Annotated in this window: 82 protein-coding genes, 1 rRNA gene, 5 pseudogenes and 1 riboswitch; of the genes and pseudogenes, 57 read left to right on the top strand and 31 right to left on the bottom strand. The window is 72.3% G+C overall.

Annotated features, from left to right (window positions below; translation table 11 throughout):
* The 12 genes from rrf to ACFYWQ_RS17590 all read left to right on the top strand — a co-directional run.
* A 5S ribosomal RNA gene (gene rrf / locus ACFYWQ_RS17645) occupies nt 1–92 on the top strand; the annotation flags it as partial.
* A 110-nt stretch (nt 93–202) separates the two neighbouring features.
* Nucleotides 203–811, top strand: a complete 609-nt coding sequence (locus ACFYWQ_RS17640; protein ID WP_389517375.1) for a CDP-alcohol phosphatidyltransferase family protein — start codon at nt 203–205, stop codon at nt 809–811.
* A gap of 115 nt (nt 812–926) precedes the next feature.
* The gene (locus tag ACFYWQ_RS17635; protein WP_389517373.1) at nt 927–3,422 is read left to right on the top strand and encodes a sugar phosphate nucleotidyltransferase; all 2,496 of its coding nucleotides are present in this window, start codon (nt 927–929) and stop codon (nt 3,420–3,422) included.
* A 98-nt stretch (nt 3,423–3,520) separates the two neighbouring features.
* Nucleotides 3,521–4,426 carry a DUF881 domain-containing protein gene (locus ACFYWQ_RS17630; RefSeq protein ID WP_389517371.1) on the top strand — a complete coding sequence of 302 codons (906 nt, stop codon included), beginning with the start codon at nt 3,521–3,523 and terminating at the stop codon, nt 4,424–4,426.
* Entirely contained in the window at nt 4,423–4,755 is a 333-nt protein-coding gene (locus ACFYWQ_RS17625; RefSeq protein WP_030798533.1) for a small basic family protein, read from the top strand. Before ACFYWQ_RS17630 ends, ACFYWQ_RS17625 begins: the two co-directional genes overlap by 4 nt.
* 5 nt (nt 4,756–4,760) lie before the next feature.
* Nucleotides 4,761–5,699 (top strand): DUF881 domain-containing protein, encoded by a 939-nt coding sequence (locus tag ACFYWQ_RS17620; RefSeq protein WP_389517369.1) that lies wholly within the window; start codon nt 4,761–4,763, stop codon nt 5,697–5,699.
* 82 nt (nt 5,700–5,781) lie between these two features.
* Nucleotides 5,782–6,666 carry an FHA domain-containing protein gene (locus ACFYWQ_RS17615; RefSeq protein WP_389517467.1) on the top strand — a complete coding sequence of 295 codons (885 nt, stop codon included), beginning with the start codon at nt 5,782–5,784 and terminating at the stop codon, nt 6,664–6,666.
* Between the two features lie 42 nt (nt 6,667–6,708).
* The gene (locus ACFYWQ_RS17610) at nt 6,709–7,446 is read left to right on the top strand and encodes a MerR family transcriptional regulator (protein ID WP_389517367.1); all 738 of its coding nucleotides are present in this window, start codon (nt 6,709–6,711) and stop codon (nt 7,444–7,446) included.
* A gap of 85 nt (nt 7,447–7,531) precedes the next feature.
* On the top strand, nt 7,532–8,005 hold the full coding sequence (locus ACFYWQ_RS17605) for a bifunctional nuclease family protein (RefSeq protein WP_030833746.1): 474 nt from the start codon (nt 7,532–7,534) through the stop codon (nt 8,003–8,005).
* Nucleotides 8,006–8,271: 266 nt separating this feature from the next.
* On the top strand, nt 8,272–8,955 hold the full coding sequence (locus tag ACFYWQ_RS17600) for a MerR family transcriptional regulator (protein ID WP_389517365.1): 684 nt from the start codon (nt 8,272–8,274) through the stop codon (nt 8,953–8,955).
* A gap of 217 nt (nt 8,956–9,172) precedes the next feature.
* Nucleotides 9,173–10,642 carry a DNA polymerase IV gene (locus ACFYWQ_RS17595; protein WP_389517363.1) on the top strand — a complete coding sequence of 490 codons (1,470 nt, stop codon included), beginning with the start codon at nt 9,173–9,175 and terminating at the stop codon, nt 10,640–10,642.
* A 53-nt stretch (nt 10,643–10,695) separates the two neighbouring features.
* A complete protein-coding gene (locus tag ACFYWQ_RS17590) occupies nt 10,696–11,085 on the top strand; it encodes a nucleotidyltransferase domain-containing protein (protein WP_389517361.1) in 390 nt (129 codons plus the stop codon).
* 8 nt (nt 11,086–11,093) lie between these two features.
* On the opposite strand, the gene ACFYWQ_RS17585 is transcribed toward ACFYWQ_RS17590, so the two are convergent.
* Entirely contained in the window at nt 11,094–11,465 is a 372-nt protein-coding gene (locus tag ACFYWQ_RS17585) for a PRC-barrel domain-containing protein (RefSeq protein WP_389517359.1), read from the bottom strand.
* A 114-nt stretch (nt 11,466–11,579) separates the two neighbouring features.
* A riboswitch (glycine riboswitch) is annotated at nt 11,580–11,675 on the top strand.
* 175 nt (nt 11,676–11,850) lie between these two features.
* Between ACFYWQ_RS17585 and gcvP the strand changes: the two genes are divergently transcribed.
* Nucleotides 11,851–14,736, top strand: coding sequence for an aminomethyl-transferring glycine dehydrogenase (gene gcvP, locus ACFYWQ_RS17580; protein WP_389517357.1), 2,886 nt, complete (start codon nt 11,851–11,853; stop codon nt 14,734–14,736).
* Nucleotides 14,737–14,817: 81 nt separating this feature from the next.
* On the opposite strand, the gene ACFYWQ_RS17575 is transcribed toward gcvP, so the two are convergent.
* Nucleotides 14,818–15,237: a molybdopterin-binding protein gene (locus ACFYWQ_RS17575; RefSeq protein ID WP_389517354.1), complete on the bottom strand. Its 420-nt coding sequence runs from the start codon at nt 15,235–15,237 to the stop codon at nt 14,818–14,820.
* Between the two features lie 204 nt (nt 15,238–15,441).
* Complete coding sequence (locus ACFYWQ_RS17570) at nt 15,442–15,837, bottom strand: molybdopterin-binding protein (protein WP_385074085.1); 396 nt, start codon at nt 15,835–15,837, stop codon at nt 15,442–15,444.
* Between the two features lie 283 nt (nt 15,838–16,120).
* Between ACFYWQ_RS17570 and ACFYWQ_RS17565 the strand changes: the two genes are divergently transcribed.
* The 5 genes from ACFYWQ_RS17565 to ACFYWQ_RS17545 all read left to right on the top strand — a co-directional run bounded on the left by ACFYWQ_RS17565 (nt 16,121) and on the right by ACFYWQ_RS17545 (nt 22,207).
* Complete coding sequence (locus ACFYWQ_RS17565) at nt 16,121–17,656, top strand: glycoside hydrolase family 43 protein (RefSeq protein WP_389517465.1); 1,536 nt, start codon at nt 16,121–16,123, stop codon at nt 17,654–17,656.
* Between the two features lie 155 nt (nt 17,657–17,811).
* Nucleotides 17,812–19,104: an extracellular solute-binding protein gene (locus tag ACFYWQ_RS17560; RefSeq protein ID WP_389517352.1), complete on the top strand. Its 1,293-nt coding sequence runs from the start codon at nt 17,812–17,814 to the stop codon at nt 19,102–19,104.
* 6 nt (nt 19,105–19,110) lie between these two features.
* Nucleotides 19,111–20,115, top strand: coding sequence for a carbohydrate ABC transporter permease (locus ACFYWQ_RS17555; protein ID WP_389517350.1), 1,005 nt, complete (start codon nt 19,111–19,113; stop codon nt 20,113–20,115).
* Between the two features lie 170 nt (nt 20,116–20,285).
* Nucleotides 20,286–21,050, top strand: a complete 765-nt coding sequence (locus ACFYWQ_RS17550) for a carbohydrate ABC transporter permease (protein ID WP_389517462.1) — start codon at nt 20,286–20,288, stop codon at nt 21,048–21,050.
* A 68-nt stretch (nt 21,051–21,118) separates the two neighbouring features.
* The gene (locus ACFYWQ_RS17545) at nt 21,119–22,207 is read left to right on the top strand and encodes an endo-1,4-beta-xylanase (protein WP_389517348.1); all 1,089 of its coding nucleotides are present in this window, start codon (nt 21,119–21,121) and stop codon (nt 22,205–22,207) included.
* A gap of 42 nt (nt 22,208–22,249) precedes the next feature.
* Here ACFYWQ_RS17545 and ACFYWQ_RS17540 read toward each other — a convergent pair whose 3' ends face one another.
* The 3 genes from ACFYWQ_RS17540 to ACFYWQ_RS17530 all read right to left on the bottom strand — a co-directional run bounded on the left by ACFYWQ_RS17540 (nt 22,250) and on the right by ACFYWQ_RS17530 (nt 24,791).
* Nucleotides 22,250–23,290: a LacI family DNA-binding transcriptional regulator gene (locus ACFYWQ_RS17540; RefSeq protein WP_389517346.1), complete on the bottom strand. Its 1,041-nt coding sequence runs from the start codon at nt 23,288–23,290 to the stop codon at nt 22,250–22,252.
* Between the two features lie 328 nt (nt 23,291–23,618).
* Nucleotides 23,619–23,825: a DUF5999 family protein gene (locus ACFYWQ_RS17535; RefSeq protein WP_385074099.1), complete on the bottom strand. Its 207-nt coding sequence runs from the start codon at nt 23,823–23,825 to the stop codon at nt 23,619–23,621.
* Nucleotides 23,826–24,176: 351 nt separating this feature from the next.
* Nucleotides 24,177–24,791: a hypothetical protein gene (locus ACFYWQ_RS17530; protein ID WP_389517343.1), complete on the bottom strand. Its 615-nt coding sequence runs from the start codon at nt 24,789–24,791 to the stop codon at nt 24,177–24,179.
* Between the two features lie 560 nt (nt 24,792–25,351).
* Here ACFYWQ_RS17530 and ACFYWQ_RS17525 point away from each other — a divergent pair.
* Both ACFYWQ_RS17525 and ACFYWQ_RS17520 read left to right on the top strand, forming a co-directional pair.
* Complete coding sequence (locus ACFYWQ_RS17525) at nt 25,352–26,869, top strand: glutamate-cysteine ligase family protein (RefSeq protein ID WP_389517341.1); 1,518 nt, start codon at nt 25,352–25,354, stop codon at nt 26,867–26,869.
* A gap of 376 nt (nt 26,870–27,245) precedes the next feature.
* The gene (locus tag ACFYWQ_RS17520; RefSeq protein ID WP_389517460.1) at nt 27,246–28,046 is read left to right on the top strand and encodes a CPBP family intramembrane glutamic endopeptidase; all 801 of its coding nucleotides are present in this window, start codon (nt 27,246–27,248) and stop codon (nt 28,044–28,046) included.
* A 90-nt stretch (nt 28,047–28,136) separates the two neighbouring features.
* Here the strand turns inward: ACFYWQ_RS17520 and ACFYWQ_RS17515 are convergent, their stop codons facing one another.
* Nucleotides 28,137–28,946: a PhzF family phenazine biosynthesis protein gene (locus tag ACFYWQ_RS17515; protein ID WP_389517339.1), complete on the bottom strand. Its 810-nt coding sequence runs from the start codon at nt 28,944–28,946 to the stop codon at nt 28,137–28,139.
* 318 nt (nt 28,947–29,264) lie between these two features.
* Between ACFYWQ_RS17515 and ACFYWQ_RS17510 the strand changes: the two genes are divergently transcribed.
* From ACFYWQ_RS17510 to ACFYWQ_RS17490, 5 genes are all read left to right on the top strand, one after another.
* Nucleotides 29,265–30,233, top strand: coding sequence for an NAD-dependent epimerase/dehydratase family protein (locus ACFYWQ_RS17510; protein WP_389517337.1), 969 nt, complete (start codon nt 29,265–29,267; stop codon nt 30,231–30,233).
* 163 nt (nt 30,234–30,396) lie between these two features.
* Nucleotides 30,397–33,084: a LuxR C-terminal-related transcriptional regulator gene (locus ACFYWQ_RS17505; RefSeq protein WP_389517335.1), complete on the top strand. Its 2,688-nt coding sequence runs from the start codon at nt 30,397–30,399 to the stop codon at nt 33,082–33,084.
* Between the two features lie 197 nt (nt 33,085–33,281).
* Nucleotides 33,282–34,940 carry an MFS transporter gene (locus ACFYWQ_RS17500; RefSeq protein ID WP_389517333.1) on the top strand — a complete coding sequence of 553 codons (1,659 nt, stop codon included), beginning with the start codon at nt 33,282–33,284 and terminating at the stop codon, nt 34,938–34,940.
* Entirely contained in the window at nt 34,940–35,461 is a 522-nt protein-coding gene (locus tag ACFYWQ_RS17495; RefSeq protein ID WP_389517332.1) for a hypothetical protein, read from the top strand. Before ACFYWQ_RS17500 ends, ACFYWQ_RS17495 begins: the two co-directional genes overlap by 1 nt.
* Before the next feature lie 334 nt (nt 35,462–35,795).
* The gene (locus ACFYWQ_RS17490; RefSeq protein WP_389517330.1) at nt 35,796–35,993 is read left to right on the top strand and encodes a hypothetical protein; all 198 of its coding nucleotides are present in this window, start codon (nt 35,796–35,798) and stop codon (nt 35,991–35,993) included.
* A gap of 106 nt (nt 35,994–36,099) precedes the next feature.
* Here the strand turns inward: ACFYWQ_RS17490 and ACFYWQ_RS17485 are convergent, their stop codons facing one another.
* The gene (locus tag ACFYWQ_RS17485) at nt 36,100–37,512 is read right to left on the bottom strand and encodes a DUF2252 domain-containing protein (protein ID WP_389517328.1); all 1,413 of its coding nucleotides are present in this window, start codon (nt 37,510–37,512) and stop codon (nt 36,100–36,102) included.
* 315 nt (nt 37,513–37,827) lie between these two features.
* Here ACFYWQ_RS17485 and ACFYWQ_RS17480 point away from each other — a divergent pair, with 315 nt between their 5' ends.
* From ACFYWQ_RS17480 to ACFYWQ_RS17460, 5 genes are all read left to right on the top strand, one after another.
* Complete coding sequence (locus ACFYWQ_RS17480) at nt 37,828–38,562, top strand: HdeD family acid-resistance protein (protein ID WP_389517326.1); 735 nt, start codon at nt 37,828–37,830, stop codon at nt 38,560–38,562.
* Between the two features lie 231 nt (nt 38,563–38,793).
* A complete protein-coding gene (locus ACFYWQ_RS17475; protein WP_389517324.1) occupies nt 38,794–40,131 on the top strand; it encodes a hypothetical protein in 1,338 nt (445 codons plus the stop codon).
* 207 nt (nt 40,132–40,338) lie between these two features.
* A complete protein-coding gene (locus ACFYWQ_RS17470; protein WP_389517322.1) occupies nt 40,339–40,809 on the top strand; it encodes an SHOCT domain-containing protein in 471 nt (156 codons plus the stop codon).
* Nucleotides 40,810–40,841: 32 nt separating this feature from the next.
* Entirely contained in the window at nt 40,842–41,279 is a 438-nt protein-coding gene (locus tag ACFYWQ_RS17465; RefSeq protein ID WP_389517320.1) for a hypothetical protein, read from the top strand.
* A 65-nt stretch (nt 41,280–41,344) separates the two neighbouring features.
* A complete protein-coding gene (locus tag ACFYWQ_RS17460) occupies nt 41,345–42,178 on the top strand; it encodes a class II glutamine amidotransferase (RefSeq protein WP_389517318.1) in 834 nt (277 codons plus the stop codon).
* Nucleotides 42,179–42,294: 116 nt separating this feature from the next.
* On the opposite strand, the gene argG is transcribed toward ACFYWQ_RS17460, so the two are convergent.
* Nucleotides 42,295–43,749 carry an argininosuccinate synthase gene (gene argG, locus ACFYWQ_RS17455; protein WP_389517316.1) on the bottom strand — a complete coding sequence of 485 codons (1,455 nt, stop codon included), beginning with the start codon at nt 43,747–43,749 and terminating at the stop codon, nt 42,295–42,297.
* Between the two features lie 173 nt (nt 43,750–43,922).
* Here argG and ACFYWQ_RS17450 point away from each other — a divergent pair, with 173 nt between their 5' ends.
* The 4 genes and pseudogenes from ACFYWQ_RS17450 to ACFYWQ_RS17435 all read left to right on the top strand — a co-directional run bounded on the left by ACFYWQ_RS17450 (nt 43,923) and on the right by ACFYWQ_RS17435 (nt 46,748).
* Nucleotides 43,923–44,579 (top strand): PadR family transcriptional regulator, encoded by a 657-nt coding sequence (locus tag ACFYWQ_RS17450; RefSeq protein WP_389517314.1) that lies wholly within the window; start codon nt 43,923–43,925, stop codon nt 44,577–44,579.
* A 287-nt stretch (nt 44,580–44,866) separates the two neighbouring features.
* Nucleotides 44,867–45,199: pseudogene (locus ACFYWQ_RS17445) on the top strand (peptidase); the annotation flags it as partial.
* Between the two features lie 54 nt (nt 45,200–45,253).
* Nucleotides 45,254–45,679: a hypothetical protein gene (locus ACFYWQ_RS17440; RefSeq protein ID WP_389517458.1), complete on the top strand. Its 426-nt coding sequence runs from the start codon at nt 45,254–45,256 to the stop codon at nt 45,677–45,679.
* Between the two features lie 46 nt (nt 45,680–45,725).
* Complete coding sequence (locus tag ACFYWQ_RS17435) at nt 45,726–46,748, top strand: DMT family transporter (RefSeq protein WP_389517312.1); 1,023 nt, start codon at nt 45,726–45,728, stop codon at nt 46,746–46,748.
* A gap of 239 nt (nt 46,749–46,987) precedes the next feature.
* Here the strand turns inward: ACFYWQ_RS17435 and ACFYWQ_RS17430 are convergent, their stop codons facing one another.
* On the bottom strand, nt 46,988–47,683 hold the full coding sequence (locus ACFYWQ_RS17430) for a pyridoxamine 5'-phosphate oxidase family protein (protein WP_389517310.1): 696 nt from the start codon (nt 47,681–47,683) through the stop codon (nt 46,988–46,990).
* Nucleotides 47,684–47,718: 35 nt separating this feature from the next.
* Between ACFYWQ_RS17430 and ACFYWQ_RS17425 the strand changes: the two genes are divergently transcribed.
* Nucleotides 47,719–49,050 carry an aminotransferase class I/II-fold pyridoxal phosphate-dependent enzyme gene (locus ACFYWQ_RS17425; RefSeq protein WP_389517308.1) on the top strand — a complete coding sequence of 444 codons (1,332 nt, stop codon included), beginning with the start codon at nt 47,719–47,721 and terminating at the stop codon, nt 49,048–49,050.
* Between the two features lie 54 nt (nt 49,051–49,104).
* On the opposite strand, the gene ACFYWQ_RS17420 is transcribed toward ACFYWQ_RS17425, so the two are convergent.
* Nucleotides 49,105–50,040 carry a DMT family transporter gene (locus ACFYWQ_RS17420; protein WP_389517306.1) on the bottom strand — a complete coding sequence of 312 codons (936 nt, stop codon included), beginning with the start codon at nt 50,038–50,040 and terminating at the stop codon, nt 49,105–49,107.
* A 74-nt stretch (nt 50,041–50,114) separates the two neighbouring features.
* Here ACFYWQ_RS17420 and ACFYWQ_RS17415 point away from each other — a divergent pair, with 74 nt between their 5' ends.
* The gene (locus ACFYWQ_RS17415) at nt 50,115–51,017 is read left to right on the top strand and encodes a LysR family transcriptional regulator (RefSeq protein WP_389517303.1); all 903 of its coding nucleotides are present in this window, start codon (nt 50,115–50,117) and stop codon (nt 51,015–51,017) included.
* Nucleotides 51,018–51,273: 256 nt separating this feature from the next.
* Here ACFYWQ_RS17415 and ACFYWQ_RS17410 read toward each other — a convergent pair whose 3' ends face one another.
* Nucleotides 51,274–51,741 (bottom strand): pyridoxamine 5'-phosphate oxidase family protein, encoded by a 468-nt coding sequence (locus tag ACFYWQ_RS17410; RefSeq protein WP_389517301.1) that lies wholly within the window; start codon nt 51,739–51,741, stop codon nt 51,274–51,276.
* 155 nt (nt 51,742–51,896) lie between these two features.
* Nucleotides 51,897–52,391 carry a Rieske (2Fe-2S) protein gene (locus tag ACFYWQ_RS17405; protein ID WP_389517299.1) on the bottom strand — a complete coding sequence of 165 codons (495 nt, stop codon included), beginning with the start codon at nt 52,389–52,391 and terminating at the stop codon, nt 51,897–51,899.
* A 449-nt stretch (nt 52,392–52,840) separates the two neighbouring features.
* Between ACFYWQ_RS17405 and ACFYWQ_RS17400 the strand changes: the two genes are divergently transcribed.
* From ACFYWQ_RS17400 to ACFYWQ_RS17385, 4 genes are all read left to right on the top strand, one after another.
* Nucleotides 52,841–53,110 (top strand): hypothetical protein, encoded by a 270-nt coding sequence (locus ACFYWQ_RS17400; protein ID WP_389517297.1) that lies wholly within the window; start codon nt 52,841–52,843, stop codon nt 53,108–53,110.
* A gap of 298 nt (nt 53,111–53,408) precedes the next feature.
* Nucleotides 53,409–54,248 carry an SDR family oxidoreductase gene (locus ACFYWQ_RS17395; protein ID WP_389517295.1) on the top strand — a complete coding sequence of 280 codons (840 nt, stop codon included), beginning with the start codon at nt 53,409–53,411 and terminating at the stop codon, nt 54,246–54,248.
* Between the two features lie 474 nt (nt 54,249–54,722).
* The gene (locus ACFYWQ_RS17390; RefSeq protein ID WP_389517293.1) at nt 54,723–56,207 is read left to right on the top strand and encodes a cytochrome ubiquinol oxidase subunit I; all 1,485 of its coding nucleotides are present in this window, start codon (nt 54,723–54,725) and stop codon (nt 56,205–56,207) included.
* Nucleotides 56,207–57,247: a cytochrome d ubiquinol oxidase subunit II gene (locus ACFYWQ_RS17385; RefSeq protein WP_389517291.1), complete on the top strand. Its 1,041-nt coding sequence runs from the start codon at nt 56,207–56,209 to the stop codon at nt 57,245–57,247. The genes ACFYWQ_RS17390 and ACFYWQ_RS17385 overlap by 1 nt, the downstream gene beginning before the upstream one ends.
* 41 nt (nt 57,248–57,288) lie before the next feature.
* Here ACFYWQ_RS17385 and ACFYWQ_RS17380 read toward each other — a convergent pair whose 3' ends face one another.
* From ACFYWQ_RS17380 to ACFYWQ_RS17370, 3 genes and pseudogenes are all read right to left on the bottom strand, one after another.
* Nucleotides 57,289–58,869 carry a GMC oxidoreductase gene (locus tag ACFYWQ_RS17380; protein ID WP_389517290.1) on the bottom strand — a complete coding sequence of 527 codons (1,581 nt, stop codon included), beginning with the start codon at nt 58,867–58,869 and terminating at the stop codon, nt 57,289–57,291.
* Between the two features lie 177 nt (nt 58,870–59,046).
* Nucleotides 59,047–59,991, bottom strand: a complete 945-nt coding sequence (locus ACFYWQ_RS17375) for a cyclase family protein (protein ID WP_389517288.1) — start codon at nt 59,989–59,991, stop codon at nt 59,047–59,049.
* 225 nt (nt 59,992–60,216) lie between these two features.
* A pseudogene (locus ACFYWQ_RS17370) lies at nt 60,217–60,675 on the bottom strand (trehalase-like domain-containing protein); the annotation flags it as partial.
* A gap of 346 nt (nt 60,676–61,021) precedes the next feature.
* Between ACFYWQ_RS17370 and ACFYWQ_RS17365 the strand changes: the two are divergent.
* The 3 genes from ACFYWQ_RS17365 to ACFYWQ_RS17355 all read left to right on the top strand — a co-directional run bounded on the left by ACFYWQ_RS17365 (nt 61,022) and on the right by ACFYWQ_RS17355 (nt 64,206).
* Nucleotides 61,022–61,972, top strand: coding sequence for a DUF389 domain-containing protein (locus ACFYWQ_RS17365; protein WP_389517286.1), 951 nt, complete (start codon nt 61,022–61,024; stop codon nt 61,970–61,972).
* A 118-nt stretch (nt 61,973–62,090) separates the two neighbouring features.
* Nucleotides 62,091–63,869 carry a cation:proton antiporter gene (locus ACFYWQ_RS17360; RefSeq protein WP_389517284.1) on the top strand — a complete coding sequence of 593 codons (1,779 nt, stop codon included), beginning with the start codon at nt 62,091–62,093 and terminating at the stop codon, nt 63,867–63,869.
* Nucleotides 63,772–64,206 carry a transposase gene (locus tag ACFYWQ_RS17355; protein WP_389517456.1) on the top strand — a complete coding sequence of 145 codons (435 nt, stop codon included), beginning with the start codon at nt 63,772–63,774 and terminating at the stop codon, nt 64,204–64,206. Before ACFYWQ_RS17360 ends, ACFYWQ_RS17355 begins: the two co-directional genes overlap by 98 nt.
* An 85-nt stretch (nt 64,207–64,291) precedes the next feature.
* Here the strand turns inward: ACFYWQ_RS17355 and ACFYWQ_RS17350 are convergent.
* Both ACFYWQ_RS17350 and ACFYWQ_RS17345 read right to left on the bottom strand, forming a co-directional pair.
* A pseudogene (locus ACFYWQ_RS17350) lies at nt 64,292–64,459 on the bottom strand (transposase); the annotation flags it as partial.
* A 43-nt stretch (nt 64,460–64,502) separates the two neighbouring features.
* A pseudogene (locus ACFYWQ_RS17345) lies at nt 64,503–64,553 on the bottom strand (hypothetical protein); the annotation flags it as partial.
* A 2-nt stretch (nt 64,554–64,555) separates the two neighbouring features.
* Between ACFYWQ_RS17345 and ACFYWQ_RS17340 the strand changes: the two are divergent.
* From ACFYWQ_RS17340 to ACFYWQ_RS17310, 7 genes and pseudogenes are all read left to right on the top strand, one after another.
* Nucleotides 64,556–64,804 (top strand): annotated as a pseudogene (locus tag ACFYWQ_RS17340) (zinc ribbon domain-containing protein); the annotation flags it as partial.
* 214 nt (nt 64,805–65,018) lie between these two features.
* Nucleotides 65,019–65,774 carry a HipA family kinase gene (locus tag ACFYWQ_RS17335; protein ID WP_389517281.1) on the top strand — a complete coding sequence of 252 codons (756 nt, stop codon included), beginning with the start codon at nt 65,019–65,021 and terminating at the stop codon, nt 65,772–65,774.
* Nucleotides 65,771–66,187, top strand: coding sequence for a DUF3037 domain-containing protein (locus ACFYWQ_RS17330; RefSeq protein ID WP_385076455.1), 417 nt, complete (start codon nt 65,771–65,773; stop codon nt 66,185–66,187). The genes ACFYWQ_RS17335 and ACFYWQ_RS17330 overlap by 4 nt, the downstream gene beginning before the upstream one ends.
* 138 nt (nt 66,188–66,325) lie before the next feature.
* The gene (fabG, locus tag ACFYWQ_RS17325) at nt 66,326–67,087 is read left to right on the top strand and encodes a 3-oxoacyl-ACP reductase FabG (RefSeq protein WP_389517279.1); all 762 of its coding nucleotides are present in this window, start codon (nt 66,326–66,328) and stop codon (nt 67,085–67,087) included.
* A 19-nt stretch (nt 67,088–67,106) separates the two neighbouring features.
* The gene (locus ACFYWQ_RS17320) at nt 67,107–67,868 is read left to right on the top strand and encodes an SDR family oxidoreductase (protein ID WP_389517277.1); all 762 of its coding nucleotides are present in this window, start codon (nt 67,107–67,109) and stop codon (nt 67,866–67,868) included.
* Between the two features lie 248 nt (nt 67,869–68,116).
* A complete protein-coding gene (gene ung / locus ACFYWQ_RS17315; protein WP_389517275.1) occupies nt 68,117–68,800 on the top strand; it encodes a uracil-DNA glycosylase in 684 nt (227 codons plus the stop codon).
* 285 nt (nt 68,801–69,085) lie between these two features.
* Nucleotides 69,086–69,562 carry a hypothetical protein gene (locus ACFYWQ_RS17310; protein ID WP_389517273.1) on the top strand — a complete coding sequence of 159 codons (477 nt, stop codon included), beginning with the start codon at nt 69,086–69,088 and terminating at the stop codon, nt 69,560–69,562.
* A gap of 10 nt (nt 69,563–69,572) precedes the next feature.
* Here ACFYWQ_RS17310 and ACFYWQ_RS17305 read toward each other — a convergent pair whose 3' ends face one another.
* The 3 genes from ACFYWQ_RS17305 to ACFYWQ_RS17295 all read right to left on the bottom strand — a co-directional run bounded on the left by ACFYWQ_RS17305 (nt 69,573) and on the right by ACFYWQ_RS17295 (nt 71,583).
* Complete coding sequence (locus ACFYWQ_RS17305) at nt 69,573–70,109, bottom strand: hypothetical protein (RefSeq protein WP_389517272.1); 537 nt, start codon at nt 70,107–70,109, stop codon at nt 69,573–69,575.
* A 117-nt stretch (nt 70,110–70,226) separates the two neighbouring features.
* Nucleotides 70,227–70,739 carry a DinB family protein gene (locus ACFYWQ_RS17300; protein WP_389517270.1) on the bottom strand — a complete coding sequence of 171 codons (513 nt, stop codon included), beginning with the start codon at nt 70,737–70,739 and terminating at the stop codon, nt 70,227–70,229.
* A gap of 175 nt (nt 70,740–70,914) precedes the next feature.
* Complete coding sequence (locus ACFYWQ_RS17295) at nt 70,915–71,583, bottom strand: TetR/AcrR family transcriptional regulator (protein ID WP_389517268.1); 669 nt, start codon at nt 71,581–71,583, stop codon at nt 70,915–70,917.
* A gap of 100 nt (nt 71,584–71,683) precedes the next feature.
* Between ACFYWQ_RS17295 and ACFYWQ_RS17290 the strand changes: the two genes are divergently transcribed.
* On the top strand, nt 71,684–72,880 hold the full coding sequence (locus tag ACFYWQ_RS17290; RefSeq protein WP_389517266.1) for an FAD-dependent monooxygenase: 1,197 nt from the start codon (nt 71,684–71,686) through the stop codon (nt 72,878–72,880).
* A gap of 10 nt (nt 72,881–72,890) precedes the next feature.
* On the top strand, nt 72,891–73,802 hold the full coding sequence (locus ACFYWQ_RS17285) for a Gfo/Idh/MocA family protein (RefSeq protein ID WP_389517264.1): 912 nt from the start codon (nt 72,891–72,893) through the stop codon (nt 73,800–73,802).
* Here ACFYWQ_RS17285 and lnt read toward each other — a convergent pair.
* The 3 genes from lnt to ACFYWQ_RS17270 all read right to left on the bottom strand — a co-directional run bounded on the left by lnt (nt 73,720) and on the right by ACFYWQ_RS17270 (nt 76,571).
* A complete protein-coding gene (gene lnt, locus ACFYWQ_RS17280; RefSeq protein WP_389517262.1) occupies nt 73,720–75,285 on the bottom strand; it encodes an apolipoprotein N-acyltransferase in 1,566 nt (521 codons plus the stop codon). The genes ACFYWQ_RS17285 and lnt overlap by 83 nt on opposite strands.
* Before the next feature lie 218 nt (nt 75,286–75,503).
* Entirely contained in the window at nt 75,504–75,977 is a 474-nt protein-coding gene (locus ACFYWQ_RS17275) for a nuclear transport factor 2 family protein (RefSeq protein ID WP_389517260.1), read from the bottom strand.
* Nucleotides 75,978–76,121: 144 nt separating this feature from the next.
* The gene (locus ACFYWQ_RS17270) at nt 76,122–76,571 is read right to left on the bottom strand and encodes a carboxymuconolactone decarboxylase family protein (RefSeq protein ID WP_389517258.1); all 450 of its coding nucleotides are present in this window, start codon (nt 76,569–76,571) and stop codon (nt 76,122–76,124) included.
* Nucleotides 76,572–76,654: 83 nt separating this feature from the next.
* Between ACFYWQ_RS17270 and ACFYWQ_RS17265 the strand changes: the two genes are divergently transcribed.
* Nucleotides 76,655–77,542, top strand: coding sequence for a sigma-70 family RNA polymerase sigma factor (locus ACFYWQ_RS17265; RefSeq protein WP_389517256.1), 888 nt, complete (start codon nt 76,655–76,657; stop codon nt 77,540–77,542).
* Between the two features lie 192 nt (nt 77,543–77,734).
* On the opposite strand, the gene ACFYWQ_RS17260 is transcribed toward ACFYWQ_RS17265, so the two are convergent.
* A complete protein-coding gene (locus tag ACFYWQ_RS17260; RefSeq protein WP_389517254.1) occupies nt 77,735–78,406 on the bottom strand; it encodes a TetR family transcriptional regulator in 672 nt (223 codons plus the stop codon).
* Between the two features lie 228 nt (nt 78,407–78,634).
* Between ACFYWQ_RS17260 and ACFYWQ_RS17255 the strand changes: the two genes are divergently transcribed.
* Nucleotides 78,635–79,468 carry an oxidoreductase gene (locus ACFYWQ_RS17255; protein ID WP_389517252.1) on the top strand — a complete coding sequence of 278 codons (834 nt, stop codon included), beginning with the start codon at nt 78,635–78,637 and terminating at the stop codon, nt 79,466–79,468.
* Nucleotides 79,469–79,664: 196 nt separating this feature from the next.
* On the opposite strand, the gene ACFYWQ_RS17250 is transcribed toward ACFYWQ_RS17255, so the two are convergent.
* The 3 genes from ACFYWQ_RS17250 to ACFYWQ_RS17240 form a co-directional block, all read right to left on the bottom strand.
* Nucleotides 79,665–80,639 carry a hypothetical protein gene (locus tag ACFYWQ_RS17250; protein WP_389517250.1) on the bottom strand — a complete coding sequence of 325 codons (975 nt, stop codon included), beginning with the start codon at nt 80,637–80,639 and terminating at the stop codon, nt 79,665–79,667.
* A gap of 145 nt (nt 80,640–80,784) precedes the next feature.
* Nucleotides 80,785–81,378 carry a DUF4291 domain-containing protein gene (locus ACFYWQ_RS17245; protein WP_389517248.1) on the bottom strand — a complete coding sequence of 198 codons (594 nt, stop codon included), beginning with the start codon at nt 81,376–81,378 and terminating at the stop codon, nt 80,785–80,787.
* A 253-nt stretch (nt 81,379–81,631) separates the two neighbouring features.
* Nucleotides 81,632–81,871: a hypothetical protein gene (locus ACFYWQ_RS17240; RefSeq protein ID WP_389517246.1), complete on the bottom strand. Its 240-nt coding sequence runs from the start codon at nt 81,869–81,871 to the stop codon at nt 81,632–81,634.
* 117 nt (nt 81,872–81,988) lie between these two features.
* Here ACFYWQ_RS17240 and ACFYWQ_RS17235 point away from each other — a divergent pair, with 117 nt between their 5' ends.
* Nucleotides 81,989–82,369 (top strand): winged helix-turn-helix transcriptional regulator, encoded by a 381-nt coding sequence (locus tag ACFYWQ_RS17235; protein WP_389517244.1) that lies wholly within the window; start codon nt 81,989–81,991, stop codon nt 82,367–82,369.
* A 67-nt stretch (nt 82,370–82,436) separates the two neighbouring features.
* On the opposite strand, the gene ACFYWQ_RS17230 is transcribed toward ACFYWQ_RS17235, so the two are convergent.
* Both ACFYWQ_RS17230 and ACFYWQ_RS17225 read right to left on the bottom strand, forming a co-directional pair.
* On the bottom strand, nt 82,437–84,497 hold the full coding sequence (locus ACFYWQ_RS17230; protein WP_389517242.1) for a restriction endonuclease: 2,061 nt from the start codon (nt 84,495–84,497) through the stop codon (nt 82,437–82,439).
* 432 nt (nt 84,498–84,929) lie between these two features.
* Nucleotides 84,930–85,727: a nitrilase-related carbon-nitrogen hydrolase gene (locus ACFYWQ_RS17225; protein WP_389517454.1), complete on the bottom strand. Its 798-nt coding sequence runs from the start codon at nt 85,725–85,727 to the stop codon at nt 84,930–84,932.
* A 293-nt stretch (nt 85,728–86,020) separates the two neighbouring features.
* Here ACFYWQ_RS17225 and ACFYWQ_RS17220 point away from each other — a divergent pair, with 293 nt between their 5' ends.
* A complete protein-coding gene (locus ACFYWQ_RS17220; RefSeq protein ID WP_389517240.1) occupies nt 86,021–87,136 on the top strand; it encodes an AI-2E family transporter in 1,116 nt (371 codons plus the stop codon).
* A gap of 313 nt (nt 87,137–87,449) precedes the next feature.
* Nucleotides 87,450–88,190: an SDR family NAD(P)-dependent oxidoreductase gene (locus ACFYWQ_RS17215; RefSeq protein WP_389517238.1), complete on the top strand. Its 741-nt coding sequence runs from the start codon at nt 87,450–87,452 to the stop codon at nt 88,188–88,190.
* A 131-nt stretch (nt 88,191–88,321) separates the two neighbouring features.
* On the opposite strand, the gene ACFYWQ_RS17210 is transcribed toward ACFYWQ_RS17215, so the two are convergent.
* Nucleotides 88,322–88,501 carry a hypothetical protein gene (locus ACFYWQ_RS17210; protein ID WP_389517236.1) on the bottom strand — a complete coding sequence of 60 codons (180 nt, stop codon included), beginning with the start codon at nt 88,499–88,501 and terminating at the stop codon, nt 88,322–88,324.
* Nucleotides 88,502–89,090: the final 589 nt, after the last annotated feature.

Genomic DNA, 89,090 nt, shown 5'->3' with positions numbered 1-89,090 from the left:
CGCCCGGTTACATTCCGAACCCGGAAGCTAAGCCTTACAGCGCCGATGGTACTGCAGGGGGGACCCTGTGGGAGAGTAGGACGCCGCCGAACAATAATTGGAGCTCTGGCTCCCGGGCATACAGCCCGGGAGCCAGAGCTTTTTTGCGTTGAGGTAAGGTCGGGGAGCATCGTTGGCTCGTTTTCCTACTGGAGGCCCCCGGGTGGAGGTCCAGGAGACCCGTGTTCAGACCGACCGGGTCCTCACCATCCCGAACATCCTCAGCATGGCGCGTCTCGTCGGCGTACCGCTGTTCCTGTGGCTGATTCTCAGGCCTGAGTTCGGGGGGCCGCAGAGCGACGGCTGGGCCCTGCTGGTGCTGGCCCTGAGCGGGGTCAGCGACTACCTGGACGGCAAGCTCGCGCGACGCTGGAACCAGGTCAGCAGCCTCGGCCGGCTCCTCGACCCGGCCGCGGACCGGCTCTACATCCTCTCGACCCTGGTAGGCCTCACCTGGCGGGACATTCTGCCCCTCTGGTTGACCGCTGTACTTCTCGCGCGAGAGCTGGTCCTGCTGGTGATGGTGGGCGTCCTCAGACGGCACGGCTATCCGCCGCCGCAGGTGAACTTCCTGGGGAAGGCGGCCACCTTCAACCTGATGTACGCCTTCCCGCTTCTCCTGCTCAGTGACGGAACCGGATGGCTCTCGTCACTCGCTGCAATTTTCGGATGGGCGTTCGCCGGATGGGGTACAACGCTCTACTGGTGGGCAGGAGTCCTCTACGTGGTACAAGTCCGCCGCCTGGTCCGTGCGGACGCCATGGCCGACTGAGCCTGTCGATCGCCTGCCGAGAAGTGGCTCGATGGCCCGCCGCCGAAAAGTGCGGGACAATCTGGACGGGTGAAGTCGGCTAGACCGTCGTCTCTTCAAGGAGGACGCTTCCGACATGAAGGCCGTCGTGATGGCCGGAGGCGAAGGCACGCGCCTTCGCCCTATGACCTCGAGCATGCCCAAGCCGCTCCTGCCGGTGGCCAACCGGCCGATCATGGAGCACGTTCTGCGGCTGCTCAAAAGGCATGGGCTCAACGAGACCGTCGTCACTGTTCAGTTCCTGGCGTCACTGGTCAAGAACTACTTCGGTGACGGTGAAGAGCTCGGAATGGAGCTCAGCTATGCCAACGAGGAGAAGCCACTCGGTACCGCCGGAAGCGTCAAGAACGCCGAGGAGGCGTTGAAGGACGACGCCTTCCTGGTCATCTCCGGCGACGCACTGACCGACTTCGACCTCACCGAACTGATCAACTTCCACAAGGAAAAGGGCGCGCTGGTCACCGTCTGCCTGACGCGCGTGCCCAATCCGCTGGAATTCGGCATCACGATCGTCGACGAGGAAGGCAAGGTCGAGCGCTTCCTCGAGAAGCCGACCTGGGGCCAGGTCTTCTCGGACACCGTGAACACCGGTATCTACGTGATGGAACCCGAGGTCTTCGACTACGTCGAGGCCGACGTGCCCGTCGACTGGTCCGGTGACGTCTTCCCGCAGCTCATGAAGGAGGGCAAGCCGATCTACGGCTATGTCGCCGAGGGCTACTGGGAGGACGTCGGCACCCACGAGAGCTATGTGAAGGCCCAGGCCGACGTCCTCGAAGGCAAGGTCGACGTCGAACTCGACGGTTTCGAGATCTCCCCGGGCGTATGGGTGGCCGAGGGCGCCGAAGTCCACCCCGACGCCGTTCTGCGCGGACCCCTCTACATCGGTGACTACGCCAAGGTCGAGGCCGGCGCGGAAATCCGCGAACACAGTGTCATCGGCTCCAACGTCGTAGTGAAGAGCGGCGCCTTCCTGCACAAGGCCGTCGTCCACGACAACGTGTACGTCGGACAGCACAGCAATCTGCGCGGATGCGTCGTAGGGAAGAACACCGACATCATGCGGGCCGCCCGGATCGAGGACGGGGCCGTCATCGGTGATGAATGCCTGATCGGTGAAGAATCGATCGTGCAGGGCAATGTGCGGGTCTATCCGTTCAAGACCATCGAAGCCGGCGCGTTCGTCAACACGTCGGTGATCTGGGAGTCCCGCGGACAGGCGCACCTCTTCGGCGCCCGCGGTGTCTCCGGCATCCTGAACGTCGAGATCACGCCCGAACTGGCCGTGCGGCTGGCCGGTGCCTACGCCACCACCCTGAAGAAGGGCTCCACCGTCACCACCGCCCGCGACCACTCCCGTGGTGCCCGGGCGCTCAAGCGGGCGGTCATCTCCGCGCTTCAGGCCAGCGCCATCGACGTACGGGACCTGGAGAACGTACCGCTGCCGGTGGCGCGGCAGCAGACCGCTCGGGGCAGCGCCGGCGGCATCATGATCCGGACCTCGCCCGGGGTGCCGGACTCCGTGGACATCATGTTCTTCGACGGACAGGGCGCCGATCTGTCGCAGGGCGGTCAACGGAAGCTGGACCGGGTGTTCGCGCGGCAGGAGTACCGGCGGGCGTTCCCCGGAGAGATCGGGGACCTGCACTTCCCGGCCAGCGTCTTCGACTCCTACACCGGGTCGCTGCTGCGGAACGTGGACACCACCGGGATCTCCGAGTCCGGCCTGAAGGTCGTGGTCGACGCCTCGAACGGAAGCGCCGGGCTCGTCCTGCCGAGCCTGCTCGGCAAGCTCGGGGTGGACTCGCTGACCATCAACCCCGGTCTGGACGAGTCCAGGCCGACGGAGACGGCCGACATGCGCCGCCGGGGGCTCGTACGGCTCGGCGAGATCGTCGCCTCCTCGCGGGCCGCGTTCGGCGTGCGGTTCGACCCCGTGGGTGAGCGGCTGTCCCTGGTGGACGAGAAGGGCCGGATCATCGAGGACGACCGGGCGCTGCTCGTGATGCTCGACCTGGTGGCCGCCGAGCGGCGCAGCGGGCGGGTCGCCCTGCCGGTGACGACGACCCGGATCGCCGAACAGGTGGCGGCCTACCACGGAACGCAGGTCGAGTGGACGACGACCTCGCCCGACGACCTCACCCGGGTCGGGCGGGACGAGTCGACGATCTTCGGCGGGGACGGCAAGGGCGGGTTCATCGTCCCGGAGTTCAGCAGCGTCTTCGACGGGACCGCGGCGTTCGTGCGGCTGATCGGGCTCGTGGCCCGGACGCAGCTCACGTTGAGCCAGATCGACGCGCGGATCCCGCGGGCGCACGTCCTGAAGCGGGATCTGGCGACCCCGTGGGCCGTGAAGGGGCTCGTGATGCGGCGGGTCGTCGAGGCGGCCGGAGACCGCTTCGTGGACACCACCGACGGCGTCCGGGTGGTGGAGACGGACGGACGCTGGGTCATGGTCCTGCCGGACCCCGCCGAGGCCGTCACCCATCTGTGGGCCGAAGGCCCCGACGACGCCTCCGCACAGGCCCTGCTGGACGAGTGGGCGACCGTGGTGGACAGCGCCGGGCGCTGACAGCACGTCCACGCGCGCGTGCCGGACAGGTGGCCCCGGGGAGGCCTGTCCGGCACGCCGGTGGGGTCGTTCACAGGTAGTGGCCGCGACATGCGACGATGTGCGGCATGCCGCAGCAGCCCCCCGTTCGGAGCACACCCGCGCGCGCCTCGCGCCCGGACGCGTCCATGTCGCTGCTCACCAACGTCATGGACCACAGCCTCGACGACGGGTACGCCGAGGCGGCCGCCCGGAAACAGGCCGACGGGACCAAGGGCCTGCCCAGGACCCTGCGGGCCAGGATGGGACTGGCCGCCGGGCTGGTGCTCGCGGCCCTCGTGGTGACCGTCGGCGCGGCCCAGGCGCGGACCGCCGCCCCGGTCGTCGCCAAGGAGCGCGAGGAGCTGATCGACCGCATCGACCGCGAGACCGAGGCGGCCGACGATCTGGAGGACACCGTCGACGAACTGCGCGCCGACGTGAGCGCCCGGCAGCGCGAAGCGCTCAGGGACAGCGGCGGCGGTGAGCAGGCGGAGCTGGTGGGCATGCTGGCGGGCGCCGTCGCGGTGCACGGGCCAGGGATCGAACTCGTCGTGGACGACGCCGAGGAAGCCTCCACGGGCGGCGACGGCGACCCCCGCGAGACCTCCGGGTTCTCCGACACCGGGCGGGTGCGCGACCGTGACATGCAGCGTGTGGTGAACGGGCTGTGGGCCTCCGGCGCCGAGGCGGTCTCCATCAACGGGCAGCGACTGACGGCCCTGTCGGCGATCCGGGCCGCGGGTGACGCGATACTGGTCGACAACAAACCGCTGGTGCCGCCGTACACGGTGCTGGCGGTGGGGGACGGGCGGAACCTCAGTACCCGGTTCCAGGACAGCTCCGACGGGCTGTACCTGCACGCCTTGCAGGAGAACTTCGGCATCCGGACCGCCATCTCCGTGCAGGACGACGTCCGGGTGCCCGCCGCGCCGAGTGTGATCGTACGTACAGCACAGCCGATAACTGAGAAGGACGCATCGTGATCGCCGTACTGGGCCTCGTCGTGGGCGTCGTGGCCGGCCTGTTGGTCCAGCCCGAGATTCCGGCCGCTGTCGTTCCGTACCTGCCGATCGCCGTCGTGGCGGCGCTGGACGCGGTGTTCGGCGGGCTGCGGGCCATGCTGGACGGGATCTTCGACGACAAGGTCTTCGTGGTGTCGTTCCTGTCGAACGTGGTCGTCGCCGCGCTGATCGTCTTCCTGGGCGACGAGTTGGGCGTCGGATCCCAGCTGTCCACGGGTGTGGTGGTCGTCCTCGGCATCCGCATCTTCTCCAATGCCGCGGCGATCCGCCGGCACGTGTTCCGGGCGTGAGGCCGATGAACGACCAGGACGAGACGCGCCGGGACGAGACGAACCGGAGCGGGTCGCACAGGAGCGAGGCGCACCGGGGCGGGACGCACCGTCACGAGCCGCACGGCAACGGGTCGCACCGGGACGACACGGCGACGACCCGGCTGCGCAAGGAGTTGCCCGCGGAGGTGCCCGCGGTGCCCCGACAGCAGCAGGGGCCGGGGCAGGCCGCGGAACCCGCGCTGACGGGGCGGCAGCGGCTGGTGAAGGGACTGTGGCCGCCGCGCGTGACCCGGGCCCAACTCATCGTCGCCGTGCTGCTGTTCGGCCTCGGTTTCGGCCTGGCCGTCCAGGTCGCCTCCAACAGCGAGAGCGGCAACGCCCTGCGCGGCGCGCGCCAGGAGGATCTCGTGCGCATCCTCGATGAACTCGATGACCGCACTCAGCGTCTTGAGGACGAGAAGCAAGGCCTCGAGGAGCAGCGGCAGGAGCTGGAGAACAGTTCCGACCAGGCCGAAGAGGCACGGAAGCAGACGGTCGAGAAGGAGAAGCAACTGGGTGTCCTGGCGGGCACGGTGGCCGCCCAGGGGCCCGGCATCACCATGACCATCGAGGACACGAAGGGGACGGTCGAGGCGGACATGCTGCTCGACGCGATCCAGGAGCTGCGCGCGGCGGGGGCGGAGGCGATCCAGGTGAACGGTGTACGGGTCGTCGCCGACACGTTTCTGACGGATTCCGGCAAGAGCGTGAGCGTCGACGGGAACAAGATCAACGCGCCCTATCGTTTCAAGGTCATCGGCAAGCCGCAGGACCTCGAACCGGCGCTCAACATCCCTGGAGGCGTGGTGCAGACTCTTGAGAAGGAGCAGGCCACCGTGACCGTCGAGCGATCGACCAAGATCGTCGTGGACGCCTTGCGAGCGGCGCAGCAGCCTGACTACGCTCGGTCGTCCTCCCAGTGAACCGGGGGTGCATGGGGGCCGTCCGGCAGGGGCATGAGGTTGCGGGGGGTCGGCGCACCGATCGGGTGGTGCGTGGTGGAAACTGTCTGGTGGATACGGACGTTGTGAAGGTGTCCGGGTCGGCCGGTGTATTCAGTCAGGGTTCGTCCTGCCCCACGGGCGGGTCTGTTTCGGTCAAGGGGAATCGCCCGTGAAGTTGTTTGCGAAGTTGTTCGGCAAGAGCGCGCGAGAGGGCAGCGACAACGCGACCGCCCGTCATCGCGCACAGCCCGAGGCGGAAGGTGAGCGGCCGCTGTTCCGCGACCAGGTGGCTGGTCCGGGCGGTGACATTCCGGGAGGCCAGGGCGGGGCGTCGGTTGACCCTGCCCAGGCCGGCGGCATAGGTTTCGGCCAACCGTCGACCTCGAGTACGGGTGGAGGGTTTTCCCCTATGACGGCCCTGGTGTGTACGAGGTGCGGTAACCGCAACGCGGAGAACAGCCGCTTCTGCTCCAACTGCGGCGCGCCGCTGAGGCCCGGTCTGACGCCCGAGCGTGCGTCGGAGACGACCTCCACCATCTCCATCTCCGGTCTCGAGGCCTACGACTCCGAGACCACCGGTCAGACGCAGCTGCCGGCGCTCTCCCCCGAGGCGCAGGCCGCGGTGGACGCGCTGCCGCTCGGCTCCGCGCTGCTGGTCGTGCGGCGCGGGCCCAACTCGGGCAGCCGCTTCCTGCTGGACGGCGACCTGACCACGGCCGGGCGTCACCCGCAGAGCGACATCTTCCTCGACGACGTGACCGTCTCGCGCCGTCATGTGGAGTTCCGCCGTCGGCCGGACGGTTCGTTCACGGTGGCCGACGTCGGCAGTCTGAACGGCACGTACGTCAACCGGGAGCGGATCGACGAGGTCGCTCTGTCGAACGGTGACGAGGTGCAGATCGGCAAGTACCGGCTGGTCTTCTACGCGAGCCAGCGAGGCTACTGACCCTCCCCGGGTTCCGTCCGGGGGTGTCCCCAGGGAAGGTCCATGCTGCGAACACCGAGGGGCGGTGCCGGTCACGGCACCGCCGCCGCGGACGCCGGTCCGATGAGCATCGGCGCGGTGCTGAACGTGCTGCGTGACGAGTTTCCCGACGTCACCATCTCGAAGATCCGCTTTCTGGAGTCGGAGGGACTGGTCGAGCCGGAACGGACCCCTTCGGGGTATCGCAAGTTCAGCGCGCAGGACGTCGAGCGCCTCGGCCACGTGCTGAGGATGCAGCGGGACCACTATCTGCCGCTCAAGGTGATCCGGGAGCACCTGGACGCCATGGAGCGCGGTGAGGCCGCGCCGCTGCCGACCGTGGGCCGGCAGCGGGACGGTGAGGCCGTGCCCGAGCTGTCCGACGTGCCTACGGTGGCCCGTATCGGGCGGGCCGAGCTGCTGGCGGCCGCGGGGGTCGAGGAGCCGGAGCTCGAGGAGTGGGAGGCGTACGGGCTCCTCGTGCCCCTGGAGGACGGGGTGTACGACGCGGAGGCGGCCACGGTGGCCTCGCTCGTCGCCGAGCTGGGGCGCTTCGGTATCGAACCCCGGCACCTGCGGGTGATGAAGGCCGCCGCGGACCGTGAGGCGGGGCTCGTGGACCAGGTGGTCGCCCCGCTCCGGCGGCATCGCAATCCCCAGACCAGGGCGCATGCGGAGGCCCGTACGAAGGAGCTCGCGGGGCTGACGGTCCGGTTGCACGCGGCGCTCGTGCAGACCGCGCTCGGCGTGCGGTTGCCCTGACGGGCGGGCTCTCCGGGAGGCCGGATCGGTCACCCGTTCCCGGCCCGACTACCCAAACGTCCCGGGCACGGCCTAGGGTTGCTGTGTGAACGAGCTCGATGTCGTAGGTGTCCGGGTCGAGATGCCCTCCAACCAACCGATCGTGCTGCTGCGTGAAGTGGGGGGCGACCGTTACCTCCCCATCTGGATCGGACCGGGGGAGGCGACGGCGATCGCCTTCGCCCAGCAGGGCATGGCTCCCGCGCGGCCGCTGACCCACGACCTGTTCAAGGACGTGCTGGAGGCCGTCGGCCAGGAGCTCACGGAAGTGCGCATCACGGACCTGCGTGAGGGGGTCTTCTACGCCGAGCTGGTCTTCGCCAGTGGTGTCGAGGTGAGTGCGCGCCCGTCCGACGCCATAGCGCTGGCGCTGCGCACCGGGACGCCGATCTACGGCAGCGACACGGTCCTGGACGACGCGGGCATCGCCATCCCGGACGAGCAGGAGGACGAGGTGGAGAAGTTCCGCGAGTTCCTCGACCAGATCTCGCCGGAGGACTTCGGCTCCAGCAACCAGTAGCGGGCGGTGCCCGTCCGTGCCCGGCCGGCGGGACGGGCCGCGCGCGCAAAGGGGCGCCCGGGGCGTGCCCTGTGTGTCATGTGCCGGTGGCCCGTGGGAGCGGCCCACGGCTCCCGCTCCGCGCATTCGGCTAGCCTTTCCCCGCGGTGGGGTGCGGGAAACCACTCCTTGGGTGATTATCACTCGGCGTGGCGAGTGTGGCGATCGTTGACGCACCCCTGGTGACTGCCTACCGTCGAGAAGGCAGGTCAAGGACGGAGGTCGGCGTGGGAAGCAGCGGCGACGGTACGGCTGGGGGTGCCCCCGGATTCGGTGTCGGGGGGAGCGGTCCGTACCCTTCCCCGAGTTCTCGGCTGCGCTCGGGCAGGGGGTACCCCGCGCACAGCGGCGGGGCCGACCTCGCTCCCCAGCGACCGGCGGCCGTGCCGAGCAGCGGAGGGACGGCGTCCATGGCGTCCGAGCAGATCGGCTACCGGGGCCCGACGGCGTGTGCGGCCGCCGGCATCACCTATCGACAACTGGACTACTGGGCGCGCACCGGGCTCGTCGAGCCGAGCGTGCGGCCCGCGCACGGGTCCGGCACGCAGCGTCTGTACAGCTTCCGGGACGTCGTCGTCCTGAAGATCGTCAAGCGGTTCCTCGACACCGGTGTCTCACTGCAGAACATCCGCACCGCCGTCCAGCACCTGCGGGAGCGCGGGTTTCGCGACCTGGAGCGCATGACGCTGATGAGCGACGGTGCCACGGTCTACGAGTGCACCTCGCCGGACGAGGTGCACGCGTTGCTCCAGGGCGGTCAGGGCATCTTCGGGATCGCGGTGGGCGTGGTGTGGCGGGACGTCGAGAGCGCGTTGTCCCAGCTGCACGGCGAGCGGGTGGACACCGGGGAGACGCTCGTCGGGCACAACCCGGCGGACGAGCTGGCGCGGCGGCGCAACCGGGCGGTCTGAGACCCGACGGGCGCCGGCGGGCGGGGTCTGGACCGGCGAGGTGCCGGGCCGGCGGCCGGGCGCCGGCGGGACGGCGTCCCGGGCCGTCCGGGAGCACAGGGGTGGGCATGCGGGCGGTCCGGTGCTCCGGTGCCGTTGTGGGTGCGGTCCGGTGCTCCCGTGCTGGTGTCGGTGCGGTCCGGTGCCGTTGTCAGTGGTGTGGTGCAGCATCGGAGATGTGAGAAACGCGCCCACGATCCTGCATCTCGACATGGACGCCTTCTTCGCCCAGGCGGAGCAGGCGTCCAAGCCGAGTCTGCGCGGGAAGGCCGTCGTCGTGGGCGGGCTGGGACCGCGCGGGGTGGTGGCGACCGCCTCGTACGAGGCAAGGGTCTTCGGTGTGCACTCGGCGATGCCCATGGCCCAGGCCCGCCGGCTGGCGCCGAACGCCGCCTATCTCACTCCGCGCTTCACGTTCTACCGGTCGATCAGCGACCAGGTGATGGGGTTGCTGCGGTCCCTGTCCCCGTTGGTCGAGCCGCTGAGCCTGGACGAGGCGTTCGTGGACCTGGAGGCCGGGGAGGCGGCCTGGGACAGCGGGTCGGCGCGGCTGGCCGGGGTGCGGCTGCGGGCGGACATCCGTGCGGTCACCGGCCTCACGGGATCGGTGGGACTGGCCGGCTCCAAGATGCTCGCGAAGATCGCCTCGGAGCAGGCCAAGCCCGACGGCCTGGTGCTGATCGAGCCGGGCACGGAGCGGGCGCTGCTCGGGCCGATGCCGGTGCGGACCCTGCCGGGGGTGGGTCCGGCGACCGGTGACCATCTGCGCCGGGCGGGGATCACCACGGTCGACGAGATCGTCGAGGCCGGTGAGGACGAGCTCGTACGGCTGCTGGGCAAGGCCCACGGGCACGGCCTGTACGCGATGGCGCTGGCGCGGGACGACCGGCCCGTGGTGGCGGAGCGGGAGACCAAGTCGGTGTCGGTCGAGGACACGTACGACGTGGACATCCATGACCGGGTGCGGGTGGAGCTGGAGGTGCAGCGGCTGGCCGACCGGTGTGTGCGCAGGCTGCGGGGGGCCGGGCTGTCGGGGCGGACCATCGTGCTGAAGGTGCGGCGGTACGACTTCTCCACGCTCACCCGGTCCGAGACCCTGCGGGGGCCCACGGACGACCCCGCGGTTGTGCGGGAGGCGGCCGGCCGGCTGCTGGACGCGGTGGACACCACGGGCGGGGTGCGGCTGCTCGGGGTCGGTGTCAGCGGCCTGGCCGACTTCACCCAGGAGGATCTGTTCGCGCAGGTCGCCGAGGCGAGAGCGGAGGGCGTCGAGGAGGAGGTGCCGGACGAGCCGGCGCGGGAGGACGCGGTGCCGGACGGACACCAGTGGCGTCCGGGGCACGATGTGCGGCATGCCGTGCTGGGGCATGGCTGGGTGCAGGGCAGTGGCCTGGGACGGGTCACCGTGCGGTTCGAGACACCGCAGTCGGAGGTGGGGCGGGTGCGCACGTTCCGGATCGACGACCCGGACCTGGAGCCGGCGGATCCGCTGCCGCTGGTCCGGCGAAGACCGGAAGAGGCCCCGACGGCGGACGGCGCGGTGGGGGACGCGGACGGCGCGGTGGAGGACGCGGCCGGGGAGGCGGGGCCCCTGGGCGGGGCGCAGGCGGGCGGGGTACCGGTGGAGCGGCCGGGGGCCGTCCGGTGACCGGGAAGAGTCCTTCCGGGGTGTCGCCGGAGCGGTGTGCCGAGGTCCGGACGGTGGTGGAGCGGATCACGGCGTGGGCCCTCGGCCGGAGCGACGTCGTCGGAGTGCTGCTGGTCGGGTCATGGGCCCGGGGTGCGGCGCGGCAGGACTCCGACGTCGATCTCGTCGTCCTGACGACCCGGGCCGCCGGGTACGCCGACGACGACGCCTGGCTCCGCGAGCTCGCCCTGGGCGAGGTGGTCCGTGTCGGGGCGTGGGGGCCCGTCACCGAGTGGCGGCAGGTCACCGCCTCCGGGCTGGAGGTCGAGGTGAACATCGGCGCGCCGGACTGGGCGCGCACGGACCCCGTCGACGCCGGGACCCGGCGCGTCGTGCGGGACGGTGCGCGCGTCCTGCTCGACCCCGCCGGGCTGCTGGCGCGGCTGCTGCGGGCCTGCGGCTGACCGCGGGGTCAGGTGTCGTCCCGGCCGGCCAGGGTGCCGAAGTCGTGGTCCTCCGTCGGGGGAGGGGCGCCCACGTCGAGGCCGTAGTGGTGGTAGAGCTGGAGTTCCTGCTCCGGGGAGAGGTGGCGGCCGACGCCGAAGTCCGGGGCGTCCTTGATCAGAGAGCGGTCGAACGGGACGCGCAGGGTGCCCTCAACGAGTTCGCTGGGCTCCAGGGGGACGAAGGCGTCCCGGGAGAACAGGCCGGTCCGTATGGCCGCCCACTCCGGCACGCCGGTGGCGTCGTCGAGGTAGACCTCGTCGATCGTGCCGATCTTGGTGCCATGACGGTCGAACGCCTTGCGGCCGATCAGGTTGCGCGGATCGATGTCGGTCTGCACGGGCCCTCCACGTGGTCGCAACTCATTCGTAAGCACTACAAAAGAGCACATCGGTGATGGCGGCCACTCGACAGGGGGCACCGTTGACCTCGCTGATAGTCTGACTACGGCTGCTGACCCCGTGCGGGAGAGTCCTCCGGAGAACACCGGAGGCGCCGAAGGAGCAAATCCTCCCCGGAATCTCTCAGGCCCACGTACCGCACGGACGAGGTCACTCTGGAAAGCAGGGCGGACGTCGATGGCTTCCGCCCTCACCGACGGTGAAAGCCGGGCGTCCACGGGCGGCCGGTGAAGCTCTCAGGTCGAGATGACAGAGGGGGAGGCCGTCCGGGTACCCGTGCCGTGGTGCCCCTCGAAGGTCGCGTCAGACCAGGAGGCCTCCGCAATGACCGCCCATCGCATTCCGCTCGCCGACCTCGAACGGGCAAACCCGTTCGAGCAGCGCCACATCGGGCCCGACCAGGAGGCGCGGGCCAAGATGCTCGCGCAGGTCGGGTACGGCTCGCTGGACGAGCTCACCGCCGCCGCCGTCCCCGATGTGATCAAGAACGCCGACGCGCTGGACCTGCCGGACGCGCGGTCCGAGGCCGAGGTGCTGGCCGAGCTGCGCTCGCTGGCCGACCGCAACCAGGTCCTCGACTCCATGATCGGCCTGGGCTACTACGGGACGTTCACGCCGCCGGTGATCCTGCGCAACGTCATGGAGAACCCGGCCTGGTACACGGCCTACACGCCGTACCAGCCGGAGATCTCCCAGGGGCGGCTCGAGGCGCTGCTGAACTTCCAGACCATGGTCGCCGACCTCACCGGGCTGCCCACGTCCGGTGCCTCGCTGCTCGACGAGGGCACCGCCGCCGCCGAGGCGATGGCGCTCTCCCGCCGTATGGGCCGGAACAAGAAGGGCCTGTTCCTGGTCGACGCGGACGCGCTGCCGCAGACCATCGCCGTGATCGAGGCGCGGGCCGAGCCGACGGGTGTCGAGGTGGTCGTCGCCGACCTCGGTGACGGGATCCCGGCCGAGGTCGCCGAGCGCGAGATCAACGGTGTGCTCCTCCAGTACCCGGGCGCCTCCGGCGCCGTACGCGACATCAGGCCGGTCATCGAGCAGGCCCACGCGCTGGGCGCGCTCGTCACCGTCGCCGCCGACCTGCTCGCGCTGACGCTGCTGACGTCGCCCGGTGAGCTGGGCGCGGACATCGCGGTCGGCACGACGCAGCGGTTCGGTGTGCCGATGGGCTTCGGCGGGCCGCACGCCGGCTACATGGCCGTCCACGAGAAGTTCGCGCGCAGCCTGCCCGGCCGGCTCGTCGGCGTGTCCGTGGACGCGGACGGGAACAAGGCCTACCGGCTGGCGCTCCAGACGCGTGAGCAGCACATCCGCCGGGAGAAGGCCACCAGCAACATCTGCACCGCGCAGGTGCTGCTCGCCGTCATGGCCGGGATGTACGCCGTCCACCACGGCCCCGAGGGGCTCAGGACGATCGCGCGGCGCACCCACCGGTACGCCTCCGTCCTCGCCGGCGGCCTGAGGGCCGGCGGTGTCGAGGTCGTGCACGGTTCGTTCTTCGACACGCTGACCGTGCGGGTGCCCGGCCGGGCCGCCGAGGTCGTCGCCGCCGCGCGCGAGAACGGCGTGAACCTGCGCCTCGTCGACGCCGACCGGGTGTCGATCGCCTGCGACGAGACCACCGGGCGGGCCCAGGTGAGTGCCGTCTGGGCCGCCTTCGGGGTCGACGGGGACGTCGAGGAACTCGACGCGGTGACCGAGGACGCGGTGCCGGCCGCGCTGCTGCGCACCGACGCGATCCTCACCCATCCCGTCTTCCACCGGCACCGCTCCGAGACCGCGATGCTGCGCTACCTGCGCCGGCTCGCCGGCCGGGACTACGCGCTCGACCGCGGCATGATCCCGCTGGGCTCCTGCACCATGAAGCTCAACGCGACCACCGAGATGGAGCCGGTCACCTGGCCCGAGTTCGGGCAGCTGCACCCGTTCGCGCCCGCCGAGCAGGCGGAGGGCTACCTCACGCTCATCCACGAGCTGGAGGAACGTCTCGCCGAGGTCACCGGGTACGACAAGGTGTCCCTCCAGCCCAACGCCGGGTCGCAGGGCGAGCTGGCCGGTCTGCTCGCCGTACGGGGGTACCACCGGGCCAACGGTGACGAGCAGCGGACCGTGTGCCTCATCCCGTCGTCCGCGCACGGCACCAACGCCGCCAGTGCCGTGATGGCCGGCATGAAGGTCGTCGTGGTGGGCACGGCAGGGGACGGCGAGATCGACGTCGAGGACCTGCGGGTGAAGATCGACAAGCACCGGGACGAGCTCGCGGTCCTGATGATCACGTATCCGTCGACGCACGGCGTGTTCGAGGAGCACGTCGCCGACATCTGCGCCCAGGTGCACGAGGCCGGCGGACAGGTGTACGTCGACGGCGCCAACCTCAACGCGCTCGTCGGACTCGCCAAGCCGGGGCACTTCGGCGGTGACGTCTCGCACCTGAACCTGCACAAGACGTTCTGCATCCCGCACGGCGGCGGCGGCCCCGGCGTCGGGCCGGTGGCCGTGCGCTCGCACCTGGCGCCGTACCTGCCGAACCACCCGCTCCAGCCCGCCGCCGGGCCGGAGACGGGCGTGGGGCCGATCTCGGCCGCGCCCTGGGGCTCCGCGGGCATCCTGCCGATCTCGTGGGCGTACGTGCGGCTCATGGGCGGGGACGGGCTGAAGCGGGCCACGCAGGTGGCGGTGCTGTCCGCCAACTACATCGCCAAGCGACTGGAGCCGCACTACCCGGTGCTGTACACCGGCCCCGGCGGGCTGGTCGCGCACGAGTGCATCATCGACCTGCGGCCGCTCACCAAGGCGACCGGGGTGAGCGTCGACGACGTGGCCAAGCGGCTCATCGACTACGGGTTCCACGCGCCGACGATGTCGTTCCCGGTGGCCGGCACGCTGATGATCGAGCCGACCGAGTCCGAGGACCTGACCGAGCTCGACCGGTTCTGCGAGGCGATGATCGCGATCCGTGCGGAGATCGACAAGGTGGGTTCGGGCCAGTGGCCCGCCGACGACAACCCGCTGCGCCACGCCCCGCACACCGCGGCCGCGCTCGGCGGGGAGTGGGAGCACTCCTACTCGCGCGAGGAGGCCGTCTTCCCGGCCGGGGTGTCCGCCGCCGACAAGTACTGGCCGCCGGTGCGCCGCATCGACCAGGCCTTCGGTGACCGGAACCTCGTCTGCTCGTGCCCGCCGCTGGACGCGTACGAGGACTGAGCGGGCAGCCGAGGGCCCCGTCCGCGCCGGACGGGGCCCTCGGCCGTGCCGTGCCCCGACCGACCGGCCCGGACGGCACACCTAGGCCGTGGCCAGGGCCACTTCGGTCGACTTGATCAGGGCGACGACGTCCGAGCCGACGAAGAGGCCGAGGTCGGTGGCCGCCTCCCGGGTGATCGCCGCGGTGAGCTCGCCGGCCGCGACGGAGATCTTCACGGACGCCATGGCCGCGCCCAGGGTGAGGCCCACGACCGTGCCGGGAAGCCGGTTGCGGATGGACAGGCCCTCCAGGTGGCCGGTGGCGAGAGACACCTCCGTCGACTTCACCAGCGCCAGCACGGTGGAGCCCGGGGCGAGACCCAGCTCGGTCACCGCCTCCCGGGTGATCGCCGCGGTGAGCGTGGGGCCGCCGGTGAGCCGGACCCTGACAGTGGCCATCACCTCGCCCGGGGTGACGTCGCTGACGGTGCCGGGGAGCTGGTTGCGGATGCTCAAGGTCATGGGACCCCACCGTAGAGCCCCATGACCTCTATGCCGGGTATGTGTGCGTCTGTGCCGCCTTGGCCGTGGCCGCCTGGTCGCCCGCCGCCCGCACGTCGGTCTTGTGGGCCGCTGCCGCGTCGGCCTTCGCCGGTCCGGGCTTCGTCGGTCCGGCCTTCGTCGGTCCGGGCTTCGTCAGGGCGCTCGGGGGCGGGAGGGCGGCGATCAGACCCGGTCGATGTGCACGTTCGTCGACTTCACTCGCGCGGTGGCCTCCATCCCCACCTCCAGGCCCAGCTCCTCGACGGCCTCCCGGGTCAGCAGGGAGACGAGGCGGTGCGGGCCGGCCTGGATGTCGACCTGGGCGGCGACGTCGCCGAGCTTGATCGCCGTGACGATGCCGGGGAACGCGTTGCGCACGGAGGTGTAGGAGGCGCCCTCCTCGCCGCTGCCGGAGCCCGCGAGCTCGACGGAGAACGCGGCGAGGTCCTTGCCGTCGATGAGGCGTCGTCCGGTCTCGTCGCGGTGGGTCGCCACTCGGCCCGCGTCCGCCCAGCGGCGCGCGGTGTCGGGGCTCACGCCGAGCAGCCGCGCGGCCTGGCCGATGGTGTAGGACTGCATGCCGGTCACGATAGGCGGTGCGGTCCGCGGCCGGGCGCCGGGCCCCGGAGCGCGCCGTGCGACGTCCGCTGTGCGATGTCCACCTTGCCGAGCCGTCGGCCGCCCGCCTACAGTCCGCTCCGTAATGTTCGTCGAAGAGACCGAATGTTTCGACCGCTTCGGTCTCCCGGAGGGGCGGAGGCACATGAGGACGAGCGACGGCACGGATCGCGGGGTGAGCGGCGGGAGCAGCGGCGCCACGGGCGACGCGGCGGGTGACACGACCACCGGCACCGCAAACGCCATGGCGGACGACGGCGCGGCCGGCCGGACCTACGGCAACCCCGTCATCCCCGGCTTCCACCCCGACCCCAGCATCTGCCGGGTCGGCGACGACTACTACGTCGTCTGCTCCAGCTTCGAGTACTTCCCGGGCGTCCCCATCTTCCACAGCCGTGACCTCGTCCACTGGCGCCAGATCGGCAACGTCCTGGACCGCCCGGCCCAACTGCCGCTGCCGGACGACCTGCCGGCCTCCGCGGGGATCTACGCGCCGACGATCCGGTACCACGACGGCCGCTTCTACATGATCACCACCAACGTCGCCGGCGGCGGGACCTTCCTCGTCACCGCCGACCGGCCGGAGGGGCCGTGGTCCGACCCGGTCCGGATCGACCTGCCCGGCATCGACCCGGACCTCGCCTGGGACGAGGACGGCTCCTGCTGGTGCGCGGTCTCGGGGGTGCGGGTCGCCCGGATCGACCCGGTGACCGGCGAGGTGCTCGAAGGGCCGGTGCCCGTGTGGTCCGGGACGGGGCTCCAGCATCCCGAGGCCCCGCACCTGTACCGCATCGGGCCGTGGTGGTACCTGCTGCTCGCCGAGGGCGGCACGGCCCACGGCCACAGCGTGTCCGTCGCGCGGGCCAGGTCGCCGCTGGGCCCGTACGAGGCGGCCCCCGCCAACCCCCTCCTCACCCACGCCGGCACCGATCTGCCCGTCCAGTGCACCGGCCACGCCGACCTCGTCGAGGCGGCCGACGGCCGGTGGTGGATGGTGCTGCTCGGGACGCGCCCGCGCGGCTGGTTCCCCCGGTTCCACGTGCTCGGCCGGGAGACCTTCCTGGTCCCGGTCGAGTGGGTCGACGGCTGGCCCCGGACGGGTCCGGTGCGCGAGCGGCACCCGGCGCCGGCGGGTGCCTGGCACCCCGTCCCGCCCGAGCCGGAGCGGGACGACTTCGACGCCCCCGGCCTCGCCCCGTACTGGATCTCCCCGCGCCGCCGGGCCGAGGGCTCCTGGTCGCTGAGCGACCGCCCCGGCCGGCTCACCCTGACCGCGACCGGAGACAGCCTCGACCGCCCGGGATACACCTTCGTCGGCCGCCGCCAGCGCCACCCCGACTGCCGTACGGCCGCCCGTCTGGAGCCCGGATCCGGGCGCGCCGGGCTCTCCGTCCGCCTCGACGAGGCCCACCACTACGACCTGGAGGTGAGCGGGGGCGAGGCGGGCGTGGTCGTCCGGATCGGGCCCGTACGGCAGTGGGTCGCACGGCGGCCGGTGCCGCCCGGCCCCCTCACCCTCGTCGTCGACATCCGCACGACCGACCAGGTGGCGCCGTCCGTGACGGCCCCGGGGCAGCGGGCCGACGGGGTGCGCCCGGCCGGTCCCGACACGATCGCCTTCTCGGTCGAAACGGCGGACGGCACCGAGCCGCTGGCGGAGCTCGACGGCCGCTACCTCTCCACCGAGGTGGCCGGCGGCTTCACCGGCCGGGTCATCGGGCTCTACGTCACCGAGGGCACCGCGGCCTTCGACTGGTGCGAGCACCGGCCGACCCGCTGAACCGCGCCCGCCGGATTGCCTGTGTTCAAGGGGTTGCCACCCCTCGGAGCCTGTCTCTAGGGTGCGGCAGCAGCGAAGCTTTCCGAATCTCAAGCGAAACTTTCGATATCGGACGGACAGCGGTGTGTGCCGTCCCGAACCCCGAGGAGCGCATGATGGGCCACCCGGCACTGTCCCGCCGCGGCTTCCTGGCGGCCTCCGCCGCGGCCGGTCTGAGCATGACGGCACTGAGCGCCTGCGGCGGCGACTCGGACGGAGGGTCGTCGGGGACGACCACCGTCGAGTGGTGGAACATCTCCACCACCCAGCCGACGAAGGACGTCTGGGCCGGTCTGGCCAAGCAGTTCGAGGCACAGAACCCGAACGTCAAGATCAAGATCGTTCAGCTGGAGAACGACGCCTACAAGTCGAAGATGACGGCCCTGACCGCTTCCGGGAAGCTCCCCGACATCTTCCACACCTGGGGCGGCGGCGTCCTGCGGCAGCAGATCGACGCGGGGCTCGTGGAGGACCTCACCGAGCGCACCCAGGACTGGGCGAAGGACCTGCTGCCGGTCGCCAGTGAGCCGTACCTCTTCGACGACCGGACCTACGGCATCCCGTTCGACATCGGGATGATCGGCTTCTGGTACAACAAGGCGCTCTTCCGGCAGGCCGGCATTGACGCGCCGCCCACCACCTGGAGCGGCTTCCTCGACGCCGTCCGGAAGCTGAAGTCCGCCGGTGTCACCCCGCTCGCCCTGGCCGGCAAGGAGAAGTGGCCCGGCATGTACTACTGGGCCTACCTCGCGATGCGCACCGCCGGAGCCGACGCCGTCCAGAAGGCCGGCGACGACAAGGACTTCACCGGCGAGGGCTTCGTCCAGGCCGGGCAGCACCTGAAGGAACTGGTCGACCTTGAGCCGTTCCAGAAGGGTTTCCTCGGCGCCGCCTACTCCAGCCCCACCGGGCAGGCCGCCACCGTCGGCAACGGCAAGGCCGCCATGGAACTCATGGGCCAGTGGGCGCCCGTGGTGCAGGCCGACGCGGGCAAGGGGCTCGGCACGGACCTGGGCTTCTTCCCGTTCCCCGCGGTCGAGGGCGGCAAGGGCGCGCTCACCGAGGTGTTCGGCGGAGGCGGCGGCCACGCCCTGCGCGCGGGCGCCCCACAGGCGGCCGTGGACTTCCTGAAGTTCTTCGCCTCCGCCGCCACCGACACCGAACTGGTCCAGAAGACCGGCGTGGTGCCCGTCGTACCGGCCGCCGAGAGCGCCCTCACCGACCCCAACCTCACCGCCGTACAGACCCAGTTGAAGGCGGCCACCGGCTTCCAGCTCTATCTCGACCAGGCGTACGCGCCCGCCCTCGGCCAGGAGGTCAACGACAGCGTCGCCGCCCTCATCGCCGGTTCCAAGTCGCCCCAGCAGGTCGCCGAGTCGATCACCAAGGTCGCGAAGGAAGAGCAGTAGCCCGCGATGACCTCGACCTACCTCCCGGACAAGCGCAGCGGCCCGGACGCCGGCGCCGCGCTCCCGCCCCCGGCCGCCGGCCCGGCCCGGGGACGGGCCCGGCGGCGCGCGCGGCACTGGCTCACCGCCGTCGGCCTCCAGGTGCCCGCCCTGGTGCTGTTCGGCACGCTGGTGCTGCTGCCGATGCTCTTCGCGCTGTACGCCGCGTTCTTCCGCTGGGGCGGCTTCGGCATGCCCGAGGACTACGTCGGCGGCGACAACTTCACCCGGCTCTTCGAGGACCCCGTCTTCCTCGGTGACCTGTGGCGCTGCCTCCTGCTGGTGCTGCTCTCGCTCGCACTCCAGCTGCCGTTCGCGCTCGCCCTGGCGGTCGCGCTCAACCAGCGGATCCGCGGCCGGGCCGTGTACCGGATGCTGTTCTTCGCGCCGTACATCCTCTCCGAGGCGATCACGGGCGTGCTGTTCGGCATGATCTTCGCGCCGGACGACGGCCTCGCCGACCACGTCCTCGGCGCGGTCGGCCTGGACGGGCTGGGCGGGCAGTGGTTCGCCGACCCGTCCACCGTCATGGCCACCCTGTTCCTGGTCATGACGTGGAAGTACTTCGGCTTCCACATGATGCTCTACCTGGCCGGACTCCAGTCCATCCCGGCCGAGCTGACCGAGGCGGCCCTCATCGACGGGGCCGGACCGTGGCAGCGCTTCCGGCACGTCACCCTGCCCCTGCTCGCGCCGACGCTGCGGATCAGCGTCTTCCTGTCCGTCATCGGCTCGATCCAGCTCTTCGACCTGGTCTGGGTCACCACCGCGGGCGGCCCCGACCACCACTCCGAGACGATGGCCGTGACCATGTTCCAGTACGGCTTCAAGCGCTACCAGGTCGGCTACGCCAGCGCGATCAGCGTGGCCATGTTCGCCATCAGCCTCGTCTTCGCCCTCGCCTACCAGCGGTTCGTGCTCCGCCGCGACCTGGAGGGGGCCACCACCACCCTGCGAGGAGGCGGCTCGTGAGCGCCCGCAAGACCGGCGGCGCCGTGCGCGCCCGCAAGACGGACGGTGCCGTGCGCGGCCGCGGGACCGGCGGTGCCGTGAGTGCCCGCGGGACCGGCGGTGCCGTGAGTGCCCGTAGGACCGGCCGGACCCTTCCCCTGCACGTCGTCCTCGTCGCCGTCGGCGCGGTGATGGCCGTGCCCCTCGTCTACGCCGTCCTGTCCGGCTTCAAGTCCACCGACGAGCTCTCCCGCAACCCCGTCGGCCTGCCCGACGCGTGGATCACCTCCAACTACACCGACATCCTGGGCGCCGGATCGTTCTGGCGGCTGGTCGGCAGCAGCACCCTCATCGCGGTCGGGACGACGATCGTGGTGGTCGCGGTGTCCGCGCTCGCCGCGTTCTCCTTCGCGCGGTTCGCCTTCCGCGGCCGGGAAGCGCTGTTCACCCTGTTCACGATGGGGCTGATGTTCCCCTTCGCGGTGGCCGCCCTGCCCCTGTTCCTGCTGCTGCGCTCGCTGGACCTGCTGGACAACCCGCTCGGTGTGATCCTCCCGCAGGCCGCCTTCGGCCTGCCGATGACCATCGTGATCCTGCGGGGCTTCTTCCGGGAGATCCCCGCCGAGCTGGAGGAGGCCGCCACCCTCGACGGCTGCGGCCCTCTCGGCTTCTTCTGGCGGATCCTGCTGCCCATGGCGCGCCCGGCCCTCGGAACGGTCTCCGTCCTCGCCGTCGTGGGCAGTTGGAACAACTTCTTCCTGCCACTGCTGGTCTTCACCGACTCGACGTGGTGGACGATCCCCATCGGCGTCCAGCAGTTCCAGGGCCAGTACTCCGCCGAGTACGCCCGGGTCTTCGCCTATCTGGTCCTGGCCATGGTCCCCGCCCTGGCCTTCTACTCCGTCGCCGAGCGCCAGCTCGTCGGCGGCCTCACCGCCGGCGCCACGAAGGGATGACGCGCGCCCGCGGACGCACCACCGCGTCGTACGGCTCACCCACACCACCGATCGTGAGGAGTCGCACCATGTCCCGCACGTTCCGCACCTCCCGCACGTCCCGTACCTCCCGCACCCGGCTCAGACTCGCCGGTGCCCTCGCCGCCGTCCTCGTCGCCGCGGGTGTCGCGAGCGGCCCGGCCGCGCAGGCGGGCGAGCAGCACGGGGCGAGGACGCTCGCCGAACTCGCCCAGCGGCACGGCCGCTACTTCGGCAGTGCCACCGACAACCCCGAACTCGCCGACGAGCCCTACACGGCCGTCCTCGGCAGCGAGTTCGACATGATCACGCCCGGCAACGGCATGAAGTGGTACGCCACCGAGCCGCGGCAGGGCGTCTTCGACTTCTCCGCGGGCGACGAGATCGTCGACCTCGCCCGGGCCTCCCACCAGGAGGTCCGCGCCCACACCCTCGTCTGGCACAGCCAGCTGCCCGGCTGGCTGACGAGCAGGGAGTGGACGGCGGACGAGCTGCGGGCCGTCCTGAAGAACCACATCCAGACCGAGGTACGGCACTACCGGGGCAAGGTCTACGCCTGGGACGTCGTCAACGAGGCGTTCAACGAGGACGGCACCTACCGCGAGACGCTCTTCTACAGGACGCTCGGCCCCGGCTACATCGCCGACGCCCTGCGCTGGGCCCACGAGGCCGACCCGAAGGCGAAGCTCTACCTCAACGACTACAACATCGAGGCCGTCGGCCCGAAGAGCGACGCCTACCACGCCCTCGCCCAGGAGCTGAAGGCCCAGGGCGTCCCCCTCGACGGCATCGGCCTCCAGGCCCATCTCGCCCTCCAGTACGGCTATCCGACGACCCTGGAGGAGAACCTGCGGCGGTTCGCCCGCCTCGGCCTGGACACCGCGCTCACCGAGGTCGACGTACGGATGCAGCTGCCGGCGACCGAGGAGAAGCTGGCCCGGCAGGCCGAGTGGTACGGGGACCTGACCGAGGCGTGCCTCGCGGTGCGCCGGTGCGTCGGCATCACCGTCTGGGACTACACCGACAAGTACTCGTGGATCCCGGCGTTCTTCCCGGGGGAGGGCGCCGCCCTGCCGTGGGACGAGAACCTCGTGCCGAAGCCGGCGTACCACGCGATCCGGGAGGCGCTGAGCGCCTGACCGCCAGACCCTCAAGGTGCCGAAGCGGTGCCGAAGCGGGCGTCAGCGTGCGGGAGTCGGTGGTGCGGTGCTCGACCGCACCACCAGCTCGGTGCCCAGTTCCACGCGCGGCGGGTCGGCACGCTCGCCGCGGGCCAGGTTGAGGACCGTGCGGACGGCGAGCTTGCCCATGTCGGCGAGGGGCTGCCGGACGGTCGTCAACGGCGGTGCCGACCAGCGGACTTCCGGGAGGTCGTCGAAACCGACCACGCTCATGTCCTCCGGTACGCGCAGACCGCGCCGGCGCAGCGCCTCGATCGCGCCGAGCGCCATCTGGTCGCTGGCCGCGAACAGGGCGGTCGGCGGCTCGGGCAGGTCGAGCAGCGCGGTGCAGCCGGCGAAGCCGGACTCGGGGTGGAAGTCGCCGGGCACGACCAGGGTGTCGTCCACGGCGAGGCCGGCCGCCTCCAGGGCCGCCCGGTAGCCGTCGAAGCGGGCGCGGGAGCACAGCAGGCGCGGCGGGCCGGCGATCAGACCGATCCGGCGGTGGCCGAGGGAGATCAGGTGCTCCGTGGCGGCCAGTCCGCCCGCCCAGTTGGCGGCGCCGACGGCCGGGGTGTCGAGGGCGGGGGAGCCCGTCGGGTCGACCACCACGAGCGGTACCCCGAGGATGCGCAACTGCTCGTGCAGCGTGGGTTCCAGGGCCGAGGTGACGAGGATGACGCCGTCGGAGGCGCGGGCCCGCAGGTTGCGCATCCACTCCCGGGCCGCGCCGGAGCGCCCGTGGATCGCCGACACGACCGTACCCACGCCGGCCGCGTGGGCGACCTCCTCGACCCCTCGGATGATCTCCACCGCCCAGGGGCTGTCGAGGTCGTTGAAGACCAGGTCGAGCAGGGCGGCCCGGGTGCGGACGGCGGAGGGGCGTTTGCGGTAGCCGTGCCGGCGCAGCAGGTCCTCGACCCGGGCCCGGGTCCTGGGCGAGACGTCGGAACGGCCGTTGACCACGCGGGACACCGTCGGTACGGAGACGCCGGCCTGCCGGGCGATCTCCGTGATGGTGATCCTGCCGCGGGCCGCGGGTGCCGTCTCGTCCGCTGCCACTTGCCCCACCTCCGTCGCGTTCGGGACGCTCCCGTCGAAACTTCCAGGAGTCTTCCGGAAAGTCGGCGGCCGTGGGAAGACGTTCAAGGGAGACGTCCGAAGGAGACGTCCGAGGGAGACGTTCAGGGGCCGCGGGACCGGATGCGGCGCGGCGGAAGCCGGGCGAGGCGGGGAGCGGCGGCCGTGGGGGGTGTGACGTACGGGAGGGCGACCGGCGGCTCACGGGGAGTGAGCGGCTGCGGACACGGGTCGGGGCCGGTGCGCGGCGGAGGCTGCATCCGGCCCCTTCGATCGGCGGACGGCGTCGGCCGGCCGTCCGCGGTGGTGCTCAGGCCGCCGTGACGACCCTGCCGGTGCCCAGCGGACGGTGCGGGGCGATGATCTGGCCGTCCGGCAGGAGTTCACCGGTGTCCTCGAAGAGCAGGACGCCGTTGCACAGCAGGCTCCAGCCCTGTTCGGGGTGGTGCGCCACGAGGCGGGCGGACTCCCGGTCGGCGGATTCGGCTGTCGGACACGGCGGCTGGTGCTGGCACATGGATGGGATCTTCCGCTCTGGTGTGGTGCGTGGACGATGTGTGGTGTCTGTCCCGCGGCGTGAAACGTCGTTCATGGCCGCCCCCCGTTGTGATAAGTCGGTCGGAACCCAGTGTTGCCCCACGGGCGTCGTTCCGCAGGGATTTCGCGGCACCGCTTCTCACAGGTTGAGGACGCATCACCCTCGTGGGCGGTTCAGCTCAACTGCCCGGTCACTTCGGGTGGTTCTCGCTGGCCGGATAGGGCTAGTCCGGGGGGCCGAGGGGGGTGTGCGACAGTGCCGTACCCCGCCACCGGGGCCGCGGTGGCGGGGTACGGAGGAGGGGGCCCGGGCCGGTGCCGGGCGGGTGGGTCAGGCCGGGGAGCCGAGGAGGGGTTCCTGGCCGGGGGCGACCCGGGGCTGCTGGCCCGGTGCGACCCGCAGGGTCAGCACCGGCAGCAGTTCGGCGACCCGGTGCGGGCGGTGGGCGGCGATGCCGGGGGGCGCCGGGGCCAGCGGCACCAGCAGGTCGGTCGCGGCGGGGTGGCCGGTGGTGCCGTCGGAGGCGCAGTCGCCGTGCAGCCACAGCGTGAGCATGTACAGGCCGGGCACGGACAGCAGACGCGCCTGGTAGGGCTGGGTGGAGGTCTCGGCCTGGCGCAGCGCGCGCTCGGTGGAGGCGATGTAGGGGCCCTCGAAGAAGTGGGAGAAGGCCCAGCCGTCCGGGGTGAGCCGGGTCTCGGCCGCGGCGACGGCCCGGTCGCCGGAGCGGATCAGGAAGCGCCAGCCGGCCAGCCGGGTCGCGGTCACGCCCTCGGCGGTGATCCGGTCCAGGACGTGCACGGGGAGCGGGAGTTCCGGGGTGACGGGCCCCTGGGCGGTGCGCAGGGACGGGGTCCGGTCCTCGCGGACCGCGGTGGGGGAAGCGAGTGCCGTGAGGACGGAGCGCAGGGCGGGCGCGGGAGCCGGGGGGACATGCAGCGGCATGGTGGGTCGCCTCTCATTCGGCAGGCACGGTGGCGCGAGGGCGTGGGGCGGACGACGCTGTCAGCTCGAGGAAGGTCGGAGAGACAGGGGCCGGGTCTGGGAGTCCGGGGTGCGCGAACGGCCCGCCGTCCGTCATGTCGACGACGACAGGCTGCTTCGACCGTGGGCGCCCACCTTCTCCGCCTTGTTCGCGGAGTTTATACGACACGTGTTCAGACTGTGTTTCGTCTAGTCGCTCCCGGGGCACTCGGCAAGAGTCCATTCGGTCGGCGATACGTGTGAATCATCCCGATTCAGAGGGGGTGGCGCCCCGATGACCTCGGGATATGCGCGCGCAACGGTCGGCCTATTCCCGTCGGCGTTTTTCACGAGATCCCATTCGTGAAACGCCGCCCGTCGCCTTGCCCGGTGAATGTGCCGGTGGACTCCTTCGGTCAGGGTAGCGGGTGGCGCGGCCGGCGGGGGACGTTATCGATCGACAGGGCTGGGCATCATCCCACCTGACCCCGGGACAGCCGGCGGCCGGACGTCGGCCGCCCCGTGCGAGGAGGGACGCTTCGATGGGGGAGAAGGTCGTGGCAGGCGGGTTCGACCTGGCCGATCGTCAGCGCTACCGCGACAAGCTGCGGCAGTGCCTGACGGGGCTGGAGCGGCTCCTGTCCCAGCAGTGCTTCGACCGCCCGAAGAACCTCATGGGTCTCGAGATCGAACTGAATCTCGCGGGTGCCGACGGCCTGCCGAAAATGCTGAACGGACAAGTTCTGGAGCGGATCGCGAGCCGAGATTTCCAAACAGAACTCGCCATGTTCAACCTGGAAGTCAACATAGCTCCCCACCGATTGGGCGGCCGGGTATTCGACCGGCTCGCGGAAGAACTCCGCACCTCATTGGCATATGCCGACCGAAAGGCGGGCGAGGTCGACGCGGGAATCGTGATGATCGGTATTCTGCCGACTCTCGACCGTGACGACCTGGTCTCCTCCAACCTCTCCGAGGCCGACCGCTACACCCTTCTCAACGACCAGATCGTGGCCGCCCGCGGTGAGGAGTTCACCCTGGAGATCGACGGCGTCGAGCGCCTGTCGTGCACCTCCAAGTCGATCGTCCCCGAGGCCGCCTGCACCTCGGTGCAACTCCACCTCCAGGTCACCCCGGACCGCTTCGCCGACGTGTGGAACGCCGCGCAGGCCGTCGCCGCCCCGCAGGTCGCCCTCGGCGCCAACTCGCCCTTCCTCTTCGGGCGCGAGCTGTGGCGCGAGTCCCGGCCCCCGGTGTTCCAGCAGGCCACCGACACCCGGCCGCCGGAGCTCCAGGCGCAGGGCGTGCGGCCGCGGACCTGGTTCGGCGAGCGGTGGATCAGCTCGGCCTACGAGCTCTTCGAGGAGAACCTGCGCTACTTCCCCGCCCTGCTGCCCATCTGCGACGAGGAGGACCCGCTGGACGTCCTGGCGGCGGGCGGCGTCCCCAAGCTCGCCGAGCTCGTCCTGCACAACGGCACCATCTACCGCTGGAACCGCCCGGTCTACGGCATCGCCGACGGCGTCCCCCACCTGCGCGTGGAGAACCGGGTCCTGCCGGCCGGGCCCACCGTCACCGACGTCGTCGCCAACGCGGCCTTCTACTACGGCGTCGTCCGCGCCCTCGCCGAGGACTCCCGGCCGGTGTGGACGCGGCTGCCGTTCGAGGCCGCCGCCGCCAATTTCGACGCCGCCTGCCGCCACGGCATCGACGCCCGTCTGCAGTGGCCGCGGCGCGGCCGGCTGGGCGGCACGACCGAGGTCGACGCGGTGAGCCTCGTGCGCGACGAACTGCTGCCGCTGGCCGAGGCCGGACTGGACGCCTGGGGGGTGGAGCCCGTCGACCGCGATCTCTACCTGGGCGTCATCGAGGAGCGGTGCCGACGGCGGACCAACGGCGCGAGCTGGCAGGTGGCCACCTACCACCGCGCCCTGGAAGCGGGCCTGTCCCGCGACGCGGCCCTCGCGGCGACCACCCGCCGCTACGCCCAGCTGATGCGCCAGGGAGAGCCGGCGCACACCTGGCCGGTGGGGCTGCCGGAGCCGGTACTCACCCGGTGAGGTCGCCTGTGGCGGGCAGGGGCCTTCGTGGAGGGACCCTCCTGGTGGGAACCTTCGTAGGGGACCCTGTGCGGGGCCTCTTGCCGGGCGGGCGTCTGTAGGGGGCGCCGTACGCGGCCTCGTACGCGGCCTCGGTACGGGGGGCCGCTGACGTCTGCCCCGGAAACATCGGGCAAGCTGTGACGTCCCATGACGGTGGTGTCCTCCCTGTCGGTCCGTGTGCCGGTGTCCGGTCGCACGGCGGACGACGGCGAGGTGCGCCCCGTACGGCGTCCGTCCCACCCGACGGCCCGTCGCGCACGTGCTCGCACCTGTTTCCGAGACCCTGGCGACGCGCGGACGGGGTGACGGCGGGCTCACCCAACTGGAGGCGCGTGTGCAGGCGGACGAGGGGCCGGCGGTCGGTTCTTTCCCGCAGGAGCGGTTCTCGCGACGGATCTTCCGTGACGAGACACTGCTCGTTCTGGGGCTTTCGCTCGGTGCGAGCGGTGTGTCCGCCCTGATCAGCTTTGTCGGATCGGTCACGAAACCGGGAGGGCTGAAGGACCAGGCGGCGACCCTCAACGCCTCGGCCGCGCCGGGCCGTCCCTGGCTCGATCTGGCCTGGCAGCTCTTCTGGATCGCCACCGCCCTCGTCCCGGTCGCCCTCGTCGCGCACTTCTTGATGCGGGAGGGGCGGAGCCTGCGCACCCTGGGCTTCGACCGCACCCGCCCCTGGCCCGACCTCGGCCGCGGCGCCGGGGTCGCGGCGGTCATCGGCAGTGCGGGCATCGCCTTCTACCTGGCCGCGCGCGGCCTCGGCTTCAACCTCACGGTGGTGCCGGAGGCGTTGCCCGACGTGTGGTGGAAGTACCCGGTGCTGATCCTTTCCGCGCTCCAGAACGCGATCCTCGAAGAGGTCATCGTCGTCGGCTATCTGCTGCGCCGGCTGGGCCAGTTGGGCTGGACCCCGGTCGGCGCGCTGGCGGCCAGTTCCGTACTGCGCGGTTCGTACCACCTGTACCAGGGCATTGGCGGCTTCGTCGGCAACCTGGTGATGGGTGTGGTGTTCGTCCACCTCTACCGGCGCTGGGGCCGGGTGGGCCCCCTGGTGGTGGCCCATTCCCTGCTCGACATCGGGGCGTTCGTGGGATACGCGCTGCTGGCGGGGAAGGTGGGGTGGCTGCCGACGGCCTGAGTCACCAGCCACCCGGGTCGCCGTCCGGACCTCGGCCGGACCTCGGCCGGACCTCGGCCAGACCTCGGCCAGACATCGTCCGGACGTCGTCTAGACGAGGAGGTCGCCCTCGATGACGGTGACCGCGCGGCCGTTGAGCAGGGTGCGCTCGCCGCGCACCTCGGTGCGCACCCGGCCCGACCGGGGGGAGGCCTGGAGACCGGTGAGGCCGGGGCGGCCCAGACGCTCGGACCAGAAGGGGGCCAGGGCGGTGTGGGCGCTGCCGGTGACCGGGTCCTCGTCGATGCCGACGTTGGGGAAGAAGCAGCGGGAGACGTAGTCGTAGCCGCAGGCGGGGTTCTCGGCGCGGGCGGTGGCGATGATGCCGCGCGCGGAGTGGGCGGTGAGCGCCTTGTGGTCCGGCCGCAGGGCGTGGACGGTCTTCTCGTCGGCGAGTTCGAGCAGGAGGTCGCCGACGTTCGGCCCGGTGTCGAACGCGGCGAGCGGCTCGGCGCCCAGGGCCTCGGCGGCGCCCCGCGGGACGTCCACGCGGGTGAGCGGGGCGGTCGGGAAGTCCAGGGTGACGGAGCCGTCCTCGGCGGGCGTCGCGACGAGCACGCCGCTTCGGGTGGCGAACCGCACCGGCCCGTCGTGGGCGCCGGTGGTGTGCAGGACGTGGGCGGTGGCGAGGGTGGCGTGACCGCACATGGCGACCTCGGTGACGGGCGTGAACCAGCGAAGCGCCCAGTCCGCCTCACCCCCCGCCGGGAGGGGGTGCGCGAACGCCGTCTCGGCGTGGTTGACCTCCAAGGCCACGTTCTGGAGCCAGTCGTCGCCCGGGAAGGCGTCGAGCAGCAGGACCCCGGCCGGGTTCCCGGCGAAGGGGCGGTCGGTGAAGGCATCGACGATTCGAATCCGCATGTCCGTGACGGTAAGGGGTGGGGGGAGCGGGGGGCCAAGGCCAATTCGAAGGGCTTGGCCTCAATCGGGGGGTTTCGGCCGCGGTCGGTGGTGGGGAGGCGCGCCGTCCGGGAGCCGGGAGCCGGGGGCCGGGAGCCGGGGGCCGGGGGCCGGGGGCCGGGGGGTTTTCCCGTAGTGCGGTCCGGGGTGGGGAACCCGCCTCGCCCGCCGGGACGTTGAGGGGGCGGGGGATGCTACGGGCCGGGAGCGGCCGGACGTTTCGAGCGGAAGGATGCGGCACTGAACGACACGACTGCTGGAGACGACGACGGCACCGTCGTGCTGACCGGCGCGACCGGCTTCATCGGATCGCACGCGTTGCGCGCACTGCGGGCCCGGGGGAGAAGGATCCGGGCACTGGTACGCCGCGTTCCGGACACGAGTGCTGGGGCTGGGGCTGGGGGCGGGGCGGGGGTCGGGTCCGGGGCCGCCGTCGAGTGGGTGCGCGGGGACCTGGCCGACGCGGACGCGCTGCGCGGCCTGTGCGAGGGCGCCCGGGCGGTCGTCCATCTCGCCTCGTACATCGGCGGGGACGAGAAGCTGTGCGAGGCGGTCAACGTCGACGGCACCCGTGCGCTGATGGCGGAGGCCAGGCGCGCCGGCGTCCCCCGCGTGGTGCACCTGTCGACCGCGGCGGTCTACGGCGCCGGCCCGCACCGGGGCATCGCGGTGGACGAGATCGCGGCCGAACCGGTCTCCGCCGTGAGCAGGACCCGACTGGCGGGAGAGGCGTACGCGCGGGAGGCGGACGCCGTCGTCCTGCGCCCCGGGCTCGTGGTCGGCGCCGGGGACCGCTGGGTCGTGCCCGGGCTCGGGGAAATGGTCGAGCGGGTCCCCGCGGAGTGGGACGGCGGCCGCGCCCTGCTGTCCGTGGTCGACGCCGGCGACCTGGCCCGCCTGATCGCCGCCGCGGCCACCGGCCCCCGCCCGGTGCCGCCCGGCGTGTACCACGTCGGCCACCCCGACCCCGTACGCGTCGGCGACCTGCTGGCGCGGCTGTCGGCGCTCGGTGTGCTCCCGCCCCGCCCCGCCGAGGACTGGCCGTGGCCCACCTGCCTGGAGCGCCTGCGGGCGACCCCCGGCCGTGCCTCGGAGCGCCAGTTCGCGCTGGTCGCCCGCGACCACTGGTACCTCTCCGAGGACCTGTGGAAGCTGACGGACGAGCGCCCGGGACCCGGCCCGCTGAGCCGTCTCGCGGACGCGGCGCAGTGGTACCGCGACCACCTGCGCGCCGCCGGCGCCGGATGAGGGCGGCCCGCGGGCGCCCCGCCGTGCCCGTACGCCCACGTCGGCGTCGTGCGGGCGCGGGCCGTGTGCGGGGGCCGACGGCTCGTGGCGCGCACGCGGCGGATCACTGCGATGCTGAGAGGGAGCGGTACCCCTGACCTGACGACCAGTGGTGGTGAACGCCATGGCTGGGTTCGAGGAGAACGGCCCCTCTCCCGAGGCGCCGCAGGCCGACCCGCACGGAGACCCGTTCCTGCGGACGCGGTTCGCCGTACCGGCGCCTCCCGTGACGTTCCTCCGGCGCGAGCGCCTGGTCACGCACCTCGACCAGGCTCTCCGGACGCCGCTCACCATGGTCAACGGCTCGGCGGGCGCGGGGAAGACCCTCCTGGTCGCCGACTGGGCCGCGCGCCGGAACCCCCGGCCCCTCGCCTGGCTCACCACCGACACCGAGGGCCAGGGACCCGGCATGTTCTGGGCGTACCTGCTCCGCGCCCTGGAGGTCGCCGGCGTCCCCCTCTCCGCCGGGGTCGGCCGCCCCGCCGACGCCGGCCGTGCCGCCCCCGGACTGCTCTCCCGGCTGGCCGCCGAGCTGAGCGCGTGCGAGCGGCCCGTGACGGTGGTGGTCGACGAGTACGACCGGGTGACCGACCCGGAGATCGCCGAGCAGCTCGCGTTCGTCCTGCACCACGCCGGGCCCGGCATGCGGCTGATCCTCGTCACCCGCACCGAGCCCCTGCTGCCGCTGCACCGCTACCGGGCCGCCGGAGAACTGACGGAGATCAGGGACGCGGAGCTCGCCTTCACGCCCGAGGAGGCGGCCCGGCTCCTGGAGCTGCACGGGCTGAGCCTGCCGGTGGACGCGGTGCGCGGGCTCGTCGACCGCACCCGGGGCTGGGCCGCCGGACTGCGGCTGTGCGCCCTCGCGGCCGGTGAGAGCCCGGACCCGCAGGCGTACCTGAAGGAGTTCGAGGCCGACCGGACCGCGGTCGCCGACTTCCTGCTGGCGGAGGTGCTCGACCGGCAGCCGCCCGCCACGCGGGACCTGCTGCTGCGGGTCTCCGTCCTGGAACGCTTCTGCGCCGGACTGGCGGACGCGCTGACGGAGCGCACCGACGCCGGACCGGTCCTGGCCCGGCTGGAGCGGGAGAACGCGTTCGTCGAGCACCTCGGCCACGCCTGGTACCGCCTGCACCCGCTGTTCGCGGAGATCCTCCGGGCCCACCTGCGGATGCGCTCACCCGGCCTGGAACCCGAACTCCACCGGCGGGCCGCGCGATGGCTGCGCTCGTCGGGCTCCCTCACGGAGGCGCTCGGGCACGGCGCCGACGCCGGCGACTGGGAGTTCACCGCCGGCGCCCTGGTCGGCGACCTCGCCATCGGCCAGCTCTTCACGGGGCTGCGCTCCGACGACCTGGCCGCGCTGTTCTCCCGGATGGACCCCGAGGCGGGGAGTCCGGCGGCCGACCTCGTCCGCGCGGCCCGCGAGCTGTCCGCGAACGACCTCGGCCACGGCCTGGCCCACTTGCGTCACGCCGAGCAGGGCCTGGCGGAGGGCCGCGCGACGGAGGACGCGCCCGAGCTGGCGGCGGCCCGGCTGAGCTGCGCCCTGCTGCAAGCCCTCGCCGCCCGGCTGACCGGCTCGCCGGCCCGGGCGGAGACGGCGTCGGCGGCGGCGGACCGGCTGCGGGAGCAGGTCCCCGCCCACCTCTTGGAGCGGCATCCGGAGCTCCTCGCCCTGCTGCTGACCCACCTGGGATCGGCCCGGCTGTGGGCCGGCCGCTTCGAGGAGGCGCGGGCCGCCCTGTCCACCGTGGCCGGCTGCCCCGGCGGGGACTCCACGGCGCTCCCGCGCGAGGACTCCCTGAGCCGCCTGGCCCTGATCGACTACCTCGACGGCTGGACCGGCCGGGCGGAGCGCGGGGCCCGGGCCGCGCTGGCCGAGACGGAGCGGTTCGGCCTGCCGCAGCCGTCCGCCCCCGGCGTCGAACGGCTGGTCCTGGCCGCCGTCGCCGTGGACCGCAACGAGCTGGGCCGGGCGGCCCAGGCCCTCCTCGACGCCGACGCCGACGCCGGACCGGCCCTGGCCGACCCCGTGACGGCGGCGGGCCGTGCCGTCGCCACCGCGCGGCTGCACCTGGCCCGCGGCGACGTCCGGGCCGCGCTGGAGGCGGTGGAGTCCTCCGTCCGGGCCGACGTGCCCTCCCCCTGGGCGCGGGGGCACACGGCGCTCGTCGTCGCGGCCGCGCACCTGGCCGAGGGCCGGCCGCGAGCGGCCGCCGGACTGCTGGAGGAGGTCTCCCACGAACAGGCGGTGTGCGCCGTGGAGGCCGCGCGGGCCCAGCTCGCCGCCGGCCGGCCCGCGGCAGCGCTGGACCTGCTCGACCGGATCCGGCCCGAGGACCGTCCGGGACCCGCGGTGACCGTCCGGGCCGCCTTGGTGCGGGCACAGGCCGCGGACGCGGCGGGCGACGCCGCCGCGTCGCGCGACCTCGTCGCCCGGGCCCTGCGGGAGGCACGCCACGAACTGCTGCGCCGCCCGTTCCTCGAAGCCGGGCCGTGGCTCCGGCCCGTCCTCGCCGCGCCGCCGCTGCGCACGCTCGCCGCGGGCTGGCTCACCCCCGGCCCCGCCCCGCAGGACGGCGCGCCGGCACGGCCCGAGGAGCGGCCGCCGGTCGTCGAGGAGCTGAGCGGACGCGAGTGCGACGTGCTGCGGCGGCTGGCCGAGATGATGTCGACGGAGGAGATCGCCGCCGACCTGTACGTCTCCGTGAACACCGTCAAGACCCACCTCAAGAGCGCCTACCGGAAGCTGGCGGTGAACCGCCGCAACGAGGCGGTGCGCCGCGCCCGCGAGCTGGGTCTGCTGTGAGGAGCCGGGGTGCCGGGAGGGGACGATGCTCTGACGCGCGGTCGACCCGCCGACGGGCGGGGCAGACGCGGATCGCCCGTGGCGGGTGAGGCGCGGACCGGGGTCCTTCCCGTGCGATGGGGGTGGCGGCGGGTCGTCGGACGGCCGCTGTCCGGCCGGCACCGCCGGTGTCGCGGACCGATGCGGCGAGGTGGACCGTGACCCAGTGGAGGGCGTTGGTCGTCCTGGGCACCGCCCAGTTCCTGATGGTGCTGGACACCTCCGTCATGAACGTCTCCATCAGCCAGCTGGTCGAGGACTTCGACACCGAGGTGACCGCCATCCAGGCCGTCATCACCCTGTACGCCCTGGTCATGGCGGCGTTCATGATCATCGGAGGGCGGTTCGGGGACATCCTCGGACGACGGCGCCTCTTCCTCCTCGGCCTCGTCGTCTACGCGACGGGCTCGGCGCTGACCGCCGCCGCTCCGACCCTGTGGGTCCTCGCGCTGGGCTGGTCGGTCATCGAGGGACTCGGTGCCGCGATGGTGCTGCCGGCCATGGCGGCCCTGGTCGCCGAGTCCTACCGGGGCCGGGACAGGGCCGTCGCCTACGGCGTCATCGGCGGTCTGGCCGGCGCCGGGATCGCCGTCGGACCGCTGCTGGGCGGCTGGGTCACGACGTATCTCACCTGGCGGCTGGTCTTCGCCGGCGAGGTCGTGGTCGTGCTGGCCGTCCTGTGCTTCCGCCGGGTGATCACGGAGGCCCCCCGGAAGGGACCCCACCCGCGGCTCGACGGTGTCGGCGCCACGCTCTCCGCCGCCGGTCTCGCGCTCGGCGTGCTCGGTGTGCTCCAGAGCAGCACCTGGGGATGGGTGCAGCCCCGCAATCCGCCCTTCACCGTCCTGGGCTTCGCGCCCACCCTGTTCGTCGTCGGCGCGGGCGTGGCCGTCCTGGCCGTCTTCGCGCGCTGGGAGCGGCACCGCGACGCCCGGGACGCCGACCCGCTCGTGCACCTGTCCCTGCTGCACCGGCCCGCCCTGCGCTCGGGCCTGATGGCCCTGCTGTGCCAGAACCTCATCCTGCTCGGACTGTTCTTCACCATTCCCCTGTACCTCCAGGTGGTGCAGGGGTTCGACGCCTTCGAGACGGGGCTGCGGCTGCTGCCGGTGTCCGTCACCATGCTCGTGACCTCCCTCGGCGCGGCCCGGCTCGGACGGCTCGCCGGACCGCGCCGGGTGGTCCGGCTCGCCCTGGTGACCCTCGCCGCCGCCATCGTGTGGCTGCTGGCCACGCTCGACCCGGCCATCGACGACGCGCAGTTCGCCGGAGCGATGGCGGTGCTCGGTGTCGGCATGGGGCTGCTCGCCTCGCAGCTGGGCAACGTCGTCCAGTCCGGCGCGGGCGAGGAGGAACGCAGTGAGGTCGGCGGGTTGCAGTTCACGGCCCAGAACCTCGGCTCCGCGCTGGGCACCGCGCTCATGGGGTCGATACTCGTCGGTGCCCTGGCCCACGCCTTCACGTCCCAGGTGGAGGACGATCCGCGGCTGTCTCAGGAAGCCCGCCGCCAGACCGGCGTCGCCCTCGAGGCGGGGATCACCTTCGTCCCCACCGAGCAGGTCCGCTCGGCCGCCGAAAGCGCCGGGCTCCCCCCGTCCGACGTCGACGCCCTCGTGGACTCCTACGCCGAGGCGCAGCTCGACGGCCTGAAGGCGGCGGTGCTCGCCGCCGGGGGCGTCACCCTCGCCAGTTTCCTCGTCACCTCGCACCTGCCGTCCGCACGGGCCGAGCGCGTCGAGCGCGTCGAGCGCGCCGGACGGGGCGGCACCGGGCCGGAGGGCGGGCGACCGGCCGACCGGGACCGGAGGGAGCGGTGATGTCCGCGACCCGGCGCGGGGAGGCCGCCCGAGCCCGCCGTGCCGAGCGGCGTGCCCACGCCGACTACACCGGCGGCGTCTACGGGTCGATGCTCGCCGCCTCCGTGGTCGTCGGCGCCGGGACGCTCGGCTCGTACCCGCGCCTCGAACTGATGCTGCTGTTGCTGCTCACCGGGGTGGCGTTCTGGATCGCGCACGTGCACGCGCACCTCTTCGGGGCCCGGCTGGCGCAGGGGAGCCCGGACCGTCCGGACGTGCTGGAGGCGTGCCGTGAGGAGTGGCCGATCGTCAAGGCCGCCGTCCCGCCGGCCGTCGCCGTGGCCGTCAGCCCCCTGCTGGGCCTGGACCTCCAGGGCGCCCTCTGGCTGGCGCTCGCCGTCGCCGTCGCCGGGCAGGTGGGGTGGTCGGTGGCCGCGGCGCGACGGGCCGGGGCCTCGCGGCGTCTGATGGCCGTCACCGCGTCGGTCAACCTGGTGCTCGGTCTGCTGATCATCGCGTTCAAGATCTTCCTCAAGCACTGAGGAACTGTCCTTCCGATGCACTGGGCAACCGTCTTTCTGGTGCACTGGGCAAGGGTCTTCCCGAAGTCTGCGGAACGGTCCCGGAGCCGGCGGAACGGTCTTTCCGAAGCCTGCGGAACGGTTCCGGAGCCGGCGGAACGGTCGCCCCGAAGCCCGCCGAACGGCCCTCCCGAAGCCTGTGGAACGGGCGGGCCGCGCACCGTGCCGGGCCGCGTATCACCTGCCCGGGGTGAGGCCCCGGGGGGCCGCCGGGGCGGACCATCGCAGGGCAGGGGGACGAACGCAGGGCGAAGGGCGGCCCGCCCACCCCGGGCCGCCCGGGGGAGAGCAGTTGATGCGCTACGAGATCCGCGTCGACGGATTGATGTCGGAGACGCTGACCAGGGCCTTCCCGGAGCTGGACCACGTGGTGATGTCCGGCCAGACGGTCCTGTTCGGGCATGTCGTCGACGAGGCGCACCTCTACGGGCTGCTGGCCCGACTCCGGTCCCTGGGGCTGAGGGTGCTGGAGATGCGGCAGTTGCCGGAGTGAGGCGAAGGCCGGAGTGACGCGAAGGGGCGGGGTGCCCGACCGAAGGCGCGGGGTGCCCGACTCGGGTGCTCAGGTGCTCAGGTGCTCAGGTGCTCAGGTGCTCGGCTCAGTGGTTCTCCGACCGGACCGCCCGGACCCTGCCCGAGCGGGCGGCGGCGCCCAGCGCCTCGAAGTCCCGGTCGTTCTGGTCGGCGTAGGCCTGGGCGAAGCCGGTGAGCGCGCGGTCGAAGCGGTCGCCGCCGCCGAGATAGGCGGCGATGGCGACCGGGTCGCCGGACCGGGCGTGGGCCCGCGCCAGACAGGCCCCGCACTGTCGCGCGAACAGGCCCAGCAGCGCCGGGTCCATGGTCTCCGGCCGGGCGATGCCCTTCCAGTCCCACAACTGGCGTACGTAGAAGTCCCGTTCACGCCCGTCGAGACCCACGGCGTGCGTCCAGCCCAGGAAGATGTCGCTGGTCGTCTGGATCAGCCGCTGGCCCGCCACGACACGACGGCCCTGGTTGTCGTAGCGGCCGCCGCCGGTGTGCTCGGCGAGGACCGACTCCTGCGCCTCCTTGGCCTGGAGCAGCAGGGGGTCGTCGTCGTCCCGGCCGAGCAGCAGCAGGATCCAGCAGCGCGTGCCGACGCTGCCGACGCCCACCACCTTGCGGGCGACGTCGGCCGGGCGGTAGTGGCGCAGCAGATGGCGGCGCTCGGACGACAGGCTCCGCGCGTACCCGTCGAAGACGGCCCGGAGGTCCTTCTCCTCCTCGTCGGGGCCGGTCACCAGGTCCCGGAGCGGAACGATCAGCGGCGGGTCCGGCGTGATGCGCCGTCCCTCGGCCGTGCCCCGGGTGAGCTTCTCGAAGGCCTGGAGATGGGTGCGGGTCCGGGCGCGCGCCGTGGCCCGTGCCGTCCTGCGCCGGGCCTTCCTGTCCATCGAGGAGGCCAGCAGCTCCCGTATCCGGTCGGCGTCGTCCTGGGCGTACCAGATGTCCAGGGTGCGCATGCCGGCGAACTCCCGCATCCGCTGCCGATAGGCCCGCACGCCCGTGCGGACCACGTCGTCCTGTTCCCCGGTCGAGAAGCCGTTGGCCCGGCCGGCGATCACGAAGCTGGCCGCCAGCCGTTTGACGTCCCACTCGAAGGGACCGGCCAGGGTCTCGTCGAAGTCGTTGATGTCGAAGACGAGACGGCGTTCGGGGGAGGCCAGCAGGCGGAAGTTGAGCAGATGGGCGTCACCGCACAGTTGCACGGTCAGGCCGGTGCTCGGTGCGGGCCCGAGGTCCGCGGCCATGATCGCGGCCGCGCCCCGGTAGAAGCGGAACGGGGACTCGAGCATGCGGCCGTAGCGGACCGGCACCATCTCCGGCAGGCGGGTGGCGGACTGGCGCTCCAGGACGTCCACCGGGTCGGTGCGTCCCGCCGCCGCCTCGAACCAGCCGTGGCAGGAACGCGGCGCCCGGGCGCGGGCCTTCCGGCCGTACGCCGCTCGCTCGGCCGGTGACAGGGAGGGCGTGAAGGCAATCGGTACGACCATGGCTCCCACTCCCACTTCCTGGCGTCCTCGGCATCCCCCCGGAGCGCACCCGTGGCAGCCACCGGCTTCCCCCGCGGGATGCCCCCGGCCGATCCGGGTTCCGTCGCCCGAGCCGGGGTCTGCTCGTGGTCGTGCCGCGTACCGGAGTGCGGCTCCGCGCACCCACCTCACCGTCTCCGCACCGCGCACGGATCACCCGCGGCGGGTGACCCGGCGGCCCCGGGCCGGCGGCACGCTGGCCCGGTGAGGTCACCACACACCGCCCCGTCGGCGGTCCGGGAGTGCGGCCCGCCGCCGATCACGCGAGGAGGAGCCATGACCATGTCGCGTGGTCCGGTACCGCCCACCGGACCGGAACACCCCTCCGGCGGGGCGGCCGCCGGGCGCGCGCGCGCCCGGCGGAACGACCCGGCCGACCCCTTCGCGTCCGATGCCACATCCGCCACCCCCACCGCCCCGGCCGACGTGCTGGCCGCGCTCGGGCGGTCGTGGACGTGGATCCTCGGTGCGGCCTTCGCCACGCTCGTCCCGGGTGTGCTCGTCCTGGTCTGGCCCGAAGCGACCCTGCACGTGCTCGCGGTCCTCGTCGGCCTGTACCTGCTGGTGGCCGGACTCTTCCGGTTCGTCGACTCCTTCGCCCGCGCCGAGCCCGGCGAACGGCTGCCCGGCCTCCTCGTGGCCGTGCTCTACGTGCTCGCCGGCGTGCTGTGCCTGCGCAACCCATTGCAGACCGTCACCGCGCTCTCCCTGATCGTCGGGGCCGTCTGGCTGGTCTCGGGCATCCTCGCCCTCCACACGGCCATCGCGGCCAAGGACATGCCCCACCGGGGCGTCGTCCTCGGCGTCGCGGCACTCGGCATCGTCGCGGGGATCGTGGTGCTCGCGCTGCCCACGGAGTCTGCCCGGGCGCTGACCCGGCTGCTCGGATTGTGGCTCGTCCTGCTGGGGCTGGCCGAGGTGGCCGTCGCCCTCGCCTGGCGGGCCGCGCTGCGCCGGTCCGGCCTGGGCGGGCAGGGCGGGCGGAGCGGTCCCGACGACCGGACCGGCTGAGACCACTGGCCGAGGCCACCGGCCGAGAGACCACCGGCCGAGAGACCACCGGCCGAGAGACCACCGGCCGAGAGACCACCGGCCGAGAGACCACCGGCCGAGAGACCACCGGCCGAGACCACCGGCCGAGGCCACCGGCTGAAGCCAAGGCGTGGCAGCGGCAGTGGCAGTGGCAGTGGCAGTGGCTGTGGCAGTGGCCTCGGCAGTGGCACACACCATCGAGGAGGAATCATGGTCTCGGGCCACACCTCAGGACCGTCTCCCGCCGACAACGGCGCAGGCGGCCACGCCCTGACCGCCGAGGAACGCGCGGACTACGAACGGCTGCGCCGGACGGCGGGAGCGCACCACCGGCGCCTGCGCACGGCGGGCGCCGCGGTCCTGCTGGTGGTGACCCTGCTGCTCGCCCCCGCGGCCGTGGTGGCGGCCTGGGTGCAGGACACCGTCACCGACACCGACCGCTATGTGCAGACCGTCGCACCGCTGGCGTCGGAACCGGCCGTCCAGGAAGCCGTGACCGACAAGCTGACCGATCGCGTGGTCGCCAACGTGGACGTCCAGGCGGTGACGGACGCCCTGACGAAGGTGCTGGCGGACGCCGGTGCGCCGCCCCGGGTGGTGGCGGGCGCCGATGCCCTCACCGGCCCGCTGCGCTCGGCGGTCAGGACCGTCGTCCACCGCAACGTCCAGCGCGTGATCAGCAGCGACGTCTTCGAAGAGGTCTGGGTCCGAGCCAACCGGCAGGCCCACACCGCCGTGCTGAACATGCTGACCGGGGACAAGCAGGGGGTGCTGGTCGCCTCGGGGGACGCCGTGGAGCTCAACCTCGGCGCCGTGGTGGACGACGTGCGCCGGCGCCTCGTCGACCAGGGCTTCGAGAAGGCGGCCGCCATCCCCGACACCGACCGCACGATCACGCTCTTCCGGACCGAGGAACTCGGCAAGGCACAGGACGCGCTGCGCCTGCTCGACATCGTCGGCGTCTGGCTGCCCGTGCTGACCGTCGCGCTCGCCGCCCTCGCCGTGGGGACCGCTCCGGGACACCGGGTGATGCTGCTGATCACCGGGCTGGGGGTCGGGGCGATGATGGTGCTGCTGCTCGTGGCCCTGGCCGTGGTGCGGCGGGTCTACCTGAACGACGTTCCCCCGTCCACCCTGCCGCCCGACGCCGCCGCGGCGATCTTCGACACCTTCGTCCGCTTCCTGCGCGACAGCACGCGCACCCTCCTGGTCGTCTCCCTGATCGTCGCCCTGGCCGCCTACCTGTACGGTCCCGGGCGCGCGGCCCGCTGGGTGCGCCGCTCGGCCGGGCGCTGGACGACGGCCGGCGGGCGGGCGCTGGGCCGCGCGGGCCTGCGCACGGGCGGGGCGGGACGGTGGCTGGACACCCACCGCAAGGCGGTCACCGGCGTCACGATCGGTGCGGGCGCGCTGGCGCTCGTGCTGTGGAACCACCCCACGATCACGGTGGTGGTGCTGGTCCTGGTCCTGGTCGTCGTGGTGCTGACCGTCGAGGCGCTCCTCGCCGCCGCGGCCCCCGGCCGCGACGCGGCGGTCCCGGAGCCGTGAGCCGCGGCGCTCGGCCGGGCCGAGGCGAACCGCGCACCGTGAGCCGCGCGGGCCCGACCACGGACGTCGTCTCCGGTCCCGTACCGGAGGCCACACGATGCTCACCCGCCCCGGGTGAGGCGTCCCACGAGGTCCCGCGCGCACGCTGAGGACGGCAGGGCACGCACGGCACGAGGGGCCCGAGCCGGGACGGAACGGAGGAGAAAAATGAGTGAGGACGTCTACCTCGCGTACGACTTTCCGCTGTTGAGCGCCTTCTGGACGATGCTCTGGTTCTTCCTGTGGATCATGTGGTTCGTCCTGCTGTTCCGGATCGTCGTGGACATCTTCCGGGACGACGACCTCAGCGGCTGGGCGAAGGCCGGCTGGCTGGTGTTCGTCATCGTCCTGCCGTTCCTGGGCGTGTTCGTCTACGTGATCGCCCGCGGCAAGAACATGGGCGGTCGCGAGATCGCGCAGGCACGGGCCCGCCAGGAGGCCTTCGACAGCTACGTCAGGGAGACGGCCAGAGGCGGCGCGGAGCGGACCAGCAGTGTCGACGAGCTCGCCAGGCTGTCCGAGATCCGTGCCCGCGGTGACATCACGGACGAGGAGTTCCGCCGGGCCAAGGAACTGGTCCTGAGCGGCCACGGCCCCACGGAAGGCCCGGGTCCGGTCCACTCCGCCCCCGGCCGCTGAAGTACCGAACGACACCGAATCGAGGAACCGGGATGACAGGGACACACACCCCGCAGACAGAATCGACCAAGTACGCGTGGGCGGAAGGCCTCACCGTCTTCGCCGCCGTCACTCTCATGCTGGCCGGAGTTCTCGGGATCTTCCGGGGGATCATGGGAATCGCCCAGGACGACGTCTTCGTGACGACGCGCAACTACGTGTTCCAGTTCGATCTGACCGGCTGGGGCTGGACCCATCTGATCCTGGGCGCGCTCGCGGTGATCGTCAGCCTGGGACTGTTCCAGGGGGCCATGTGGGCACGCGTCGCGGGCGTCGCCATCGCCGGGCTGATCATCATCGCCAACTTCCTCTCGCTGCCGTACTACCCGATCTGGTCCGTCGTGATGATCGCCTTCTCCGGGTTCGTCATCTGGGCCCTGTGCGTGGCGCGCGGGGACCGCTCGGGCGGCGGATGGGAACGCCGGGCGTAGCCGGACCGCAGCGGTACAGCAGACATCGGCCGTCGGCGGGCCGGCGGCCGGGAAGGCGGTGGCCCATGTGCCGTTGGCTCGCCTACTCGGGGACCCCCGTCCTGCTCGACGCCATCCTGTACCGGCCGCAGCACTCGCTCATCGACCAGAGCCTGCACGCCCGGATGGGGGTGGAGACGACGAACGGCGACGGGTTCGGCGTCGGCTGGTACGGGCCGCACGTGGACACCCCCGCGGTGGTCCGGGACATCGGCCCCGCGTGGAGCAACCACAACCTGCGGGAGATCGCCGGCCACGTCCGCTCACCGCTGTTCTTCGCCCACATCCGGGCCTCGACCGGATCGGCGGTGCAGCAGACCAACTGCCATCCGTTCCGCCACGGCCGCTGGATGTGGATGCACAACGGTGCCATCGCCGAGTTCCACCGGATGCGCCGCGACCTCGCCCTCGCCGTCGATCCGCGTCTCTTCCTCGACATCGAGGGCTCGACCGACTCGGAGATGATGTTCTACCTGGCGCTCACGTTCGGACTGGAGGGGGACCCGCCGGGTGCCGTCGCGCGGATGGCGGCCCTGGTCGAGCGGGTCGGTCACGAGCACGGCGTGGAGTTCCCCCTCCAGATGACGCTCGCCGTCACCGACGGGCATCGGCTGTGGGGGTTCCGCTACTCCAGCGAGCGTGCCTCCCGCTCGCTCTTCTACAACACGCGGGTCGACACCCTGCGCGCCCTCCACCCCGACGTCGGTTTCCTGCAAGAGCTGTCCGACGAGACCCGGCTCATCGTGTCGGAGCCGCTGGGGGACCTGCCCGGCGCCTGGATCGCGGTGCCCGAGAGCACCTACGGCGTGGTGCAGCCGGAGGGGGACGAACTGCATCCGTTCGTACCGGAGGCGGCGTAGGGCAGGGGGCCATGGCTCCGTTCCCGGTACCGGGCACTCCGTGACGGTCGGCACCGGGAACGGAAAAGGCCGGCTCGGCGCTGTCCGCGCCGAGCCGGCCCTGTCGTCGCCGCCGGTCAGTCCGTGCCGAACTCCATCGCGGCGCGGTCCAGCAGTTCGTCGTCGGCGGAGACCGCGCCGCGCGAGGCGATGGCCTCGGCGCCGCCCTCCGGCATCTCCGGCATGGTGCCGATCAGCCCGGTCGCGGCCGCCTGGGCGGCGCCGATGGCGGGGCTGCCGGTGCCGATCAGGCCGAGGCCGGCGTACTGCTCCAGCTTGGCGCGCGAGTCGGCGATGTCCAGGTTGCGCATGGTGAGCTGGCCGATCCGGTCCACCGGGCCGAACGCCGAGTCCTCGGTGCGCTCCATGGACAGCTTGTCCGGGTGGTAGCTGAACGCCGGGCCCGTGGTGTCGAGGATCGAGTAGTCCTCACCGCGCCGCAGCCGCAGCGTCACCTCGCCGGTGACGGCCGCGCCGACCCAGCGCTGCAGCGACTCGCGCACCATCAGCGCCTGCGGGTCCAGCCAGCGGCCCTCGTACATCAGCCGGCCGAGCCGCCGTCCCTCGGTGTGGTACTGGGCGAGGGTGTCCTCGTTGTGGATCGCGTTGACCAGGCGCTCGTACGCCGCGTGCAGCAGGGCCATGCCGGGCGCCTCGTAGATGCCGCGGCTCTTGGCCTCGATGATCCGGTTCTCGATCTGGTCGGACATGCCCATGCCGTGGCGGCCGCCGATGGCGTTGGCCTCCATCACCAGCTCGACGGCGGAGGCGAACTCCTTGCCGTTGATCGAGACCGGGCGGCCCTGGTCGAAGCCGATCGTCACGTCCTCGGTGGCGATCTCCACCGACGGGTCCCAGAACCGCACGCCCATGATCGGCTCCACGGTCTCCACGCTGGTGTCCAGGTGCTCGAGGGTCTTGGCCTCGTGCGTGGCACCCCAGATGTTGGCGTCGGTGGAGTACGCCTTCTCCGTGCTGTCGCGGTACGGGAGGTCGTGGGCGAGGAGCCACTCCGACATCTCCTTGCGGCCGCCCAGCTCGGTCACGAAGTCCGCGTCCAGCCAGGGCTTGTAGATCCGCAGGTGGGGGTTGGCGAGCAGGCCGTACCGGTAGAACCGCTCGATGTCGTTGCCCTTGAAGGTCGAGCCGTCGCCCCAGATCTGGACGTTGTCCTCGAGCATCGCCCGGACCAGGAGCGTGCCCGTGACGGCGCGGCCGAGCGGCGTGGTGTTGAAGTAGGCGCGCCCGCCCGAGCGGATGTGGAACGCCCCGCAGGCGAGCGCGGCCAGGCCCTCCTCGACCAGCGCCGCGCGGCAGTCGACCAGGCGCGCGATCTCGGCGCCGTAGGTCTTCGCGCGGCCGGGCACCGAGGCGATGTCGGGCTCGTCGTACTGGCCGATGTCGGCGGTGTAAGTGCACGGAATGGCGCCCTTGTCGCGCATCCACGCGACCGCGACCGAGGTGTCGAGGCCGCCCGAGAAGGCGATGCCGACGCGCTCGCCGGCGGGAAGGGAGGTGAGGACCTTGGACATAGGAAGAGTATGCAGTGTCGCGCATCATCATGCAAAGGCAGGGCTGGGCGGAAGGTCGGCAGGGCTTGCCGCGGGCTCGCCATGGGCTTGCCGGGGGCTTGCCATCCTCCCTCTTCCGATATATCGTTGAAGCATCGCGACAGATCAACGATGGAATGAATGGAGTGATGGCGATGCGTAGCCACGGATTCGAGCGTGGACATCGGCAGGGCGGCCCCTCTCGGCGTGGCCGGGGCGGTTTCGGGCCGGACTTCGAAGGGCGACGGGCGGCCTTCGGCCCGTTCGGGCCGGGCGGCCCGGGGTTCGGCCCCGGTGGTCCCGGCGGCGGTTTCGGGCCGGGCTTCGGCCCCGGGCCGTGGGGCGGCCGAGGGCGCGGCGGGCCCAGGGGAAGGGCGCGGCGCGGTGACGTGCGGGCCTCGATCCTGGCCCTGCTCAAGGAACGGCCCATGCACGGTTACGAGATGATCCAGGAGATCGCCGAGCGCAGCGGCGGCGCGTGGAAGCCGAGCCCCGGCTCGGTGTACCCCACGCTCCAGCTGCTGGAGGACGAGGGCCTGATCAGCAGCGAGTCGGAGGGCGGCAAGAAGCTGTTCTCGCTCACCGACGCGGGCCGTACGGCGGCCGAGGGTGGCCCGGACGCCCCCTGGGAGGAAGCCTCCCGCGGGGTCGACTGGGAGGCCCTCAGCGAGATCCGCCAGGCCGGCTTCGGCCTGATGGAGGCCTTCGGCCAGGTCTGGAAGACCGGCAGCAAGGAGCAGCGCGAGAAGGCGCTGGCCGTCATCAACGACGCGCGCAAGAAGCTGTACCTGATCCTCGCCGACGAGGACTGACGGCCTCCCCGCCGTGAGACGGGCGCCCCGCGGGACAACCCCGCGGGGCGCCCTTCGCGCGTACGGCGGCGCCCCGGCCGCGGGGCGGGGGTGCGCGGCCGGCCGATGAGCGCCCGGCACGGGCGGCCGCGCACAGCAGGAAACGTGCCCCGCTGAGCGAAGAATGGCCAGATATCCTCCCTGCGGAGGAGATTTCGTACGCCGGGGTCCGCTCCGCGTGGGATGCGCAGATGCTCCCCTCCGTCGATGACGTGCCGCCTCGGGGCTGATGGGGTGGGGAGGTGCACATGCGTACCTCCGGGCCCTCGTCCGACGAGATCCCCCGGCAGCCGGGCGGCGACGGGGCGGCCCGAGCCGTGGACGGCGACGCCGGGCTCAGCGCCGAACTGACGGCGGCGCTCGCCGGCGCGCGACGCCGAGCCGCCCGGGACGGGGACCGGCAGATCGACACGGCCCACCTCCTGCACTCCCTCCTGGAGCACGACCCCGAGGTGCGCGCCGTGTTCGACGGCAGCCCACGGCTCGCCCGGCTCCTCGGCTACCTCGCCCAGCGCAGCATCGGCTACGGCCTGCGCTGGCAGGGCGGGATCGAGGACTCCGCAGCCCCACCGGTCGTGCCCGCCGTCGACGACTCCGTTCTCCCCGCGGCGGGGGCGCCGGCGGGGGCGGGGGCGATGGCCGGGTCGACGGCAGGGCCGACGGCGGGGTTGGTGGCCGGGTCGGCAGCGGGGACGGTGGCCGGGGTGTCGGTCGGGCCGGCTGGTGAGCTGGTGGCGGGGGTGGCGGTCGGGTCGGCAGGTGAGCCGGTGGCGGGGGCGGTGGCCGGGTCGGCGGGTGAGGCGGTGGCTGCGGATTTCCATGCCCCGCGGAGCCTCCCCGCGGCCGAGGGATTCTCGCCCGTCGCCGCCGAGGCGCTGCGGCACGCGTGCGTGCGGGCCGCCGGCCGTGCCGACGGCGCGGCGGCCCGTGGCGTCGACCTGCTGGTGGCGCTCGTCGCCGATCCCGGGGCCCGGGCCGTCGAGGTCCTCGGCCGCGCCGGCGTCGACGTCCGCGCGGTGCGGGCGGGGCTCCCGGCCGTAGGGCCCCCGTCCAGCCGCTGAGACAGGTGTCAACTGGGGTGACGCTCATGTCGTCGCCTGTCATCATGTGCCGGTGCATACGTCTGTGAGCAGTCAGGGCAACCGTGGAAGGGCCGCAGGGCTCTCGCTGGCGGTCGGGTCGGCCATCGCCTTCGGCGGATCGGGGGTCGCGGCGAAACCGCTGATCGAGGCGGGCCTCGATCCGCTGCACGTGGTGTGGCTCCGGGTGACCGGCGCGGCCCTGGTGATGCTCCCGCTCGCCGTGCGCCACCGTGCGCTGCTGCGCCGCCGGCCCGCCCTCCTGGCCGGCTTCGGACTGCTCGGCGTGGCCGGTGTCCAGGCCTTCTACTTCGCGGCCATCTCCCGTATCCCCGTCGGTGTCGCGCTGCTCGTCGAGTACCTCGCGCCCGCCCTGGTGCTGGGCTGGGTGCGGTTCGTGCAGCGGCGGCCCGTGACGCGTGCCGCCGTGCTCGGTGTGGTCCTCGCGGCCGGCGGGCTCGCCTGTGTCGTCGAGATCTGGTCGGGGCTCGGCTTCGACGCCCTCGGACTGCTCCTCGCGCTGGCCGCCGCCTGCTGCCAGGTCGGCTACTTCGTCCTGTCCGACCAGGGCAGCGACTCCGGCGACGGCGCCCCGGACCCGCTCGGCGTCATCGCCTACGGCCTCCTCACCGGAGCCGCCGTCCTCACGGTCGTCGCCCGCCCCTGGGGCATGGACTGGTCCGTCCTGGCGCACTCCGCCCGGATGGACGACGCCGAGGTTCCGGCCTGGCTGCTGCTCGCCTGGATCGTGCTGATCGCCACGGTCGTCGCGTACGTCACCGGCGTGGTCTCCGTGCGCCGGCTCTCTCCGCAGGTCGCCGGAGTGGTGGCCTGCCTGGAGGCGGTGATCGCCACCGTCCTGGCCTGGTTCCTGCTCGGTGAGCACCTCTCGGCCCCGCAGATCGCGGGCGGCGCGGTGGTCCTGCTGGGCGCGTTCATCGCCCAGTCGTCCACACCGTCCACGCCGTCGACGCCGTCCGAGGACGCCGCCCAGCCGGTGGCGGGCGGCAGCCCCGAGCGGGAGCTGTCCGCGCGGGGGACGGCTGCCTGAGGGGCGCGGTTCATACCTCGCCGGACCGGCGATGTCCTGGTGCCGGTGACCCGCCCCGGCAAGCGGCTCACCGCCGCGCCGCCGGCCGCCGCGCCGCCGACGCCGGGCTCACCGCCGCGCTGCCGGCCGCCGCGCCGCCGACGCCGGGCTCGGCGCCGGGCTCGGCGACGGGGCCGGGCCTCTCGGGGGCGGGAAGCCGAGCGGCGGCGTTCGGTCGACCGGGCGCCGGCGGGCCGTGGTCACAGTGCGGCGAGGTAGTCCGGGACGGCGGTGCCGGGCGCCAGGCCGGCGTCCGGGAGCGGAGTGCCGTAGCCCTTGCGCAGGGGGACCACGCCCGCCCAGTGGGGGAGCGCGAGGTCCTCGGGCTCCTCGTTCACCCCGCCGGTGCGGGTCTTGGCCGAGACCTCGTTCAGGTCGAGGCGGATCACCGCGGTGGCCGCCAGTTCCTTCTTGTCCGCGGGCCGGGAGTCGGCGGTCCGGCCGGGGACGACCTGGTCGACCAGGGCGTCGAGCGCCGCCCGCTTCTCCTCCGGGTCGGTCACGTCGTAGGCGAGGCCGTGCACCACCACGGAGCGGTAGTTGATCGAGTGGTGGAAGGCCGAGCGGGCCAGGACCAGACCGTCGACGTGGGTCACGGTCAGGCACACCGCAAGTCCCGGGTCGGCCTGCCCCGCCATCCGCAGCGGGCGGGACCCCGTCGAGCCGTGGACGTACAGCGTCTCGCCGACCCGGCCGTAGAGCGTCGGCAGCACGACCGGCGCGCCGTCGCGGACGAACCCCAGGTGGCAGACGTAGCCCTCGTCGAGTATCGCGTGCACGAGGGCCCTGTCGTACGACGCCTTCTGCGCGGACCGGGTGGGGACCGTGCGGTCGGTCGGGGTGTAGGCGCCGGGCGGCGTCGGCTGTGCGGTCCTCCGTACGACCTTCTCCTGCATGGCGGCCTCCATTGCACTAGTGCATAATATGGTTTGTGCTAGGAGAATATCCGATCAAGGGTCGGCGCGCAGCCGACATTTCCGCGAGCGTCGAGCGTGCGGTGGCGGCCGGCGCCCTGAGCGCCGGGCAGCCGCTGCCCCCCATGCGCGAGCTGGCGGAACTCCTCGGGGTGAACCCCAACACCGTCGCGGCCGCGTACCGCACCCTGCGCGAGCGCGGGGTGATCGAGACCGACGGCCGCCGCGGCAGCCGGGTGCGGTCGAAACCGGCCACCACCGCGCGCGAGTTCATCCGGGTGGAGGTCCCGGAGGGGGTGCGGGACGTGGCCGCCGGCAATCCCGATCCCGCCCTCCTGCCGGCCCTGGCGCCGGCCTTCGCGTGGGCCGCCGCACAGGGCGACCGCGAGCCGGTCCTGTACGGACACGAACCCGTGGAGCCCGAACTCGCGCGCCTGGCCCGGGCGGAACTCGACGCGGACGGCGTCCCGGCCGGGCCCGTGGCCGTCACCACCGGCTGCCTGGACGCCGTCGAACGCGTCCTCGCCGCGCACCTCAGACCCGGTGACACCGTGGCCGTCGAGGACCCCGGCTGGGGGTCGCTGCTCGACCTCGTACCGGCGCTCGGACTGCGCACGGTCCCGGTCGGCCTGGACGACGACGGGCCGCTGCCCGAGGACGTGGAGAGCGCCCTGCGGGCCGGCGCGCGCGCCCTGGTCGTCACCGACCGGGCGCAGAACCCGACCGGCGCCGCCCTGAGCGCCCCCCGCGCGCGTGCCCTGCGCGGCGTGCTGCGCGCGCACCCGCACACCCTGCTCGTCGAGGACGACCACGGCCACCGGATCGTCGACCTGCCCCTGCACGCGCTCGCCGGAGCCACCCGGCACTGGGCGTTCGTGCGCTCGGCCGACAAGGCGTACGGCCCCGACCTGCGGCTCGCCGTCCTGACCGGGGACGACCTCACCCTGGACCGGGTCCGGGGGCGGCAGCGGCTCGGCCCCGGCTGGGTCAGCCGGATCACCCAGCGGGCCGTCGCGCGCCTGTGGGCCGACGGCGCGGTCGACGGGCGGGCGGTCGCGGCGTCGTACGGCGGCCGCCGCGACGCGTTGCTCGCCGCGCTGGCGGAGCGGGGCGTGGAGGCGCGCGGGCGCAGCGGGATGAACGTGTGGGTGCCCGTGCCGGACGAGACGGGAGCGGTCGCGCGGCTGCTGAACGCGGGGTGGGCGGTCGCGCCGGGTGCGCGGTTCCGGCTCGGCTCGCCGCCCGGGATCCGGATCACCGTCTCGGCGCTGCGCGAGGGGGAGACCGCGGCCCTGGCGGACGCGGTCGCGACGTCCGTGCGGTCCGCGCCGGGCCACGGCCCCGTCTGAGCCGCGCCGACCGCCGGCGTCGGACGCCGTCTTCCTGACCCGCCCGACGCGGGACTACGACGTCCTCCTCGCCTGCGTCAGCGCGGCCCCGGCCAGTACGATCACCGCCCCCACCGGTGTCGACCAGCTCAGCGACTCGCCGAGCAGGGCGACGCCCGCGACCGTGGCGATGACCGGGATGAAGTACGTGACCATCTGGGCGGTCGTCGGGCCGACCTCGGTGACCAGGCCGTACTGGATCAGGACGGCCAGGCCGGTGCCGAGGGCGCCCAGCGCGGCGACGGCGAGCAGCGGGAGCAGCGGGAGGCGGGTCGGGAAGCTGGTGGACAGGGGGGTCACGACGGCGAGCTGGACGGTCGCCAGCAGCAGCTGCGCCCCCGTCATCGACAGCGCCGAGGAGCCGGTGCCGGCGAGGGTGCGACGGACGTAGATCCAGCCGATGGGGTAGCTGAGGGAGGCCAGCAGGGCGAGGGCCGTGCCCCGGGCGTCGAGCCCGTCGAAGCCGTGCCAGGCGCCGAGGACGGTGAGGACGCCGAGGAAGCCGAGGCCCAGACCCGCGACCCTGACCCGGGTCGGCCGGTCCTCGGAGAGGGCGACCAGGGACAGGACCATGCCCCACAGCGGCGAGGTCGCGTTGCAGATGCCGGCGAGCGTGGACGGGATCGTCAGCTCCGCGTAGGCGAAGAGGGAGAACGGCAGCGCGTTCAGCAGGAGGGCGGCGACCGTCAGGTGTCCCCAGGTGCGCGCCCCGCGCGGCAGCCGCTCCCGCTTCACCGCCATCGCGGCCGCCAGCACCGCCGTACCGAACACCAGCCTGCCGAGCGTCACCTGGAACGGCGCGTAGCCCTGCGTGCCCACCTTGATGAGCAGGAAGCTGAAACCCCAGATCAGCGACAGGGCGGCGAAACGCAGCCGCCAGTCCAGGGTGCGACGGGCGCGGGCGGCGGAGGCCGGGGTGCGGGTGCGGGCGGCGGGTGCGGTGGTGGTCATGGTGACCACCGTGCGGGACGGAACCTCGTAGCACAATCGAGAATCGGCGCCCGGTATTGCGTAGCATCGCTTACATGTTGAACCTGGAGCGCCTGCGCACCCTCGACGCCCTGGCCCGGCACGGCTCGGTCAGCGCCGCCGCCTCCGGGCTGCACATCACCACGTCGGCCGTCTCGCAGCAGTTGGCCAAACTGGAACGGGAGGTCGGGCAGCAGCTCCTGGCCCGGCACGGGCGGGGCGTGCGTCTGACCGACGCGGGGCGGCTGCTCGCCCAGCACGCGGCCCGCATCCTCTCGCACGTCGAACTCGCACAGTCCGACCTTGAGGCGCACCGCGGGCAGGTGGTGGGCGAGCTGCGGCTGTCGGCCTTCCCGACCGCCGCGCGCGGGCTGTTCCCCACCGCGCTGGCCGGCCTGCGCGCGGAGCACCCCGGCCTGCGGGTGCGCTCGTGCGAGCTGGAGCCGGAGAACGGCGTCGCCGGGGTGGTGCGCGGCGACCTCGACCTCGCGGTCGTCCTCGACTGGTACAACAAGCCGATGCCGGTCCCGGACGGCCTGGTCAAGGCACCCCTCCTCGACGACCCGGCCGAGGTGGCGATGCCCGCCGGGCACCCCCTCGCCGGACGGGAGGAGGTGGATCTCGGGGAGTTCGCCGAGGACGAGTGGATCACCTGGGCCGAGGGCGAGTTCTGCCACGAGTGGCTGATGTTCACGCTCCGCTCCCGCGGCGTCGAGCCCATCGTCGGCCACCGGGCGGCCGAGACCCACACCCAGATGGCCCTGGTCGCCGCCGGTCTCGGGGTGTGCATCGCGCCCCTGCTCGGCCGCCGGCCGGTGCCGGGGGGAGTCGTCACCGTCCCGCTCCGGCAGCGGGTGCGCCGGCACGTCTACGCCGTGTGGCGGGCCGACGCCGACCGCCGTCCGTCGATCCGCGCTGCGGTCGGCGCGCTGAAGTCGGCGGCGGAGAAACTGGATTGACGGGTCCGGGCCGAGGGGTCCGGACCGACGGGCCCGGACCGACGGGTTCGCGCCGACGGGTTCGTGCCGACGGGGCCGCGGCGAAGAGCCCGGACCGACGGGCCCGGACTGATGGGTCCGGGCCGACGGGTCTGGACTGACGGGCCCGGACTGACGGGTCCGGGCCACGCGTCCGGGCCGACGGGTGCCGGCCGCTCCGTCCGCCGGCCTGTCCGCCCATCCGTCCGTCTGCCCCTTCGCCTGTCCGCCTGTCCGCCTATGAGCCGGCCAGCTTGCGGAAGTCCCAGGACACGGTCTTCTCCGGCCGCAGCCGCAGCCACGCGTGCCGCCCGTCGTGCGGAATCGAGTCCAGCCCGAAGTTCTTGCGGGCGAACAGCGTCTCCACCGCGTCGAGTTCGGCGCACAGCTCCCCGGTGCGCGGGATCTCGCCCACGAACTCCATGGTGCCGGACAGCTCGACGCCGCGCAGCGACTCGTACTCCTCGCCCGTGTCGACCACGACCGCGACCCGCGGATCGCGCCGCAGGTCCGCCCACCGCTTGCTGCGGACCACCGAGTACAGCCACAGCGCGGAGCCGTCCCACAGGAACCACAGGGCGCTGACGTGCGGGGTGCCGTCGGCGGAGACGGTGGCGACCCGGCAGGTGCGCTGGGCGGTCAGGAACGAGTCCAGCTCGCCCGGCGTCATCATGATCTTCCGGCCCCGGCGCTGAGTGACGGTCATCCGGCCCTCTCCTCTTCCCTGATCGCTTCGCTTCTCCCACGTCGTGCCCCGGGCGATTCTCCGACGCCAAGCCGGCAAACGGTACGGGGGTGCCGCCGGAGCGCACCCCCGCGATGATCCGCCGCACCCGGCCCGTCCGGAGGGGCCGGGCCCGCTCAGGCGAGGGTGATCGAGTCCCCGCTGACCGTGATCTGCACCTCGGGCAGCGGCTTCGTCGCCGGACCGCTCTGCACGCTGCCGTCCGTGATCGAGAAGTTGCTGTTGTGGCAGGGGCAGTTGATGACGCCGTCCGCGATGCTCTTCACCGCGCACCCCTGGTGGGTGCAGACCGCCGAGAAGGCCTTGAACTCGCCCGCCGCCGGCTGGGTGACGACCACCTTCTGCGCGTCGAAGACCTTGCCGCCGCCCTCGGGGATCTCGGCGGTGGTCGTGAGCGCGCCGTCGGCCGCCGCGCCGCCGGTGTCCGCCGACCCGGAGCCGCCGGTCGATCCGGAAGAGCCCGAGGTGCCGGCCGAGGCCGAGGAGCCCGACGTGTCGTCGTCGGAGCCTCCGCACGCGGTCAGCGCGACGGCGAGTCCCGCGGCTCCGGCGGCCGCCACGACGGTACGGCGGGCGGGGGTCGGCACGGGTTTGATCGATGCGCTGGTCATGCGGGGAGTCCCTTCCGGGGAGGTTCGGTGATCTGCGGGAAGGTACGGGCCGAGGGCGCGCGGTGTTCAAGCCGTGCGGTGGCCGTCCGGCGGCCGTCCGCCGGTCGTGCGGCGGACGGCCGTCGGACGTTCTGCCCGGACGATGGTCGAGATGGTGGCCCCTGAGGGGTGAGGGCGGCGTAAGCCACGGCTGTCGCGGAGCTGTCGGCCGGGCGGGGCCGGGCCCCCGCGCCCCAGCAGCCTGGGGCGATGCGGGACAGCGGCGACGGGAAGCCCGTCGATCCGAGGCGCCGCCGTAGGCACGGTGAGTGACCGGCGCTGGTGGAGCGGAGCCTTCTCGACAGCCGCGTGCGGGTCGTCTCCGAAGTGGGCCGGCGGAGGACCGCGATCGACGCCGACTGCCGCAAGGTCGGGATGCGGGGTGGTTCCCGCCGATGGATGGTGGAGTCATGAACCAGCACCACCATCACTCCCAGCGGCTGACCGAGATCGACATCCGGCTCCTCAAGGCCGGTGCCGTGCTCACCGCAGCCGGTGCCGGGGTGGTATGCGCCGGGATGGCCGTGGCGTCCTTCGCTTTGTTCACGGCGGGGCGGCGCATGATCCGCGACATGGACGTACCCCCGTCCGAGCAGGCGGCCATGAAGTGGCGTCAGGCCAAGGAGGCGTCTCGGGCGGGCATGCGGGCGTGGCAGTCCGCGTCCGACGCCCATGCATAACGGCTCCTCGTGCGGTTGTCGACCACCATGAACGGCTCGGCGTCATTCCACGTCCCCCGGCGGGCCGGCCGGGGAAGGGCCCTGGGCGGCTCGTAGCCCGGCCGTGTGACAGGCCACGCCGAAAGCGGGGGCACCGCGTGCCGGTCGGACTCGCGCGCGCCCCAGGGTGTTTTCGTCTGGGGGCCGGGTGTGCGACGGCTCCTGTGTCTGTCCTGGCGGGCCGGCCGAGTCCCGGCCTTCCTCACGTGCGCCGCCCGTTTCCTGAGGGTGTGCCGTCCGCAACGCCCAAGGAGAGATCGTGGTGGCAGCGAAAGCCGAGAACCGCGGGACGACGTCCTCGCAGCTCCTCAAGGGTCAGAAGGCGTTGGTGACCGGTGCCAACTCGGGCATCGGCCTGGCGACCGCCGTCGCCCTGGGCCGGGCCGGAGCGGACGTCGTGGTGAACTACGTCGCCGGTGCGCGCGAGGCGGAGAACGTCGTCAAGGAGATCGAGGGCTTCGGCGTCCGCGCCTACGCCCACGAGGCCGACGTGTCCGACGAGGACCAGGTGACCGCCATGGTCGCGCGGATGGTGGAGGAGCTCGGCACCATCGACATCATGGTGGCCAACGCGGGCCTCCAGCGGGACGCAGCCGTCACGGAGATGACCCTCGCCCAGTGGCAGAAGGTCATCGACGTCAACCTGACCGGCCAGTTCCTGTGCGCGCGGGAGGCCGCCAAGGAGTTCATGCGGCGCGGAGTGGTGGAGGAGGTCTCCCGGTCGGCGGGAAAGATCATCTGTATGAGCTCGGTCCACCAGATCGTCCCGTGGTCGGGGCACGTGAACTACGCCTCCTCCAAGGGGGGTGTGGGCATGCTGATGCAGACCCTCGCCCAGGAGCTGGCCCCGATGCGGATCAGGGTCAACGCGGTGGCGCCCGGCGCCATCCGCACGCCGATCAACCGCGACGCCTGGTCCACGCCCGAGGCCGAGGCCGACCTGCTGCGCCTGATCCCGTACCGCCGAGTGGGTGACCCGGACGATATCGCCAACGCCGTTGTCGCCATGGCGTCCGACCTGCTGGACTACGTCGTCGGCGCCACCCTCTACGTCGACGGCGGAATGACGCTCTTCCCCGGCTTCGCCACGGGAGGCTGACCGCCGATGCAGGGTCACGTCACGCCCCGCCGGGTGGCGATCCTCGGCAGGGTTTCGCCGGGCTGTTCGCCGCCCGCGCCCTGCGGAGGCCGCCGGTCTCGGTGACCGTGGCCGCACCACGACGTGCGCTGCCTGCTCGCCGAAGCCACCGACGTGGATGAGGCCGCCCGGCTGGTCCACGCCCGGTGACCCGAGGGGGAGCCGTCGTGCTGCCGTATCACGATCCGATCGTCGTGGTGGACGCCGAGATGGCCGAACCGGCCGCGGACGACCGGGAACGGCAGCAGTGGCTCGCCTTCGCGCCCGGTGGGGCTCCACCCGGGCACGGGCCCTCGGCCGCCCCCTCCGGGCCGTCCCCTCCGGGCCGTCCCCTCCGGGCCGTCCCCTCCGGGCCGTCCCCTCCGGGCCGTCCCCTCCACGACCTGTCCTTCCTCAGCCCCGCCTCCTCGTGCGGGGCAGACCTCCGAGGCGCACATGTTCAGCACAGCGGTCCATCTCGCGAACACGCCGGACCAACTCCTGCCGGCCCGTGAGCTGATGGCCTTCACCCTGGCCTCCCACATCCTGCTGGTCCCGTTCGGTGTGGCACTGCCGTTCATCACTCTGCTGATGCACCACCGAGGGCTGCGTCGCAACGACCCCGTCGCCCTCCTGCTCGCCCGGCGCTGGTCGGCGGTGATGGCCGTCCAGTTCGCCATCGGCATCATCACCGGCACCGTGCTGTCCTTCGAGTTCGGCTTGCTCTGGCCCGGCATGATGGGCCGCTGGGGCGACGTCTTCGGCCTCGGGTTCGGCGTCGAGGCATGGGCGTTCTTCCTCGAGGCCGTCCTGATCGCGATCTACCTCTACGGCTGGCGCAGGCTCAAGCCCTGGACGCACTTCTGGCTCGCAGTACCGCTGCCCCTGGCCGCCCTGATGGGGGCGTTCGGCATCATCGCGGCCAACTCCTGGATGAACACGCCCCAGGGATTCAGCCTCGACGCCCAGGGCGAGCCGACCCACGTCGACGTGCAGCAGGCGATCTTCACACCGATGTTCGGCCCGGAATACTGGCACTTCGTCGTCGCGATGCTCCTGACCGCCGGGTACGTGGTCGCCGGCGTGTACGCGGTCGGCCGGCTGCGCGGGCGCCGTGACCACTACCACCGGCTCGGCTTCACCGTGCCGTTCACGGTCGCCGCGATCCTCACACCGGTCCAGTTCATGCTCGGCGACTCCGCCGCTCGCGCCGTCTTCCACAAGCAGCCGATCAAGTTCGCCGCCATGGAGATCGTCTGGAAGACCGACACGCACGTGCCCGAGTACATGTTCGGGCGACTGAACAGCGACGGGACGATCTCCGGCGGACTCAAGATCCCCCAGCTCGACTCGATCCTCGCCGGCTTCAGACCCAGCACCCAGGTGACCGGGCTGACGTCGGTGCCGGCCGCCGACCGCCCCACCGTGGTCCAGGCCACCATCGCCCACTGGGCCTTCGACATCATGGTCACCATCGGCAGCCTGCTGATCCTGCTGGCGCTCTGGTACGCCTGGTCCTGGTGGCGGCACCGGGACAACCCCCGCGGCCGCTGGTTCTACCGCTGCGCCGCACTCGCGGGCGTCGCCTGCCTGGTCACCGTCGAGTGCGGCTGGATCACCACCGAGGTCGGCCGTCAGCCCTGGATCGTCTACCAGCACATGAGGGTCTCGGAGGCGGTGACCAGTACCCGCGCCGGATCGCTGTGGGCGATGCTCGGCATCGTCATCGTCGTGTACGTGGCCGTCTTCGGCTCGTTCCTCGCGGTCGTCCTGAAGATGCGTACCCGCTGGCGCATCGCCGACGAGGGCTCAGCCGCCGCGCGCGCCGACCTGCCGCCGGAGACCGACACCCCGTACGGGCCCAGAAGCGAGCCCGAGTCCACGACCGCCGGGGCCGCGTCCGGTGGCGGGTCCGGCCACATCCCTGGCGGTGAGTCGTGATGGCCGAATTCATCGCGTGGGTGCTGGTGATCGCGATCGCCGCCTACGCCTGCGCCGGAGGCACCGACTACGGCGCCGGCTTCTGGGACCTGCTGGCCGGCGGCGCGGAGCGCGGCAAGCGGCCCCGCTGGCTCATCGACCACGCCATGGCACCGGTCTGGGAGGCCAACAACGTCTGGCTGATCTTCGTTCTGATCATCATGTGGACCGGCTTCCCGACGATGTTCCAGGCCGTGTTCGAAGCGATGTGGCTGCCGCTCGCCCTCGCCGCCGTCGGCCTGGTGCTCCGCGGCGCCGGGTTCGCCCTGCGCAAGCCGACCCGCCGCCTGGCCCGGCAACGGGTCTACGGCGCGATGTTCGCCGTCTCGTCACTGGTGACGCCGTTCTTCCTCGGGGCGGTGCTCGGCGGCATCGCCTCCGGCCGGGTCAAGGTCGGCACGACCGCCTCCGCGGACGCCTGGGCCAATGGAACCTCCGTCCTCACGGGTCTGCTGGCCATCGCGGCCACCGCGTTCCTCGGGGCGGTGTTCCTCTGCTCCGATGCCCTGCGGTTCGGCGCGCCCGATCTCGTCGACTACTTCCGCCTGCGGGCGCTGATCGCCTTCGGCGCCGTCGTGGTCCTCGCGCTCATCGGCCTGCCCGTCACCCACGACGACGCCCGGTACGTCTGGGACGGCCTCACCGGGGGCTGGGGGCTGGTGCTGGTCGTGCCGGCCGCCGTCTGCGGTCTGGTCACGGTGCTGCTCCTGCTGCGCCGGTCCCACGGCTGGTCCCGCTACACCTCGGTGGCGAGCGTCGCCCTGGTCGTCGGCGCCTGGGGCTTCGCACAGCGGCCCTACCTGCTGCCCACCTCGCTGACGGTGGCCGAGGCGGCCGGCGCCGCTCACACCCTGCGCTGGCTGGTGATCGTCACGGGCATCGCGATCGTGCTGGTCGGTCCGGCGCTGGTGCTGCTGTACCGGCTGGACACCATGGGCCGGCTGGAGGAGCTCACCGCTGCCGACACCCGGGCGGCCGGAGCACCCGGCGACAACCTGTAAGCGGGAGCACCCGGCGACAACCCGTAGAGGCGCCCGCCCCGTCAGCTCAGCCGGTCGGCGATGTGGTCGCCGACCCGCAGGGCGTTGGCGATGGCGGTCAGGGACGGGTTCACCGCCCCGATGCTGGGGAAGAAGCTGGTGTCCACGACGTAGAGGTTGTCGAGGTCGTGGGCCTTGCAGTTGACGTCGAGGGCCGAACTCCGTGGGTCGTCGCCGAACCGCACGGTGCCGGCCTGGTGCGCGGTGGCGCCGATCGGCATGCCCTTGTGCAGGTAGATGCTGTGATCCAGCAGGTGGTGCTCGTGCATGCCCAGGTGTCCGAGCAGTCCCCGCAGCTGGTGCTGGAGGCGCTTCAACCCGGCGATGTTGTTCTTCTCGTCGAGCGCCAGGTGGATGGCGTCGTCCTTGTCGAGGGTGACCCGGCTCCCGGACAGCGGAAGGTCCTCCCCGCACAGCCAGAAGTCGACGGCGTGGTGGGCGAGTACCTCGAAGGGCATGTCCGGCGCGACGGCACCGGCCCAGAGTGGCGCCTCGCCGTGGATCTGGTCGGCGTCCGACTTGCCGAGCATCTGGATGCCACCGAGCGGATACTCCCAGTCGTCCGCGCCCAGATACCAGTCGTTCAGCGCCAGGGTCTTCTGGAAAAGGGTGGGGTTCGGTTCCTTCGACACCGCCATCAGTGCCAGGTTGTTGTGACGCATGTAGTGGCGCCCCACCACGTCCGAGCTGTTGGCCAGCCCGCCGGGATGCCTGTCGTCGGCCGAACGCAGCAACAGGACCGCGGAGTTGACCGCGCCGGCCGCGACCACCACGATGTCGGCGCCGAACTGCCCGGTCGCTCCGTTCTCGAGCTCGGCCACGACCCTGGTGACGGTGTGTCCGGTCGGGTCGGTCTCCAGGCGCCGTACGTCGGCGCCGGTCACCATCGTGACGTTGTCGTACTTCAGCGCCGGGTCGACGCAGATCACCTGCGCGTCGGACTTGGCGCCCACCGGGCAGGGGAATCCGTCGACGCGGTCGCAGCGGATGCAGACGCTGTCGTGGGTGGCCCGGCCGCTCTCGTCCTGGGTGAGGTTCACGCCGATCGGCAGGTGGAAGGGGTGCAGGCCGGCTCTGCCCAGATCGTCGCTGAGCTGCTGGATGCGCGCCTCGTGCTCGACCGGCGGGTAGGCGTACTGCGCGCCGGCCGGCCCTTCGGTGGGGTCCTCGCCGTGCCGGCCGTGCACGAGGTAGAGGTGCTCGGCCTGGGTGTAGTACGGCTCCAGATCCTCGTAGCGGATCGGCCAGGCCGGTGAGATGCCGTCGTGGTGGCGCAGTTCGCCGAAGTCCTCGGGCCGCAGCCGGAAGAGCGCGGCACCGCAGAACTTGGTGTTGCCCCCGACGTAGTAATTGACCTCCGGGGGGAACTGTTTGCCGTGCTTGTCGTACCAGAACTCGGGGGCACGGTACCTGCCCTTGACGAAGACGGCGGTGGAGTCCCAGTTGTCCCGCTCCCGTGGCAGGTAGTCACCACGCTCCAGGATCAGGACCCGCTTGCCGGTGGGGGCCAGCCGGTGGGCGAGCGTGCCGCCGCCCGCTCCCGTACCGATGACGATGACGTCGTAGTGCTGATCGTCGGCCATGAGAGGGTCCCGTCTCAGGAACATTCAGTGGCATTACATGCCAATTCCCAAACTATCGGGTGATTTGAGCTGCGGCGACTCGACCGGAACGGGAGCCCGCCGACGCGGATGCCCGGAACGTGTCGGGGCAGGGAGACCACCAGACCAGGCCACAGATCGATGCTCCCGCTCGGATTCTCAGAGCACGGCGATCGGGTTGACCGGTGAGCCGGTGGCGGCGGGCAGTCTCAGCGGGGCGATCACGCAGAGGAAGGACCAGCGTCCCTCCGCCGCGCAGACCGGCGCCAGGTCCTCGAACTGAAGGTAGTCCAGCAGGTGAAGGCCCATGGCGTGAATGGCCAGCACATGCACGGGGAAGTCGACCCCCTCGGTGGAACTCGGGGCTGTGTCGCTGTTCCCGTCGCCGCCGAGCACGGCGACCCGCCGGTCCGCCAGGAACTCCAGCGCGGACGGATGGAGCCCCGCGCGCGCGTCCGCCGCGTGCCACGCGCCCAGTTCGGCGCGGCGCCGGCGGTGGCCGACCCGGACGAACAGGAGGTCGCCCTCGGTCACGCGGACACCCTGGGCCGCCTCGGCCGCGGTGAGGTCGTCGGCGCTCACGTGATCACCCGGTTCGAGCCAGGGCACACCCCGCAGGCGGGGGATGTCCAGCAGCACGCCGCGTCCGACGATCCCGTCGCGCGCCGCCTCGATGGAGAGCGCCGTGGCCCCGCCCGCCGTGACGCTGCTCGCGGGCACGCCGCCGTGCAGTGTGCCGTCGTAGATCACGTGGCAGAGGGCGTCGATGTGGCTGTCGGCGTCGCCGTGCACGTTCATCGCGAAGGCGTCCCTCGCGAAGTGGAGCCCGCCCGGGGCGTTCTCCTCCGGCTGCCCGCTCATCCGGTGCCTCGCAGGCTCCGGATTGTCCGGGCCGGGCCGCGTCTCCACCGGCGCGGCGAGCGTCACCGTCCGGCCGGTCCGCACCTCCTGGGCGGCGGCCGCGATCCGGGCGGGAGTGAGCGCCTCGAGAGCGCCCCGGTCACCCGAGGCCCAAGCGGCGCGCGAGCGCAGGCGCCGGTACAGCACGCCGAACTCGTCCTCGGTCAGCCGGGGCGGTCCTGCCGGCCGGGCGTGGCCGACCATGGGTCAGCGCCCTCGCTCCGCGTCGAGTGCCCGGTCGAGGGTGGCGGCCGCCATGATGAGCGAAAGACGGGTGAACGCCCGCGGGAAGTCGCCCGGTTGCTCCCCGCTCGGACCGACCTCCTCGGCGAAGAGCCCGACGTGGTTCGCGTAGGTCTGCATCTTCTCGAAGGTGTAGCGGGCCCGGGACAACCGCCCCGCCCGGGCCACCAGGCCGGTCTCGTCGGCCTGCGCGGTGAGCCCTTCGACGGTGAGGGGTGCGGGTGCCTCGCCGCCGGACGCGCAGACGGTGAACACGGCGCCGCCGGACTCGCCGGCACTCAGCGTCACCCTGCCGCGCGGGTCCTGGCCGTCCCGCTCCAGCGGGAAGGTGGTCCGCAGGTGCGCGTCCGTCCCCGGGGCCCGGCGCATGAGGTCGACCACCTCGCCCACCCCGTCCGGCGACATGAACCGGGTCACCGGAACGGCCGTGTCGGGGTAATAGAGCTGTTTGCAGAGGGCCTCGGGGCGCTCCGGGGCCGGCCGCAGGTATCCGCCGCCGTCATGGTCGAGCAGGGCGGCGAAGATGCTCGGCGAGTCGAAGCGGGGAGCGGCGAACCAGTCCACGACACCCTGCGCCGAGACGAGCGCGGCGGTCTGGAGGTCGCCCACCAGGCCGTGCTCGGCGAGGGGAGGGTAGCGGTCCATGGGTGCTCCGAGATCTCGGAGATGATCCCCTGCGTCCCACTATCCGCCACTCGGACGACCCTTGCCATGCCGGAACAGCCGACGGCCGCCCGCCCACCGCTGCCGCCACCGACGCTCCTCGGGCGGCACCCTCACGGCCCACGGCGCCCCATCGCGGGTCTGCGCCAGCCGGCGCCTCGGCCGGGCGACAGGGGTGCCGGGGCCGAGCACCGCACCCGGCTTGCCGATCCCCACTCTTCGGGGGTTACTGACTGGAGTCGGCCGGCGACAGAGGGGAGGACCGGCGCTCGGGCACTCCGGGGCCTCGGCCTCGATGGGGCCGCCGGCCGAGCGATGGAGGTGGTGGATGGAGATGATCCACGTCCGGCTGGTGAGCCCCCCTGATCTCACCCCCCGGGCGGTCGGGCTGCTCACCGGCGACCGCTATGTCTTCAACCTGGTCGTCCTTCCCGAACTGGCGCACAACCCCGACGGCGACGCGATCGAGTGCGACATCCTGGCGGGTGCGGCCAACGCCGTGCTGCGAGGTCTGCGCGACCTGGAGGTCGACCGCCGCGGATCCATCGTCATCGAGCCGGTCGAGATGGCCTTCTCCGGCGCCGCGGCCGAGGCGGAGCAGCGGCAGCTCGGTGCGCTCGCGCACGCGCCGGTCTGGGAGGAGGTCGAAGCGCGCATGCGCGCCGAGGGCACCTATCTGCCGAGCTTCTACGTCTACCTGGTCATCGCGGGCGTCATCGGTGCGGTGGGAATCATCACCAACTCCCAGATCCTGATCGTCGCCGCGATGGTCGTCGGACCGGAGTACGGCGCCATCACCAGCGTGGCGCTGGGCATCGACCGTTGTAACGGCACCAGGATCCGACGGGGCCTGTCCGCCCTGACCGTGGGATTCCTCCTGGCCGTCCTGGTGACTTTCCTGTTCTCGTGGGCGATCCGGGGTCTCGACTTCCAGCCCGAGGCGTTCGAGCTGGGCATCAGGCCGGTCTCCGCGCTGATCGACGCCCCCAACTTCTTCTCCGTGGTCGTCGCGGTGCTGGCCGGCATCGTCGGGATCATGTCCCTGACCCAGGCCAGGACCAGCGCGCTGCTCGGCGTGTTCATCTCGGTCACCACCATCCCGGCCGCCGCCGACATCGGCGTCTCCTGCGCGTTCTCCAGCTGGAGCGAGGCACGTGGATCCCTGGTCCAGCTTCTGCTCAACATCGTGCTGCTGATCCTGGTGGGCGTGTTGATGATCAGATTCCAACGGGCCGTCTGGCGACGCATCGGCCGCCGCAGCAGGCGCTCGGGCAGGTGACACCGCCGTCCCGTCGGGGAGACCGCGCGAGAGCCTGTGCGCCGACCGCCGCCCGGCACCGCCCGTGGCCCCGGCGGGCGAACCCGCCCGGCACCACCACGCATCGGAAGGGCCACTCGTGACGACGAACCAGGTGCTCATCGGCGTGGGCCTGATCCTGGTCCTGGCCGTCGGATCGCAGATCCTGGCCGACCGCCTGCGCATCCCCGCCCTCATCGTCCTGCTGCCGGTCGGCTTCACCGCCGGCGCGCTGATCGACGCCGTCGCCCCCGAGCAGCTGCTGGGGGCGGCGTTCTCGCCGCTGGTGTCGCTGGCCGTCGCCGTGATCCTCTACGACGCCGGCCTCGGGCTGGATCTGGCGAGGCTGAAGGGCCACACCCGCCGCGTCGTCGTCCGGCTGATCTGGTTCGGTGTCCTGATCACCGGGCTGCTCGGCACGCTCCTCGCGGTGCCGCTGCTGGGCATGTCCCCCCAGGCGGCCGTCATGACCGGCGCGATCCTCGTGGTCTCAGGGCCGACCGTCGTCGGACCGCTGCTCGGCTTCGTACGGCCGAAGGACCGTCTCCAGCGCATCCTGATCTGGGAAGGCTCCCTCATCGACCCGGTCGGCGGTGTCCTGGGAGCCCTCGTCTTCCACGGGGTCGTGGCGAGCTCGGGCCACTCCCTCGGCAGCGGCACGACGCGATTCCTGACCAGCGTGGGCATCGGAGCGGCCGGAGGAGTGGTCGGGGCGGCTGTGCTGTGGGTGCTGTTCCGGGTGCTGCGGCTCGGCGAGGTCCTCGGCACCACGGCGCAGCTCGCCCTGGTGACCGGTGTGGCGGCGTTCTGCGATGTCGTGCGCGACGACACGGGACTCATCGCCGCCGTGATGATGGGCCTGGCCGTCGCCAACCTCCCCGACATGGACGTACCCGCGCGCCGGCCCTTCTTCGAGACCCTGGTCAGCCTGATCCTCGGTGTGCTCTTCATCTCGATCTCCGCCACCGTCACCCCGCACTCGCTGCGCCATGTGTGGCTGCCCGCGCTCGGGCTCGCCGCCTTCCTGGTGCTGGTCGTCAGACCGATCGTCGCGGCGGTGTCCACCCTCGGCACCGACCTGACACGCGGCGAGCGGGGCTTCATCGGCTGGATGGCGCCCCGCGGCATCGTCGCGGCCGCCACGGCCTCGACGTTCTCGGCCGGCTTGATGGCCCGGGGGATCGGCGGCGCGTCGACGATTCTTCCGGCCACGTTCGTGGTCATCGTCGCGACCGTGACGCTCTACGGCCTGACCGCCTCGCCCGTCGCCCGGCGCCTGGGCGTCGTGCGCCCGTCCCGCTCGCGGCCCCTGCTGGTCGGCGGCGACCCCTGGGTGGTCGACCTCGGCGTGGCCCTGAAGTCGGCGGGGCTGGAGGTGCTGATGTGGGCGGGCGAAGAGGAACAGCGCGAACGTATCCGGCGGGCCGGGGTCGATCTTGCGCCCGGTGAGCTGCTGGGCGCCGCCACGGGCGGGGCCGCCGAGCTGGAAGGCATCACGGCGGTGTACTTCCTCACCGCCGAGGACGACTTCAACGCCCTGGCGGCGGTGCTGCTGCGAGGCAGCGTGGAGGGTACCGTCCACCGCCTCAACGCACCGGCCGACAGCCAGGGCGTGGTGGCGCCGTTCATCGGTGGCGAGGTTCTGTTCGGCCCGGATCTGACCTGGCCGACGTTCTTCCGCAGGTACGAGGAGGGGGCCGCCGTCCTCGGGCGGCCGGCCGGTGACGTCATGCGGCCCGGCAGCGATCCGCTGTTCCTCGTGCGGCGGGACGGCCGGCTCGATCCGGTCACGGGCGGCAGCACGCCACTGCCCCGCCCGGGGGACACGGTCATCCTGCTGTCCCCGGGCGGACGGGCCGACGGGAGTCCGCGGAGGTAGGCCGGCCGCCGGCTGTCGACCACCGGAAGGCCCGTCGTTCCACGTCCCGGTTCCCCGCGCCGGCCCGGCACCAGGACGAGCAGGCCACCGCCTTCCGCGACCGGCCCCCGGCCCCCGCCCCCGACACCGTCGGGTCGGCGCACACACCCGGAGGGTCCGCGGGGGCGGCCGGACCAGCAACGTCCACACCCCGGTCGCGGCGGGCGTCCACGCCGACGGGCACCGCGAGATCCTCGGCATCGACGTCGCCGGGCCGGCCAGAGGACCGGCTGCGTCCAGGTCCCCGCCCCACAGCTGCCCGCGAAGGCGCGGTCGCTCGGGCGCTCTTCGCCGGTGATCACCCTCGGTTACCGGGCCTCTTGCAGAAAGCCCCGGTGTTCAGCCGGGGATGAATGCATCTCAAGGCTGCTCTGACGTGCACGTCAGAGCGGACGTTTCTGCTGCTCGGTGTACTGGCGGACGATCGCCAACGGTGCTCCGCCGTACGACGCGGAGAAGTACGAGGGCGACCACAGATGCCCGTGCATGATGGCGCGGTTGATCCGGCCGGTGAACTCCTGCCGTATCCGGCGGGCGGAGACGCCCTTGAGGCACCACGCGGACACACCCGAACGCCTGCGCCAGCGCGCGGCGCTGGGAGGCGTCCGGGTAGGCCCGGTAGTTGTAGCGGAGCTGCACAGCCATTCCGGGACGGCCCCAAGCCTCTTCACGTCCGCCGGTGGACGTGCGGCGAATGCGCCACCGTGCACGACCGCGACCACAACGCCGCCCGCAACGTCCTCTTCGAAGGACGCCGAATCGTCGCCGCCGGACGGGCGAAGACGCTAAACGCCTGCGGAGCGCCGGTCAGACGGGCACACGTGCCCGCACAGCGCGTTGAAGCAGGAAGCCTCCGGAAGGGTCAGACGACCCAGGCTGGAATCCCTGTACTTTAGGCCAGGGAGCACGTCAATATGCTCACTTCATGCCGGAGGCTGGAAGCAAGGGGCGAACGGCTCTTGACGGACTGCTGGGGAGGCAACGACATCTGCGGGCCGGTCGACACTCCCCAGTCACTTCCCAGGGCCGTCGACGGGGCGATCGCCATCTCTGCGCCACCCCGAGGGTGATCTTGGATTGCAAGGCAGTAAAGACAGGTGGCATGGGAAAATGCTGAAAGAGGTCACTGCGACCCGTTACATCACGCCCCTGCGTGAGGGCGGCTCGCTGCCGGGACTGATCGAGGCCGACGACCTCGCCACCTACGTCCTGAAGTTCACCGGCGCCGGACAGGGCCGCAAGACGCTCGTCGCGGAGGTGGTCTGCGGCGAACTCGCCCGCCGGCTGGGTCTGCGGATGCCCCGCCTGGTGACCGTGGAGGTCGACCCGGTGCTGGGGCTCGGCGAACCCGACCAGCAGGTGCAGGACCTGCTGCGCTCCAGCCGCGGCACCAACCTCGGCATGGACTTCCTCTCCGGCGCCCTCGGCTTCGATCCGCTCGCCTTCCCGGTGAGCCCCGAGGAGGCAGGCCGGATCGTCTGGTTCGACGCGCTGGTGAACAACGTCGACCGCTCCTGGCGCAACCCCAACCTGCTCGTGCACCGCGGCGACCTGTGGCTCATCGACCACGGCGCCACCCTCATCTGGCACCACAACTGGCCCTCCGCCGAGACCTCCGCCGCCCGCCCCTACGACGCCGGCGACCACGCCCTCGCCCGCTTCCGGCCGGACACCGCCGCCGCGGCCGCCGAACTGGGCCCCCTGGTCACCGCGGACCTCCTCGCCGAGGTCACCGCCGAGATCCCGGACGTCTGGCTCGCCGACGAGCCCGGCTTCGACACCCCGGACGCGCTGCGCCGCGCCTACGCGGCACCCCTCCTGGCGCGCGCCGCCGTCATCCACGAGCGCATCAAGGGGGCCGAGTGAACGACCGCCACATCATCAGGGCCAGCGAGGCGAACGAACGGGACGTCTACGAGTACGCCCTGCTGCGGGTCGTCCCCCGTGTCGAGCGCGGCGAGTGCATCAACGCCGGCGTGCTCGTCTACTGCCGGGCCCAGGCCTACGTGGGCGCCCGCACCCACCTCGACGAGGCCCGGCTGCTCGCCCTCGACCCGCACGCGGACGTGGCCGGCGTCCGAGCCGCCCTGCGGGCGGTGGAGACGGTGTGCGGCGGCGGCGACGCGGCCGGTCAGGCGGCCGGTGACGACGCCGGCCGGCGCTTCCGCTGGCTGATCGCGCCCCGCTCCGCCGTCGTCCAGCCCGGCCCCGTGCACACCGGGCTCACCACCGACGCGGCCGCCGAGACGGAGCGGCTCCTCACGCTGCTGGTGAGGTAATCGATCACACCCGCGCGGTGCGCCGTTGACACCGGGTGCCAGGGCTTCTAGCGTCACGTCTGCTGAAGGTACTAAGCGGTCGGTCACCGATGGAGCCGGCCGTACGGAGCCGCACCCCAAGGGCGAGGAGAAGCAGCAATGTCCACCACTGAGCAGCGGGTCGCAGTAGTCACGGGCGCGGCACGCGGCATCGGCGCCGCCACGGCCGTACGGCTGGCCGCCGAGGGCCGCGCGGTCGCGGTCGTCGACCTCGACGAGGCCGCCTGCAAGGACACCGTCGAGAAGATCACCTCGGCGGGCGGCCGGGCGATCGCGGTCGGCGCCGACGTCTCCGACGAGGCCCAGGTCGAGGCGGCCGTCGCCCGCGTCGTCGAGGAGCTCGGCGCCCCGACGATCCTCGTCAACAACGCGGGTGTGCTCCGTGACAACCTGCTGTTCAAGATGAGCGCCTCCGACTGGGACACGGTCCTGAACGTGCACCTGCGCGGCTCGTTCCTGATGACCAAGGCCGTCCAGAAGCACATGGTCGACGCCGGTTTCGGCCGCGTCGTCAACCTCTCCTCGTCCTCCGCGCTCGGCAACCGGGGCCAGGCCAACTACTCCGCCGCCAAGGCCGGTCTCCAGGGCTTCACCAAGACCCTCGCCATCGAGCTCGGCAAGTTCGGCATCACCGCCAACGCCGTCGCCCCCGGCTTCATCGTCACCGACATGACGGCCGCGACCGCCGCCCGGGTCGGCATGGGCTTCGATGACTTCCAGAAGGCGGCCGCCTCGCAGATCCCGGTGCAGCGCGTCGGCGAGCCCGACGACATCGCCAACGCGATCGCCTTCTTCACGGGCGAGGCCGCCGGCTTCGTCTCCGGCCAGGTGCTGTACGTCGCCGGCGGACCGCTCAACTAGCTCACCAGGGGTCACCGACATGACTGAACTGCCCGCACTCTCCGGCAAGGTCGCCCTGATCACGGGCGCCAGCCGCGGCATCGGCCTCGGTGTCGCCGAGGCACTCCTCGCCCGCGGCGACCGGCTCTGCATCACCGGCCGTAACGAGGACGCCCTCAAGGAGACCGTCGAGAAGCTCGGCGCCGACCGCGTCATCGGCGTCGCCGGCCGGGCCCACGACCTGGACCACCAGACCGCCGTCGTCGACCGCACGATGGAGGCCTTCGGCCGCATCGACTACCTGGTCAACAACGCCGGCACGAACCCGGTCTTCGGGCCGATCGCCGACCTCGACCTGGACGTGGCCCGCAAGGTCTTCGAGACCAACGTGGTCTCCGCCCTCGGCTTCGCCCAGAAGACCTGGCACGCCTGGCAGAAGGACAACGGCGGCGCCATCGTCAACATCGCCTCCGTCGCGGGCCTGTCGGCCTCGCCCTTCATCGGCGCCTACGGCGTCAGCAAGGCCGCGATGATCAACCTGACCCAGCAGCTGGCGCACGAGTTCGCGCCGGGGGTACGGGTCAACGCGATCGCCCCGGCCGTGGTGAAGACCAAGTTCGCACAGGCCCTGTACGAGGGCCGGGAGACCGAGGCGGCGGCCTCCTACCCGCTGGGCCGGCTCGGAGTCCCCTCCGACATCGGCGGCGCCGCCGCGTTCCTGACCTCCGAGCAGTCGGACTGGGTCACCGGCCAGACGCTCGTCGTCGACGGCGGCATCTTCCTCAACGCCGGCGTGGGCTGACCGCCCCGCCCCGCACGGCCCCAGGGCGCCGCCTCCCGACCGGGGGCGGCGCCTTTCGCGTCCCACGGGCCGCACATGGGCCGTGCACGATCCGTGCGCGGTCGGTGCACAGTGTCATGACAACGTCGTCCCCTGCCCTCCGGCGGCGGAGCCCCGTGGCGGCCGGTGGGCGGACCGCGGTGCCCGTTGTCAGTGGTCGCCTGTAGGTTCTGTGGTCTGGAAGTGACCGCACAACGGAGGACGTTGACGTGACCGACATCGCCATGCTGCCCGAGTCCTGGCGCGGGGTCCTGGGCGACGAGCTGCAGCAGCCCTACTTCAAGGAGCTGACGGAGTTCGTCGAGGAGGAGCGAGCGAAGGGTCCCGTCTACCCTCCGCGCGAGGAGGTCTTCGCCGCGCTCGACGCGACGCCGTACGAGCGGGTGAAGGTCCTGGTCCTCGGCCAGGACCCGTACCACGGCGAGGGCCAGGGGCACGGCCTGTGCTTCTCGGTGCGGCCCGGCGTGAAGATCCCGCCGTCGCTGCGCAACATCTACAAGGAGATGCACGAGGAACTGGGCACGCCCGTCCCCGACAACGGCTACCTCATGCCGTGGGCCCAGCAGGGCGTGCTGCTGCTCAACGCCGTCCTCACCGTCCGCTCCGGCGAGGCGAACTCGCACAAGGGCAAGGGCTGGGAGAAGTTCACGGACGCGGTGATCCGGGCCGTGGCCGACCGGCCCGACCCGGCGGTCTTCGTCCTCTGGGGCAACTACGCGCAGAAGAAGCTGCCCCTGATCGACGAGACGCGGCACGTGGTGGTCAAGGGCGCGCACCCCTCCCCGCTGTCCGCGAAGAAGTTCTTCGGCTCCCGGCCGTTCACCCAGATCAACGAGGCGGTGTCCCGTCAGGGCCACGAGCCGATCGACTGGACGATCCCGAACCTGGGCTGATGCCTCGCGGGCCGGCTGGTGCGACCCCGGGCCGGCGCTTCCGACCCTGGGCCGGCCGTTACGACTCCGGGTCGGCGCTTCCGACTCCGACCGGTCCGGCTTCGTCTGCGACCGGTCCGTTCCGACTGCGACTGGTCTGGTCTGCCCGCGACCGGCCCGGTCTGCTCACGACCGGACCGGTCCGACTGCGACCGGCCCGGTTCGACTGTGACCGGCCCGGTGGAGCCTGACCGGGATCGCCACCGGCTGCGGTTAGCGTCGTGGCAACGACGCAAGGAGGCCGCCGTGGTGGATCGACAGGGGCAGACGGCGCCGGACGCCGTGCTGACGCGCATCGGGCAGGTCGTGATGCTGCACCACGGGGGTGACCGCGAGGAGGCCCGGCGCCGCCTGCTCGAGCTGTGGACGGAGATCGGCGAGGACGGTGACGCGCTGCACCGCTGCACACTGGCCCACTACCTCGCCGACACCCAGGACGACCCGTTCGACGAGCTGGCCTGGGACCTGCGGGCCCTGACGGCGGCGGAGGAGGACGGTGACTCGCCCGAGGTGCGGGCGCTGTACCCCTCGCTCCAGCTCAACCTGGCGGCGGACTACGTGAAGCTGGGCCGCTCCGAGGCCGCCCGCGCCCATGTGCGCAGGGCACGGGGAGCGGCCGGCGCGCTCGGCCACGACAGCTACGCGGACGGGGTGCGGGCGGCCATCATCAGGATGGAGCTGCGGCTGGGGGAGCCCGGCTGCGGCCACCCCGGCGGTGCGTAGCGCCCTGCGGTCAGTACGCCTGCTCGCAGATCACCGCCTCCGGGCTGTCCGAACGCCAGCCCCCGTACCGTCGGCCGAGAGCGCACACGTCGGTGTGCCTCTCGACCTCCTCCCGTACGTCGGGGGCCTCGCCGCGCGGTGACGCCGGGCGCGCTGGTTCCGGCCGGGTCGGCCGGGTGCGGGGATGCGGCTGAGGGGCGGTGCGGGGAGGACGCGGTGGCGGGGCGGCGCGGGGCGGCGGCTGCGCGGCCGGTGCCGACGCGGCCGGAGCCGGCGGGGTGGCCCGCCGCGTCCGTGGCGGCGCGGCCGGCTCCGGCGCACGCCGCGTGCCCACCCGCTCCAGTGCCTCCAGGGCCGGCGCCTGGACGACCCGGGTCCCGGCCCGGCCGTCCGGCCGGGGCAGCGGCGCGGTCGTGGGCGCGGAGGGAGGGGCGGGGGCCGCGGGCGGGCCCGGCGCCGGCGGGTGCTGGAGGGTCACGCATCCGGTCAGGGCCGAGACGGCCACGGTCACCAGGAGCGTCGCGGTGGTCGACGTCGTTCGATGCACCCGCGCCACTCTGCTGGGTCCGGCCCGTCCGGGCACGGCGGTCGGGCGAGCAGTGGCCCACACGGGTGATCCACCGCCCCCCGAGGGGGACGGCCGCCCCCTCGCGCTGACGCCGTGTCACTCCCCGGTGACGCCGTCGACGCGTTCGCGGAGCAGGTCGGCGTGGCCGTTGTGCCGGGCGTACTCCTCGATCATGTGCGTGTAGATCCAGCGCAGGCTGTACGACTCCCCCGTGGAACGGCGGACGCCCCGGGAGGGCTCGTCGAGCCCGTGTCCGGCCGCGTTGCGCCGGGCGACGCCGATCTCGTCCTGCCAGGTGGCGTGCGCCTCCTGCCAGGTGTCGTCCTCGGTGAGGTGGAACTCACCGTCGGGGTCCTCGTCGCTGAAGTAGATCGGCCCCGCGTCCTCGCCCATGAGGACCGCGCGGAACCAGCCGCGCTCCACCTCCGCCATGTGCCGCACCAGCCCCATCAGGGACAGCTCGGACGGCGGCGCCGAGGCGGTGCGGAGCTGGGCGTCGGTGAGGCCCTCGCACTTCCACGCCAGGGTCTGCCGGTGGTACTCCAGCCACCCCTCCAGCATGGTGCGCTCGTCGGCGTCGCCCGCCGGTTCGCTTCGCTGTGTCGTCATGCCCGCATCGTTTCCCAACGGGCCCGTGACCACCACGCCTTTTTCGCGGCCGGGCGCCGACGGGCCGGCAGCCGCTGAGCCCGAGGTCGTCGCCCCGAACCCACGGTCGGCCGCGCCGAACCCGCCGTCAGCCGCCGAGCCCGCTCAGCCCGCCGCCGTCCGCCGAGCCCCCCCGTCAGCCACCGAGCATCCCGTCGAGCAGCTCACGCGCCCCCGCCCGCAGCTCGTCGGGGCTCGGTGTCCGCCCGCCGAAGGAGCCGGCCACGCAGGAGAACATCAGCCCGTCCGCCCAGGCGACCAGGGACAGCACGTGCCGGGCGGGGTCGGGGGAGCCCGCGGCGGTGAGCAGGGCGGTGAGCCGGTCGCGGAAGACGGCGCCGGCCGCGTCGTAGAAGGTCCGCAGTTCGGGGCGGCGGGTGGCCTCCAGGGCCAGTTCGTAGCGGGCGACGAGCAGGTCGCGGTGGTGGGACAGGGAGCGGTGGACCGCCAGGGCCAGGGCCTCGGTCAGCGCGTCGCGGCCACCGCGTGGATCCGGCATCTCCTCCAGCGCCAGCACCCGGGCCTCCCGCTCGGCGAGCCGCCGCACGGCGAGCCCGAGCAGTGCCTGCCGGGTGCGGGCGAGGTTGGAGGTGGACCCCTGGGGCAGCCCGCCGGCCTCGTCCACCGCCCGGTGCGTCAGCCCGCGCATGCCCCGCTCGGCGAGCAGGGCGAGCGCGGTGTCGGCGACCAGTTCGGCGCGGGATCCGGGGGAAGGGGACGCGTCGCGGGAGGTGGGCGTGCCGGAGGGCGTGGACGGGTTGCGGGAGGCGGGCGGGCCGGGGGAGGCGGAGGCTGGCAGGGGCATGGGACCAACCTACCGCCCGCACTACACCCGTAGTATCGTCGCGCCCAAGACCCCACTACAGCTGTAGTGAGGCGGGCCACCGACAACTTACGGAGGAGCCATGGCACAGTCGCCGCACGCGATCGTCGTCGGAGGCGGGATCGGCGGCCTCACCGCCGCCGCGGCCCTGCACCGACGCGGCCTGCGGGTCACCGTCCTGGAGCGGGCCCCGTCCCTGGCCCCCGTCGGCGCCGCCATCTCCCTGGCCCCCAACGCGCTGCGCGCCCTCGACGTCCTCGGCGTCGGCGACCGCGTCCGCGACCTCGCCGCCTGGCAGGGCGACGGCGGCCTGCGCACACCGCGCGGCCGCTGGCTCTCCCGCACCAGCGCGGACGCGGTGGCCGCCCGCTTCGGCGGCCCCCTGGTCCTGCTGCACCGGGCCACCCTCGTGGACACCCTCGCCGCCCTGCTCCCGCCCGACGCCGTCCGCACCGGCACACCCGCCGGCCTCGCCGACCCCGGCGGCACCCGCCGCCCGGCCCGCGTGACCACGCCCGACGGCGAACTGGAGGCCGACCTGGTGGTCGCCGCCGAAGGCATCCACTCCGCCGTACGCCGGACCCTCTTCCCCGACCACCCCGGCCCGGTCTACACCGGCTTCACCACCTGGCGGATCGTGATCCCCTTGCCCGGCGTCGCGTTCGCCTCCCACGAGACCTGGGGCCGGGGCAGCCTGTGGGGGTCCCACCCGCTCAAGGACGGCCGGGTGTACGCGTACGCCGCCGCCACCGCCCCGGCCGGGGAGCGCGCCCCCGACGAACGGGCCGAACTCCTGCGCCGCTACGGCGACTGGCACCACCCCGTCCCCGACATCCTCGCCGCCACCCGCCCCGAGGACGTCCTGCGGCACGACGTCCACCACCTGGCCGAGCCGCTGCCCGCCTTCCACCGCGGCCGCGTCGCCCTCGTCGGCGACGCCGCGCACGCGATGCCGCCCTCCCTCGGCCAGGGCGGCAACCAGGCGGTCGAGGACGCGGTCGTCCTCGCCCACCACTGCGCCGACCTCCCCGCCTACACGGCCGCCCGGCTGCCCCGTACGACGGCCGTCACCCGGCAGGCGCTGCGCACGGCCCGGCTCAGCATGGCCGCCCACCCCGTCGCCGTCGCCGTACGCGACACCGCGGTGGCCGCGCTGTCGGCGTTCGGGCCCGGCCTCTTCCTGCGCGGCTTCGACGGGATCGCCGACTGGCGGCCGCCGCGGTCCCCGTATGCTGCCGTCCAGGCGGACGTGGACACGCACAGCGCGGACCAGCAGTGAAGGAGCCCCCGTGAAGGTCGGCTGCATCGGACTCGGCGACATCGCGCGGAAGGCGTACCTGCCGGTGCTCGGCGCGCTGCCAGGCCTCGAACTGCACCTGCACACCCGCACACCGGCCACCCTCGACCGGGTCGCCGACACGCTCCGGGTGCCCGCCGGGCAGCGGCACCGGGACCTCGACGCGCTGCTCGCCCAGGGCCTGGACGCCGCGTTCGTGCACGCCCCCACCGACGTCCACCCCGAGATCGTCGCCCGGCTGCTCCGGGCGGGCGTCCCCACGTACGTCGACAAGCCGCTGGCGTACGAACTCGCCGACTCCGAGCGGCTCGTGGCGCTCGCGGAGGAACGCGGGACGAGCCTCGCCGTCGGCTTCAACCGGCGCCACGCCCCCGGCTACGCGCAGTGCGCCGACCACCCGCGCGAGCTGATCCTGATGCAGAAGAACCGGATAGGGCTGCCCGAACAGCCCCGCACCATGATCCTCGACGACTTCATCCACGTCGTGGACACCCTGCGGTTCCTCGCGCCGGGCCCGGTGGACGACGTGACCGTGCGCGCCCGGGTCGTGGACGGGCTGCTGCACCACGTCGTCCTCCAGCTCGCCGGGGACGGCTTCACCGCGCTCGGCGTCATGAACCGCCTCAGCGGCTCGAACGAGGAGATCCTCGAGGTGTCCGGGCAGGACACCAAGCGCCAGGTCGTCAACCTCGCCGAGGTCGTCGACCACAAGGGCCAGCCGACGGTGCGGCGGCGCGGCGACTGGGTGCCGGTGGCCCGCCAGCGCGGCATCGAACAGGCCGTCCTGACCTTCCTGGACGCCGTGCGCGCCGGCAAGGTGCTCAGCGCGCGGGACGCGCTGGCGACGCATGAACTGTGCGAGCGGGTGGTGCGGGCGGTGGCGGAGCGTTCCGCCGCGTCCTGACCGTCCGCGCCCCCTCCGCCAGGAACACGGCCGCCAGGACCAGCAGCGCCGCGTGGGCCGGCCAGTCGCCGAAGCGGACGTACGGGGTGGTGCCCCCGGTGAGCGGCACCTCACGGACGGCCACGGTGCTCGCGTCCGTCCCCAGCGCCGGGCCCAGCCGCCGGCCGCTCGCGTCGTACACCGCGGAGACGCCCGTCAGCGTCGCGTGGACGAACGGCCGGCCCGTCTCCGCGGCGCGCAGGGCGCCGAGCGAGGCGTGCTGCGCGGGCGCCCAGCTCCGCTGGAACGTCGACGTCGACGACTGCGCGACCAGCACGTCCGCGCCGTCCGCGGCGAGATGCCGGCTCATGTCGGGGAACGCGGTCTCGAAGCACACCATCGGGCCGATCCGCAGCCCCGCCCCGACGTCCATCACGACCTGCCCGCCACCGCGCCGGCGGTCCTCGCCGGCCGCCTTGCCGACCGAGGTCGCCCAGCCGAGCAGCGAACGGGCCGGGACGTACTCGCCGAACGGCACCAGACGCATCTTGTCGTACCGGTTGCCGGTCGCGCCGTCCGGTCCGACCAGGATCGAGCTCTTGTAGATGCCGGGCCGGTCGGAGCGCCGGGCGTCCACGTTGACCAGGATTCCGGCGCCGGTCGCCCGGGACAGCTCCGCCAGTCGCCGCGCCAGGTCGGGCCGGTCGTCCAGGTCGTACCCGACTCCGCTCTCGCCCCAGACGATCAGGTCGACGTCCTGCCCGGCGAGCCGGCGCGTCAGCTGTTCCTCCCGGTCGAAGCGGCGCTCGGGCCCCTGGACGACGCCCGGCTGCACGACGGCGATCCGGGCCTGCCCCGTCACCTCCGGACGCGGCGACCACACCCACGCCGTGCAGGCCGCGGCCGCGGTGGCCACCAGCCCCGCGACGGCCGGCACCCGGTGCGCCGGGACGGCGACGAGCACGGCGACCGCCACGTTCACGGCCACCACCAGGAAGCTGAGCAGCCACACCCCGCCGACGGACGCCAGCCGCAACGCCGGTTCCACCTGCCACTGACTGGCGCCGAGCACGCCCCACGGCCCGCCGAAACCCTCCCAGCCACGGACGAGTTCCACGGCCAGCCAGCCCGAGGGCAGCACGACGAGCGCGGCGACGGCCCGCCCCCGCGCGGGCGCCCCCGCCAGGAACCGGCGCACCAGCCAGCCCCACGGCCCCCACAGCGCGCCCAGCAGCGCGGCGATCACCAGGGTGAACACGTGCAGGAACGGCAGCAGCCACAGATGCATGGCCAGCATGAACCCGAACCCGCCGCTCCAGCCGTCGTACACCGCCCGCCGTCCCGTCGGCGCCGAGCGCACGAGCAGGATCCAGGGCACCAGCGCGAGGAACGCCCACCACCACAGGCCCGGCGCCGGGAACGCCGGCACGGGCAGCGCGCCGGCCAGCGCCACGACGGCCGACCGCCGCCACGGGGAGGTGAGCAGGAGACCGAACGTCTTCATACGGCACCTCTCTACCCGCTGGTGGCTCCAGTGTGCGCGCCCGCGGTGATCTCCGACCAGATGGCCTCGCGGAGGGAGAGAGAAAGAGGGGGAAGGCGCGCGACACCGCGGCGGACCGGAGACCCGCCGCGGACCGGAGACCCGCCGTGGACCGGAGACCCGCCGCCCAGGGGACGATGTCCCCGCCGCCCCTCAGGGGACGGTGTCCCCGCCGCCCGTCAGAGGACGGTGTCCCCGCCCTGAGGCCGGCGCCACATCTCCCGGGCGACCACCTCGCGCACCCGCCAGCCGTCGTCCGTGCGCAGCAGGCCGAAGGCGTACCGGCCGCCGCGGACGACGTCGGGCGCGGCCGAGGAGCCGTCGCCGGCGAGCCGCAACGCGGAGACGTAGTCGGCCCGCAGCCGGGCGGTGTCACCCCGGTCGCGTTCCAGGACCCCGAAGCGGAGGCGGCGGTTCACGACCAGGTGCTGCCGCACCGGGAACACCCGCAGACTCTCCGCGAGCCACTGGGCGACCTGCCCGACGGGCCCCTCGATCCCGCCCGCGGACCGGTAGTCGGCCCGCCCGTCCGGCGCGAACAGCTCCCGGAACGCCGTCCAGTCCCCGTCCTCGACGGCCACCGCGTAGTCGGTGACCAGTTCGTCGACGGCCAGCCGGTCCATCATGGTGGCGAGCTCCGCACGCTGCGTCATGGCCCGAGTGTTGGGCATGGGCCGGGCCCAGCCAAGAGGCGTGCGACGACCGGCGCGCACGGGCCCGCGGTATCTCGGTCCGTGGGGCGCCACCCCTCGGGTGCGGGGAGGTGCTGACCCCGGGCGGATGACGCCCCGCCCGGGTCACCAGGTCCTGCCGGCCTGCTCCCGGAGCGTGCGGTTGATCCGGTTGAAGAAGTTGGTCAGCGCGATCTCCAGGACGAGCGCGCCCAGTTGCTCCTCGCCGAAGTGGTCGGCGGCGGCGTCCCAGATCTCGTCGGTCACACCCGGTGCGCCGTCCTGGAGCCGGGTGGCGGCCTCGGCCAGGGCGAGGGCCGCCCGCTCCTCCTCGGTGTAGAAGGGCGTATCCCGCCACGCGACCACGTGGTGCAGCCGCTCCTCCGTCTCACCGGCCTTCTTCGCCGACCGGACCGTGGCGAAGACACAGGGGCTGCAACCGTTGATCTGACTGGTGCGCAGGTGGACCAGGGACAGCAGGTGCTGGTCCACGCCCCCGGCGTGAATCGCCTTGTAGAGGTGCTGGATCGCGGTGATCACATCGGGATCGGCCGGGCCTGTCATACGTGCTTCCATCGGTGCTGCTCCTCCATCGGTTACCCGAGCCCCTTCGGGCGCGTCATCACCCCTGACGGAGCGAAGCCGAGGAAGGTGACAACATGTCCGACACCAGGCCGGCCGACCCGATGACCGAGGCGTCCGAGGCGTTCGAGACCCAGCGCGACCGGCTGCGCGCGGTCGCCTACCGCATGCTCGGATCGCACGCCGACGCCGAGGACGTGGTCCAGGAGGCCTGGCTGCGCCTCTCCCGCCAGGACACGGTGGCCATCCACAACCTCGTCGGCTGGCTGACCACGGTGGTCGGCCGGATCAGCCTCGACGTCCTGCGATCGCGCCGGGCCCGCCCGGAGGCGTTCTACGACGACCGCCTCTCCGAGCACGTGGTGACGCTCGACGACGGTTCCGTCCCCGAGGACGACGCGGTGCTCGCCGACTCGGTCGGGCTCGCGTTGCTCGTCGTCCAGGAGTCGCTCGGGCCGAGCGAGCGGCTGGCGTTCGTGCTGCACGACCTGTTCGCGGTGCCGTTCGAGGAGATCGGCCAGATCCTCGGCAAGTCCACCGCCGCCGCCAAGATGCTCGCCAGCCGCGCCCGCAGGAAGGTGCGGGCGGTCGAGCGGCGGACGGGCGTCGGACGGGAACAGCGCGAGGTGGTCGAGGCGTTCCTGACGGCGGCTCGCCTCGGCGACTTCGAGGGGCTGCTGCGGGTACTCGACCCCGACGTGAAACTGACCGTCGACACCCCGTCCGGTGTGGTCGTCACGCTCGGCGCCACCAAGGTCGCGGCCGGCGCGCAGGTGTCCGCCGGCGCGGCCGCACAGGGCCGGGCGGTGCTCGTCGACGGCCTCCCGGGGATCGTCTCCTGGCGCGAGGACGGCACCCCGCTCTCGGTCGTCGCGTTCACCGTCGCCGACGGCCGGATCACCGGCATCACGATCGTGATCGACCCGGCCGAGCTCGCGCTGATGGACCTGCCGGATCCGGCGTGAGTGCCTGCCGGGGCAGGTCGCGGCCGAGCACCGGAGCCTGTGGATCAGTGACCTGTTCCAGGCTGCGGGGGCGTCAGGGCGTTCGACGAGGTGGCCGCGTCGGGAGCAGGGTCCGGCCCGGTCGAGGGCGACGCGGTGATCCGACGGAGAGGGGCGTGCGGCTGCCCAGGGGGCCGCTGCCCACCGGGTGTGTCAGCTACGGACGAGGAGGCCCGTGAGCAGCACGTTCAGCGCCTGATGCAGGGCGTCCGGGAAGTCCGAGTCCATGAACGCGAAGCCCGGGTCGGCGTCATAGACGGCGCGCACCGCGGGCGCCGGGTGGGTGTGCGTCCACAGGCCGCAGATCAAGACGACGATCAGGTTGGCGCCCTGTTCGGAACGCGGTCGATCGAGCTCGGGGAAGAGGTGCCGCAGCAACTCGGCGAATCCGAGCAGACTGTCGCGGGCGCCTTGCTTGTACCGGGTCGCGACCTCGACGGAGATGTTGTGCTCCAGTACGCCGGCCTGGGCGCTGAGCAGTTCACACAGCATCGGTCGGGCGGCGAACGACGCGGCCAGCCCGGATGCCGCGGCTTCGATCCTGACGTCCAGAGGGTCGCGCGCGTCGACCAGTGAGCGGAGCTGTTCGCCCTCTTCCGCCAGCAAGTCACGGGCGCTCTGGTCGAGCAGGTCGAGCAGCACGGCTTCACGTGTTTCGAAGTAGCGCAGCACGTTGGACTTGGCGAGCCCGACACGGCGGCTCAGCTCATTGAGGCTCATCGCGGAGACCGGCATCTCGGCGAGCATCGCTGCGGCGGTCCGCAGGATGCTCTGCCTACGCGCCAAGCGCTGTTCCTCACTCCTCGCCCGCTGGAAGGTGGCCATGTCCGGAGTCTACAGACTGGCAGTCTCTTGATTAGAGACCGCCGTCCTCTTGTGTTCAGACCGTCGGTCTCTTATGTTGGTGGCAGGACGAAGCCCTACCCGACCGTGGACGGGCCTGCGTGCGTCGGTGTGCGGCAGCCCTGGCGCATCCACGCGACGGCGGCGGAAGCCGCCCGCCATCCGGCCAACGGCCCGCACACCGGGCCCGAAGCGAACGAGGGAACTCTCATGTCGAACAAGGTTGCACTGGTCACAGGAGCCTCCTCCGGTATCGGTGAGTCCACCGCACTCCGGTTGCAGCAGGCGGGATTCACCGTGTACGGCGCCGCGCGACGCGTCGACCGCATGGGCGCGCTCGCCTCCGCAGGCGTACGCACGCTGGCCCTGGACGTCACCGACGGCACTTCGGCGAAGCACGCGATCGGCAGGATCATCGAAGACGAGGGGCGTATCGACGTCCTGGTCAACAACGCCGGGTACGGCTCCTACGGGGCTCTGGAGGACGTCCCCCTGGACGAGGCCCGTGCCCAGATCGACGTCAATCTCTTCGGCCTGGCCCGCCTCACCCAGCTCGTGCTGCCCCACATGCGTACCCAGCGCAGCGGCACGATCGTCAACATCAGCTCCATGGGCGGGCGCTTCGCCACCCCGATGGGCGCCTGGTACCACGCCAGCAAGTTCGCCGTGGAAGGGCTCAGCGACGCGCTCCGGCTCGAACTGAAGCGGTTCCACGTCGACGTCGTCCTCATCGAGCCCGGCTCGATCCGTACCGAGTGGGGCGCGATCGCGGCCGACAAGCTGCGCGCCGTCTCCGGTCGCGGCCCCTACGCCGCGCAGGCCGAGGCCATGGCGAAGTCCCTGGAAAGCAGCTCCCAGGGCGCCCGGAAAGCCTCTCCCCCTTCCGTGATCGCGGAGGCGGTGACCAAGGCCGCCACGACCCGCCGCCCGCGCGTCCGCTATCGCGTCGGCTTCGGCGCCCGCCCTCTGATCCTGCTCAGTCGGCTCCTGCCCGCCCGCGCGTTCGACACCCTCATCAAGCGAGGCGCCGGCGTACCGGCGTGACCCCCGGCCCAAAGCAAAGGTCCCCTGGAGCCCAGCCCAGCCCAGCCCGGCCCCGCCGAGCCTCGCCCCACTGAAGAGCCGTGGCACCGGCTGCCCGCCTGCTGCTGGATGACGTGGGCCGTCAATCCGCGTTCGCAACCTCTTTCCTGGCTCGTGACGCCGGAAACGAGGATGCCGGCGGTGGCCGCCGTGGCCCTCAGTGGTTCGAGCCCTTGAACCGATGATCAGAGACCTGTTCCCGTGCTGTGCGCCACTGTGACCGAGTCTGCTCGACCACGCTGTCCCACTGCTGGCGGACCTCGTGGTCGGAAGGGCGGTCGCCCTGACGGATCCGGCTGAGTTCGTCTCGTACCTCTCGTCCCAGTGCTGCCGATGCGACCAGGCCGAGCATGGCTGCGAAGAGGGCGGAGATCATCGCGAAGACGGCACCGACCACCCCGTAGCGCGCGACGGAGGAGTTGAAGAGATGCGGCATGTAGATCCTTGCACCCACTGAATAAGCCACCGCCAGAATGGCGCCGGTGACGCCGAAGGGAATCAGGTCCGGCCAGTTGATCCGCTTCGCTGACAGGATCCAGCCACTCCAGACGAGGAATACGGCAGTCACCGGTAATCCACACACCAAGGCGGCGACACCCAGCGCGCCCCTGCCGAGGAGCGTGGAGAGCAACGCGCTGACCGCTCCATAGCCGCCGAGAGTGAGGATCCACCACAAGCCGTTGCGCGTGTTGCGCATACTGAGGGGCTTGAGTTCCCATGCCTGTTCGAAGAGTCGCTGCGCGGCTCGCGCGAAACTCAGTACCGAGATCGTCAGAAACGCGACCCCGAAGATGCCCACGCTCGCACTGGTCCCTTCGGCAGGAGAGAACAGCGAGTTGACTGCCGTGGCGCTTGCTCCGGTGAGGTTGAAGCGCTTGATGATCCGCTGTGCGGCATCGTAGTGCGCGAAGACAGCGCCGAGAAGGATGGAGAGCGGGACCAAGGTCGTCAAGGCGCTGGACGCCAGTGCCATCGAGCGGTCGAAACCCATGATCTTCTGAAACCGGTTGATGACCCGCAACGCGAAGGCCGGCCGCAGCCAGAACGTCAGCGTTCTGACGAGGCGCTCTCGATTGATCCCCGCCGTGCTGCCCTCCGTGAGAATCGGGTCCTTTGTGGGCGACGCGAGCATAACGGACGGTCGCCGGACCGATGAAGGACGACACGAGAAGCAGCACGCCGACCGCACGACTACCGATGCCTCACATCATCACTCAAGTCCGCTGGGCTTTTGGAGATCGGAGCTGAAAGGGGAACGGCTGCCGGCGTGTTGTTGGTCAGGGCCGCAGGTGGGCGAGGAGTTCGTCACCGGCGGGGTATCGCCGTTCCTGGGGAAGCAGCCGTGTCGCGGAGTCCAAATCGCCGCGATGGACGAGTGTGCGGATTTCTCGGGCGAGTGGAGTCACGTCGCTGATGGACACGATCCACTCGTCCGCGTAGCGCGACGATGCCTCGCCCGAGAGTCCGAGTTGCAGCGAGCGGTGCGGCAGGGGACGCAAGTTCAGGTCGCGTTCGGGGTCCCACTGGACACGGGCCGGTGCGCGCTTGAGTTCACGCTGCCAGGTGCCGCGATCGGGATGCAGGCCGCGAACGTAGCTCGACAGGCAGGCGTGGCGCAGCGCCCAGTCGAAGCCGACGCGAGCGATCTCGACGGCAAGAACGGTCTCCTGCCCGGCACTGGTGCCCCAGTTGGAGCGGTACATCATCCACAGGAAGCTGGGTTTGATCCACGTCATGCGATCCCGCAGCCACGTGGAGGGAAAGCGGCCGTCGCGGACGGCGGTCACCCCGATGCCAGGGGCATAGGCCTGGTAGACGGTGATCGTGGACGCCGTGTGGAGCGCACGGATTTCACGGTGCGGTTCTTCCATGGCGTACAGCCTGGGATCGGCCGGCTCTGGTGGCCACCGATTTTCGACCGCGGCTTGCTGCCCGCTGCGACGGAGCAGGACGCCCCCGGTCCGTTCCCACCAGGGCATCCGCTGCGTGTGGCCGGTCAGGCCCCGACCACGTGCAAAGGTCCGCTGCGAAGCGGCCGGTGACTTCGATGGCTTCTGCACCGAGGAACACTCCGCCCGGTACGCCACCTACTACGCACGTGACGCACGAGCCCGACCCTTCACTTCAGCAATTGCACGCCTGCTCCTGTGAGCCGGCGCGGCTGTTGTTCGAGGGGACGTGAGGGACGGCGGAGCCCGGGTCGAAACCTGCGAAGGCCAAGCCGATGACGAAACCCGCCACCTCCTCCAACTGGCGGACGCGGTCCAGTGTCCCCAGAGTCGCCGGAACTCCGCCGACGTCACGGACCAGTTCGCCGACGACGTGCAGTGCGGTCGCGTCGTCACCGCACATCGCCACCGTCACACGGGGCCGGCCACCACGGAGCGGCCTCGTCCACTGGCCGGCGGGGAAAAGATGGAACGCCTTCACCACCCGGGCTCCCGGAGCAAGTCCGGCGATCCGCCTCGCCATCGACTCGCCGTGTCCGGTGAGCACCGCTATGAACTGGTCGCCGATTGCCGTTTGCGCGCGGCCACCGATCTCTTCGCCCATACCTGGGATCCCGTTGTGCTGGCGGCGCTTCGTACGGGACCGTGCCGGCGCCGCGAGGTGCGCGCCGCGATCGGCGGTATCAGCGACAAGGTCCTGACCGACGCCTTGCACCGTCTGCTCGCGGGCGGACTGATCGAGCGCCACGCGCATGCCGAGGCGCCGCCGCGCGTCGACTACTCCCTGACCGGCTTGGGGCAGAGCCTGGTCGAGGGCCCGATGACGGCGCTCGGACACTGGGTGATCGAGCACGGCGACGAACTTCTTGAAGCCCAGGAGAGGAGTTGCACAGGGTCTGTGAGCGAGGCCTGACGTGGGTCCTCCGGCCGCGTTCACCGGCCGTTCCCCTCCTGGCGGGGGCGTCCGCCCGTCGGCAGGTCTACTCCACGTCGATGCCGTAGTCCCGCACGAGTTCTTCCAAGCCGCCCGTGTAGCCCTTGCCGCCGAGGACGAAGTCCCAGTCACCGTTGGACCTGCGACGGAAGGAGCCGAGTACCAAGGCGGTTTCGTGCGGCCGTCCGTCGGACACCTCCAGGCGTCCCAGCTCGGTCATCCCTGGATCCAGAAGCCGGATGCAGGCATCTGTGAAGCCGGACAGATCGGCGTTCGGGTTGACCTCCGGGTCGATGGCGGCCACGAGCACGAACCGGTCAGCCGCGTCCGGCAACCCGTCGAAGGACACGCAGATCGCCGCCTTGTCCGGCGCCGCTGCGGGAAGGGCTCGCACGGAGCCGTCCGGCGTCTGAGGGTTGTTGAAGAAGACGAAGTGATCGTCACTGAGGACGCGGTTGCCACCGCAGACGAGAGCACAGACGTCCAAGGCGACGCTGCCGCTCCACGCCATGCCCAGGACGTTGTAGTCGTCCGGTAGCCGAGTGGCCGGCCCGGAGGGCGTCGGCTGTGGTGAGACTGGTTGGCGACCTTCACCGAGCCGCCCACGCAGCCCATGACGATGCAGCAGGTCGACGAGTTCGGGACCCGAGATGAGCTCCAGCGGCTTGCCGTTGGCGAAGGTGTGTGAGCCGGGACCGAACCCTGAGGTCGTCACGAGCACGCCCTTGTTGGCGCCGGCGTCCTGCACAGTTCCGTACAGGTCACGCACGGCGGTGGGTGGCACCGTGTTGCGGTAGCGCTTCACCTGCACGACGATCTTGCCGCCGCGGATCGGTGTCGGATCCAGCGCGTCGACGTCCACACCGCCATCGTTGGAGCGCTGAGTGGTCACGGCCTGCATGCCCATGGCCCGGAAGAGATCGGCAACGAGACGCTCGAAGGCGATCGGATCCATGGTGAGCAGGTCCGGCTCCTCATCGCTGCCGTGCGCGACGACGCGGTTCCCGACATCCCGCGGCCGTCTACCCGGCCGTACGGGCGTCAGTTGGTCCGGTCGGGTCGAGAGCTGCCCGCGCACCGCGTCAGCCAGGCAACTGCACGCGTCCACCTGCGCCAGGTGCAAGTCACGGAACGCGGAGCGCGAGGCCATGACGGTGGAGAGGAAGATCTGGCCTGGTCGGCCCGTGGTGGGGTCGTGCCCGTCGACGAACCCGTTCAAGGCCACTGACTCCAGGGCAGCCAGCTCATCCGCGGCGAACAACTCGTGCAGAACCAGCAGCATGCACTGCGCGAGAACCTCCCTGTACAGGGCCCGCCGCTGGCCTACTGGGCGGGGAGTCTCCTTGTCCTGGTCGGTCCCCGACACGTACCGAACGGACTTGACCTCCGGCACGACGCCGTATCCGGGCAACTCCCAATCGAGTACCAGTTGCCGGGCTGACGGGTCGTAGGCTGCTGCCACCTGGCGTGGGAAACCTTCCGGCCATGCGGTCGAGGCGTAGAGAGCGGCCGAGAAGTACTCGACCACGGAATCGGGATCCTGACGCCTTACGCCGTCAGTGATCGACACGACGCCGGCGTTGTGCCGCCGTACGTCAGCCAGCTGAGCATCGGCCCACTGCTGGTACTCCCGCTGGTACGACGCCAGCTGCTGCTGCCGGTGAGCCTCAGCGGCCTGGGCCGCCTGCCAGTCCCGCTCGAAGCGTGCTCGTGCTTCGGCCTGCGCCCGTGCCCGGCTGCTCGCAGTCCAGCCGCTCTGCGTTTGGTAGTGAGGGAGATCCGGCATGGGCACGGGCTGTGCCAATGGCCCTGGGGCGAACGGCTGGACTTCCTCCGGCCGCATGAGAGCAGCAGCCCTGAAGGCCGGAGCCTGGCAGCCCGACGCGAGAAGCGCCTGCAACGACGCCACCTGCGCGTCCAACTCCTCCGTGCGCCGTAGAGCCTCTGCCTGCCGGTACTCACGGTGGCTCTGGGCGGCTCGCCGTTGGTAGGCCCGCGCTTGCTGTTCCTGCTGTCGCCGCCGCCTGGCTTCGGCTTCCAGCTGGCGCTGCTGCTGCCGTTGCATCTCGGCCCATGTACCGACATATCCAGTAGAGCGACGACTCATGTGCGGCAGGCCCTCCCCAGGACGTCGACAGCCGAAAGGCACTTTGGTTGTCCCCACAACCAGTTGTAATGAGACGACTCTATCCAGCAACGGCCGTCCCGCATATCCACTCGCAGGGAGAAGCCCTGGGGCATCCCCGCAGGTCAACTTGACCGGAGGGTAACCAGGACCGTGCCTGGGCGAGGTACCCGAACGGTCGCCTTCGGCCAGCACCGGACTCCCTGTGTGCGTCCGTCACGGAGATGACCGCCAGAGAGGCTTGACGTGGGTCATCAAGCCGCTTTCACAGCCAAGCCCTCGTCAGCGAAGGGGGATCCGGACTCTGCGCCGCCCGACTGCCGCCCCGGGAACGGCCCGGTAGCCGGTAGCCGGTGCCGGTAGCCGGTAGCCGGCTCCGGTCCATGGGGTGCGTGGGGAAGTGTGCCGCCGGGGTCACTGTCCTCCGGGGGCCTTGATGGACAGGACGCGATCGCGCAGTACGGGGAGCTCGGAGCGGATGCGGGCGACCTCTTTCATGTCGACCTCCACCGTCACCGTCTCCTCCGCGGTGCGGGCCTCGCCCAGGACGGTTCCCCAGGGGTCGACGATCACACTGTGTCCGGCCTGACGGACACCGTCGTGGGTGCCCGTCGCGCAACAGGCCAGGAGGAAGACCTGCTCCTCCAGGGCCCTCGTACGGGTGAGGAGCCGCCAATGGCCGAGCCGGGCGGCGGGCCACGCGGCGGGCACCACGATCAGTTCCGCGCCCGCGTCGAGCAGGCCCCGGAAGAGTTCGGGGAAGCGGAGGTCGTAGCAGACGGCAAGGCCGATGACACCGAAGTCGGTGGGCGTGGTGACGATGTCGGCGCCGCCGCCCATCAGGGTCGCCTCGCCGGTGTCGAAGCCGTATCGGTGGATCTTGCGGTAGCGGGCGCGCAGTGCGCCGGCCCGGTCGAAGAGGAGAGCGGTGTTGTACAGCGTCCCGTCCCCGTCCCGCTCGACGATCGATCCGGCATGGAGCCAGGCTCCGGCCCGACGGGCGGCGGCGGACATGACCTCGGCGGTGGGCCCGTCGACCCCTTCGGCAGCGCGCCCCCAGCCGTCGTACGACCATGCTCCGGCCGTCCACAGCTCCGGCAGGACCACGAGGTCGTCGCCCGCCCGGCCGCGGACCAGCGCAGCCGCCCTGCGACGGCGCTCGTCGACGGAGTCCGACGCGTCGACCGACAGTTGTACCAGCGAGGCACGCACGGCGCTCACCTCCGCGACCGCGTCCGCACGGTCCAAGGGAACCTGTTCCCCTACGAGCGTAGGCAGCAGCACGCGCGTCTCGCTTCCCGTGGCGGGCGGGGCGGTCTCGGACACCGGATTCCCGTCCGGTGGCGGAGGGAGCGGTGCTGCGACGCGATGCCGGAGATCCGCGTCCCCGTACGTGCCGGTCAACTCCGACGCCCTACCGTGCTGTTGCCGCTGGAGACAGTGCGGCCCGGCCCTTGAGGACGTGCTGATCCACCCGCGCGGGGAGGCCGCATAGGGTGGCCCCCATGCCTGCCCCGTTGAGTCCCGAGAGGACCCGCGCCGCGCTCCGCTCGTCCGCGCGCATATCCGTCGACCTGCTGTTGCTGCTCGTCATGCTCGCCGTGGCCCTGTGGGTCCTGGGCCGGATGTGGTCGGTGGTCTGGCCGCTCGTCGTCGGCCTGCTCATCACGACGCTGACCTGGCCCCTGGCGCGTTTCCTGCGCCGTCACGGGTGGCCTCCCGCCGTGGCCGCGTCGGCGGTGACCGTGCTGTTCCTGCTGGTCGCCGTGGGCGTCATGGCGCTGATCGCCGTCCCGGTGGCGTCCCAGTCCGGGGAGCTGACCGACGGCGTGGTCGAAGGCCTCCAGAGACTGCGCGAGTGGGCCTCCGGGCCGCCGTTGAACATCGGCGACGACCAGATCACGAAGGCCTTCGACTCCGCGGTCGCCCGCGCCCAGGACGGCCTCGGCAGCATGGTCACCACGGTCGTCACCGGGGTGAGCACCGTGGTCAACGGTGTCGTCACCGCCGTCCTGGCGGTGTTCCTGATGTTCTTCTTCCTCAAGGACGGGCCGCGGTTCCTGCCGTGGCTGTCCCGGCAGTTGCCCGGCCGTCTCGCCACCGACGTCCCGGTCGTGGCCGAGCGCAGCTGGGAGACCCTGGGCGCGTTCGTGCGGTCCCAGGCGGTCGTCGGCCTGCTCGACGCCGTCCTGATCGGCCTCGGCCTGTGGATCCTGGACGTGCCGTTGGTGCTGCCGCTGGCGGTGCTGACCTTCGTCTCCGCGTTCGTGCCGATCGTGGGCGCCCTGTTCGCCGGTTTCGTCGCGGTGCTCATCGCCCTGGTGTCGAACGGTCTGACCGACGCGCTGATCGTGCTGGCCGTCATCGTGGTCGTGCAGCAACTCGAGGGCAACGTGTTCCAGCCGATGATCCAGAGCCGGGGCCTCGGCCTGCACGCCGCGGTCGTCCTCCTCGCGGTGACGCTGGGCGGAAGCCTCGCCGGCATCGTGGGCAGCCTGCTCGCCGTGCCGGTCGCCGCGGTGATCGCCGTGGTCTGGAACCACGTGCGCGAGCAACTCGGGGACCCGCCGCGGGACCTGGACACCGACGAGTCGCCCACCGGCGCCGCCGTACCGTCCTGACGGACATGCGCCGGCCGGTGCGGGCCGGTTCCGGTGCGTGCCGATTCCGGTCCGGGCCGGTTCCGATCCGTGCCGGGTCGGGCCGTGCCGGGTCGGGCCGTGCCGGGCCCGGCGCGGCGTCGTCGTCGGCGTCCGCATGCGGATGCCGTCCCCGTTCCGTCATCCGCGGAAACGAGGAGCGACCTCCACGCGTCGACACCATCTCGCCGGCCATCACCGCAGGTCCATGTGACCGGCGAGCCGCCAGGGCCGCGCCGGGCGGCGGGGCGCGTAGGCTCGCCGCGGTGATCACCGACGGAGTCAGGAGATGGTCATGAAGCGGCTCGTCACCGTCGTCACGGGCGGCAGCCGGGGAATCGGCGCCGCGGTCTGCCGACGGCTCGCGGCCGACGGGCACGATGTGGCGGTGGGGTACGTCCGTGACGCCGACGCCGCGGAGGCGGTGGCCGAGGCGGTGCGGGCGGCCGGTGTCCGCGCCGTCGCGGTGCGGGTCGACACCTCGGTGGAGGCCGACGTGGAGCGGCTCTTCTCGGTCGCGGAGGACCGGCTCGGGCCGGTGACGGGCCTGGTGAACAACGCCGCCGTCACCGGTCTCCTCGGGCCCCTGGTCGACGCCGGCACCGACGACCTGCGCCGCGTCGTGGACGTCAACCTGCTGGGCGTGCTGCTGTGCGCGCGGCGGGCGGCGCAGTTGATGACGCCTCGGGGCGACGGGGTGATCGTCAACATCTCCTCGGCGGCCGCGACACTCGGCAGTCCCGGCGAGTACGTCCACTACGCGGCGACCAAGGCAGCGGTGGACGCCCTCAGCGTGGGCCTGTCCAAGGAACTCGGGCCCGACGGAATCCGGGTCAACGCGGTGGCGCCCGGCGTGATCGACACGGAGATCCACGCCGCGATGGGCGATCCGGAACGGCCCCGGCGGGCCGCCGCCTCCATCCCGCTGCGGCGGCCGGGCCAGGCCGAGGAGATCGCGGCGGCGGTGGCGTGGCTGATGTCACCCGAGGCGTCGTACACGACGGGGGCGGTGCTGCGGGTGGCGGGAGGCCGGTAGGCCGGGCCTCGGCGGGCGGTGGGGGTGGAGGGGCGGCGGGAGGTTCTGTGTGTGGGGAGGGGCGGGGGAGAGCCTCCGTGTGCGGGGAGCGGGCGGGGGGAGGTTCCGCGCGCGGGGGTGGACGGCGGGCGTCAGGCCGCCTCGACCACCTCGTCGCGGATCGCCGCCGCCCACTCCACCACCAGCAGCTCGTACTCGACCCGCTCCTGCGCCGACAGGGACCCGCCCGAGCGCCGCCACAGGGCCCGGATCTGCTCGTTCAGCTCGGCGGCAGACCGCACGGAACCAGGGATGGAAGATGTGGGGGACATGTGCCACAGCGTAGGCGCAAGCACTGACACTGCGCTACCGGCCGACTACGCGGACCGTACGGGTTCGGTCACCGCCGTCGTCCGGCCGGACCGGGCGACCGGGTGACCGGTGGTGCGCGGGCGGGTTCCGTACGGCTCGCTCACGCTGCCCGTCGTCAGCGGCGAGCGGGGTGCCGCGTACCGGGCGCCGCCTGCCGCACCCGCTACGGGCGGCACGTGACGTCGGCCGCACGTCGAAAGCCGAGCGGCGGGCCGGTGGTGCGTCGCGCGTGGCCGGCGGTGTGTCGCCCGTGGCGGGCGGGGCGGCTGCCGATCGCGCTGTGGCCGGTCCACGCGGACGGTGTCCGTGGGCGTGGGCGGTGGGTGTTCGGGTCCTGGGGCGGGTCCTGGGGTGGGTCCCGTGGCCGTGTCCTGCCCGGCGCGAGCAACTGGGGGCGAGGCGCCGAGTCCGTCGCGGGGCCTGCCGTCGTCCAGCGCGCCGACCTCCTCGTAGGGCCTCGGCCGATCAACCTTCGAGCGCGCCGGTCACGCCGTCGTCGAGTCCCGGCGGACCCGTGACCGGAAACCGAGCCCGCCGTTTCCCGCCGGG

It is taken from the genome of Streptomyces sp. NPDC003247 (genome assembly GCF_042888135.1).
GTDB lineage: Bacteria > Actinomycetota > Actinomycetes > Streptomycetales > Streptomycetaceae > Streptomyces.
Note: the sequence above shows the minus strand (reverse complement) of the source record. Positions and strands in the feature narration are given on the sequence as shown.

Excerpts from the sequence above, each read along its gene's own strand:
- ACFYWQ_RS17635 (WP_389517373.1), top strand. The coding sequence starts at position 927 with ATGAAGGCCGTCGTGATGGCCGGAGGCGAAGGCACGCGCCTTCGCCCT.
- ACFYWQ_RS17630 (WP_389517371.1), top strand. The coding sequence starts at position 3,521 with ATGTGCGGCATGCCGCAGCAGCCCCCCGTTCGGAGCACACCCGCGCGC.
- ACFYWQ_RS17620 (WP_389517369.1), top strand. The coding sequence starts at position 4,761 with ATGAACGACCAGGACGAGACGCGCCGGGACGAGACGAACCGGAGCGGG.
- ACFYWQ_RS17610 (WP_389517367.1), top strand. The coding sequence starts at position 6,709 with ATGCTGCGAACACCGAGGGGCGGTGCCGGTCACGGCACCGCCGCCGCG.
- gcvP (WP_389517357.1), top strand. The coding sequence starts at position 11,851 with ATGACCGCCCATCGCATTCCGCTCGCCGACCTCGAACGGGCAAACCCG.
- ACFYWQ_RS17575 (WP_389517354.1), bottom strand. The coding sequence starts at position 15,237 with ATGACCTTGAGCATCCGCAACCAGCTCCCCGGCACCGTCAGCGACGTC.
- ACFYWQ_RS17570 (WP_385074085.1), bottom strand. The coding sequence starts at position 15,837 with ATGCAGTCCTACACCATCGGCCAGGCCGCGCGGCTGCTCGGCGTGAGC.
- ACFYWQ_RS17565 (WP_389517465.1), top strand. The coding sequence starts at position 16,121 with ATGGCGGACGACGGCGCGGCCGGCCGGACCTACGGCAACCCCGTCATC.
- ACFYWQ_RS17560 (WP_389517352.1), top strand. The coding sequence starts at position 17,812 with ATGGGCCACCCGGCACTGTCCCGCCGCGGCTTCCTGGCGGCCTCCGCC.
- ACFYWQ_RS17555 (WP_389517350.1), top strand. The coding sequence starts at position 19,111 with ATGACCTCGACCTACCTCCCGGACAAGCGCAGCGGCCCGGACGCCGGC.
- ACFYWQ_RS17550 (WP_389517462.1), top strand. The coding sequence starts at position 20,286 with ATGGCCGTGCCCCTCGTCTACGCCGTCCTGTCCGGCTTCAAGTCCACC.
- ACFYWQ_RS17545 (WP_389517348.1), top strand. The coding sequence starts at position 21,119 with ATGTCCCGCACGTTCCGCACCTCCCGCACGTCCCGTACCTCCCGCACC.
- ACFYWQ_RS17535 (WP_385074099.1), bottom strand. The coding sequence starts at position 23,825 with ATGTGCCAGCACCAGCCGCCGTGTCCGACAGCCGAATCCGCCGACCGG.
- ACFYWQ_RS17530 (WP_389517343.1), bottom strand. The coding sequence starts at position 24,791 with ATGCCGCTGCATGTCCCCCCGGCTCCCGCGCCCGCCCTGCGCTCCGTC.
- ACFYWQ_RS17525 (WP_389517341.1), top strand. The coding sequence starts at position 25,352 with ATGGGGGAGAAGGTCGTGGCAGGCGGGTTCGACCTGGCCGATCGTCAG.
- ACFYWQ_RS17515 (WP_389517339.1), bottom strand. The coding sequence starts at position 28,946 with ATGCGGATTCGAATCGTCGATGCCTTCACCGACCGCCCCTTCGCCGGG.
- ACFYWQ_RS17505 (WP_389517335.1), top strand. The coding sequence starts at position 30,397 with ATGGCTGGGTTCGAGGAGAACGGCCCCTCTCCCGAGGCGCCGCAGGCC.
- ACFYWQ_RS17495 (WP_389517332.1), top strand. The coding sequence starts at position 34,940 with ATGTCCGCGACCCGGCGCGGGGAGGCCGCCCGAGCCCGCCGTGCCGAG.
- ACFYWQ_RS17490 (WP_389517330.1), top strand. The coding sequence starts at position 35,796 with ATGCGCTACGAGATCCGCGTCGACGGATTGATGTCGGAGACGCTGACC.
- ACFYWQ_RS17485 (WP_389517328.1), bottom strand. The coding sequence starts at position 37,512 with ATGGTCGTACCGATTGCCTTCACGCCCTCCCTGTCACCGGCCGAGCGA.
- ACFYWQ_RS17480 (WP_389517326.1), top strand. The coding sequence starts at position 37,828 with ATGACCATGTCGCGTGGTCCGGTACCGCCCACCGGACCGGAACACCCC.
- ACFYWQ_RS17475 (WP_389517324.1), top strand. The coding sequence starts at position 38,794 with ATGGTCTCGGGCCACACCTCAGGACCGTCTCCCGCCGACAACGGCGCA.
- ACFYWQ_RS17470 (WP_389517322.1), top strand. The coding sequence starts at position 40,339 with ATGAGTGAGGACGTCTACCTCGCGTACGACTTTCCGCTGTTGAGCGCC.
- ACFYWQ_RS17465 (WP_389517320.1), top strand. The coding sequence starts at position 40,842 with ATGACAGGGACACACACCCCGCAGACAGAATCGACCAAGTACGCGTGG.
- ACFYWQ_RS17460 (WP_389517318.1), top strand. The coding sequence starts at position 41,345 with ATGTGCCGTTGGCTCGCCTACTCGGGGACCCCCGTCCTGCTCGACGCC.
- argG (WP_389517316.1), bottom strand. The coding sequence starts at position 43,749 with ATGTCCAAGGTCCTCACCTCCCTTCCCGCCGGCGAGCGCGTCGGCATC.
- ACFYWQ_RS17450 (WP_389517314.1), top strand. The coding sequence starts at position 43,923 with ATGCGTAGCCACGGATTCGAGCGTGGACATCGGCAGGGCGGCCCCTCT.
- ACFYWQ_RS17440 (WP_389517458.1), top strand. The coding sequence starts at position 45,254 with ATGGCCGGGTCGACGGCAGGGCCGACGGCGGGGTTGGTGGCCGGGTCG.
- ACFYWQ_RS17430 (WP_389517310.1), bottom strand. The coding sequence starts at position 47,683 with ATGCAGGAGAAGGTCGTACGGAGGACCGCACAGCCGACGCCGCCCGGC.
- ACFYWQ_RS17420 (WP_389517306.1), bottom strand. The coding sequence starts at position 50,040 with ATGACCACCACCGCACCCGCCGCCCGCACCCGCACCCCGGCCTCCGCC.
- ACFYWQ_RS17415 (WP_389517303.1), top strand. The coding sequence starts at position 50,115 with ATGTTGAACCTGGAGCGCCTGCGCACCCTCGACGCCCTGGCCCGGCAC.
- ACFYWQ_RS17410 (WP_389517301.1), bottom strand. The coding sequence starts at position 51,741 with ATGACCGTCACTCAGCGCCGGGGCCGGAAGATCATGATGACGCCGGGC.
- ACFYWQ_RS17405 (WP_389517299.1), bottom strand. The coding sequence starts at position 52,391 with ATGACCAGCGCATCGATCAAACCCGTGCCGACCCCCGCCCGCCGTACC.
- ACFYWQ_RS17400 (WP_389517297.1), top strand. The coding sequence starts at position 52,841 with ATGAACCAGCACCACCATCACTCCCAGCGGCTGACCGAGATCGACATC.
- ACFYWQ_RS17390 (WP_389517293.1), top strand. The coding sequence starts at position 54,723 with ATGTTCAGCACAGCGGTCCATCTCGCGAACACGCCGGACCAACTCCTG.
- ACFYWQ_RS17385 (WP_389517291.1), top strand. The coding sequence starts at position 56,207 with ATGGCCGAATTCATCGCGTGGGTGCTGGTGATCGCGATCGCCGCCTAC.
- ACFYWQ_RS17380 (WP_389517290.1), bottom strand. The coding sequence starts at position 58,869 with ATGGCCGACGATCAGCACTACGACGTCATCGTCATCGGTACGGGAGCG.
- ACFYWQ_RS17375 (WP_389517288.1), bottom strand. The coding sequence starts at position 59,991 with ATGGTCGGCCACGCCCGGCCGGCAGGACCGCCCCGGCTGACCGAGGAC.
- ACFYWQ_RS17365 (WP_389517286.1), top strand. The coding sequence starts at position 61,022 with ATGGAGATGATCCACGTCCGGCTGGTGAGCCCCCCTGATCTCACCCCC.
- ACFYWQ_RS17335 (WP_389517281.1), top strand. The coding sequence starts at position 65,019 with ATGCTGAAAGAGGTCACTGCGACCCGTTACATCACGCCCCTGCGTGAG.
- fabG (WP_389517279.1), top strand. The coding sequence starts at position 66,326 with ATGTCCACCACTGAGCAGCGGGTCGCAGTAGTCACGGGCGCGGCACGC.
- ACFYWQ_RS17320 (WP_389517277.1), top strand. The coding sequence starts at position 67,107 with ATGACTGAACTGCCCGCACTCTCCGGCAAGGTCGCCCTGATCACGGGC.
- ACFYWQ_RS17300 (WP_389517270.1), bottom strand. The coding sequence starts at position 70,739 with ATGACGACACAGCGAAGCGAACCGGCGGGCGACGCCGACGAGCGCACC.
- ACFYWQ_RS17295 (WP_389517268.1), bottom strand. The coding sequence starts at position 71,583 with ATGCCCCTGCCAGCCTCCGCCTCCCCCGGCCCGCCCGCCTCCCGCAAC.
- ACFYWQ_RS17290 (WP_389517266.1), top strand. The coding sequence starts at position 71,684 with ATGGCACAGTCGCCGCACGCGATCGTCGTCGGAGGCGGGATCGGCGGC.
- lnt (WP_389517262.1), bottom strand. The coding sequence starts at position 75,285 with ATGAAGACGTTCGGTCTCCTGCTCACCTCCCCGTGGCGGCGGTCGGCC.
- ACFYWQ_RS17275 (WP_389517260.1), bottom strand. The coding sequence starts at position 75,977 with ATGACGCAGCGTGCGGAGCTCGCCACCATGATGGACCGGCTGGCCGTC.
- ACFYWQ_RS17270 (WP_389517258.1), bottom strand. The coding sequence starts at position 76,571 with ATGGAAGCACGTATGACAGGCCCGGCCGATCCCGATGTGATCACCGCG.
- ACFYWQ_RS17265 (WP_389517256.1), top strand. The coding sequence starts at position 76,655 with ATGTCCGACACCAGGCCGGCCGACCCGATGACCGAGGCGTCCGAGGCG.
- ACFYWQ_RS17260 (WP_389517254.1), bottom strand. The coding sequence starts at position 78,406 with ATGGCCACCTTCCAGCGGGCGAGGAGTGAGGAACAGCGCTTGGCGCGT.
- ACFYWQ_RS17255 (WP_389517252.1), top strand. The coding sequence starts at position 78,635 with ATGTCGAACAAGGTTGCACTGGTCACAGGAGCCTCCTCCGGTATCGGT.
- ACFYWQ_RS17250 (WP_389517250.1), bottom strand. The coding sequence starts at position 80,639 with ATGCTCGCGTCGCCCACAAAGGACCCGATTCTCACGGAGGGCAGCACG.
- ACFYWQ_RS17245 (WP_389517248.1), bottom strand. The coding sequence starts at position 81,378 with ATGGAAGAACCGCACCGTGAAATCCGTGCGCTCCACACGGCGTCCACG.
- ACFYWQ_RS17230 (WP_389517242.1), bottom strand. The coding sequence starts at position 84,497 with ATGAGTCGTCGCTCTACTGGATATGTCGGTACATGGGCCGAGATGCAA.
- ACFYWQ_RS17220 (WP_389517240.1), top strand. The coding sequence starts at position 86,021 with ATGCCTGCCCCGTTGAGTCCCGAGAGGACCCGCGCCGCGCTCCGCTCG.
- ACFYWQ_RS17215 (WP_389517238.1), top strand. The coding sequence starts at position 87,450 with ATGAAGCGGCTCGTCACCGTCGTCACGGGCGGCAGCCGGGGAATCGGC.
- ACFYWQ_RS17210 (WP_389517236.1), bottom strand. The coding sequence starts at position 88,501 with ATGTCCCCCACATCTTCCATCCCTGGTTCCGTGCGGTCTGCCGCCGAG.